Source organism: Pseudomonas sp. ML96, from assembly GCF_000761545.1.
Lineage (GTDB): Bacteria > Pseudomonadota > Gammaproteobacteria > Pseudomonadales > Pseudomonadaceae > Aquipseudomonas.
Genome location: NZ_JPMY01000037.1, coordinates 111695 through 224633 on the forward strand (window position 1 = coordinate 111695; position 112939 = coordinate 224633).

General features: G+C 66.1%; 99 protein-coding genes, 2 pseudogenes and 1 riboswitch (1 of these 102 only partly in view). Of the genes and pseudogenes, 51 read left to right on the forward strand and 50 right to left on the reverse strand.

Annotated features, from left to right (window positions below; genetic code table 11):
* Nucleotides 1-359 carry the 3' portion of a LysE family translocator gene (locus IP89_RS17775; protein ID WP_043310991.1) on the forward strand. It extends 250 nt beyond the left edge of the window, so the window shows 359 of its 609 coding nt (coding positions 251-609); its start codon lies off the left edge, out of view; it ends in the stop codon at nt 357-359.
* A gap of 2 nt (nt 360-361) precedes the next feature.
* Here IP89_RS17775 and IP89_RS17780 read toward each other — a convergent pair whose 3' ends face one another.
* Both IP89_RS17780 and IP89_RS17785 read right to left on the reverse strand, forming a co-directional pair.
* The gene (locus IP89_RS17780) at nt 362-1081 is read right to left on the reverse strand and encodes a 16S rRNA (uracil(1498)-N(3))-methyltransferase (protein WP_043310992.1); all 720 of its coding nucleotides are present in this window, start codon (nt 1079-1081) and stop codon (nt 362-364) included.
* A 44-nt stretch (nt 1082-1125) separates the two neighbouring features.
* The gene (locus IP89_RS17785; RefSeq protein WP_043310993.1) at nt 1126-2532 is read right to left on the reverse strand and encodes an adenosylmethionine--8-amino-7-oxononanoate transaminase; all 1407 of its coding nucleotides are present in this window, start codon (nt 2530-2532) and stop codon (nt 1126-1128) included.
* A gap of 240 nt (nt 2533-2772) precedes the next feature.
* Here IP89_RS17785 and IP89_RS17790 point away from each other — a divergent pair, with 240 nt between their 5' ends.
* Nucleotides 2773-3327, forward strand: coding sequence for a cytochrome b (locus tag IP89_RS17790; RefSeq protein ID WP_043310994.1), 555 nt, complete (start codon nt 2773-2775; stop codon nt 3325-3327).
* Between the two features lie 18 nt (nt 3328-3345).
* Nucleotides 3346-3921, forward strand: coding sequence for a YceI family protein (locus IP89_RS17795; RefSeq protein WP_043310995.1), 576 nt, complete (start codon nt 3346-3348; stop codon nt 3919-3921).
* Nucleotides 3922-4030: 109 nt separating this feature from the next.
* Here IP89_RS17795 and IP89_RS17800 read toward each other — a convergent pair whose 3' ends face one another.
* From IP89_RS17800 to ahcY, 5 genes are all read right to left on the reverse strand, one after another.
* Complete coding sequence (locus IP89_RS17800) at nt 4031-5941, reverse strand: DEAD/DEAH box helicase (RefSeq protein WP_043310996.1); 1911 nt, start codon at nt 5939-5941, stop codon at nt 4031-4033.
* A gap of 200 nt (nt 5942-6141) precedes the next feature.
* Nucleotides 6142-6909 carry an ABC transporter substrate-binding protein gene (locus IP89_RS17805; protein ID WP_043310997.1) on the reverse strand — a complete coding sequence of 256 codons (768 nt, stop codon included), beginning with the start codon at nt 6907-6909 and terminating at the stop codon, nt 6142-6144.
* 63 nt (nt 6910-6972) lie between these two features.
* Nucleotides 6973-8349 (reverse strand): nucleotide 5'-monophosphate nucleosidase PpnN, encoded by a 1377-nt coding sequence (ppnN, locus tag IP89_RS17810; RefSeq protein ID WP_043310998.1) that lies wholly within the window; start codon nt 8347-8349, stop codon nt 6973-6975.
* Nucleotides 8350-8457: 108 nt separating this feature from the next.
* Nucleotides 8458-9303: a methylenetetrahydrofolate reductase [NAD(P)H] gene (gene metF, locus IP89_RS17815; protein WP_043310999.1), complete on the reverse strand. Its 846-nt coding sequence runs from the start codon at nt 9301-9303 to the stop codon at nt 8458-8460.
* 60 nt (nt 9304-9363) lie between these two features.
* Nucleotides 9364-10752, reverse strand: coding sequence for an adenosylhomocysteinase (gene ahcY, locus IP89_RS17820; protein ID WP_225580200.1), 1389 nt, complete (start codon nt 10750-10752; stop codon nt 9364-9366).
* Nucleotides 10753-10775: 23 nt separating this feature from the next.
* Nucleotides 10776-10927: riboswitch (S-adenosyl-L-homocysteine riboswitch) on the reverse strand.
* A 371-nt stretch (nt 10928-11298) separates the two neighbouring features.
* On the opposite strand from ahcY, the pseudogene IP89_RS23970 reads away from it, so the two are divergent.
* From IP89_RS23970 to IP89_RS17835, 4 genes and pseudogenes are all read left to right on the forward strand, one after another.
* Nucleotides 11299-11895 (forward strand): annotated as a pseudogene (locus IP89_RS23970) (type IV pili methyl-accepting chemotaxis transducer N-terminal domain-containing protein); the annotation flags it as partial.
* Nucleotides 11896-12156: 261 nt separating this feature from the next.
* Nucleotides 12157-12753 (forward strand): annotated as a pseudogene (locus IP89_RS23975) (methyl-accepting chemotaxis protein); the annotation flags it as partial.
* A 97-nt stretch (nt 12754-12850) separates the two neighbouring features.
* Nucleotides 12851-13255: an acyl-CoA thioesterase gene (locus IP89_RS17830; protein WP_043311002.1), complete on the forward strand. Its 405-nt coding sequence runs from the start codon at nt 12851-12853 to the stop codon at nt 13253-13255.
* 65 nt (nt 13256-13320) lie between these two features.
* A complete protein-coding gene (locus IP89_RS17835; protein ID WP_081963296.1) occupies nt 13321-13770 on the forward strand; it encodes a cytochrome c in 450 nt (149 codons plus the stop codon).
* A gap of 7 nt (nt 13771-13777) precedes the next feature.
* On the opposite strand, the gene ligB is transcribed toward IP89_RS17835, so the two are convergent.
* The 5 genes from ligB to IP89_RS17860 all read right to left on the reverse strand — a co-directional run bounded on the left by ligB (nt 13778) and on the right by IP89_RS17860 (nt 19161).
* On the reverse strand, nt 13778-15436 hold the full coding sequence (ligB, locus tag IP89_RS17840; RefSeq protein WP_043311004.1) for an NAD-dependent DNA ligase LigB: 1659 nt from the start codon (nt 15434-15436) through the stop codon (nt 13778-13780).
* A 64-nt stretch (nt 15437-15500) separates the two neighbouring features.
* Nucleotides 15501-15893, reverse strand: coding sequence for a DUF1090 domain-containing protein (locus IP89_RS17845; protein WP_043311005.1), 393 nt, complete (start codon nt 15891-15893; stop codon nt 15501-15503).
* Nucleotides 15894-16024: 131 nt separating this feature from the next.
* Nucleotides 16025-17215 carry a methionine adenosyltransferase gene (gene metK / locus IP89_RS17850; RefSeq protein ID WP_043311006.1) on the reverse strand — a complete coding sequence of 397 codons (1191 nt, stop codon included), beginning with the start codon at nt 17213-17215 and terminating at the stop codon, nt 16025-16027.
* 13 nt (nt 17216-17228) lie between these two features.
* Complete coding sequence (locus IP89_RS17855) at nt 17229-18224, reverse strand: metalloregulator ArsR/SmtB family transcription factor (RefSeq protein ID WP_043311007.1); 996 nt, start codon at nt 18222-18224, stop codon at nt 17229-17231.
* Between the two features lie 46 nt (nt 18225-18270).
* A complete protein-coding gene (locus IP89_RS17860) occupies nt 18271-19161 on the reverse strand; it encodes a LysR family transcriptional regulator (protein WP_043311008.1) in 891 nt (296 codons plus the stop codon).
* Nucleotides 19162-19271: 110 nt separating this feature from the next.
* Between IP89_RS17860 and IP89_RS17865 the strand changes: the two genes are divergently transcribed.
* The 15 genes from IP89_RS17865 to IP89_RS17930 all read left to right on the forward strand — a co-directional run bounded on the left by IP89_RS17865 (nt 19272) and on the right by IP89_RS17930 (nt 32250).
* Nucleotides 19272-20420, forward strand: a complete 1149-nt coding sequence (locus IP89_RS17865; protein ID WP_043311009.1) for a TDT family transporter — start codon at nt 19272-19274, stop codon at nt 20418-20420.
* A gap of 105 nt (nt 20421-20525) precedes the next feature.
* Nucleotides 20526-22526: a transketolase gene (tkt, locus tag IP89_RS17870; RefSeq protein ID WP_043311010.1), complete on the forward strand. Its 2001-nt coding sequence runs from the start codon at nt 20526-20528 to the stop codon at nt 22524-22526.
* Nucleotides 22527-22592: 66 nt separating this feature from the next.
* Nucleotides 22593-23420: a 2OG-Fe(II) oxygenase gene (locus IP89_RS23155; RefSeq protein WP_081963297.1), complete on the forward strand. Its 828-nt coding sequence runs from the start codon at nt 22593-22595 to the stop codon at nt 23418-23420.
* A 32-nt stretch (nt 23421-23452) separates the two neighbouring features.
* Complete coding sequence (epd, locus tag IP89_RS17875; RefSeq protein WP_043311011.1) at nt 23453-24499, forward strand: erythrose-4-phosphate dehydrogenase; 1047 nt, start codon at nt 23453-23455, stop codon at nt 24497-24499.
* Between the two features lie 23 nt (nt 24500-24522).
* The gene (locus tag IP89_RS17880; RefSeq protein WP_043311012.1) at nt 24523-25683 is read left to right on the forward strand and encodes a phosphoglycerate kinase; all 1161 of its coding nucleotides are present in this window, start codon (nt 24523-24525) and stop codon (nt 25681-25683) included.
* A 107-nt stretch (nt 25684-25790) separates the two neighbouring features.
* Nucleotides 25791-25985 carry a hypothetical protein gene (locus tag IP89_RS17885; RefSeq protein WP_043311013.1) on the forward strand — a complete coding sequence of 65 codons (195 nt, stop codon included), beginning with the start codon at nt 25791-25793 and terminating at the stop codon, nt 25983-25985.
* A 30-nt stretch (nt 25986-26015) separates the two neighbouring features.
* On the forward strand, nt 26016-26327 hold the full coding sequence (locus tag IP89_RS17890; RefSeq protein WP_043311014.1) for an MliC family protein: 312 nt from the start codon (nt 26016-26018) through the stop codon (nt 26325-26327).
* Nucleotides 26328-26524: 197 nt separating this feature from the next.
* Complete coding sequence (gene fba / locus IP89_RS17895; protein WP_043311015.1) at nt 26525-27589, forward strand: class II fructose-bisphosphate aldolase; 1065 nt, start codon at nt 26525-26527, stop codon at nt 27587-27589.
* A gap of 57 nt (nt 27590-27646) precedes the next feature.
* Nucleotides 27647-28246, forward strand: a complete 600-nt coding sequence (locus tag IP89_RS17900; protein WP_043311016.1) for a hypothetical protein — start codon at nt 27647-27649, stop codon at nt 28244-28246.
* Complete coding sequence (locus IP89_RS17905) at nt 28243-28785, forward strand: hypothetical protein (RefSeq protein ID WP_043311017.1); 543 nt, start codon at nt 28243-28245, stop codon at nt 28783-28785. The genes IP89_RS17900 and IP89_RS17905 overlap by 4 nt, the downstream gene beginning before the upstream one ends.
* 39 nt (nt 28786-28824) lie before the next feature.
* A complete protein-coding gene (locus IP89_RS17910) occupies nt 28825-29274 on the forward strand; it encodes a hypothetical protein (RefSeq protein ID WP_052081127.1) in 450 nt (149 codons plus the stop codon).
* Nucleotides 29275-29302: 28 nt separating this feature from the next.
* A complete protein-coding gene (locus IP89_RS17915; protein WP_043311018.1) occupies nt 29303-29800 on the forward strand; it encodes a M48 family metallopeptidase in 498 nt (165 codons plus the stop codon).
* A gap of 15 nt (nt 29801-29815) precedes the next feature.
* Entirely contained in the window at nt 29816-30280 is a 465-nt protein-coding gene (locus IP89_RS17920) for a hypothetical protein (protein ID WP_043311019.1), read from the forward strand.
* A 151-nt stretch (nt 30281-30431) separates the two neighbouring features.
* On the forward strand, nt 30432-31481 hold the full coding sequence (locus IP89_RS17925; RefSeq protein WP_043311020.1) for a cyclic nucleotide-binding domain-containing protein: 1050 nt from the start codon (nt 30432-30434) through the stop codon (nt 31479-31481).
* A 13-nt stretch (nt 31482-31494) separates the two neighbouring features.
* Nucleotides 31495-32250 (forward strand): ABC transporter substrate-binding protein, encoded by a 756-nt coding sequence (locus IP89_RS17930; RefSeq protein WP_043311021.1) that lies wholly within the window; start codon nt 31495-31497, stop codon nt 32248-32250.
* 6 nt (nt 32251-32256) lie between these two features.
* Here IP89_RS17930 and IP89_RS17935 read toward each other — a convergent pair whose 3' ends face one another.
* On the reverse strand, nt 32257-32727 hold the full coding sequence (locus IP89_RS17935; RefSeq protein WP_043311022.1) for an elongation factor GreAB: 471 nt from the start codon (nt 32725-32727) through the stop codon (nt 32257-32259).
* Between the two features lie 98 nt (nt 32728-32825).
* On the opposite strand from IP89_RS17935, the gene IP89_RS17940 reads away from it, so the two are divergent.
* Nucleotides 32826-33602 (forward strand): ABC transporter substrate-binding protein, encoded by a 777-nt coding sequence (locus IP89_RS17940; RefSeq protein WP_043311023.1) that lies wholly within the window; start codon nt 32826-32828, stop codon nt 33600-33602.
* 6 nt (nt 33603-33608) lie between these two features.
* On the opposite strand, the gene IP89_RS17945 is transcribed toward IP89_RS17940, so the two are convergent.
* The gene (locus IP89_RS17945) at nt 33609-34067 is read right to left on the reverse strand and encodes a GNAT family N-acetyltransferase (protein ID WP_043311024.1); all 459 of its coding nucleotides are present in this window, start codon (nt 34065-34067) and stop codon (nt 33609-33611) included.
* Between the two features lie 135 nt (nt 34068-34202).
* Between IP89_RS17945 and IP89_RS17950 the strand changes: the two genes are divergently transcribed.
* Complete coding sequence (locus IP89_RS17950; protein WP_256203162.1) at nt 34203-35057, forward strand: HDOD domain-containing protein; 855 nt, start codon at nt 34203-34205, stop codon at nt 35055-35057.
* A complete protein-coding gene (locus tag IP89_RS17955) occupies nt 35032-35928 on the forward strand; it encodes a hypothetical protein (protein ID WP_043311026.1) in 897 nt (298 codons plus the stop codon). The genes IP89_RS17950 and IP89_RS17955 overlap by 26 nt, the downstream gene beginning before the upstream one ends.
* 12 nt (nt 35929-35940) lie before the next feature.
* On the opposite strand, the gene IP89_RS17960 is transcribed toward IP89_RS17955, so the two are convergent.
* Nucleotides 35941-37710, reverse strand: a complete 1770-nt coding sequence (locus IP89_RS17960) for a diguanylate cyclase domain-containing protein (RefSeq protein ID WP_043311027.1) — start codon at nt 37708-37710, stop codon at nt 35941-35943.
* A gap of 176 nt (nt 37711-37886) precedes the next feature.
* On the opposite strand from IP89_RS17960, the gene IP89_RS17965 reads away from it, so the two are divergent.
* Nucleotides 37887-38753: a type 1 glutamine amidotransferase domain-containing protein gene (locus IP89_RS17965; protein WP_043311028.1), complete on the forward strand. Its 867-nt coding sequence runs from the start codon at nt 37887-37889 to the stop codon at nt 38751-38753.
* A gap of 6 nt (nt 38754-38759) precedes the next feature.
* On the opposite strand, the gene IP89_RS17970 is transcribed toward IP89_RS17965, so the two are convergent.
* From IP89_RS17970 to glnA, 7 genes are all read right to left on the reverse strand, one after another.
* On the reverse strand, nt 38760-39944 hold the full coding sequence (locus IP89_RS17970) for an NAD(P)/FAD-dependent oxidoreductase (RefSeq protein ID WP_177326900.1): 1185 nt from the start codon (nt 39942-39944) through the stop codon (nt 38760-38762).
* Between the two features lie 69 nt (nt 39945-40013).
* The gene (gene yccS / locus IP89_RS17975; RefSeq protein WP_043311030.1) at nt 40014-42203 is read right to left on the reverse strand and encodes a YccS family putative transporter; all 2190 of its coding nucleotides are present in this window, start codon (nt 42201-42203) and stop codon (nt 40014-40016) included.
* A gap of 162 nt (nt 42204-42365) precedes the next feature.
* A complete protein-coding gene (gene ntrC, locus IP89_RS17980) occupies nt 42366-43799 on the reverse strand; it encodes a nitrogen regulation protein NR(I) (RefSeq protein ID WP_043311031.1) in 1434 nt (477 codons plus the stop codon).
* Entirely contained in the window at nt 43796-44878 is a 1083-nt protein-coding gene (gene glnL, locus IP89_RS17985) for a nitrogen regulation protein NR(II) (RefSeq protein WP_043311032.1), read from the reverse strand. The genes ntrC and glnL overlap by 4 nt, the downstream gene beginning before the upstream one ends.
* Before the next feature lie 189 nt (nt 44879-45067).
* A complete protein-coding gene (locus tag IP89_RS17990) occupies nt 45068-45694 on the reverse strand; it encodes a DUF4124 domain-containing protein (RefSeq protein ID WP_043311033.1) in 627 nt (208 codons plus the stop codon).
* A gap of 10 nt (nt 45695-45704) precedes the next feature.
* Complete coding sequence (locus tag IP89_RS17995) at nt 45705-46253, reverse strand: DUF4124 domain-containing protein (RefSeq protein WP_043311034.1); 549 nt, start codon at nt 46251-46253, stop codon at nt 45705-45707.
* 179 nt (nt 46254-46432) lie between these two features.
* Nucleotides 46433-47839 carry a glutamate--ammonia ligase gene (gene glnA, locus IP89_RS18000; protein WP_043311035.1) on the reverse strand — a complete coding sequence of 469 codons (1407 nt, stop codon included), beginning with the start codon at nt 47837-47839 and terminating at the stop codon, nt 46433-46435.
* Between the two features lie 329 nt (nt 47840-48168).
* Here glnA and thiI point away from each other — a divergent pair, with 329 nt between their 5' ends.
* From thiI to IP89_RS18035, 7 genes are all read left to right on the forward strand, one after another.
* A complete protein-coding gene (gene thiI / locus IP89_RS18005) occupies nt 48169-49626 on the forward strand; it encodes a tRNA uracil 4-sulfurtransferase ThiI (RefSeq protein ID WP_043311036.1) in 1458 nt (485 codons plus the stop codon).
* A 132-nt stretch (nt 49627-49758) separates the two neighbouring features.
* Nucleotides 49759-51576, forward strand: coding sequence for a translational GTPase TypA (gene typA / locus IP89_RS18010; protein WP_043311037.1), 1818 nt, complete (start codon nt 49759-49761; stop codon nt 51574-51576).
* A gap of 281 nt (nt 51577-51857) precedes the next feature.
* Nucleotides 51858-53918: a methyl-accepting chemotaxis protein gene (locus IP89_RS18015; protein WP_043311038.1), complete on the forward strand. Its 2061-nt coding sequence runs from the start codon at nt 51858-51860 to the stop codon at nt 53916-53918.
* A gap of 127 nt (nt 53919-54045) precedes the next feature.
* On the forward strand, nt 54046-55809 hold the full coding sequence (gene cptA, locus IP89_RS18020; RefSeq protein WP_043311039.1) for a phosphoethanolamine transferase CptA: 1764 nt from the start codon (nt 54046-54048) through the stop codon (nt 55807-55809).
* Between the two features lie 167 nt (nt 55810-55976).
* Nucleotides 55977-57908, forward strand: coding sequence for an autotransporter domain-containing SGNH/GDSL hydrolase family protein (locus IP89_RS18025; protein WP_043311040.1), 1932 nt, complete (start codon nt 55977-55979; stop codon nt 57906-57908).
* 225 nt (nt 57909-58133) lie between these two features.
* A complete protein-coding gene (locus IP89_RS18030; protein ID WP_043311041.1) occupies nt 58134-59285 on the forward strand; it encodes a PepSY domain-containing protein in 1152 nt (383 codons plus the stop codon).
* The gene (locus tag IP89_RS18035) at nt 59282-59473 is read left to right on the forward strand and encodes a hypothetical protein (RefSeq protein ID WP_043311042.1); all 192 of its coding nucleotides are present in this window, start codon (nt 59282-59284) and stop codon (nt 59471-59473) included. The genes IP89_RS18030 and IP89_RS18035 overlap by 4 nt, the downstream gene beginning before the upstream one ends.
* Nucleotides 59474-59482: 9 nt before the next feature.
* On the opposite strand, the gene IP89_RS18040 is transcribed toward IP89_RS18035, so the two are convergent.
* Together IP89_RS18040 and IP89_RS18045 are read right to left on the reverse strand one after the other, a co-directional pair.
* Nucleotides 59483-59878, reverse strand: a complete 396-nt coding sequence (locus tag IP89_RS18040; RefSeq protein WP_043311043.1) for a YkgJ family cysteine cluster protein — start codon at nt 59876-59878, stop codon at nt 59483-59485.
* 287 nt (nt 59879-60165) lie between these two features.
* Nucleotides 60166-61059, reverse strand: a complete 894-nt coding sequence (locus IP89_RS18045; RefSeq protein ID WP_043311044.1) for a LysR family transcriptional regulator — start codon at nt 61057-61059, stop codon at nt 60166-60168.
* Between the two features lie 123 nt (nt 61060-61182).
* On the opposite strand from IP89_RS18045, the gene IP89_RS18050 reads away from it, so the two are divergent.
* The 3 genes from IP89_RS18050 to IP89_RS18060 are packed head-to-tail and all read left to right on the forward strand — an operon-like array spanning nt 61183 to nt 62855.
* Nucleotides 61183-61881: an MOSC domain-containing protein gene (locus IP89_RS18050; protein WP_043311045.1), complete on the forward strand. Its 699-nt coding sequence runs from the start codon at nt 61183-61185 to the stop codon at nt 61879-61881.
* The gene (locus IP89_RS18055; protein ID WP_043311046.1) at nt 61878-62114 is read left to right on the forward strand and encodes a hypothetical protein; all 237 of its coding nucleotides are present in this window, start codon (nt 61878-61880) and stop codon (nt 62112-62114) included. Before IP89_RS18050 ends, IP89_RS18055 begins: the two co-directional genes overlap by 4 nt.
* Nucleotides 62115-62147: 33 nt before the next feature.
* Nucleotides 62148-62855 (forward strand): type 1 glutamine amidotransferase, encoded by a 708-nt coding sequence (locus tag IP89_RS18060; RefSeq protein ID WP_043311047.1) that lies wholly within the window; start codon nt 62148-62150, stop codon nt 62853-62855.
* Between the two features lie 7 nt (nt 62856-62862).
* Here IP89_RS18060 and IP89_RS18065 read toward each other — a convergent pair whose 3' ends face one another.
* The 10 genes from IP89_RS18065 to IP89_RS18105 form a co-directional block, all read right to left on the reverse strand.
* Nucleotides 62863-63843 (reverse strand): alpha/beta hydrolase, encoded by a 981-nt coding sequence (locus IP89_RS18065; protein ID WP_043311048.1) that lies wholly within the window; start codon nt 63841-63843, stop codon nt 62863-62865.
* A gap of 131 nt (nt 63844-63974) precedes the next feature.
* The gene (mdtD, locus tag IP89_RS18070) at nt 63975-65399 is read right to left on the reverse strand and encodes a multidrug transporter subunit MdtD (RefSeq protein WP_043311049.1); all 1425 of its coding nucleotides are present in this window, start codon (nt 65397-65399) and stop codon (nt 63975-63977) included.
* A 331-nt stretch (nt 65400-65730) separates the two neighbouring features.
* Nucleotides 65731-65904 carry a hypothetical protein gene (locus IP89_RS23565; RefSeq protein ID WP_177326901.1) on the reverse strand — a complete coding sequence of 58 codons (174 nt, stop codon included), beginning with the start codon at nt 65902-65904 and terminating at the stop codon, nt 65731-65733.
* Complete coding sequence (locus tag IP89_RS18075; RefSeq protein ID WP_043311050.1) at nt 65901-67028, reverse strand: PepSY domain-containing protein; 1128 nt, start codon at nt 67026-67028, stop codon at nt 65901-65903. The genes IP89_RS23565 and IP89_RS18075 overlap by 4 nt, the downstream gene beginning before the upstream one ends.
* Nucleotides 67029-67124: 96 nt before the next feature.
* On the reverse strand, nt 67125-69515 hold the full coding sequence (locus IP89_RS18080) for a TonB-dependent receptor (protein WP_043311051.1): 2391 nt from the start codon (nt 69513-69515) through the stop codon (nt 67125-67127).
* Nucleotides 69516-69604: 89 nt separating this feature from the next.
* The gene (locus IP89_RS18085) at nt 69605-70546 is read right to left on the reverse strand and encodes a FecR domain-containing protein (RefSeq protein ID WP_043311052.1); all 942 of its coding nucleotides are present in this window, start codon (nt 70544-70546) and stop codon (nt 69605-69607) included.
* Complete coding sequence (locus tag IP89_RS18090) at nt 70543-71061, reverse strand: RNA polymerase sigma factor (RefSeq protein ID WP_043311053.1); 519 nt, start codon at nt 71059-71061, stop codon at nt 70543-70545. Before IP89_RS18090 ends, IP89_RS18085 begins: the two co-directional genes overlap by 4 nt.
* 102 nt (nt 71062-71163) lie before the next feature.
* Complete coding sequence (locus IP89_RS18095) at nt 71164-71856, reverse strand: PolC-type DNA polymerase III (RefSeq protein ID WP_043311054.1); 693 nt, start codon at nt 71854-71856, stop codon at nt 71164-71166.
* Nucleotides 71853-73772 carry a DUF294 nucleotidyltransferase-like domain-containing protein gene (locus IP89_RS18100; protein WP_043311055.1) on the reverse strand — a complete coding sequence of 640 codons (1920 nt, stop codon included), beginning with the start codon at nt 73770-73772 and terminating at the stop codon, nt 71853-71855. The genes IP89_RS18095 and IP89_RS18100 overlap by 4 nt, the downstream gene beginning before the upstream one ends.
* Before the next feature lie 65 nt (nt 73773-73837).
* Nucleotides 73838-74716, reverse strand: coding sequence for a LysR substrate-binding domain-containing protein (locus tag IP89_RS18105; protein ID WP_043311056.1), 879 nt, complete (start codon nt 74714-74716; stop codon nt 73838-73840).
* A gap of 85 nt (nt 74717-74801) precedes the next feature.
* Here IP89_RS18105 and IP89_RS18110 point away from each other — a divergent pair, with 85 nt between their 5' ends.
* Nucleotides 74802-75845 carry a nitronate monooxygenase family protein gene (locus IP89_RS18110; protein WP_043311057.1) on the forward strand — a complete coding sequence of 348 codons (1044 nt, stop codon included), beginning with the start codon at nt 74802-74804 and terminating at the stop codon, nt 75843-75845.
* 52 nt (nt 75846-75897) lie between these two features.
* On the opposite strand, the gene IP89_RS18115 is transcribed toward IP89_RS18110, so the two are convergent.
* The 7 genes from IP89_RS18115 to IP89_RS18145 form a co-directional block, all read right to left on the reverse strand.
* Nucleotides 75898-76302, reverse strand: a complete 405-nt coding sequence (locus tag IP89_RS18115; protein ID WP_043311058.1) for a hypothetical protein — start codon at nt 76300-76302, stop codon at nt 75898-75900.
* 11 nt (nt 76303-76313) lie between these two features.
* Nucleotides 76314-77492 (reverse strand): porin, encoded by a 1179-nt coding sequence (locus IP89_RS18120; protein WP_052081129.1) that lies wholly within the window; start codon nt 77490-77492, stop codon nt 76314-76316.
* A gap of 23 nt (nt 77493-77515) precedes the next feature.
* Entirely contained in the window at nt 77516-79138 is a 1623-nt protein-coding gene (locus tag IP89_RS18125; RefSeq protein WP_043311059.1) for a methyl-accepting chemotaxis protein, read from the reverse strand.
* A 319-nt stretch (nt 79139-79457) separates the two neighbouring features.
* Nucleotides 79458-80549 carry a M14 family metallopeptidase gene (locus IP89_RS18130; protein ID WP_043311060.1) on the reverse strand — a complete coding sequence of 364 codons (1092 nt, stop codon included), beginning with the start codon at nt 80547-80549 and terminating at the stop codon, nt 79458-79460.
* Between the two features lie 158 nt (nt 80550-80707).
* Nucleotides 80708-82174 (reverse strand): CapA family protein, encoded by a 1467-nt coding sequence (locus IP89_RS18135; protein WP_043311061.1) that lies wholly within the window; start codon nt 82172-82174, stop codon nt 80708-80710.
* Between the two features lie 17 nt (nt 82175-82191).
* Nucleotides 82192-83508, reverse strand: a complete 1317-nt coding sequence (locus tag IP89_RS18140; protein ID WP_043311062.1) for an MFS transporter — start codon at nt 83506-83508, stop codon at nt 82192-82194.
* A 3-nt stretch (nt 83509-83511) separates the two neighbouring features.
* Entirely contained in the window at nt 83512-84687 is a 1176-nt protein-coding gene (locus IP89_RS18145; protein WP_043311063.1) for a M20 aminoacylase family protein, read from the reverse strand.
* 157 nt (nt 84688-84844) lie between these two features.
* Between IP89_RS18145 and IP89_RS18150 the strand changes: the two genes are divergently transcribed.
* Complete coding sequence (locus IP89_RS18150) at nt 84845-85315, forward strand: OsmC family protein (RefSeq protein ID WP_043311064.1); 471 nt, start codon at nt 84845-84847, stop codon at nt 85313-85315.
* Between the two features lies 1 nt (nt 85316).
* Here the strand turns inward: IP89_RS18150 and IP89_RS18155 are convergent, their stop codons facing one another.
* From IP89_RS18155 to IP89_RS18170, 4 genes are all read right to left on the reverse strand, one after another.
* Nucleotides 85317-86228, reverse strand: a complete 912-nt coding sequence (locus IP89_RS18155) for a LysR family transcriptional regulator (protein WP_043311065.1) — start codon at nt 86226-86228, stop codon at nt 85317-85319.
* 132 nt (nt 86229-86360) lie between these two features.
* Nucleotides 86361-87737: a DUF1329 domain-containing protein gene (locus IP89_RS18160; protein ID WP_043311149.1), complete on the reverse strand. Its 1377-nt coding sequence runs from the start codon at nt 87735-87737 to the stop codon at nt 86361-86363.
* Nucleotides 87738-87748: 11 nt separating this feature from the next.
* Nucleotides 87749-89551: a DUF1302 domain-containing protein gene (locus IP89_RS18165; protein ID WP_256203163.1), complete on the reverse strand. Its 1803-nt coding sequence runs from the start codon at nt 89549-89551 to the stop codon at nt 87749-87751.
* A 366-nt stretch (nt 89552-89917) separates the two neighbouring features.
* A complete protein-coding gene (locus tag IP89_RS18170; protein WP_043311067.1) occupies nt 89918-92095 on the reverse strand; it encodes a malate synthase G in 2178 nt (725 codons plus the stop codon).
* A gap of 274 nt (nt 92096-92369) precedes the next feature.
* Between IP89_RS18170 and IP89_RS18175 the strand changes: the two genes are divergently transcribed.
* Complete coding sequence (locus tag IP89_RS18175; RefSeq protein WP_043311068.1) at nt 92370-92825, forward strand: N-acetyltransferase; 456 nt, start codon at nt 92370-92372, stop codon at nt 92823-92825.
* A gap of 24 nt (nt 92826-92849) precedes the next feature.
* The gene (locus tag IP89_RS18180; protein WP_043311069.1) at nt 92850-93368 is read left to right on the forward strand and encodes a glycine cleavage system protein R; all 519 of its coding nucleotides are present in this window, start codon (nt 92850-92852) and stop codon (nt 93366-93368) included.
* Nucleotides 93369-94460: 1092 nt separating this feature from the next.
* On the opposite strand, the gene rarD is transcribed toward IP89_RS18180, so the two are convergent.
* From rarD to IP89_RS18210, 5 genes are all read right to left on the reverse strand, one after another.
* Entirely contained in the window at nt 94461-95357 is an 897-nt protein-coding gene (gene rarD, locus IP89_RS18190; protein WP_043311071.1) for an EamA family transporter RarD, read from the reverse strand.
* Between the two features lie 74 nt (nt 95358-95431).
* Nucleotides 95432-96847: a bifunctional diguanylate cyclase/phosphodiesterase gene (locus IP89_RS18195; protein ID WP_081963300.1), complete on the reverse strand. Its 1416-nt coding sequence runs from the start codon at nt 96845-96847 to the stop codon at nt 95432-95434.
* A 156-nt stretch (nt 96848-97003) separates the two neighbouring features.
* Nucleotides 97004-97978, reverse strand: coding sequence for a serine/threonine protein kinase (locus IP89_RS18200; RefSeq protein WP_043311072.1), 975 nt, complete (start codon nt 97976-97978; stop codon nt 97004-97006).
* Between the two features lie 55 nt (nt 97979-98033).
* Nucleotides 98034-98780 (reverse strand): TOBE domain-containing protein, encoded by a 747-nt coding sequence (locus IP89_RS18205; RefSeq protein WP_043311073.1) that lies wholly within the window; start codon nt 98778-98780, stop codon nt 98034-98036.
* Nucleotides 98781-98840: 60 nt separating this feature from the next.
* The gene (locus IP89_RS18210) at nt 98841-99575 is read right to left on the reverse strand and encodes a ComF family protein (protein WP_043311074.1); all 735 of its coding nucleotides are present in this window, start codon (nt 99573-99575) and stop codon (nt 98841-98843) included.
* 60 nt (nt 99576-99635) lie between these two features.
* On the opposite strand from IP89_RS18210, the gene bioB reads away from it, so the two are divergent.
* The 11 genes from bioB to IP89_RS18265 all read left to right on the forward strand — a co-directional run bounded on the left by bioB (nt 99636) and on the right by IP89_RS18265 (nt 112805).
* The gene (gene bioB, locus IP89_RS18215) at nt 99636-100691 is read left to right on the forward strand and encodes a biotin synthase BioB (protein WP_043311075.1); all 1056 of its coding nucleotides are present in this window, start codon (nt 99636-99638) and stop codon (nt 100689-100691) included.
* A 109-nt stretch (nt 100692-100800) separates the two neighbouring features.
* A complete protein-coding gene (bioF, locus tag IP89_RS18220) occupies nt 100801-101970 on the forward strand; it encodes an 8-amino-7-oxononanoate synthase (protein WP_043311076.1) in 1170 nt (389 codons plus the stop codon).
* Complete coding sequence (locus tag IP89_RS18225) at nt 101963-102694, forward strand: alpha/beta fold hydrolase (RefSeq protein ID WP_043311077.1); 732 nt, start codon at nt 101963-101965, stop codon at nt 102692-102694. The genes bioF and IP89_RS18225 overlap by 8 nt, the downstream gene beginning before the upstream one ends.
* Nucleotides 102687-103484: a malonyl-ACP O-methyltransferase BioC gene (bioC, locus tag IP89_RS18230; protein WP_043311078.1), complete on the forward strand. Its 798-nt coding sequence runs from the start codon at nt 102687-102689 to the stop codon at nt 103482-103484. The genes IP89_RS18225 and bioC overlap by 8 nt, the downstream gene beginning before the upstream one ends.
* Before the next feature lie 2 nt (nt 103485-103486).
* Entirely contained in the window at nt 103487-104176 is a 690-nt protein-coding gene (gene bioD / locus IP89_RS18235; protein WP_043311079.1) for a dethiobiotin synthase, read from the forward strand.
* Nucleotides 104177-104272: 96 nt separating this feature from the next.
* Nucleotides 104273-104557: a hypothetical protein gene (locus tag IP89_RS18240; RefSeq protein WP_043311080.1), complete on the forward strand. Its 285-nt coding sequence runs from the start codon at nt 104273-104275 to the stop codon at nt 104555-104557.
* Between the two features lie 59 nt (nt 104558-104616).
* Entirely contained in the window at nt 104617-105360 is a 744-nt protein-coding gene (locus tag IP89_RS18245) for a putative metalloprotease CJM1_0395 family protein (RefSeq protein WP_043311081.1), read from the forward strand.
* 168 nt (nt 105361-105528) lie between these two features.
* Nucleotides 105529-107334, forward strand: coding sequence for a phenylacyl-CoA dehydrogenase (locus IP89_RS18250; RefSeq protein WP_043311082.1), 1806 nt, complete (start codon nt 105529-105531; stop codon nt 107332-107334).
* A gap of 158 nt (nt 107335-107492) precedes the next feature.
* Nucleotides 107493-108785, forward strand: coding sequence for a diguanylate cyclase (locus IP89_RS18255; protein WP_043311083.1), 1293 nt, complete (start codon nt 107493-107495; stop codon nt 108783-108785).
* A gap of 260 nt (nt 108786-109045) precedes the next feature.
* Entirely contained in the window at nt 109046-110836 is a 1791-nt protein-coding gene (locus IP89_RS18260; RefSeq protein ID WP_043311084.1) for an acyl-CoA dehydrogenase C-terminal domain-containing protein, read from the forward strand.
* A gap of 190 nt (nt 110837-111026) precedes the next feature.
* Complete coding sequence (locus tag IP89_RS18265) at nt 111027-112805, forward strand: acyl-CoA dehydrogenase C-terminal domain-containing protein (RefSeq protein WP_043311085.1); 1779 nt, start codon at nt 111027-111029, stop codon at nt 112803-112805.
* Nucleotides 112806-112939: the final 134 nt, after the last annotated feature.

Consider the following 112939-nt stretch of genomic DNA (forward strand, 5'->3'; position numbering starts at 1 on the left):
TCGGTGTGCAGGGCCTGCGTGATGCCTGGCAGCCGCCGGCACAGGAGGAGGGTGGTCAGCAGGGACGCAATGCCTTTGGCGCCGGCGCCCTGCTGTCGCTATCGAACCCGAAGAACATCGTGTTCTGGGGCGCGCTGGGCAGTGCGCTGGCGGGTATCGTCGAGGGCACACCGAGCCATGCGCAGATGGCAGTGTTCTTCGCCGGCTTCATGCTCGCCTCGCTGCTCTGGTGCTTCATCTGTGCGGCGCTGGTGGACTGGCTGCGGCGCTATACCTCGCAGCTCTGGCATCGCATCAGCTATGCCGGCTGCGGTGTGCTGCTGCTGGCGTTAGCTGCTCTGACCCTGCGCGGTATCTAAGCTCAGAAATCGCCCCACAGCTGCTGGGCCACACTCAGCGCCACCACCGGCGCGGTCTCGGTGCGCAGCACGCGCGGGCCGAGGCGTGCGGCGTGGAAGCCGGCGGCCTTGGCCTGCTCGACTTCCGCCTCGGTCAGGCCACCCTCGGGGCCGATCAGGAAGGCCAGGTTCTGCGGCTTGGCATGGCTCTCCAGCGGCGCCGCCACCGGGTGCAGGACCAATTTGAGATCGGCCTGCACGCTGGCCTGCCATTCGCTCAGGGTCACTGGCGCATGGATGATCGGCAGTACCGAGCGGCCGCATTGCTCGCAGGCGCTGATCGCCACCTGGCGCCAGTGGGCCAGGCGCTTGTCGGCGCGCTCGTCCTTCAGGCGCACTTCGCAGCGCTCGGAGACGATCGGGGTGATCTCGCTGGCGCCCAGCTCGGTGGCCTTCTGGATCGCCCAGTCCATCCGTTCGCCACGCGACAGGCCCTGGCCCAGATGGACCCGCAGCGGCGATTCGGCCTGGCCGGCGAACTGTTCGCGCAACTCGACGCGCACGGCTTTCTTGCCCACCTCGATCAGCTCGCCCAGGTACTCCTGGCCGCTACCGTCGAACAGCTGCACGGCGTCGCCCGCGCTGTGCCTGAGCACGCGGCCGATATAGTGGGCCTGGGCCTCGGGCAGCTCGTGCTGGCCGAGGGAGAGCGGGGCATCGATAAAGAAGCGGGACAGGCGCATGGCGATTTTCGTGCTGGGTGACAGGCGCGCAGTTTACCCGCTGACTAGCCGGGGTCGCGATGGTTGGGATACAGATCGGCCTGCACGGCCACACTGACCGATTCGCGGGTGGCGATATCGATGCCTTCGCTGGCCACCTCGGCGAGGAAGTCGATCTGCTCGGGCGTGATCACGTAGGGCGGCAGGAAGTACACCACGCTGCCCAGCGGGCGCAGCAGGGCGCCGCGCGTCAGGGCGTGCTGGTACACCGCCAGGCCGCGGCGTTCCTGCCAGGGGTAGGCGGTCTTGCTCGGCTTGTCCTTGACCATCTCGATGGCCAGGGCCATGCCGGTCTGGCGCACCTCGGCGACATGGGAATGGTCTTTCAGGTGTTCGGTGGCACTGGTCATGCGCGCGGCAAGCAGCTTGTTCTTCTCGATCACATTGTCGTCACGGAAGATATCCAGGGTCGCCAAGGCGGCGGCGCAGGCCAGCGGGTTGCCGGTGTAGGTGTGCGAGTGGAGGAAGGCGCGCAGGGTGGCGTAGTCGTCATAGAAGGCGCCGTACACGATGTCGGTAGTGAGCACTGCGGCCATCGGCAGGTAGCCGCCGGTCAGCGCCTTGGACAGCACCAGGAAGTCCGGGGTGATGCCGGCCTGCTCGCAGGCGAACATGGTCCCGGTGCGGCCGAAGCCGACGGCGATCTCGTCGTGGATCAGGTGCACGCCGTAGCGGTCGCAGGCCTCGCGCAGAAGCTTGAGGTACACCGGGTGGTACATGCGCATGCCGCCGGCGCCCTGGATCAGCGGCTCGACGATAACCGCCGCCACCTCGTGGGCATGTTCGGCCAGGGTCTGTTCCATGGCGGCGAACATATTGCGCGAGTGCTCCTCCCAGCCCATGCCCTCGGGGCGCAGGTAGCAGTCCGGGCTCGGCACCTTGATCGTATCGAGCAGCAGCGCCTTGTAGGTGTCGGTGAACAGCGCCACGTCGCCCACCGACATCGCCGCCACCGTCTCGCCGTGGTAGCTGTTGCTCAGGGTGACAAAGCGCTTCTTCGCCGGTTTGTCATTGTTGATCCAGTAGTGGTGGCTCATCTTCAGCGCCACCTCGATACCGGATGAACCGTTGTCGGCGTAGAACACCTTGTTCAGTCCGGCCGGGGTGATCTGCACCAGGCGCTCGGACAGCTCGACCACCGGCGCGTGGGTGAAGCCGGCGAGCATCACATGCTCCAGGCTCTCCAGCTGTTCCTTGATGCGCCCGTTGATGCGCGGATTACCGTGACCGAATACGTTGACCCACCAGGAGCTGACCGCGTCCAGATAGCGCTTGCCGTCGAAGTCCTCCAGCCACACGCCGTCACCGCGCCTGATCGGGATCAGCGGCAGGCGTTCGTGGTCTTTCATCTGGGTGCAGGGGTGCCACAGCACGGCGAGGTCGCGCTGCATCCACTGGGCATTCTGGCTCATGGTTCATCTCCGGTACGACAGTGGCTGAGACTACCAGATGGCCCGCCGCGGCACGCGCTCGCCGTTGATGCCGGGAAAAGCGCCATTCAGAGCCCTCGCGCGAACCTGGAACGTTACCGGCGGACTAATGGCCGGCGCGGCAATCATCTGGTTACTCGATATTTCGCAGCGAAAAATTCCGCTTTTAATCGATGCGTTTGCCGCTAGGCTTTCCCCATTCAGTCATTCGGACGCTTTCTTATGCAGTGGCGCAATTCGAATTCCACCTACGGCCTGGTCAGCATCGCGCTGCACTGGCTGGTGGCCCTGGCGGTGTTCGGTCTGTTCGGCCTGGGCCTGTGGATGGTCGGCCTGGACTACTACAGCAGCTGGTATCGCACCGCGCCGGACCTGCACAAGAGCATCGGCATCACCCTGTTCGTGGTCATGCTCGGCCGCCTGGCCTGGCGCTTCCTCAGCCCGCCGCCGCCGGCACCCAGCAGCCACGGTGCTGCCACGCGCCTGGCGTCCAAGGCCGGCCACGCCTTCCTCTATTTCGCCCTGTTCGCCCTGATGCTCAGTGGTTACCTGATTTCCACCGCTGATGACCGCGGCATCGCCGTGTTCGGCTTGTTCGAGGTGCCGGCCACGCTGACCAGCATTCCGGATCAGGCCGATGTCGCCGGCCTGATCCACGAATACCTCGCCTGGGCCCTGGTGATCTTCGCCGGCCTGCATGCCCTGGCGGCGCTCAAGCACCATTTCATTGACCGTGACGCCACCCTGGTGCGCATGTTCGGTCGCACCGGCAAGTAACCCACAAGGAGACTGTTAATGTTCAAGAAATCCCTCGCCGCCCTGACCCTGGGTGCAGCACTGTTCGCCGGCCAAGCCATGGCTGCCGACTACGCCATCGACAAGCAGGGCCAGCACGCCTTCATCAACTTCAAGATCAGCCACCTGGGCTACAGCTGGCTGTACGGCACCTTCAAGGACTTTGACGGCAGCTTCAGCTTCGACGCCAAGGCGCCGGAAGCGAGCAAGGTCAAGGTGACCATCAACACCGCCAGCGTCGACTCCAACCACGCCGAGCGTGACAAGCACCTGCGCAGCGGCGACTTCCTCAACGTCGACAAGAACCCGACCGCGACCTTCGAGTCCACCTCGGTCAAGAGCACCGGCGAAGGCACTGCCGACATCACCGGTAACCTGACCCTCAACGGCGTGACCAAGCCGGTGGTGATCGCCGCTAAGTTCCTCGGCGAGGGCAGCGACCCGTGGGGCGGCTACCGCGCCGGCTTCGAGGGCAGCACCAAACTGAAACTGAAGGACTTCGACATCCAGAAGGACCTCGGCCCGGCTTCCCAGGAAGTGGAGCTGATCCTCTCCGTCGAAGGCGTTCGCCAATAAGACGGATTGGCTGCGCAGTAGCCTCGCGGCCGCTGCGCACTATCCTCGCCACCTTTCTGGTGGCACAAAAAAGCCGGCCCTGGGGCCGGCTTTTTCATGGCGCGGAGAATTACTCCGCGGCTTCGCTCTTGCGGGTCAGCAGCGCCGGCTTCTCGCCGCGCGGACGGCTGTCCTGCAGGCTTTCCAGCTGCTCCAGCGTCGGCAGGCGCTCACCCTTGCGGATGATCAGCGGCTGCTTGGCTGCGCGACTGTCCTGCACCGCCGGCTCCGGACGCTCGTAACGCGACTCGTCGCGACGACCGCCGCCATTGCTGCGCTGGCCGCCCTGGCCACCGCGACCGCGGTTCTGGCCCTGGCCTTGACCTTGACGCTGGCCGCCCTGGCCCTGCTTCTGGCCACCTTGGCGCTGACCTTGGCCTTGGCCGCCCTGACGCTGGCCCTGACCACCTTGGCGCTGACCGCCACCTTGGCCACGACCCTGGCCGCCTTGGCCCTGACCTTGACCCTGGCCACCGCGGCGCTGGTTGCGACCGGGCGCCTTGGGCGGGTTGGGGCTGACGTAGTCGGCGCGGTTGCCGAAGTTGTCGAAGTCGTCGTCGAGGAATTCCTCGGGATCGCGCTCCGCCGGCATGGCCTGTGGCGACGCCGGGCGGTTGGCCTGGCGCTGCTGGTTCTGCTGCGGTTGCTGGCCCTGGCCGGCTTCGCCGTCACCCTTGCCCTTGCCGCGGCGACGTTTGCGCTTCTTGCCTTGACCCTCACCAGCTTCGCCGGCGGCCTTGGGTTCGTGCTTGGGCTCGTGGCGCGGCTTGTCGGCGCGCGGCTGGCGCTCCGGACGCGGGCCACGGGCTTCCGGCTTCTCCACCTCGACGCCGGCCGGGTCGAAGCCCTGCATGTCGCCGGCAGGAATCTGCTGCTTGGTCATGCGCTCGATGGCCTTGAGCAGCTTCTCTTCGTCCGGCGCTACCAGCGAGATGGCTTCGCCGCTACGGCCGGCACGGCCGGTACGGCCGATGCGGTGCACGTAGTCTTCCTCGACGTTGGGCAGCTCGTAGTTGACCACGTGCGGCAGTTGGTCGATGTCCAGACCACGGGCGGCGATGTCGGTGGCGACCAGGATGCGCACCTGGTTGGCCTTGAAGTCGGCCAGGGCCTTGGTGCGCGCGTTCTGGCTCTTGTTGCCGTGGATCGCGGCGGCCGGCAGACCGTGCTTGTCCAGGTACTCGGCCAGGCGGTTGGCGCCGTGCTTGGTACGGGTGAACACCAGCACCTGTTCCCAGGCACCGAGGGTGATCAGGTGCGCCAGCAGGGCGCGCTTGTGCGTGGCCGGGATGCGGAACACGCGCTGCTCGATGCGCTCGACCGTGGTGTTCGGCGGCGTCACCTCGATGCGCTCGGGATCGTGCAGCAGCTTGTTGGCCAGGGCGATGATGTCCTTGGAGAAGGTCGCCGAGAACAGCAGGTTCTGGCGCTGCGCCGGCAGGCGCGCGAGGACCTTCTTCACATCGTGGATGAAGCCCATGTCGAGCATGCGGTCGGCTTCGTCGAGGACCAGGATCTCCACGCGGGACAGGTCGACGCTGCCTTGGCCGGCCAGGTCGAGCAGGCGACCGGGGCAGGCGACCAGCAGGTCGACACCCTTGGCCAGGGCCTGGACCTGCGGGTTCATGCCGACACCACCGAAGATGCAGGCGCTGACCAGCGGCAGGTCGCGGGCGTAGATCTTGAAGCTGTCGTGGACCTGGGCGGCGAGCTCGCGAGTCGGGGTCAGCACCAGTACGCGCGGCTGTTTCGGGCCGTGGCGGTGTTCGCGGTCCGGATGGCCGCCCGGGAACAGGCGCTCCAGGATCGGCAGGGCGAAGCCTGCGGTTTTACCAGTACCCGTCTGGGCGGCGACCATCAGGTCGCGACCTTGCAGCACGGCGGGAACGGCCCGCTGCTGCACCGGAGTGGGCTGGGCGTAGCCGGCGGCCTCAACGGCGCCGGCCAATGCCTCGGAGAGACCGAGGGAAGCAAAGGACATGAGTCATCCTGTCAAAATTGGGGCGAAGGCCCGATGGGGAAGTTGCCTGGCTTGAATCGCTCTCGCTGAACGATCCCGTCCGGTACTGCTGGGCGATGGGTTGCCGAGCATCCGGGCGCAAGCCTGGCGGGTGTCCGGAGTATAACAGACCAATGTGGTTGCGCTGCTAGCTGCCCGTCGCCTGATTTGCGTGACCTGGATCAGTCCTTGGCGGCGATCGGTGCGTCCGGCGGCTCGGCGTAGCGCGCCTGCAGCAGGGCGTGGCCGTCCTCCTGCTTGAAGCGGCGCAGCTCGGCGGCGAAGCGCGTGGCCAGCTTTTCCAGTTCGGGCGTGCGGCGCAGGGCCAGGTACAGACGGTCGGTGCCGAGGGCCTTGGGGTTGTAGCCGAGCTGGCGGCCGAGGTTCATCTGGCTGGCCAGATACAGGCCGGCGCGGCGGTCGTTGACCACCAGGTCGACGCGCTGGCGCACCAGCTTGCCGAGGTTGGCCTCGTGGCTCGGCGCCTCCTCGCGGCTGAACAGGCGCGAGTCGCGGAACGCCTTGTCGTTGTACCAGTAGCCTGGCGAGGTGCCGATCAGCAGGTCGCGCAGGTCCTCCAGCTTGCGATAGGGATAGGGGCGCTGGCGGGCGTAGAACAGTACGAACTCGACTTCCGACAGCGGCTCCTCGATGAACAGCATCTTCGGCTCGCGCTCGGGCAGGCGGAAGATATCGAGGATGCCGTCGGCGTGGCCCTGCTCGAAGGCCAGCAGGCAGCGCTTCCAGGGCAGGAACTGCCACTCGACCTCGACGCCCAGGCGGCGCAGCACCTCGGCGCTGATCTCGTAGTCGAGCCCGGTCGGCCGGCCGTTTTCCTCGTAGACGTAAGGTGCCCAGGCCTCGGTGACGATGCGCAACGGCTCGGCCCTCGCCGTCCAGGCGAGGGTGCAGAGCAGAATGGCAATTAGTTGGCGCTGGAATACTGGCATAAGGCCAGAGTAATGACTTTCGCCCTGGCTGAAAAGTAAGCAATAGGTCGAAGCTCGCTCGACTCAGTCGACCACCCGATAGCAGGGCACGTAGGCGCTGCCGCCCGGCAGTTTCATGCGGTGCTGTTCGACGAAGGCCTGCAGCAGTCGGTCCAGCGGGCGCATGATGCTCGGCTCGCCCTTGATCTCGTACGGGCCGTGTTCCTCGATCATGCGGATGCCGTGCGCCTTGACGTTGCCGGCGACGATGCCGGAGAAGGCGCGGCGCAGATTGGCGGCCAGTTCGTGCAGCGGCTGCTCGCGGGTCAGGTTGAGTGCGGCCATGCTGGCGTGGGTCGGCTCGAACGGGTGCTGGAAGCCCTCGTCGATCTTCAGCAGCCAGTTGAAGTGGAAGGCGTCGTTGCGCTCGCGGCGGAACTGCTCCACTTCCTTGATGCCGGCGGCCATGCGCCGGGCCACTTCGGCCGGGTCGTTGACGATCATCTGGTAGCGCTGCTGGGCGGTCCGGCCCAGGGTTGCGCCGATGAAATCGTGCAGCTGCTGCAGGTAGGGCTCGGCGCTGCGTGGCCCGGTGAGGATCACCGGGAAGGGCAGCTCGGCGTTCTCTGGGTGGGTGAGGATGCCGAGCAGGTAGAGGAATTCCTCCGCCGTGCCGACGCCGCCGGGGAAGATGATGATGCCGTGTCCGACGCGGACGAAGGCCTCCAGGCGCTTCTCGATGTCCGGCAGGATCACCAGTTCGTTGACGATCGGGTTGGGCGCCTCGGCAGCGATGATGCCTGGCTCGGTCAGGCCCAGGTAACGCGCGCCGACGATGCGCTGCTTGGCGTGGGCGATGGTGGCGCCCTTCATCGGCCCCTTCATCACGCCCGGGCCGCAACCGGTGCAGACGTCCAGGCGACGCAGGCCGAGCTCGTGGCCGACCTTCTTGGTGTACTTGTATTCCTCGGTGCTGATCGAGTGGCCGCCCCAGCACACCACCATCCGCGGCTCGACGCCGGCGCGTAGGGTGCGGGCGTTGCGCAGCAGGTGGAAGACGTAGTCGGTGATGCCCTGCGAGCTGTCGAAATCTATGCGCTGGTTTTCCAGCTCGCTCTGCGTATAGACGATGTCGCGCAGGGCGCTGAACAGCATCTCGCGGGTGCTGGCGATCATCTCGCCATCGACGAAGGCGTCGGCCGGGGCGTTGCGCAGTTCCAGGCGGATGCCGCGATCCTGCTGGTGAATCAGCACTTCGAAGTCCGGGTAGGCCTCGAGAATGGTCTTGGCGTTATCGCTGTGCGAGCCGGTGTTGAGGATCGCCAATGCGCATTGGCGGAACAGCGCGTAGATGCTGCCGGAGCCGGTCTCGCGCAGCTGCTGCACTTCACGCTGGGAAAGGGTTTCCAGGCTGCCCTTGGGGCTGACCGAGGCATTGATCTTGTTGCGTACCAGATTCATCGAGGCTTCCGTGTCGGACGCGCGCCCGCGTCGGAATGGCGGCGCGCAGGGTGTGTCTGGTATGAGATCGCGCCGCCGTCGCGAAGTTGCTCCGGCGGCGCGCTCGCCTCAGCGGGGGAGCTTGAGGTTGTTCCAGATCGCCAGGCTGGCATCGGCCTGGTTGAGAGTATAGAAGTGCAGGCCCGGGGCGCCGCCTTGCAGCAGACGCTCGCACATCTCGCTCACCACTTGCTCGCCGAAGGCCTGGATGCTCTCCAGGTCGTCGCCGTAGGCTTCCAGCTGCTTGCGCACCCAGCGCGGGATTTCCGCGCCGCAGGCGTCGGAGAAGCGCGCCAGCTTGCTGTAGTTGGTGATCGGCATGATGCCCGGCACGATCGGCAGGTCCACGCCCAGCTTGCGTACGCGCTCGACGAAGTAGAAGTAGCAGTCGGCGCTGAAGAAGTACTGGGTGATGGCGCTGTTGGCGCCAGCCTGGCACTTGCGCACGAAGTTCTGCAGATCGTCTTCGTAGCTGCGGGCTTGCGGGTGCACTTCCGGGTAGGCCGCCACTTCGATATGGAAGTGGTCGCCGGTCTCGCTGCGGATGAACTCCACCAGCTCGTTGGCGTAACGCAGCTCGCCGCTGGCCATGCCCATGCCGGACGGCAGGTCGCCGCGCAGGGCGACGATGCGTTTGATGCCGGAATTCTTGTACTGGCTGAGCAGGCTGCGCAGCTCGTCCTTGCTGTCACCGACGCAGGACAGGTGCGGCGCGGTCGGCACGCCGACATCGCCATCCAGCTGCAGCACGGTGTTGAGGGTGCGGTCGCGAGTGGAGCCACCGGCGCCGTAGGTGCAGGAGAAGAAGTCCGGGTTGTAACCGGCCAGCTGGCGGGCCACGCCCATCAGCTTCTCGTGACCGGCCTCGGTCTTGGTGGGGAAGAACTCGAAACTGTAACGACGTTCTTGCGACATAAATCTGGTCCTTGCAGACGCGCAGAAGGCGGGGCGTTGCCGCCCCGCCTTCCCGGTGCATCAGTAGCGGTAGGTGTCCGGCTTGAACGGGCCGGCAACGGTAACGCCGATGTAGTCGGCCTGCTGCTTGGTCAGCTGGGTGACGACGCCACCGAAGCCTTTGACCATCTCCAGCGCCACTTCCTCGTCGAGCTTCTTCGGCAGCACTTCCACGGTCAGGCGCTCGGCTTTCTTCTCGGCGGAGAGGTCGGCGAACTTCTGCTCGAACAGGAAGATCTGCGCCAGAACCTGGTTGGCGAAGGAGCCGTCCATGATGCGGCTCGGGTGGCCGGTGGCGTTGCCCAGGTTCACCAGGCGGCCTTCAGCCAGCAGGATCAGGTAGTCGTCGTTGGCCGGATCGAAGCTGCCAGCGCCGGTGCGGTGGATCTTGTGCACCTGCGGCTTGACCTCTTCCCACGCCCAGTTCTTGCGCATGAAGGCGGTGTCGATCTCGTTGTCGAAGTGGCCGATGTTGCACACCACGGCGCGCTTCTTCAGCGCTTTGAGCATGCCGGCGTCGCAGACGTTGACGTTACCGGTGGTGGTGACGATCAGGTCGATCTTGCCCAGCAGGGCGGCGTCGACGCTGGCTTCGCTACCGTCGTTGAGGCCGTTCTTGTACGGGGAAACCAGCTCGAAGCCGTCCATGCAGGCTTGCATGGCGCAGATCGGGTCGATCTCGGATACTTTAACGATCATGCCTTCCTGACGCAGGGACTGCGCCGAGCCCTTGCCCACGTCGCCGTAACCGATGACTAGGGCCTGCTTGCCCGACAGCAGGTGGTCGGTGCCGCGCTTGATGGCGTCGTTGAGGCTGTGACGGCAGCCGTACTTGTTGTCGTTCTTGCTCTTGGTGACGGCGTCGTTGACGTTGATCGCCGGGACTTTCAGGGTGCCGGCCTTGAGCATGTCGAGCAGGCGGTGCACACCGGTGGTGGTCTCTTCGGTCACGCCGTGGATGCGCTCGAGCATCTGCGGGTATTTCTTGTGCAGGATCTCGGTCAGGTCACCGCCGTCGTCCAGCACCATGTTGGCGTCCCACGGCTGGCCATCCTTGAGGATGGTCTGCTCGATGCACCACTCGTACTCCTGCTCGGTTTCGCCCTTCCAGGCGAATACCGGGATGCCGGCGGCGGCGATGGCGGCAGCGGCTTGGTCCTGGGTGGAGAAGATGTTGCAGGACGACCAGCGCACTTCGGCGCCCAGCGCGGTGAGGGTCTCGATCAGCACGCCGGTCTGGATGGTCATGTGGATGCAGCCGATGATCTTGGCGCCTTTCAGCGGTTGTTCACCGGCGTACTTGCGGCGCAGGCCCATCAGTGCCGGCATTTCCGACTCGGCGATGATCAGCTCTTTGCGGCCCCACTCGGCCAGGGAAATGTCGGCGACTTTGAAATCATTGAAAGCCATGCAATAGCACTCCATTCGTTGTCTGCGAATGGGCGCCGTTGATGCGTATGGTTAACGCCCCATCCGAGCCTGACAGACTGAGTGTCCGGTTCGAGTCCGCCGCGGAGCATTGCTGGAATGCGGGGCTGGGGATTCGAAACAGATATTTCAGGCTGCTGCAGCGCCCCTCGGACAGGTGGCGGGCACGACCGGGCGGAGCCGATCGCGTGAAGCCCGGCGATTATAGCCAGCCAGACGGCTCAGCCCAAGGTCTTCCGTCGTCACGTGATGGGGCGCAGTGGCGGCGCGGCGCACTCGGTTGGTGCGAAATCCGGCGGATGGCCGCCCGCCAGGGCCGCTGGCGCTGGCCATGATCTTGCTTGCCGCAGGTATTGGCCGCCGGTTTGGCGACCGTTCTGCCCCGGAGTCACCGCCATGTCGCCCACCCGCTTTTTCGACAATCTGCTGCGCCTGCTCGGCATGCGCACCCTCAACCAGCAGTTCCTGTTCTCCTACGCGCTGATGTTCGTGCTCGCGGTCACCGCCTCGGTGGCGCTGTACCTGAGCATGTCGGTGTCGCCGGAGACCATCAACGTGGCCGGCGCCCAGCGCATGCTCAGCCAGAAGATGACCAAGGAAGCACTGCTGCTGCGCCAGGGCGCCAGTGAGCGCAAGACGCTGGAGGCGACCATCGCCCAGTTCGACCAGGCCCACCGTGACCTGTTGGCCGGCAACCCGGCACGCAACATCAGCGTGATCCGCTCGCCGCAGATCCAGGCGCAGATGGCCAAGGTCGGCCAGCTGTGGAGCGCCTTCCGCCCACGCCTGGAGCAGGTGGCAGGCGGTGGCGAGGCCGACCTGGGCGCGCTGGAGGCAGCCTCGCTGACTCTGCTCAAAGAGATGAACCAGGCAGTGGGGCTGATGGCTGCGCATGCCGAGAGTTCGCAGCGCCGGCAGATGTGGTTGGCCTTCGCCTGCGTGCTGGGCATCCTGGCCCTGGTGGTGCTCGGTCGGCAGTTCGGCCTCAGCCCGCTGATGCGTGATCTGCGCGCGGTGGAGGGCGCGCTGACCAAGGTCGGCGCCGGCGATTTCACCAGCGCCCTGCAGGGTGGCCAGGCGGACAATGAGATCGGCCGCATCTTCGCTGGCTACAACCGCATGCAGGAGCAGGTGCGCGCGCTGCTGGCACAGGTCAAGGACAGCGGCGAGCGCACCCGTCGCCACGTCGACCAAGCGGCCAGCGCCGCCGGTGCGGCGGGCGAGGATGTGCGCCAGCAGCACGAGGACCTGGATCAGGTGGCCACGGCGATGAACGAGATGAGCGCCACCGTGGCCGAGGTCGCCCGCCATGCGGTGGGCGCCGCCGACTCGGCGCGCGGTGCCGATGGCCATGCCCGCTCTGGCCAGCAGGCGGTACGCCGCAGCGCCGAGCTGATCGAGGCGCTGACCGGCCAGCTGCAGCACAGTGGGCGCCAGGTCGAGCAGCTGGAGGCAGAGACTGCTGGCGTCGGCCAGGTGCTGGAGGTGATCACCGGCATCGCCCAGCAGACCAACCTGCTGGCGCTCAACGCAGCCATCGAGGCGGCGCGGGCCGGCGAGGCCGGGCGCGGTTTCGCCGTGGTCGCCGATGAGGTGCGCACCCTGGCCAGCCGCACCCAACAGAGCACCGGCGAGATCCAGGCGATGATCCAGCGCCTGCAGGACGGCGCGCGTCAGGCTGTGCTGGCGATGCAGCAGAGCGAAGGCATGGCGCGGCAGAACCTGGAGCACATCGGCGAGGCCACGGCAGTGCTCGGGCATATCGTCGGCGCGGTGGACAGCATCAACGCGATGAACGCGCAGATCGCCACCGCCGCCGAGCAGCAGAGCCAGGTGGCAGCGGAGATCGACCAGCGCATCGTGCACATCTCCGGCCTGGCCGAGCGCAGCCACGGCGATGCCGACCGGGTGGTGGAGGCCAGTTCGGAGATTCAGGCCGAGGTGCGCCGGCTCAATGAGCAGCTCGGCCGCTTCCGCACCTGAAGGGCTATCGGTCCGATTGAAAACCTTGCCGGGACAACGGCGCCGCTGCGGTTCATCCTGTCGCTCAAAACTGACCGACTAGACAGGAGAAGTGGCGATGAAATTCCACACGCGCAAATGGGTCAAGCCCGAAGACCTCAACCCCAACGGCACCTTGTTCGGCGGCAGCCTGCTGAAGTGGATCGACGAGGAGGCGGCGATCTACGCCATCATCCAGCTCGACAGCCAGAAGGTGGTGACCAAGCTGATCTCCGAGATCAACTTCGTCAGCTCGGCGCGCCAGGGCGACATCATCGAACTGGGCATCACCGCCACCGAGTTCGGCCGTTCGTCGCTGACCCTGCGTTGCGAAGTGCGCAACAAGATCACCCGCAAGAGCATCCTGACCATCGACCGCCTGGTGTTCGTCAACCTCGGCGAGGATGGCCTGCCGGCGCCGCACGGCAAGACCGAGATCAGCTACATCCGCGACCGCTTCAAGGAAGAGCCTGCGACAGCCTAGCGCTTGGCGGGAGGGCGGAGAGTGGCAATACTGTCGCCCCTTCCGCCCCTCACCGGCTGTAGATGATGAAGTCCAAACTGCTCCTGGCCCTGCTGGCCTGCACCCTGATCGCCGGCTGCGACCGGGTCGACCCCAACTCGCCGCTGGGCAAGCGCCAGGCTCTGTTCAAGGACATGCTGCGCAGCAGCGAGGACCTGGGTGGCATGCTGCGTGGGCGCCTGTCGTTCAACGAACAGCGCTTTGCCGAGGGTGCGGTGCGCCTCGACGAGCTGTCGCGCCAGCCCTGGCAGTATTTCCCCCAGGTGCGCGAGAGCGGTGACGACAGCCATGCCCGCGACGAAGTCTGGCAGCGTCAGGAACGTTTCCAGCAACTGGCCAAGGAGCTGGAGGCAGCCACTGGCGAGCTGCGCACGGCAGCCCAGGCCAAGCCGCTGCAGCCCCAGGCGCTGAGTGCCCCGGTGGCCAAGGTCGAGGCGGCCTGCAAGGCCTGTCACGAAGAGTTCCGCATCTACTGACGCCGGCCTAGAAGCCCGCGACCCCAGCACGTTGCAGCTGCTCGCGCAGTTGCAGCACCTCCGGGTGGCGGAAGAAGGCGGCCAACTGAGTGGCGCGAGTCGCACCCACTCCGGCGTAGCCGTCCCAGTCGCCGGCACTGCGCGCTGCCAGCGTCTGCCAATCGCCCTGTAGCGGCGCTGAGCCGCTCGGCGGCAGGCCCAGCGCGACCAGCCATTGCGGAAACGACCGCTGGCGCGCGCCTGCGAAGCTCGCATGCAGGTTGGCGGCGCTGCGTGGGCCGAGGCCGGGCAGGGCGGCCAGTTCGCTTTCACGCAGCTCCAGCCAATCGAGCAGACCCTCCAGCTGCAGCTTGTCCCAGGTGCCGGCACCGACGCCGGACATGCCCAGGCCACGCTTGCCGCCCAGCCACTGCAGGCGCGCGGCGAACTGGCTCTCGCAGCCGGGCGTCGGTCGCCAGCAGCTCAGCGCGTGGTGTTGCGCCGGGTCCGGCACGCTTAGCTCGGGGCGCTGCTGGCTGCGCCAGACCACAGCATCGATGCGCGGGATGGTCAGGCCGGCGAGGGCGACCTGCACCTGATCGCCAGGGCGGATGTCGAGCTTCTGCCAGCGTTGCAGCGAGCCCAGGCCGACGCGTTGCACGCGGCGCCCGTCCAGCTCCACCGGCTGCAGTTGCAGCAGGGGCGTGATGCGCCCGGTGCGGCCGATGCGAAACTGCACGGCGCGCACCTCGGCCAGGGCCTGGCGCGGCGGATACTTCCAGGCCGCTGCCCAGCTCGGCGGCTCGGCTACCCAGCCAGCGCCGCTGGGGCGATGGCCCTGGCGTAAGACTACGCCATCGCTGGCGAAGGGCAGCGGCTGGCGATACCAGCGCTCGCGCCATTGGCGGGCTTCCTCTGGAGTGTGCAGTGGCAGGGTCAGCTCGGTGCTATCGACGAAGCCCAGCTCGCGCAGGCCCTGCAGGCGTTCTTCCATGCTCGCCGGGCCATTGGGCCAGTCCCAGACGAACAGGCCGATCTGCGCCGCTCGCGGCGCATCCAGCTCGCCACGGGCCATGGCGCCGGCGGCCAGGCCACGCAGGCCGTTACCACCGTCGCGCGCCTGCACATGGCTGGGCGTGCGCCAGTACAGCTCGCCCTGCAGAATCAACCCATCCGTGCGTGGCAGTTGCTGGGGAATGGCCTCGATCAGGCGGGCGCGGGCCGTCCAGTCCTGACCGCTGCGGCCGTCGCCACGGCTAATCGCCCGTTGCAGACGACCGTCGCGGTAGACCAGAGTGACGGCCACGCCGTCGACCTTGGGCTGGATCCACAGGTCGTCGCGGCCGGCCATCCAGGCGCTAACTGCCGCGGCGTCGCGCAGCTTGGCCAGGCCGGTCTGCGGCACGGGATGCTCGATGGGACCACCGGCGTCTCGCAGGGGCGCATCGCCTGGCCCGCTCGCTTGCGGGAAGCAGGTTTGCCACTGGGCCAGGCGGTAACGGCTCTGGTCATAGATTTCGTCGTCGACCAGGGCCTGGCCCTGTGTGTGGTAGGCACGGTCCCATTCGGCGAGGCGCCGTTCGAGGGCGGCGACTTCCTGTTGGGCGCGGGTGGCGGGCCAGTCGGGGCAGGGGGCTGCTTGCGCCGTGCAGGCGAGCAGGCCGAGTGAGGCGATCCAGCGGTACATGGCGAGCGTCCTTGCTCGTGGATGACCGGCAATAGCCTAGTCGAGCGGCAGCGCCGCGACGGAATCAGCGCTGTAGGGCTTCCTGCGCCTTGCGCAGCTCCTCGCGCGACTCGGCCAGCTTGGTGCGGCGCTTGTCGATCTTCTCCGCATCGCCCTTCTTCAGCGCTTTCTGCAGCTCGGCCTCGCGGGTGCGGACCTCGTGCTCGGCGTCCAGCACCTTCTCTTCGCGCGACTTGCGCAGCTGGCCGTCGTCGCAGTGTTCGCTGACCTGGCTCAGTGCCTCCTCGAGACCGGCCTGGCGATCGCGATTGCCTTGCGTCTTGGCTTCCTCGATCTGCTGCTGCAGGTGTTCGCGCTTGGCGGCGCAGCCAGTGGGCTCGTCGGCCATGGCCGGTAGCGTGATGAGGGCGGCGTAGCCGCTGAGCAGGATGGTGGCGAGCAGGTGCTGTTTGGGCATGGTGTACCTCCTTGGTTGCAGAGTGGACCGCTCCAGTTCCAGGAGGTTTGATGCTGGCATGAAACTCTAAACGCGGGACATAAAAAAACGCCGCCTGCCGGATGGGCAGGCGGCGTTCTTGTGACGCGATCTTACAGGCCGGCAGCGGCGCGCAGGTCGGCGACCTTGTCGGTCTTCTCCCAGGTGAAGGTGCTGAAGGTGTCGTTGCCGACAGTCTTCTGCTGCGGGGTGCGGCCGAAGTGACCGTAGGCCGCAGTGTCCTGGTACATCGGGTGCAGCAGGTCGAGCATCTTGGTGATGGCGTACGGACGCAGGTCGAACACTTCACGCACCAGCTTGATGATGTTGTCTTCGGCGATCTTGTGAGTGCCGAAGGTGTTGATCGAGATGGAGGTCGGCAGGGCCACGCCGATGGCGTAGGACACCTGGATCTCGCAGCGGTCGGCCAGGCCGGCGGCAACGATGTTCTTGGCGACATAACGGCCGGCGTAGGCAGCCGAACGGTCGACCTTGGATGGGTCCTTGCCGGAGAAAGCGCCGCCGCCGTGACGGGCCATGCCGCCGTAGGAGTCGACGATGATCTTGCGCCCGGTCAGGCCGCAGTCGCCCACTGGGCCGCCGATCACGAAGTTACCGGTCGGGTTGATGTGGAACTGGGTGTCCTTGTGCAGCAGCTCAGCCGGCAGCGCGTGCTTGATGATCAGCTCCATCACGCCTTCGCGCAGGTCGGCCAGCGACACTTCCGGGTTGTGCTGGGTGGACAGCACCACGGCGTCGATGCCGACTACCTTGCCGTTTTCGTACTGGCAGGTGACCTGGGATTTGGCGTCCGGGCGCAGCCAGGTCAGCAGACCGGATTTGCGCGCTTCGGCCTGGCGCTCGACCAGGGCGTGAGAGAAGCGGATCGGCGCCGGCATCAGCACGTCGGTTTCGTTGCTGGCGTAGCCGAACATCAGGCCCTGGTCGCCGGCACCCTGGTCTTCCGGCTTGGCGCGGTCGACACCCTGGTTGATGTCCGGGGACTGCTTGCCAATGATGTTCATCACGCCGCAGGTGGCGCCGTCGAAGCCGACGTCGGAGCTGGTGTAGCCGATGTCGCAGATCACGTCGCGGACGATCTGCTCGAGGTCGACCCAGGCGCTGGTGGTGACTTCGCCGGCGACGATGGCAACGCCGGTCTTGACCAGGGTCTCCACGGCCACGCGGGCGTGTTTGTCCTGGGCGATGATGGCGTCGAGGACGGCATCGGAAATCTGGTCGGCGATCTTGTCCGGGTGGCCTTCGGACACGGATTCGGAGGTAAACAGGGAGTATTCGCTCATTTCAAAATCCTATTCATTCCTGGGTTTGCTTCGCATCCGGCTTGGCGAAGTGCCGTACCTGAATCTGAAAGCCGTTCTTGAGGCCCACATAGAGGCTCTCGCCGGGCGTGAGCCCCGCGGCATCGGCCCAACGGGCCAGATCTTCCTGTTCGAAGCCAAGCCAGAGATCGCCGCAGGCCGTCCTGGCCCAACTCTGGTCATGGCTGCACAACTCGGTAATCAGCAGGCTGCCGCCGGTGTTCACCAGGCGGGCCAGCTGTTTCAGTGCCTCGGCCGGGGCGGCGAAATGGTGCAGCACCATGTTCACCACCACGCAGTCGGCGGCGCCGATCTCGTCATTCAGGGCATCGGCGAGCTGCAGCTCGACATTGCCCAGTTGTTCTTTATTACAGCGCTGGCGGGCCAGTTCGAGCATCGCCGTGCTGTTGTCCAGCGCCACCACCTTGCCGAAACGCCGGGCCAGCTCGGGCAGGAAGCCGCCATCGCCGGGGCCGACTTCCAGGGCCGTGGCGCCAGCGCTGAAGCCCAGGGCATCGAGCAGGGCCAGCACGCTGTCGCGGTATTGCGGCAGGCCGGCGATCAGATCCTGCTGGGCCTGGAACTTGTCCGCCGTCTTGGCGAAGAAGTCGCGGCTGGCGGCGGCGCGCTGGGCATGCACGGCGGCGATGCGCGCCTGCACGTCCTCCGGCAGCTGCAGTTCGTCGACTTCCGCCAGCAGCGCACCGTGCAGAGTGCCGCCGAGCAGCTCGCTGTGGGGCAGGGCGCGGCGATAGAAGATCGCATTGCCCTCGCGGCGGGTGGCCACCAGGCCGGCCTGGGCCAGGACCTTGAGGTGGTGGCTCATGCCCGACTGGCCGATGGCGAAGATCTGCGCCAGCTCCAGTACGCCGAACGAATCGTTGGCCAGCGCGCGCAGCACGTTCAGGCGCAGCGGGTCACCGCCGGCCTTGCACAGGGCGGCGAGTTCGTCGGCTGGCTCGAAATGGAGCTGGGGCGCGCGCAGGTTCATAGAGGCCGCAGTCTAGTCGTCCATTTTTCATCCAGCAACAGCAATATCAAAAAGTTTTGATATTGCCTTGCAGCAGCTGCAGGAACGCGGCCGGTGCCGGACTCAGGCGGCGGTCGTGGCGCCACAGTAGGTGTAGGTCGCGCTCGATCTGCAGGTCATGCACATCGAGGCGCACCAGGCGGCCGTCGCGCAGCTCGTCCTCGACCACCAGCTGCGACAGCCAGGCGATGCCGTTGCCGCCGGCGATCAGGCGCTTGAGCGTCTCGGTGCCGTTGATCGCCACGCTGGCGCGCGCCTGCAGGCCATGCGCGGCATAGGCCTGCTCGATGCTCAGGCGTGCGCCTGAGCCGGGCTCGCGCATATAGAGGTCGTGTGCTTGCAGGTCGGCGACGCTCAGCCCGCGGCGCCCGGCCAGCGGGTGAGCTGGGCCGACCACCGGCAGCAGCTGGTCGCGGGCCAACAGGTGGTGGGCGTAGTCGCCGGCGGGGAAGGGACCCTCGACCAGGCCCAGGCTGATCAGCGCGTCGTCCAGTTGCTGCAGCACCTCGCGGGTGTTGCTCACCTGCAGGCTGATGAAGATCCCCGGGTGCTCGGCGCGGAAGCGGTTGAGCAGTGGCGGCAGCCAGTAGGCGCCTAGGGTGGCGCTGGCGCCGAGCAGCAACTCGCCCTGGGCCAGGTCGGCGAGGTCGCGCAGGTCACGCTCGGCGGCCTGCTCCAGAGCGAAGATGCGCTCGGCGAACTGCAGCAGGCGCTGGCCACCCTCGGTCGGCTCGATACCGCGCGGATGGCGGTCGAACAGGGCCAGGCCGAGATTGCTCTCCAGCTCGCGAATCTCACGGGTCACCGCCGGCTGGCTGATATGCAGCGCCTCGGCGCCGCGGCTGATGCTGCCGGCGCGAGCAACGGCGAGGAAGACCTTGAGGTGATGCAGGTTCATGGAATCTACACATAAATAGAAGGCATGTATTGGATGCTGAATATGTATTTTTAATATGGCAAGTGTCTCTCTAGCCTTGGCACCTCCTGTAGTTGCCTTTCGTGAGTGTCATGCCGCGTCCTTTTACCCGTCTGCCCGAGCCTTGGGCCTTCGTCCGTCACTTCACACCCAACTGGTTCGCCATGACCATGGGCACCGGCGTGCTGGCCCTGGTGCTCGCCCACCTGCCCTGGACCCTGCCGGGGCAGATGGCCCTGGCCGAGGCGCTGTGGTTGTTCGGTGTGGTGTTGTTCACCCTGTTCAGCTTGCTGTTCCTCGCTCGCGTGCTGCTGCACCGCGACACCGTCTGGCCGATGCTGCTGCACCCGGTGCAGTCGATGTTCCTCGGCGCTATTCCCATGGGCCTGGCCATGCTGATTGGCGGGCTGGTGCAGTTCGGTCCGGCGCGCTGGGGCGAGGGCGTGTACCAGCTCGCCCATCTGCTCTGGTGGCTGGATGCGGCGCTGGCGCTGGCCAGCGCGCTGCTGGTGCCCTACCTGATGTTCACCCGGCAGAGCCATGCGCTGGAGAAGATGACCGCCGTGTGGCTGTTGCCGATCGTCGCGCCCGAGGTGGCGGCCGGCGCCGCCGGCGGCCTGGCGCCCTATCTCGACCCGGCTGCGGCGCGGCTGATGCTGGCGGTTGGTTTCGTGCTCTGGGGCATGTCGTTGACCCTGGCCTTCTCGCTGATCACCCTGGTGCTGCTGCGCCTGGCGCTGCACAAGCTGCCGGATACCGATTTCGCCGCCACCAGCTGGCTGCCGCTGGGGCCACTGGCCACCGGCTGCCTGGGCCTGCTGACCATGGGCCGTGATGCACCGGCAGCCTTCGCCGGCACGCCGCTGGCCGGCGCCGCCGAGGTGGCCAGCGGCCTGGGCCTGGTCGGCGGCCTGGCGTTGTGGGGCGCGGGACTGTGGTGGCTGGTCACGGCGATATTCTTCACCCGCCACTACATCCGCGACAACATGCCCTTCAACCTCGGCTGGTGGGGTTTCACCTTCCCGCTGGGCGTGTTCACCCTGGCCACCTTCGAGCTGGGTCGGCTGACCGAGCTGCGCTTCTTCGCCCTGGTCGGCCTGGTCCTGGCGGTGCAGCTGGCGGCCGTCTGGCTGCTGGTGCTGCAGCGCACCCTGCGCGGCGTATGGCATGGCGAGCTGTTCGAAGCGCCCTGTCTGAAGGGGCCGAACAGCCCGGCGCATGGGGTATTCGCGGCCGATTGACGGCGTTCGACCATCTGTCATTGCCCCGACGGCGCCTGCTGGGCGAAAATACGCGCCTTTTTCGCCCCCCTTCATCTAGAAGCAGCCCCCGCAGGAGATTCAGCGATGCCCAGCCGTCGTGAGCGAGCCAATGCCATTCGTGCCCTCAGCATGGATGCTGTGCAGAAAGCCAACAGCGGCCACCCGGGTGCCCCCATGGGCATGGCGGACATCGCCGAAGTCCTGTGGCGCGACTACCTGCAGCACAACCCGCAGAACCCGAACTGGGCCGACCGCGACCGCTTCGTGCTGTCCAACGGCCACGGCTCGATGCTGATCTATTCGCTGCTGCACCTGACCGGCTACGACCTGGCCATCGACGATCTCAAGCAGTTCCGTCAGCTGCACAGCCGCACCCCGGGCCACCCGGAATACGGCTACACCCCGGGTGTCGAGACCACCACCGGCCCGCTGGGTCAGGGCATCGCCAACGCCGTCGGCTTCGCCATCGCCGAAAAAGTGCTGGGCGCGCAGTTCAACCGCCCGGGCCATGACGTGGTCAACCACTACACCTACGCCTTCCTCGGCGACGGCTGCATGATGGAAGGCATCAGCCACGAAGTCTGCTCGCTGGCCGGTACCCTGGGCCTGGGCAAGCTGATCGCCTTCTACGACGACAACGGCATCTCCATCGATGGCGAAGTCCATGGCTGGTTCACCGACGACACCCCGGCGCGCTTCGAAGCCTACGGCTGGCAGGTGATCCGCAATGTCGACGGGCATGACGCCGACGAGATCAAGACCGCCATCGAGACTGCACGCAAGACCGCCGACCGTCCGACCCTGATCTGCTGCAAGACCGTGATCGGCTTCGGTTCGCCGAACAAGGGTGGCAAGGAAGAGTGCCACGGCGCCCCGCTGGGCAACGACGAGATCGCCGCCACCCGCGCCGCGCTGAACTGGAACCACGGCCCGTTCGAAATCCCGGCAGACATCTACGCCGAGTGGGACGCCAAGGAAGCCGGTGCCGCCCGTGAGGCTGACTGGGACCTGCGCTTCGCCGCCTACGCTGCCGCCCATCCGGAACTGGCCGCCGAGCTCAAACGCCGCCTGGCGGGCGAGCTGCCGGCAGACTTCGCCGAGAAGTCCGCCGCCTATGTGCAGGAAGTTGCCGCCAAGGGCGAGACCATCGCCAGCCGCAAGGCCAGCCAGAACGCGCTGAACGCCTTCGGCCCGCTGCTGCCGGAATTCCTCGGCGGCTCCGCCGACCTGGCCGGCTCCAACCTGACCCTGTGGAAAGGCTGCAAGGGCGTGGAAGCTGGCGATGCCGCCGGCAACTACCTGTTCTACGGCGTGCGCGAGTTCGGCATGAGCGCGATCATGAACGGCATCGCCCTGCACGGCGGCTTCATCCCGTACGGCGCGACCTTCCTGATCTTCATGGAATACGCGCGTAACGCCGTGCGCATGTCCGCGCTGATGAAACAGCGCGTGCTCTACGTGTTCACCCACGACTCCATCGGCCTGGGCGAAGACGGCCCGACTCACCAGCCGATCGAGCAGCTGGCCAGCCTGCGTGGCACGCCGAACTTGGATACCTGGCGCCCGGCCGATGCCGTGGAATCCGCCGTGGCCTGGAAGTACGCGATCGAGCGCGCCGACGGCCCGTCTGCACTGATCTTCAGCCGCCAGAACCTGCCGCACCAGGCGCGTGACGCCCAGCAGCTGGCCGATGTGGCTCGTGGTGCCTACGTGCTCAAGGACTGCGCTGGCGAGCCGGAGCTGATCCTGATCGCCACCGGTTCGGAAGTCGGCCTGGCCGTACAGGCTTTCGACAAGCTGAGCGAGCAGGGCAAGAAGGTCCGCGTCGTCTCCATGCCGTCGACCTCCGTGTTCGACCAACAGGACGCCGCCTACAAGCAGGCCGTGCTGCCGCTGCAAGTCGGCGCGCGCATCGCCATCGAGGCCTCGCACGCGGACTACTGGTACAAGTACGTCGGCCTGGAAGGCCGCATCATCGGCATGACCACCTTCGGTGAGTCCGCCCCGGCCGCGCAGCTGTTCGAGGAGTTTGGCTTCACTGTCGCCAACATCCTGGAAACCGCCGCCGAGCTTTTGGACGCCTGACTTTTAGTTAGGTCTATGGTGCTGTGCATGACTGCATCTGGATGTTCAGTTGAGAGGGATAGTTGAATGGAGCGACAGGAATTCCTGGTAACTGCTGTTTTGGCAAAGCTTGAAGAGAATCGAGTAGCCATACAACAGCAGTGGGCCAATCCTCAAGGTACGGAAACACGCCATTTCTTTGTTGATGGCCTGCTGGGTTCAGACTTGTGCAGTGAGATCTATGAGGCTTTTCCAAAAGACGGAAATGGCTTCTTTAATAGAGAGTCATTCCGGGAGAAGAAGAAGACATCAGCAAGTCTGGATACTTATGCGGAAATCTTGGCGAATATAACCTATGCCCTTCAGGATGCACGGGTTGTGCAGTTGGTGGCAGATATTGTCGGGTTCAAAGAGATTGAGCCGGATCCCAAGTTGTATGCGGGCGGTCTTTCGATGATGTTTTCGGGGGACTTCCTCAATCCGCATATCGATAATAGCCATGATGCACTCAGAGAGCGCTTTCGCAGGTTGAACTTGCTCTATTACGTTTCTCCAGGCTGGAGTCTGGAGAATGGCGGTAATTTCGAACTTTGGGATGCTGCGCGAGAAAATCCCAAAACTATAGTTTCAATGGCCGATAGGCTTGTGGTGATGGAGACGAATAAAACCAGCTGGCACTCTGTCAGTCCGGTGAAAGTCGATCAACCGCGTTGCTGTGTGTCCAATTACTATTTTTCGAAACAGTCGCCTGACGCGACTGAGTACTTCCATGTCACCTCGTTTACTGGACGGCCAGGAGAGAAAGTAAAGCGTGCTTTGGGGGTGATGGATAATGTGCTGCGAAATACGGTTTCGAAGATCCTGAAAGTTGGTCGTGGCAAGGATCAAGTGAATAAACAAAAGGCTCGTCACTGACGAGGCCTTACTTCGACGAAGCGAAAACTGTTGTGTCTAATCGCCTCTACCGCGTCGCCCTCAACGGATACGGCCGCATCGGCCGTTGCGTGCTGCGCGCTCTGCACGAGCGCGGCGCGGCGGCCGGCTTCGAGATAGTCGCTTTGAACGATCTGGCCGACCAGGCCAGCATCGAGTACCTGACCCGCTTCGACTCCACCCACGGCCGCTTCCCCGGCGAGGTGAAGGTCGACGGCGACTGCCTGCATATCAACGGCGATTGCGTGAAGGTGCTGCGCCAGAGCGAGCCCGAGGCCATCGACTGGGCGGGCCTGGGCATCGACCTGCTGCTGGAGTGCTCCGGCGTCTACCACAGCCGAGCCGATGGCGAGCGTTTCCTCAAGGCTGGTGCGCCGCGGGTGCTGTTCTCCCAGCCGATGGCCGGCGAGGCGGATGTCGACGCCACCGTGGTGTTCGGCGTCAACCAGCAGTGCCTGACCGGTGCCGAGAAGCTGGTGTCGAACGCCTCCTGCACCACCAATTGTGCGGTACCGCTGCTCAAGCTGCTCGACGAGGCGGTGGGCCTGGAGTACGTCTCCATCACCACCATCCACTCGGCGATGAACGACCAGCCGGTGATCGACGCCTACCACCACGAAGACCTGCGCCGCACGCGCTCGGCCTTCCAGTCGGTGATTCCGGTGTCCACCGGCCTGGCCCGCGGTATCGAACGCCTGCTGCCGGAACTGGCCGGGCGCGTGCAGGCCAAGGCCATCCGCGTGCCGACGGTCAACGTCTCCTGCCTGGACATCACCCTGCAGGTGGCGCGCGACACCAGTGCCGCCGAGATCAACACGGTGCTGCGCCAGGCTGCCGAGACCGGCCCGCTCAAGGGCCTGCTGGCCTACACCGAGCTGCCCCACGCCAGCTGCGATTTCAACCACGACGCCCACTCGGCCATCGTCGACGGCAGCCAGACCCGGGTTTCCGGCCCGCGCCTGGTCAACCTGCTGGCCTGGTTCGACAACGAATGGGGTTTCGCCAACCGTATGCTCGACGTCGCGGAACACTTCCTCGCCGTCTCCAACCCATCCAAATAACCAGCCCCCGTGAAGGACTGACCATGACCGTTCTCAAGATGACCGACCTCGACCTCGCCGGTAAGCGCGTGCTGATCCGCGAAGACCTCAACGTGCCGGTGAAGGACGGTGTGGTGAAGAGCGACGCGCGCATCCTCGCCTCCCTGCCGACCATCAAGCTGGCCCTGGAGAAGGGCGCGGCGGTCATGGTCTGCTCGCACCTGGGCCGTCCGACCGAGGGTGAGTTCTCCGAGGAGAACAGCCTGGCGCCGGTCGCCGCCTACCTGTCCAAGGCTCTGGGCCGCGAAGTACCGCTGGTCAAGGACTACCTGGGCGGCGTCGAAGTCAAAGCCGGCGACATCGTGCTGTTCGAGAACGTGCGCTTCAACAAGGGCGAGAAGAAGAACGCCGATGAGCTGGCCCAGCAATACGCCGCCCTGTGCGACGTGTTCGTGATGGACGCCTTCGGTACCGCCCACCGCGCCGAGGGCTCGACCCACGGCGTGGCCAAGTTCGCCAAGGTTGCCGCTGCCGGCCCGCTGCTGGCCGCCGAACTGGACGCCCTGGGCAAGGCCCTGGGCAACCCGGCCCGCCCGATGGCCGCCATCGTCGCCGGCTCCAAGGTCTCCACCAAGCTCGACGTGCTGAACAGCCTGAGCCAGATCTGCGACCAGCTGATCGTCGGCGGCGGCATCGCCAACACCTTCCTCGCTGCGGCCGGCTTCCCGGTCGGCAAGTCGCTGTACGAGGCCGATCTGGTCGACACCGCCAAGGCCATCGCGGCCAAGGTCAGCGTGCCGCTGCCGGTCGACGTGGTGGTGGCCAAGGCCTTCGCCGAAGACGCCGAAGCGACCGTGAAAGCCATCGTCGACGTGGCCGACGACGACATGATCCTCGACATCGGCCCGCAGACCGCCGCGCAGTTCGCCGAGCTGCTGAAGTCGTCGAAGACCATCCTGTGGAATGGCCCGGTCGGCGTGTTCGAGTTCGATCAGTTCGGCAACGGCACCAAAGTGCTGGCCCAGGCCATCGCCGAGAGCCCGGCGTTCTCCATCGCTGGCGGCGGCGACACCCTGGCGGCCATCGACAAGTACGGCGTGAACGAGCAGATCAGCTATATCTCCACCGGTGGTGGCGCCTTCCTCGAGTTCGTCGAGGGCAAGGTCCTGCCGGCCGTGGAAGTGCTGGAGCAGCGCGCCAAGTAAGACCCTGCTGACGATCATGTCGTCGGCGGTTTGAGAGCATCGGCGCTAAACCAAAGGCCTCTCGGCGCGGTCCCTTGCACAGGAACCCCGGAGAAAGGAGCACGGTCATGCGCCAGCTCACGATACTGTTACTCTGTGCCGGCCTCGCCGGTTGTAGTGGCAAGGGCTCGGCCCCCAGCACCTGCGAGGTGTTGAGCCCGCCGGAAATCATCCTGCCGACCACCCAGGACGATCAGCGGGTCGAGGCGCAGAGCAGCGGCGACCCAACGGTGAGCGGCAGCGAGCAGCAGAACTGCCCCTGACGTTCACCTGGCCCTGACATGGAGTGTGCGATGAGAGCTGTGATCCTGACGTTGTCCGCCGTGCTGCTGAGCGCCTGCGCCAGCCAGCCGGAGCCTGCCGACCAGTGGATCCGCTGGGTCTGCGATAGCCAGGCCGAAGTGCTGTGGCGACCGGTGGGCGAGGATGCGGTCGACCTGCGTCTGGGCGGCGGCGACATCGTGCACCGCCTGCAGCGCGAACCCTCGGGGTCCGGCGCGCTCTATAGCGACGGCATCCTGGCCTTCCACAGCAAGGGCGAGGAAGGCCTGGTGTACCGGGTGGCGGACAACGACCTGATCGGTCGGGGCTGCAAGGCACAGTAATTGCGGTAAGCAGGGTTCGGACCACGGTCCGGACCGCTGGTGCGGCGGGCTTCGAGCCTCGCCGGATTCGAATCCCGCGCGCCGAACAGGGGCGCGGGGCGGGAGAGGGCGACCCCCGATCCCCTGAAACTTGAACAAGGCCCGCCGCTGCGGCAGGCTTGCACGATCAACGACCCATTCCGGGAGAAAGGAACACCATGGCACTTATCAGCATGCGCCAGATGCTCGACCACGCCGCCGAATTCGGCTACGGCGTGCCGGCCTTCAACGTCAACAACCTCGAGCAGATGCGCGCGATCATGGAAGCGGCCGACAAGACCGACTCCCCGGTGATCGTCCAGGCTTCGGCCGGTGCCCGTAAGTACGCCGGTGCGCCGTTCCTGCGCCACCTGATCCTGGCCGCCATCGAAGAATTCCCGCACATCCCGGTGTGCATGCACCAGGACCACGGCACCAGCCCGGACGTGTGCCAGCGCTCGATCCAGCTGGGCTTCAGCTCGGTGATGATGGACGGCTCGCTGAAAGAAGACGGCAAGACCCCTGCCGACTACGACTACAACGTCCGCGTGACCCAGCAGACCGTGGCCTTCGCCCACGCCTGCGGCGTGTCCGTGGAAGGTGAGCTGGGCTGCCTGGGCAGCCTGGAAACCGGTATGGCCGGTGAAGAAGACGGCGTCGGCGCCGAAGGCGTGCTGGACCACAGCCAGCTGCTGACCGACCCGGAAGAAGCCGCTGACTTTGTCAAGCGCACCCAGGTCGATGCCCTGGCCATCGCCATCGGCACCAGCCACGGCGCCTACAAGTTCACCAAGCCGCCAACCGGCGACGTGCTCTCCATCGAGCGCATCAAGGAAATCCACAAGCGCATCCCCAACACCCACCTGGTGATGCACGGTTCCTCCTCGGTGCCGCAAGAGTGGCTGAAGGTGATCAACGAGTTCGGCGGCGACATCAAGGAAACCTACGGCGTGCCGGTCGAAGAAATCGTCGAAGGCATCAAGCACGGCGTACGCAAGGTCAATATCGACACCGACCTGCGCCTGGCCTCCACCGGTGCCATCCGCCGCATGATGGCCGAGCACCCGAGCGAGTTCGACCCGCGCAAGTTCTTCGCCAAGACCATCGTCGCCATGCGTGACATCTGCATCGCCCGCTACGAAGCCTTCGGCACCGCCGGCAACGCCTCCAAGATCAAGCCGATCAACCTGGAAGGCATGTTCCAGCGCTACGCCAGCGGCGAGCTGACCGCCAAGGTCAACTAAGCGACACGCTGTACCGAAAGCCCCGCTCTGCGGGGCTTTCTCGTATTGGGATAGGACATGATGCAACTGCTCGAATGGATTCGACGCGTTAGGCGAGAACGTGCCCGCTTGCTGTTCACTGCGCAGATTATTGGTTCTCCAGCGGAAACCGCCGCGCTGGAGTGGATGAATCGCCATGCGCTGTTTGGCTTTATGGGGACGCTATGCCAGATCGCTGGCGTGATCGTCGTGAGCCTCACGCTACTGGATCTCTGCTTGGAGCTCCCCAGCCTCGGATACTGGCAGCAGGTAGCCATAAGTGTGGGGAGTTTCGTCTTGAGCGCTTGGTTTCTGGTGCGCTACCGCGAAGTTTGGGTGCTGATCCTGGCTGCCTTCTATCTGACCTTTGCCGTTGTCCTGCTGGACTTTGCCGTGGCCAATCTGAGTGCTCCGCAGGTGCTGCTCGCCTCGGTGGTGGGCCGCGACTGCTATACGCCACCTCGCGGGCGAGTGCTGGCGACACCCGAACAGGTATGTGAGCTGGAAATTCAGCTGGGTCACTACAGCCACTGGATCAACGTCACGGGAACCGATCTGTGGATGAGCAGTGAGCTTGCAATCGAGCCGCGTCGCGGTTTTCTCGGGCTGACCTATCCGCGCCTGGTGTCGACGCCATGATCACCTTTCTGTTGCTCTGGGGGGCTTTTGCCGCAGCACTGATCGGCTGGGCCAGCCAGCGCGGGCACTACCTGCTGATCACGGCGAGCCGCAGATTGAGGGGCCAGCTGGATGATCCTGTGCGCAGCCTGTTGCCCGCCGAGCGGCAGGCTCTCACGCAGTGTTTCCAGCTGGCCTTTCCCGCCGATATGGCAGTACACCGACTGGTCTGCAAGGTTGCCTTGGTGGGCTGGCGCGAGCCGCTCTTCCTGCTGCGCCCTTACTATCAGGAGGGCGCATTGCTGGTCGACCTGCCGGAGAGCTTGTATAGCTGTGTCGAGCCTTTACTGGAGGATCAGGTAGAGCTGGTACTCAACCCTCACCAGGGGACGCCACATGCTTTCGTGATCAGCCTCAACGGCGTGTCGCTATTGTGTGACTGCGAGGCGCGCGCGGCGGGAATCTGCTTGCCTCCAGCGCCTGAGCAGCCGCGACCCGCGCTGCGGGCTGGCTGCGAATTTCATGTACTGGGCAAGGTCGGCTCAGGACCAGCCGGTTAGGCGGTGCAGTTGCTTACCTCCTTCCTGAAGAGTTTGCCGATGTCGTTACGTTTCCTCGGGGGACCTTGCGCCCTGCTTCTACTGCTGTCGGGCTGCGTTGGCCAGGCGCTGCCGCCCAAAGCGCCGGCAAGCGCTCCGCTGGCCGTCGTGCCCAGCGACCCGCAGCGCTGCGGCGAGCGTGCCGAGTGCACCACCAAGGTTTCGCGCACGTTGCTGTTCGTCTTCGACTATGCGGCTGCCGGTGGGCATCTGCTGCAACGTCAGGGGCGGCTGCTGTTCACTCCGGACGAGGCCGCGCCGAGCGAATGGCCGGACATCGCCATTCGTCTGGCTGAGCCGGCCGACAGCCGTTTCGAGTTTGCGGCCGAATGCCAGGTCGCGCAGTGCCGCTACAGTGCCGACGAGCTGCTGCGGGTCTATCGCAGCTACCTGGCCGACCGGCCCTGCTCGCTGCAGCTGGCGTCGGCGGTGCGTGGCTGTGCGCCCTGATGGCGGTGAGCGGGGTTACACTGCGGCCATGAGCACGCCTTTCAAATACCTCCAGGGCTACCCGCCGCACCTGCAGCAGCAGGTGATGCAGATGGTCTCCGAGAATCGCCTCGGCGATTACCTGAGCCAGCGCTATCCCAATCGCCACCAGGTGCAGAGCGACAAGGCGCTGTATGGCTACACCACCGAGCTGAAGCAGGAATACCTGCGCAGTGCGCCGGCCATCGACAAGGTGCTCTATGACAACCGCCTCGACCTGACTCACCGGGCGCTAGGCCTGCACACGGCGGTGTCGCGGGTGCAGGGCGGCAAGCTCAAGGCGAAGAAGGAGATCCGCGTGGCCGCGCTGTTCAAGGACGCCGCGCCAGAGTTCCTCAACATGATCGTGGTGCACGAGCTGGCGCACCTGAAGGAGGCCGAGCACAACAAGGCCTTCTACAAGCTGTGCCAGTACATGTTGCCGGACTACCATCAGTTGGAATTCGACCTGCGCCTGTATCTGACCTGGCGCGACCTGACGGCCTGACCACGGAGCGCTCTCATGGATGAGATCAACCCATACGCGACGCCGAGTAGTGCTCTACAGAAACCCGCCGAGTTCAAAGCGTTGCGGGCGCTCACTCTGTTCACATGGGCGCATGTCATCTACGGCTTATTGGTGCTGGCTTTCAGCTTACTAGTGCTTCTAGCTGGGCGTAATGCCGGGGATTGGACACAAGTATTGTCTTGCATGCTGTTTGTTTTCCCAGTGATTAGTTGTGCGCAACTATCTAGACAGCGTTTGAAGCTGTTCCTGCTTATCTGGCTCTTACAGCTCCTGATTTTTCTATTCCTGCTCGACTACAGTGCAGAGCTAGATCGATTCTCGATCAAGATGGTGTTGAGTTGGTTTTTCACCCTTAGTAATGGGTTATCTCTGCTTGGGGGGGTGTACTTCTATTGGCATCTACGCCAATGGGTAAAAAACGAGCGCTCTCTCGTATCCCTCACAGTATCTGGTCTGTAGCCATCCATCACCGGCTTATCCACAGAGTCATCCCCGGCCTCTGTGCACAACCTGCTGATTCGAAAGCGCTTTTTCGGCGTGCGACCAATGGCGTGGAGGGTTGCCGCCGGGCGGTGCCATAGTGGTGACATCACTCGCAGGAGGGACCGCCATGAGCAGCGCCCCGCTTACGCCCGAGCAGTTGAGCAGCTTCAGTCCGATGGACTTCCTCACGCCTGCCTATCGCCAGCAGCTGCATGCCGGGCTCAAGTACCTGCAGCACCCGGCAGGTACCCAGCTGCTGACCAAGGGTGAGCGCGTCCTGGCCCAGTACTACCTGCTGGAGGGCAAGGTGGCGCTGGATACCGGCCCCACCCGGCAGACCATCGAGGGCGGCTCGCCGCAGGCGCACATGCCGCTCAACCCCGGGCAGAGCAATCCGCACAGCATCAAGGCGCTCACCGACGTGCGTCTGTTCGCCGTCGAGCACCAGTTGCTGGAGCGCCTGCTCGGCTGGAGCCAGGATGCCGCCTACCAGGTCAGCAGCCTGGGCGGCGGCATGGTCGAGGAGCACGACGAGGACGACTGGCTGGCGCGCCTGCTCAATACGCCGCTGTTCGGTCGCCTGCCGCCATCGCACCTGCATGCGCTGCTGGCGCGTTTCGAATATCTGCCGGTGCGCGCTGGCGAGGCGGTGGTCACCTATGGCGAGCCGGGCGAGCACTTCTACGTGATCAAGCAGGGCCGAGCGCGCATCAGCCTGCCGCAGGCCTATCGCGAGCAACCGACCCAGGTGCTGGAGCGTGGCGACTTCTTCGGCGAGGAGGCGCTGGTCAGCGGCGCGGTGCGCTCGGCCAGCGTGACCATGCTGGAGGATGGCGAGCTGGCGCGGCTGCATCGCGACCTGTTCGTCGAGCTGGTACGGCCCAGCCTGATCCCGCGCATCAGCGGCACGGAGCTGGAGCAGCTGAGTCACCAGGGCAGCCGCAAGTACCTTCTGCTCGACGTGCGCCTGGCGGTGGAGTACCGCCTGGGCCATCTGCCGGACAGCTTCAACCTGCCGGTGGCCAACCTGCGTACCCACGCCGACAGCCTGGACCGTGGCACCTGCTACGTGGTCACCCCGGACGGCGGCATCCGCAGTGAATTGGCCGTACATCTGCTCAATCAACTAGGCTTCGATGCCTACCTACTAAGCGACTCGACTCCCCAAGCGGCCTGAGCAGGAGCGCTACATGCGCCATCCCAAGTTGTGCTCGTTGTTGCTGTTGTTGTGCTGTGGGCTGTTCGCCGGTGCGTTGCCGGCTCGCGAGCTGCTGGTGGTCGGTACCAGTTTCCCGCAGGTTTACGAACGCAATGCTGCCGGTGACTTCACCGGCTTGGCCCCGGCGGTGCTGCGCCGTCTGGCGGCCGAGCTGGGCGGCGAGCTGCGCTTCGAGCTGTACCCCTGGGCGCGCGCGCAGCGCATGGTCGAGCACGGCGAGGCGGACATTCTGGTCGGCCCCTATCGCACCGCCGAGCGCGAGGCACGCTTCGCCTTCGCTGCCGAGCCCTTCTATCAGGACCGCATCCTGTTCTACGCCCACGTGAACCGTCGCGAGGCTTGGGATGGCGACTACGCCAGCCTCACCGGGCGCCGCGTCGCGGTGGTGCGTGGCTGGATCTACGGGCGCCAGTTCGAGGATGCGCGGGCGCACCTGCAGCCGGTGACGGTGGAGTCGGTGAGCAACGGCCTGCGCATGCTGGTGGCTGGGCGCATCGACCTGCTGGCCAGCAACCAGCGCAACACCCAGCCTTACCTGACGGCGCCTTTGCAGCAGACGATCACCGAGCTACTGCCGCTGATCGACGTGCAGCGTGGCTATTTTGCCTTCCCTCGCGACCCCGGCCACGACCGGCTGCGCGAGAGTTTCGACCGCGCTTTCTTTGATCTGGTGGCTTCGGGGCAGCTGGCGCGGCTGGCGGCGCCGCTCGGTGTTAGCGTGCCCTGAGTGGCGTCATTCCGCGCGCAGGATCTGCCAGGTGGCGGGGCCGGCCTTTACCTCGTCGCCGGGGCCGCGGCCGAGCAGCTGGTGGCCGAGTGGTGCCTGGGTGGTGATCAGCACCACTTCCTGCCCGTCATGTTGCAGCTTGAGGCCGGCGCCATCCGGGCCGAGCAGCAGGCATTGCTGGCGACCGGTGGCGTCTTCCAGCCAGATCAGGGCGCCGAGCTGGATGCCACTGGCGTCGTCGTAGGCGCGCAGCTGCAGGGTGCGCCAGGCATTCAGCGCGCGGCGGATCTCCTCGACCCGGCGCGACTGCCCGGCAGCCAGATAGGAGGCCTCCAGGCCGCGGGTGTCGTACTTGTTCTCGGCCTTGCTCTCCTCGTGGGTGGCGGCCTGGCGCGCGGTTTCGGCGGCGGCGACCAGCAGCGCGAGATCGGCCTCGAGGCGCTGGCATACCTGTTGCTGGAGGAGAAGCTTGTCCATGGTGCGACATCGGTGGTGGCGGGGCGTGCAGGGTAGCAGCCTCTCCGGCACCGGTCGCGAGTCCTACACTCAGATCGACCACGACCCGGTGAACCGCAATGCGTATTTCCCGCTGGCGCTGGCTGGGATGCCTGCTCACCCTGTACCTCGCCGCCGGCCCGCGCGCCGAGTCGCTGCAGCTGTATACCGAGGAATATCCGCCGCTGAACTTCGCTCGCGAGGGGCGCCCGGTGGGGCTGGCGGTGGACCTGGTGCGTGAGCTGTTCGAGCGCACCGGCGACCACGGCACGATCAGCGTGGTGCCCTGGGCGCGCGGCTACCAGGCGGCGCAGGAAGAGCCGAACACCGCGCTATTCGTCACCATGCGTACCCGCGAGCGTGAGCAGCACTTCAAATGGGTCGGCCCGCTGGCCATGGTCATCACCAGCTTCTACGCGCTCAAGGGCTCGGGCATCCAGATCGGTTCGCTGGAGGAAGCAGCACGAGTCGGCACCATCGCCGTGCCGCGCCAGTGGTACAGCTACCAGGACCTGCAGGCCCGCGGCCTGCCCAACCTGTATGGGGTGATCGGCCCGCAGCAGATGATGAGCATGCTGCGCCACGGCCGGGTGCCGGTGGTGGTGGCCGACAACGTGACCCTGGACAGCCTGCTGGCCCTCGGCGGCCTGCAGCCGGGCAGCGTCGAGCCGCTGTATGGATTTCTGCGCAGCGAGGCCTACATCGCCTTCTCGCCGAGCACCTCAGACGCGGTGGTGCAGAACTGGCAGGAGGCGCTGGACTCGATGAAGCGCGACGGCAGTTTCGCCCTGATCTACCGCCGTTGGCTGACGGGGCAGGAGATTCCCGCCGAGCTGCTGCAGACCAACACGCGCTGAGCGATTCTACTGCGCGCTGCGGCGCATGCCGATGTGCGGGATGTCGTCTTCCAGGTATTGCTCGGTCACCACGCTGAAACCGTAGCGGCCGTAGTAGCGCTGCAGGTGCGCCTGGGCCGAGAGGTAGACCGGCAGCCCCGGCCAGCGCTCGGCACAGGCCTGCAGGGCGCGCTCCATCAGCTCATGACCGAGGCCGCTGCCACGCGCCTCGCTGGCGATCACCACGCGGCCGATCACCACCTCGCCGTCGTGGCGCGCCGGATCGAGCAGGCGCAGGTAGGCGACCAGCGCGTCACCGTGCCAGGCCAGCAGGTGGCAGGTATCGCCGAGCAAATCCTGGCCATCCACCTCCTGGTAGGGGCAGTTCTGCTCCACCACGAACACGCGGGTACGCAGTGCGAGCAGGGCGTACAGCTCGTGCTTGTCCAGTTCGGAGTGGTGTTTGCAGTACCAGGTGAGCGTCATGGGGCGGGCCTTACGCGTGAACGAGGTGCCGATCCTGCCACAGCCGGTGCTAGCAGTCGCGGCCGCGTGGCGTTTCGCTGTCCACTGGCCGGGGGCCACCTACACTCGATGCTGGGGGCATGGAGGTGTGCTTTGGTGGCTGAGACTACGGAATATTCGATCTACCGGCGGGTGGTGTCGCAGCTGATGCAGGGCCAGGAGCAGCTGCCCAGCCTGCCGGCGCTGACCCTGGACATCCGCCGGGCGCTGAGTGACGGGCGGATCACCACCCCGGCGCTGGCGAAGCTGATCAGCCGTGACCCGGCGCTGGCCGCGCTGCTGATGAAGCATGCCTCCGGTGCGTTGTATCGCCACCCGGTGGCGCCGCGCACGCTGCAGGACGTGATCGGCCTGCTCGGCATGCGCGAGGTGGATCGCATCACCATGGTCCACAGCATCAAGAGCCTGTTCACCCTGCACAGCCCGGCGCACAAGCGCCTGTTTCTCGAGGTATGGGGGCGGTTGACGCTCAAGGCCAGCACCTGCGCCATGCTCGCCCGCCTGCTCGGCCATGTGACGCCGGAACATGCGCTGCTGGCCAGCCTGCTCAGCGAGGTGGGCACCCTGGCGGTACTCTCGGCATTCCGCGACGAGGCCGACATCCCCTCCGGCGAGCTCTACTACAAGCTGTGCCGCGAATACAGCAAGTCGCTCGGGGTGATCGTGCTGAAGAAGTGGGCGGTGAACGACGAGTACATCTCGGTGATTCGCGCCGCCGGCAACTGGTCCAGCACCGAGGGGCGCGAGTTGGGGCTGATCGACCTGGTCAACCTGGCCCTGTTTCATGCCATCAAGGAGCGCAACGCCGATGCCGATCTACCGCTGCTGGTGGAGCTGGCGGCCTTCCACAAGCTGCTGCCGCCGCTGAATTTCATCGGCGACAACGGCGAGCTGGAGCTGGTGGTCAACCATCGGGCGGACATTCATGCGCTGGCCGAAACGCTCTACTAACCGCTGCTGCCTGTTGCTGGCACTCCTCGCGCTGGGTGGCACGGCCCAGGCCGAGGAGCGCTGGCGGGTGGTCGTGGCCGAGCTGGTCGGCGTGGCCGTGGCGGGCGAGCGCAATCCTTTGATGGAGATGCTGGCGGCGCTGGACCAGCAGCTGGAGGGCGTGACCCTGGAGGTGCGCCTGCAGCCCTTCGCCCGGACCATGCTGCTGGTGCAGCAGGGCCGCGCCGAGCTGCAGTTTCCCTACATCGAACTGCCGCAGCCGCCGACCGGGCTGCGCTATGGCGAGGAGTCGATCGGCACGGTGCGCTTCATGCTCTACTCGCGCCGCGACCAGCCGCTGTCGCGCCAGCAGGTGATGAGCGAGCGCTGGCGCCTGAGCGAGGCGCGCCTGGCGCAGAGTGGTCTGCAGCTCGACGCCGCTCAGCTGGAGCGCCTGCGCCCGTTGTTCGGCCAGCGCTGGCGCCGCGAGCAACTGGCCGTGCAGCTTGGGTCGCGTCCCGAGCTGACGGCGCTGGCCTTTCCCTATCGGATCGAGACCGAGCGCGCGCATGTCGAGGCGCTGGGCATCCCGGTGCTGCCCAGCAACAGCGTGGCCAGCAGCCTGGAGAAGCTGGTGCGCCGGCGTATCGACGGCTATGTGCTGGCGCCGCTCAACGTCGAGCCGGAGATCGACCGCCTGCGCCTGCGCGACGAGCTGCAGGGTGTCGGCTTTGCCGACTATCGGGCCGGCTGGTTGGTGGCGGACACGCCGCAGGGCACGGCCATCGCCGCGCGGGTCAGCGCCGGTCTGCGCGCGCTGAAGGCCAGTGGTGAGTTCGAGCGGATCATGGGACCGATGTTGCGCCAGATGAAGGGCCGCGACTGGCCCTGAGCTGGTGCTGGACTAGGCGTTCTGATCGACCCGCACGCCATTGCGACCCTCGGCCTTGGCCTGGTACATGGCCATGTCGGCCTGGCGCAGCAGCAGGGTGGGGCTGTCCTCGCCGTGGCTCAGGGCGATGCCGATGCTGGCGCCGACCCTGACCTCGCCCTGCGGCGTGGCGATGGGCTGGCCGATCTGCGCGAGGATGCGCTCGGCCATCTCGCGGGCGTCCTGCTCGCCGGTGAGCTCCTCGCAGACCACCACGAACTCGTCGCCGCCGAGGCGGGCCGGCAGGTCGCAGTCGCGCACGCTGCTCTGCAGGCGCTGCGCCACCTGCTCCAGCACCTGGTCGCCGAGGGCGTGGCCGTGCTGGTCGTTGATCGGCTTGAAGCCGTCCAGATCGATCAGCATCACCGCCAGCAGGTCGCCGCTGCGCTGGGCGCGGCGCAGGGCCATCTCCAGGTGCTGCTGCAGGGCGTTGCGGTTGGCGATGCCGGTCAGCGGGTCCTGCAGGGCCAGGGCCTGCAGACGCTGGTTGGCGGCGGCCAGCTCTTCCGTGCGCTCGGCCACGCGCTGCTCCAGGCGGCGCTCCTGGGCCTGCAGGCTCTCCTCGCGCAGGCGCTTGTGCGCGTTGAAACGGGCGGCGAGGGCGAACGACAGCAGGATCATCTCCAGCATCGAGCCGATCTGCATGGCGTGCAGGGTGAAGAAGTTCGACGGGATCAGGGCGAAGTTGCGCAGGGCCAGCAGGGCGGCGCCGCACAGCAGCATGGTCCAGGCCAGGGCGAAGAAGGCAGCGCCGGGCACGCGGTTGCGCACGCTGACGAAGGCCACGCTGAGCAGCACCACGCAGACGCTGACGCCGGAGATGGACATGGTCTTCAGCGCCAGCGGCACCGGCAGCAGCAGGGTGGCGATGGCGCAGGTGAAGATCACCGCGAACCAGCGGCCGAGGAATCTATCCCAGCGCGGCAGCCACTGGCGCGTGTCGAGGAAGCTGCGGGCGAACAGCAGGGCGATGGCGCCGGCGGCGCAGATGCCGAACGGCAGCGCGCGGTTGGTCCACCAGCCGGCGCCCGTCCACAGCAGCTGGGCGCCGAGGCCGTTGAGGCCGAGCAGGCCGATGCAGAAGGTCGAAACGAACAGCACGTAGTAGATGAACGGCCGCTCGCGCAGGGCGATGAACAGCAGCAGGTTGTAGCTGCCCAGCGCCAGCAGGGCGCCGAAGTAGATGGCCTGCACCACGTAGCCGCGGATGCTGTGCTGCTCGTGTTCGGCCAGGCCGTAGAGGCTGGCGCTGAGCGTCATGCTGCCGGCGGAGCTGGCGCGCAGGTAGAGGGTGCGGCGCTCGCCGGGGTCCAGGTGTAGGTCGAACACCGGCGTGCGGTTGCCGACGCTGCGCTGCTCGTACACCACCATGTCGCCGCCCTGGCTCAGGCGGATGCCGTCGCTGCCGACATCGAACAGCTGCACCAGATCGAGCGAGGGATAATCCACTTCCAGGCGCCAGCGTCCCGGACGGTCCAGCATCGACTGCACCTCGAGGCGCAGCCAGATGGCGCCAGTGACATAGCCGAAGCCCAGGTCGCGGCGCGTGGCGCTGCTGCTGAAACGCTCCGGATGAGCGATCAGCTCGTCCAGCTGCAGGCGGCCTTCGGGGTCGGCCAGGTAATCGGCCACGCCGTACAGGGGCTGGGCTTCGCCGTTCTCCGTCAGCTGCAGGGGCGCCGCCCAGCCGGGCAGGGCCAGCAGGCAGAGCAGAAGCAGCAGCGAAGACAAAGCGGGGCGCATCGGGAGTCCATGGCGGTGTGCCGAGGGCCAATACTGGCAGAGGGCCAGGGGCTGCGCCAAGCCGGATGTGATCACAACTGGCATTGGCGGCGCGGCACGCTGGCGTTTGCGGCCTGCCGCGCGCGGTGCCGGGCTGCTATGTTCTGTGCCCTCCGCCACCCTTCGAGAGCACCGCCATGCCCGCGCCCTGCATCCTGATTCCCCTGCCGCGCCGTGACTTCGACCCCAGCGAGGCAGCTCTGGCCTGGCGCCAGCTGCGCCGGGCCGGCTACCGGGTGTGCTTCGCCACCCCGGACGGCCAGCCGGCGCAGCCGGACCCGCAGATGCTCAGTGGCGAGGGGCTTGATGCCTGGGGCCAGGTTCCCGGCCTGCGCCGACTGCGGCTGCTCGGTCTGCTGCTGCGCGCCAACGGCGAGGCGCGCGCGGCCTGCGCCGAGATGCTGGCCGATCCCGACTACCGCAACCCGCTGCGCCACGAGCGCCTGCGCGAGGAGGACTTCGCCGGCTTGATGCTGCCTGGTGGCCACTGGGCCCGGGGTATGCGCGAGTACCTGGAGAGCGAGCCGCTGCAGACGCTGGTGGCGGCCTTCTTCGCTGCCGACAAGCCGGTCGCGGCGGTCTGCCACGGCGTGCTGCTGGCGGCGCGCAGCAAGGACGCGGATGGCCGCTCGGTGCTGCACGGGCGCAAGACCACCGGGCTGACCTGGAAGATGGAAAAGACCGCCTGGGACCTGACCCGCTTCTACGGCCGCTGGTGGCAGGGTGACTACTACCGCACCTACTCCGAGGCACCGGGCGAGCCGGCCGGGTACATGAGCGTGCAGGGCGAGGTGGGACGGCTGCTGGCCAGCCCGGAAGATTTTCTCGACGTGGCCAAGGGCGCACCCGACTTCTGGCGCAAGACCAGCGGCCTGCACCGCGACACGCCGAGCGACAGCCGCCCGGCCTGGGTGGTGCGCGACGGCAACTATGTGTCCGGGCGCTGGCCCGGCGACATGCACGAGCTGATGCGGCGCTTTATCGAGCTGCTGCCGGCGGCCTGAGTTCGTTTATACAAACTGCGCGGCGGCGTGGGCGGAGGCCCAGGCCCACTGGAAGTTGAAGCCGCCCAGGTGGCCGCTGACGTCCAGCACCTCGCCGATGAAGTACAGTCCCGGCGACTTCTGCGACTCCATGGTTTTTGACGACACCTCGCGGGTATCGATGCCGCCCAGGGTCACCTCGGCGGTGCGGTAGCCCTCGGTGCCGGCCGGCACCAGGGTCCAGTCGGCCAGCTTGGCCGCCACCGCCTCCAGCTCCGCCGGGGTGTACTGCTTGAGCGGCTTGCTGACGAACCACTGCTCGGCCAGCAGGCCGGCCATCTTCTTGGTGAACAGTTCGGCCAGCAGGGTCTTCAGCTCGGTATTGGGTCGTTCGCGCTGCTGCGCCGCCAGCCACTCGGGCAGGTCGATATGCGGCAGCAGATTGATGCTGATGGCGTCGCCCGGCTGCCAGTACGAGGAGATCTGCAGGATCGCCGGGCCCGACAGGCCGCGGTGGGTGAACAGGATGTTCTCCTTGAAGCTCTGCCCGTTGCAGCTGACCACGCAATCCTCCACCGAGGTGCCGGACAGCTCGGTGCACAGCGCCTTGAGCTGCGGTTCGGTGATGGTGAAGGGCACCAGGCCGGCGCGGGTCGGCAGCAGGCTGTGGCCGAACTGCTTGGCTACCTGGTAGCCGAAGCCGGTGGCGCCGAGGGTGGGGATGGACAGGCCGCCAGTGGCGATCACCAGCGACTCGCAAGCGAACTTGCCGGCGCTGGTGTGCAGGGTGTAGCCAGTCTCGGTTTTGCTGATGGTTTCGACCGAGGTATCCAGGCGCAGGTCGACGCCGTGCTCGTCGCACTCGGCCAGCAGCATGTTGAGGATGTCGTTGGCCTTGCGGTCGCAGAACAGCTGGCCGAGTTTCTTCTCGTGGTAGGGCACGTCGTGCTTGACCACCAGTTCGACGAAGTCCCACTGGCTGTAGCGGGCCAGGGCCGACTTGCAGAAGTGCGAGTTCTGCGAGAGGAAGTTGGCCGGCTCGCAGTACATGTTGGTGAAGTTGCAGCGGCCGCCACCGGACATGAGGATCTTCTTGCCCGGCTTGTTGGCGTGGTCCAGCAGCAGGACCTGGCGCCCGCGTGCGGCGGCTTGTGCCGCGCACATCAGGCCGGCGGCGCCGGCGCCGATGATGATGACCGGGAAGAAGGACACGGCTGAACCTCGATGAGTCGCAAAGCCGCGCATTCTAGCGGAAAGCGCGACTGCCCTTGGCGGCGCTCGTCAGGCCGCCTTGGCCTCGCTCTGCTGCGGGCGCTTCTGCAGGTGTGCGGTCAGCGTGCGCAGCGGCGCCAGCTGGCGGCAGATCAGGCCGAGCTGCACCTGCACCAGGCGGTGGCCCTCGTCCATTTCGTCGGGCAGTTGCTCCAGTTCCTCGGCCAGGGCCTGGTCGGCCTCGTCGTACACCGTCACCGGCTGGCCGCTCTGCAGGCCGCTGGCAATGGCGTCGAGGCTCTGGGTGATGTGGGCGACGGCGCGATCGTGCAGGTCGTCGCTGGCGTCCGCGGCCAGGCTGGCGCGGTGCGCGCCGAGGGCCGAGAGGTAGCTGAGCAGGGTGTGCGAGAGCACCAGGAAGCGGAAGCCGGTCTCGGCGTCCTTCCGGAAATGGCCGGGCTCCAGCAGCATGTTGGACAGGGTGGTGGACAGCGCCGCGTCGGCGTTGTGCGCGTTGCGCCGGGCCAGGCGGTAGCTCAAGTCGTCGCGGGCGCCGGACTCGTACTGCTGCATGATCTGCAGCAGGTAGCGGCTGTTGCTGCTCAGGGTGCTGGCCAGCACCTGGTTGAGCTTGCGCCCCTGCCAGTCCGGCAGGATGAAGAACACCGCCAGCCCGGCGATCACCGTGCCCAGCACGGTATCCACCAGGCGCGGCCAGAGCAGGGTGTAGGCGTCGCTGATCTGGTTGAAGCAGAGCACCACCACCAGGGTCATGGCCGTGGTAGCCAGGGTGTAGCGGTCGACCCTGTTGGTGAAGAACAGCACCCCGGCGGCCACGGCGAACAGTGATTGCAGCAGCGGATCGGGGAACAGGCGGATCAGTGCCCAGCCCAGCACCAGGCCGAGCATGGTGCCGCTGACCCGCTGCACCAGGCGCATGCGCGTGGCGCCGTAGCTGGGGCGGCAGACGAACAGGGTGGTGAGCAGGATCCAGTAGCCCTGCTGCGGGTGAATCCAGTGCAGCAGGCCGTAGCCGGCGAGCAGCGCGGCGGACAGGCGCAGGGCGTGGCGGAACACCAGGCTGGTCGGCGTGACGTGCTGGCGTAGGCGCTCGAAGGCGTCCTTCAGGCTCTGCGGCGAGCGGTCGAGCAGGGCGCTGTCCTGTTCGTCGGCCAGGGCGTCCGGGTTGCTGGCGCTGGACAGCTTGCGCTCGAGGGTGCCGAGGTTGCTGGCCAGGGCGCCGAGCGAGCGCAGCAGGCGGCGCCAGGCAGGGTTCTGCTGCTCGCGCAGGTAGGTCATGGAGGCGTCGAGGTCGGCCATGGCCTGGCTGTTGTCGTTGTAGTCGAACGGCTGGCGCAGGCGAATCGCCCGGCCCAGGGCCTGGCAGGCCTTGCCCTGCTGGCTGAGCAGGCGACCGCAGCGGAACATCACGTCGCTGTGGAAGAACGCCTCGGCCAGGGCGTTGTAGGGGTAGTGCGAGGAGCTGGCGCGCTCGTGGATGTCCTGGGCGATGAAGTACAGCTTGAGGTAGCGGTTGGTCTTCTGCCCGCTGCGCTTGCGGCTCATGCGGTTGAGGATGATCTCCTTGGCCAGGTTCAGCGCCGTCACCACACGACCATTCTGCCGCGCCAGTTCCAGGCGCCGCGCCTCGACGTCGAGCTGCTTGATCGGCTCGAACAGCGAGGCCTTCAGGCGCAGGTAGGTGCCCAGCTCGTCGAACACCCGCGACAGCGCCTGCTGCACCGGCTGCTGGCTGAACAGCATGCTCCAGACGATGCCGAGCAGGCCGTACCAGGCCGCGCCGCCGATCAGCAGCAGTGGTTCCTGCCAGAAGGTGCCGCCGAGGCCGCCGCGGTGTTCCAGGCCGATGGCCGTGTAGATCGCCAGGATCAGCGTGGCCTGGGCCACGGTGGCGTAGCGCTCGCCGATGCCGCCGAGCAGGGTCATGGCGAAACTGGCCACGGCCAGGCCGACGCCGAACAGCAACGGATAGGGGAACAGCAGTTGCACCGACACGGCGGTGACGCCGAAGCAGGTCAGGGTCACCAGCAGGGCCTGGGTGCGGCCGCGCCAGTGGTCGTCGCTCTCGGCCAGGGCGCTGGCGATGCAGCCGAGGAACAGCGGGATGACGAAGGCGATGCGGTCCAGGTACCAGCACAGGGCCATGGCCCCGGCCAGGGCGATGAACACCCGCACGCCGTAGGTGAATTTGTCGCGCGCCCAGAGCTGGCGCAGGGTGTGGTTCAGCGATGAGGGCATGGGCGAACGGCTACCCGCCGAAAAATGAAGTGATTTGCCGGAGAAGACGGCAGAAGGCGCCGTCGAGGCACCATTTTATCGACCTTTAGTTGAGGATAGCGTGCGCGCGGCGGTAACGAAAAACGGGCCCGAGGGCCCGTTTGCGATGCAGCTGGCGCTGGCTCAGTCCTCGCCGTCGTCGTCGTCAGCGCCGTCGACCTTCATGCCCAGCTCCTTGATCTTGCGCGTCAGGGTGTTGCGGCCCCAACCCAGCAGCACGGCGGCATCGCGGCGGCGGCCGGCGGTGTGCTTGAGCGCGGTCTCGATCATGATCCGCTCGAAGGCCGGTACGGCGCTGTCCAGCAGGCTGGACTGGCCGCGCGCCAGGGCCTGGTCGGCCCACTGGCGCAGGCCCTGTTCCCAGTTGGTCGCCGGGGCGTTTTCCTGGGGCTGGGTGAGCAGCTCCGGCGGCAGGTCGTCGATATGCACCTCGCGACCGGAGGCCATCACGGTGATCCAGCGGCAGGTGTTCTCCAGCTGACGCACGTTGCCCGGCCAGGGCAGGTGCTTGAGGTAGTCCTCGGTCTCGCTCTTCAGCAGCTTGGGCTCGACGGCCAGCTCCTGGGCGGCGCGGCCGAGGAAGTGACGGGCCAGGGTCGGGATGTCCTCGCGGCGATCAGACATGCGCGGGATATGGATACGGATCACGTTGAGGCGGTGGAACAGGTCCTCGCGGAACTTGCCGGCCTGCACCAGGGACTCGAGATTCTGGTGGGTGGCGGCGATGATGCGCACGTCGACTTTCACCGGGGTGTGGCCACCGACGCGGTAGAACTCGCCATCGGCCAGCACGCGCAGCAATCTGGTTTGTGTATCGGCTGGCATATCGCCGATCTCGTCGAGGAACAGGGTGCCGCCGTCGGCCTGTTCGAAACGCCCGCGGCGCTGGTTGGCCGCGCCGGTGAAGGCGCCTTTCTCATGGCCGAACAGCTCGGACTCCATCAGGTCCTTGGGAATCGCCGCCATGTTCAGCGCGATGAACGGCGCCGCCGCGCGCGGGCTGTGGCGGTGCAGGGCGTGGGCGACCAGCTCCTTGCCGGTACCGGACTCGCCGTTGATCAGCACGGTGATGTTGGAGTGGGAGAGGCGGCCGATGGCGCGGAACACCTCCTGCATCGCCGGCGCTTCGCCGATGATCTCCGGGGTGCGCGACAGCGCGGCTGGTGCTTCCAGGCCTTGCTGTTCCTGGGCGTGCTGGAACGCGCGCTTGACCAGCGAGACCGCTTCGTCGACGTCGAATGGCTTGGGCAGGTACTCGAAGGCGCCGCCCTGGTAGGAGGCCACCGCGCTGTCCAGGTCGGAATGCGCGGTCATGATGATCACCGGCAGGCGCGGGTACATGTCGCGAATGCGGGCCAGCAGGTCGAGGCCGCTGGCGCCCGGCATGCGGATGTCGGAGATGATCACGTCCGGTTGCTGGCGGGTCAGGCGGGTCAGCACGCCATCGGCGCTGTCGAAACTCTGGGTGGTCATGCCCTCCTGCTGCAGGGCCTTCTCCAGGACCCAGCGGATGGAGCGGTCGTCATCGACGATCCAGACGGTTTCACTGCGGCTCATGGCTGTGTAGCTCCTTGGTCCAGGGGCAGGAAGATCGAGAACACGGTGTGGCCCGGATGGCTCTCGCATTCGATCAGGCCCTGATGCTGACTGATGATGTTCTGGGTGATGGCCAGACCCAGGCCGGTACCGTCGGGGCGGCCGCTGACCATGGGATAGAAGATGGTTTCCTGCAGTTCCGGCGGGATGCCCGGGCCGTTGTCGATGATCTCCATCTTCACCACCAGGCGATGGCGGGTATGGCCGATGGTGAACTGGCGCAGGGTACGGGTGCGCAGGCTGATGCGGCCCAGGCGCAGGTCGCTCTGGCTGGACAGCGCCTGCAGGGCGTTGCGTACGATGTTGAGCACGGCCTGGATCAGCTGCTCGCGGTCGATCAGCAGATCGGGGATGCTCGGGTCGTAGTCGCGCACCAGGGTGATGCTGCCCTGGGCCTCGGCCTCGATCAGGCTGCCGACGCGCTCCAGCACCTCGTGGATGTTGGTCATGGCCAGCGACGGCAACTTGTTCGAACCGAGCATGCGGTCGACCAGGTTACGCAGGCGGTCGGCCTCTTCGATGATCACGTTGGTGTAGTCGCGCAGGCCGTCTTCCGGCAGCTCGCGGGCCAGCAACTGGGCCGCGCCACGGATGCCGCCGAGCGGATTCTTGATCTCGTGGGCCAGGCCGCGGACCAGCAGCTTGGTGGTCTCCTGCTTGGACAGCTGCGCCTCTTCCTTGGTGATGCGCAGCAGGCGATCACGCGGATGCACTTCCAGCAGCAGCAGGGTCTGGCCGCGGTTGAGGATCGGCGTCACCGCGTAGTCGACGGTGATGGTCTGGCCGGCCAGAGAGGTGAGCATGGCTTCACGCTTGGTGAAGGGATGCGCGTGCTCGACCGCCAGGCGCAACGAACTGAGCGCCTCGGGCGACTCGGTGAACAGTTCGCTGATGAACTGCCCGTGGCTACGCTGCCCGCTCACCGCCAGCAGCATCTCGGCGGCCGGATTCATGTACTCCAGGCAGAGCGCATCGTTGAGCAGGATGGTCGCGGTGGTGAGGTTGTCCAGCAGTAGGCGGTGCAGGGCGTCGTTGATCATGGCAGGTAGATGTCCCAGCGATGGGCAGGAAAATGCAAGAAGCAAACCAAAGCCCTGAAAAGACGCGTATCTCTGCCGGCGACCGCCTTTCAGGCTGCGTTTCAGCGCAGCCTGTGCGGTCGTCGATGAACCAAAACGGGGAGAGTATAGAAATCGGTGCAGCAATGCGCACTGATTTGGTGCGACTGATCAATCGACGAAGGGGAGGATGCTGATGATGCCCTTATCGGGCTCTTTCGGCTTGTCCTCGATCGGGCATTCCGGTCGCACGCCCCAGTCCTTCTTCCCGCACGGATTGGCCATACGCTTCTCGTTTAGCGAAGTGCGCTTCATATGGAAAGGCTGGCTGGGCGTGCGTTCGACGATGCGTCCGGCGGCGTCGACTATCTCGACCGAGACCTGATGGGTGCCACGGTCGATGTTCTCCAGAGGGAAGACAGGGCTGCGTCCTGGTTCGCTGGCTGGCTTGCCATCCAGAATCAGGCGGAAGCTGTGCCCGGGATGTAGGGCAGGTTCGCTGGTCGCGCTGATGATCAGGTTGCCGGCCATTTCACGGATCACGGCATCCGGCTCAGGCACCAGGATCCGTAGCAGCTCATAGCTTGTTGCGGGATCGAGGGGTTGTGGTGGTGCCAGTGGGGCACTACGGGTGGTGCTCATGTCATTGGCTGGGGCCAGTTCGATGCGCTCGGCGTGTCCTGATTGGGGTTGGTCGGTGAAGACCCGGTTTCCGTCCGCGTCGATGTAGGTATACACACCTGCCAGTGCGGGCAGGCAGAAAATACTAAGCAACAGGCCGAGAGGCAGGCGATGCATGGGAGTCCTATCAGGGGGTGGGGCGGGGAGTGGGCTTTGGTCTGGCGGGGCTATTCGTACTGACTCGTTGCACAGTGAAGGTAACGCTGGGGCTCTGCTGGACCTGCTGGCCGCCGGCAATCACTTCCACGGCGAGACTATGTTCACCGCGGTCGATACTGATCAGTTGCAGGCGCGGCACGTTGGTTGGCTGACCGTAAGGCTGCCCGTCCAGAAGTAGTCGCAGGCTATGGCCGGGTTGCAGGTCCGGATCGATGTTGACCCCTACGGTGAAGGTACCATTGTTGGCACGCAAGGCTTCCTCACTGGGGATGTCCGTCAGCTCAAGAAGGCCATAGGCGAACTGCTCCTGTGCGGAGGAGTCCTGCGACTGCTGCGTCGCCTTTGGCTTCTGCGCCTCCACCGTATTGGTCGGCGGCAGCTCGACTGATTCGGCGCTCTGGCCTTCCGGTGGCTGGTTGGTGAAGACCGTGTTGCCGTTGGAGTCGGTGTACTTATAGATCTGCGCGGCGGCCGGCAGGGACAGGGCGCAGAGCAGGCAGGCGGTGAGCAGGCGCATCGGTAAGCTCCTGAATGATCCTGCGGCAAGGTTTGCACCGGTGGGCGCGCCTGGCAAGTGCGAGGGTCTTTCAGCGTGTTGTGGAGCAAGGAATTTTCGGTGGGCCTGAGAATCTCGGGGCAAAAAAAGAGGCCTCCCGAAGGAGGCCTCTCAGATGAGCCGGAAAGCTCAGGGCTGGATCAGACGCTGTAGTACAGGTCGTATTCCAGCGGGTGTACGAAGGTACGTACTTTGATTTCTTCTTCGGATTTCAGCTCGATGTAGGCATCGATGAAGTCGTCGGAGAACACGCCGCCCTTGGTCAGGAACGCACGGCCCTTGTCCAGTTCTTCCAGAGCCTCTTTCAGGCTGCCGCAAACCTGCGGGATTTCCTTGGCCTCTTCCGGCGGCAGGTCATACAGGTTCTTGTCGGCGGCATCGCCCGGGTGGATCTTGTTCTGGATACCGTCCAGGCCGGCCATCAGCAGAGCAGCGAAGGCCAGGTACGGGTTGGCAGCCGGGTCCGGGAAGCGAGCCTCGATGCGGCGAGCTTTCGGGCTGGAAACGTACGGGATACGGATCGAGGCGGAACGGTTGCGGGCGGAGTAGGCCAGCATTACCGGAGCTTCGAAGCCCGGGACCAGACGCTTGTAGGAGTTGGTCGACGGGTTGGTGAAGCCGTTCAGGGCCTTACCGTGCTTGATGATGCCGCCGATGAAGTACAGGGCGGTGTCGGACAGACCGGCATAGCCTTCGCCGGCGAAGGTGTTCTTGCCTTCTTTGCCGATCGACAGGTGCACGTGCATACCCGAACCGTTGTCGCCGTACAGCGGCTTCGGCATGAAGGTAGCGGTCTTGCCGTAGGCGTCAGCCACGTTGTGCACGCAGTACTTCAGGGTCTGAACTTCGTCAGCCTTGTTGACCAGGGTGTTGAACTTCACGCCGATTTCGTTCTGACCGGCAGTCGCCACTTCGTGGTGGTGAACTTCGATGACCAGACCCATTTCTTCCATGGCATTACACATGGCGGTACGGATTTCGTGGTCGTGGTCGCACGGCGGAACCGGGAAGTAACCACCTTTGACGGCCGGGCGGTGGCCCTTGTTGCCGGACTCGACGTCGGCGTCGGTCATCCAGGAGCCTTGTTCGGAGTAGATCTTGAACATGGAGCCGGAGATGTCGGACTTGAACTTCACTTCGTCGAAGATGAAGAACTCAGGCTCCGGGCCGACGAAGACGGTGTCACCGATACCGGTGGTCTTCAGGTAGGCCTCGGCGCGCTTGGCGATGGAGCGCGGGTCGCGGTCGTAGCCTTGCATGGTGCTCGGCTCGATGATGTCGCAGACCAGGATCAGGGTCGGCTCTTCGGTGAACGGGTCCAGCACGGCGGTTTCGTCAACCGGCAGCAGGATCATGTCGGAGGCTTCGATGCCTTTCCAGCCGTGGATGGACGAGCCGTCGAACATTTTGCCGACTTCGAAGAATTCGTCGTCCAGAGCGTCACGGGCCGGCATGGTCACGTGGTGTTGCTTGCCCTTGGTGTCGGTGAAGCGCAGGTCAACCCACTTCACGTCGTGTTCTTTAATCAGTTGAATCGACTTCGACATGCTGTCCTCCAGGTGGATGGGGCCGGCTGCGCCGGCCTCCGAAATAGGTGCTTGAGCCGGGCGGGATAGTCCGCCAGGCCAGGCTGCCTCACAAGGGAGCAAATTGCATGCCAGTGCCCCGGAATGGGCTTGGGGCCTGAAACACAGGGGGTGCGCGGGCTGTGGCGATTTTTTGAGCAGTTTTGCGCACCGAATCGGTGCTTTAAATTTGCGTAAAGCACCTTTTTGGTGCTTTGTGCGGCTTGAGATTGTTTTTGGTCAAAGCTTGAGCAATTTCCGCTATAATCCGCGCCCCTGTTTTTCAGCACCTATCCGGCTCACGTCTTTTCATGAAGCTCATCGTCAAACCCTTCGCGGAAATCACCATCAAGAGCCGGCCGGTGCGCAAGCAGTTCATCCGCCAGTTGGCGAAGAACATCCGCACGGTGCTGCGCGATCTCGACCCGGCGCTGGATGTGCAGGGCGAGTGGGACAACCTCGACCTGATCAGCCAGGTGAGCGAGCCGAAGGTGCAGGCCGAGATGTTCGAACGCCTGCGCAGCACCCCGGGCATCGCCCACTTCCTCGAAGTGCACGAATACCCCTACGTCGACTTCGACGACACCTTCGAGAAGTGCCGCACGCATTTCGGTGCCCAACTGGCCGGCAAGGTCTTCGCCGTGCGTTGCAAGCGCGCCGGCAACACCCATGACTTCTCCTCGATGGAGCTGGCCACCCATGTTGGCAGCCGCCTGCGCCGCGAGTGCGGTGCCGCCGGCATCGACCTGAAGAAGCCCGAGGTCGAGGCGCGCTTCGAGGTGCGCTACGACCGTCTGCTGATCATCCATGCCCAGCACGAAGGCCTCGGCGGCTACCCGCTGGGCTCCATCGAGCAGACCCTGGTACTGATGAGCGGCGGTTTCGACTCCACCGTCGCCGCCTACCAGATGATGCGTCGCGGCCTGCTCACCCACTTCTGCTTCTTCAATCTCGGCGGTCGTGCGCATGAGCTGGGCGTGATGGAAGTAGCGCACCACCTGTGGCAGAAGTTCGGCAGCTCGCACCGCGTGTTGTTCATCAGCGTGCCGTTCGAGGAAGTGGTCGGCGAGATCCTCTCCAAGGTCGACAACAGCCAGATGGGCGTGGTGCTCAAGCGCATGATGCTGCGTGCCTCCTCGCGCATCGCCGAGGAGCTGGACATCGATGCGCTGGTCACCGGCGAGGCGATCAGCCAGGTCTCCAGCCAGACCCTGCCGAACCTCTCGGTGATCGACTCGGTCACCGACACCCTGGTACTGCGCCCGCTGATCACCGCGCACAAGCAGGACATCATCGACACCGCCACGGCCATCGGCACCGCCGAGTTCGCCAAGAACATGCCCGAATACTGCGGCGTGATCTCGGTCAACCCGACCACCCGCGCCAAGCGCGGCCGTATCGAGCACGAAGAGACCCACTTCGACATGGCCATCCTCGAGCGCGCCCTGGAGCGCGCCACCCGGGTGACCGTGGACAAGGTGATCGACGAGCTGGGCCAGGATTTGCAGGTCGAGGAAGTGCGCGAGGCACTGGCCGGGCAGATCGTCATCGACATCCGCCACCCGGATGCCGCCGAGGACGAGCCGCTGGAGCTGCCTGGCATAGAGGTGCAGGCCCTGCCGTTCTATGCGCTGAACAACCGATTCAAGGAACTGGATGAGACCCGCCAGTACCTACTCTATTGCGACAAGGGTGTGATGAGCCGCCTGCACGCTCACCACCTGCTCAGCGAGGGACATGCGAATGTTCGCGTCTATCGCCCGCGTTAAGCGCGCAGGTTTGCTTGGTGGCAGCATTCGCCACCGGCCTCCCGACCAGCACGGCGCGTAACCCCGAGTTCACAACGGCCAGGCACACTGCCAGGCAATACAGCTTTTAGAATCTTCAATCGAGACGACATCGTGATCGAAAAACTGCGCAACATCGCCATCATTGCCCACGTCGACCATGGCAAGACCACCCTGGTAGACAAACTCCTGCGCCTGTCCGGCACCCTCGACCGCAAAGAAGCGGAAAACGAGCGCGTGATGGACTCCAACGACCAGGAAAAAGAGCGTGGCATCACCATCCTGGCCAAGAACACCGCGCTGAAGTGGAACGACTACAGCATCAACATCGTCGACACCCCCGGCCACGCCGACTTCGGCGGTGAAGTTGAGCGCGTGATGTCGATGGTCGACTCCGTACTGCTGGTGGTCGACGCTCAGGACGGCCCGATGCCGCAGACCCGTTTCGTGACCCAGAAGGCCTTCAAGGCCGGCCTGCGTCCGATCGTGGTAGTGAACAAGATCGACCGTCCGGGCGCGCGTCCTGACTGGGTTATCGACCAGATCTTCGACCTGTTCGACAACCTCGGTGCCACCGACGAGCAACTCGACTTCCCGATCGTCTACGCCAGCGCCCTGAACGGCATCGCCGGTCTGGACCACGAGAAGATGGACGACAACATGGACGCGCTGTTCCAGGCGATCATCGACCACGTGCCGGCCCCCAAGGTCGACGTCGATGGTCCGTTCCAGATGCAGATCTCCCAGCTGGACTACAACAGCTTCCTCGGCGTGATCGGCATCGGCCGTATCGCCCGTGGCCGCATCAAGGCCAACACCCCGGTAGTCGCCATCAGCGACGACGGCAGCAAGCGTAACGGCCGTATCCTCAAGATCATGGGCCACTCCGGCCTGCAGCGCGTGGAAGTAGCCGACGCCGAAGCCGGCGACATCGTCTGCGTTTCGGGCATGGACGAGCTGTTCATCTCCGACACCCTGTGCGACCCGCAGAACGTCGAAGCCCGTCCGCCGCTGACCGTCGACCAGCCGACTGTGAGCATGACCTTCCAGGTCAACGACTCGCCGTTCGCCGGTAAAGAAGGCAAGTTCGTCACCAGCCGCAACATCAAGGACCGTCTGGACAAAGAGCTGCTGCACAACGTGGCCCTGCGCGTCGAAGCCGGTGAGTCCGCCGAGAAGTTCAAGGTCTCCGGTCGTGGCGAGCTGCACCTGTCGGTACTGATCGAAACCATGCGCCGTGAAGGCTTCGAGATGGCCGTAGGTCGTCCGGAAGTGGTGATCATCGAGAAGGACGGCGAGAAGCAAGAGCCGTACGAGAACGTCACCATCGACATCGAAGAACAGCATCAGGGTTCGGTGATGGAGCAGATGGGCCTGCGTAAGGGCGACATGACCAACATGATCCCTGACGGCAAAGGCCGCGTGCGCCTGGAATACACCATCCCGGCGCGTGGCCTGATCGGCTTCCGTAACAACTTCCTGACCCTGACCTCGGGCACCGGCATCCTGACCTCGACCTTCAGCCACTACGGCCCGGTCAAGGCTGGCGAAGTGACCAACCGTCAGAACGGCGTGCTGGTATCCATGGCCACCGGTACCGCGCTGACCTACTCGCTGGAAACCCTGCAGAGCCGCGGCAAGCTGTTCCTCGGCCCTGGCGACGAGATCTACGAAGGCCAGCTGGCCGGCATCAACAGCCGCGACAACGACCTGGTGATCAACCCCACCAAGGGCAAGAAGCTCGACAACATGCGTGCTTCGGGCAAAGACGAAGTCATCGCCCTGGTTCCGCCGATCCGCTTCACCCTGGAGCAGGCGCTGGAATTTATCGCCGAAGACGAGCTGGTGGAAGTGACTCCGAAGTCCATCCGCCTGCGCAAGAAAATGCTCAACGAGAACGACCGCAAGCGCTACGAGCGCAGCAAGGTCTAATCGACTGAGCCAATGAAAAAGCCCCCGCCGGCCTAGCCTGCGGGGGCTTTTTCTTGGTCGTGAGAAAAGCCGATGACGCCTTTTCGCACCTTGATGGCGCAATGCTTCTATCGTTTGACTCATGAAGTCGGCGAGGCTTCCGATATCTAGTTTCTACCTCCGGCTCGTCGCGTTCGCGGCGTGGGTGAGCGGCACCGGATAGCTTCGAAGTGGCGAAGGGCGTGGCTCGGCATTTGCTAGTCCAAGCGCTTCGCAGTTTCGTCCGATTCAGGAGTTCGACGATGAATGCGCTGTTGCTGCCAGGCGTCAATGCCCTCGAAAAATTCAGCTTCGCCCGCAAGTTCCAGCTGCTGGCGCTGCTATTCATCCTGCCGTTGGCCTATGCCGCCTGGTCGATTGGCGACAATTACCTGGGCAAGCTCGAGGTGGTCGATGGCGAGCACTCCGGCGTGCTGCAACTGCAGGCCCTGGATAAGGTCGAGCAGCTGCTGATTCGCCAGCGCAATCTCACCGCGCGCTGGAAGTCCACCGAGCGCAACCGCCAGGCCAGTGCCGAGACCCAGGCCGCCATCGCGCGCCTGCAGCAGAGCGAAGGTGAGCTGGACCAGGCGCTGGAGGAGTTGCAGAAGATGCTGGTCAGCGAGGGCGCCAGTGAGCAGGCGCAAGCGGCCCTGCGCACTCTGCAGGGCGAGCGCGAAGGCCTGCGCGCCCAGGCTCTGGGCAGCGTCGGCTGGTGGCCGGATGCCTATGATCGCTTCAGTCAGGCGTTGCAGCGCCTCGGCGCGCTGCGCGAGCAGATCGCTACCGAGAGCGGCTTGATCCTCGACCCCTGGCTGGAAACCTACCTGCTGATGCAGCTGGCTACCCAGGACTCGCCGCGCCTGCAGCAACGCCTCGGCGTGCTCGCCAGTGTTGGCCAGGGCGCTGTGGCGGCCGGCCAGTTCAGCCTGCAGAGCCGCCTGCAGCTGCGTGAAATCCGCGCCGCCGCTGGTGAGTCGCGGCAGCAGCTGGGCAAGCTCGGCGAGCGCCTGGAGAGTGAGCTGCCCAAGTCGCTATCGGCCTGGAACCAGACTTATGCACAGAGCCTGGCCGGCCTCGATGACTGGCTCAAACAGCTGGACCAGAAGATGTACGGCGACGGCGGCATCCAGCTCGACGTGGCGACCTTCGAACAGGGCATGGACAATGCCCAGCAGCATATCGAGACGCTGCAGCGCGCCACCCTGGAGGCGCTCGATACCCGCCTCGGCCAATACCGGGCCAAGGCCCTGCGCGCGCTGATCGTCACCCTCGGCGCCTTCGGTCTGATGGTGGCCCTGGCGCTCTACGCCCTGGTCTGCCTGCAGGCTTCCATTCGGGGCAGCAGCTGGCGCATCACCTCGCTGGCCCAGTCGCTGCGCGATGGTGACCTGCGCACCCATGTCACCGTGCATGGCCGCGACGAACTGGCGCTGATCGGCGCCGCGCTGAACGATGCGGTGATCCAGTTGCGTGGCTCGCTGCAGGGCGTCAACCGCGAGAGCGGCGAGCTGGGCGCGACCGTGGTCACCCTCAGCGAGCAGGCCCAGTCGGCGCTGCGCGCGGTGGAGCAGCAACAGCAGCAGGTCAGCCAGATCGCCGCCGCCGCCACGCAGATGGCCGCCACCGCGCAGAGCGTAGCGGAGAACTGCGAGATGGCTGCGCAGGACGCGACCCAGACCCGCCACATCGCCGAGCAGAGCAACCAGCGCAGCCAGCAGACCACCGCTAGCATGCGCCAGCTCACCGTGCGCCTGGGCGATACCGCTGCGGCGCTGGGCGAGTTGCGCGAGCAGGCGCAGCAGATCGACCGGGTGGTGGACGTGATCAAGGGCATCGCCGAGCAGACCAACCTGCTGGCGCTCAACGCCGCCATCGAGGCTGCCCGCGCTGGCGAGCAGGGCCGCGGTTTTGCCGTGGTGGCCGACGAGGTGCGTTCGCTGTCGCAGCGCACCCAGGAGTCGACCCGCGAGATCAGCGCCACGGTCGAGGCCCTGCAGCGCGTGGTGTTGCAGTCGGTGGAGCTGATGCAGGTGGCCTGCGGCCAGGCCGAAGTGGATGCAGGCTCGGTCACCGAGCTGGGCGAGCATCTGGGCGAGATCGCCGGCGCCGTACAGCGGGTCAGCGACATGATCGCGCAGATCGCCACCGCCGTTGAGCAGCAGGCCGCCACGGCGGAAGAAGTCAGTGGCAACATCCAGCAGGTCGACCAGGCCGCCGCCAGCCTGCTGCATGGCGCCCAGGCCGTGCACGGCGTGGCCGATCGTCTCAGCCAGGGCAGCCGAGCGCTGGCGCAGAACACCGCGCACTTCCATCTGGATTGATCGCGCGGGTAACGACGAGCGGCGCTACAGCCGCTCGGCAGTTCCTGACTTGTTAACAAAGTTTTCACGGCCGCCCCGGCAGATTGCTTGCCCATAGGGGGATTCCCCGTTTCGCCTTGGGGCTGTGATGACAAACGCGCGACCTGCCGGCGCCACCCGCGCCGGAATCGACTGGGCCGGTCTGGGCTGGGCCTTCCTGTTCTTCTGGTACTTCTCCGGTGTGACCCACCTGCTGATCAAGCTCACCGACTCGGCGGGCTTCAGCGGCCTGCGTCAGTCGCTGATCATGAGCTTGATCTGGCTGGTGCCGCTGCTGCTGTGGCCGGCGCGTGCGCGCGGCATCGCCGCAGTGCTCGGCGGGGTGCTGTGGCTGGCCTCGCTGCCGGCGTTTGGCTACTTCCTGGTGTACGGCCAGGAGTTCTCGCAGAGCGTGATCTTCATCCTCTTCGAGTCCAACGTCGCCGAGGGCAGCGAGTACCTGGCGCAGTATTTCACCTGGTGGATGCCGCTGGCCTTCGCCGCCTATGGCCTGGGTGGCTGGCTGCTGTGGCGCAAGGTGCGCCCGGTGCAGCTGGCGGGGCCGGCGCGGGTGCTGGTGCCGTTGCTTCTGGGCCCCGTGGTGCTGGGTTATCCGCTGGTCAAGGAATACGTGCAGCAGGGCCACTGGGGCGAGGCGGTCGAGCATCTGCAGACGCGCATGCAGCCGGCTGTGCCGTGGCAGCTGCTGGTCGGCTATGAGAAGTATCGCGAGCAACTGACGGAGATGCAGCGCCTGCTGGCCAGCAATGCCGCCGTGGCACCGCTGCGCGATCTGCACGACCTGGCCGGCAACCAGCCGAGCACGCTGGTGCTGGTGATCGGTGAGTCGACCAACCGCCAGCGCATGAGCCTGTACGGCTATGGTCGAGAGACCACGCCGGGCCTGGACAAGCTGCGCGACCAGCTGGACGTGTTCGACAACGTGGTGACGCCGCGGCCCTACACCATCGAGGCGCTGCAGCAGGTGCTGACCTTCGCCGACCAGCAGAATCCGGATGCCTACCTGACCACTCCGTCGCTGCTCAACCTGATGAAGCAGGCCGGCTACAAGACCTTCTGGATCACCAACCAGCAGACCCTGACCGAGCGCAACACCATGCTCACCACTTTCTCCAAGCAGGCGGACGAGCAGGTCTATCTCAACCAGAACCGCAACCAGAACGCACGCCAGTACGACGGCGATGTGCTTGAGCCTTTCAGCCGCATGCTCGACGATCCGGCGCCGCGCAAGCTGATCGTCGTGCACCTGCTCGGCACCCACATGAGCTACCGCTTCCGCTATCCGCAGGAGTACGAGTACTTCACCGATGCCAGCGGTGCGCCGCGACACGTCACGGCCGCGCAGCTGCCGACCTACAACAGCTACGACAATGCCGTGCGCTACAACGACTTCGTCGTCTCCAGCCTGATCGAGCGCTTCTCCGCGCGTGATCCGAACGGCTTCCTGGTGTACCTCTCCGACCACGGCGAGGCGGTGTTCGATGCGCCAAGGCCCGAGGTGCTGGGGCGCAACGAGGGGCGGCCGACCTCGCCGATGTACACCGTGCCGTTCATCGTCTGGCGTTCGCCACAGTGGCGCGCGGGCCATCCGCTGCAGCTCGCCGGCGATCTGGGTCGGCCCTACAGCAGCGAGCACTTCATCCACACCTGGGCCGACCTGGCCGGGCTGCGCTTCGCCGAGTTCGATGCCAGCAAGAGTCTGGTGAGTGCCGACTTCAAATCGCGCCCGCTGCTGATCGGTAACCCGGAGATGCCGCAGAGCCTGATCGATTTCAGCCTGATCAAACCGCATCCATCGGACAACGAAGTAGCCCAGCAAGCACCGGGCAAAAACGCCGTCCGACAGCTCTAGCCTCTACCTCGTCCCCCGCAGGAACGAACGCCGCGCCGATGGAGTAATCCGTCGCGCGGCGTTTCAGTCTTAATAGGGAAATCGCCACGGGCGATGATGCCTTCCCGTTTGCTTGTCCCTAGAGTCCCGCCGCTTGTCCATCACAACAAGAACAAGGGAAAGGGACTATGAAGCGAATCTGGACTCCTCTGGCCTGCGCCTGCCTGCTGGCGGCTACTGCCTCCGCCGAGGCCGGGGCCTACAGCGGCATGGTGGTATTCGGCGATAGCCTGAGTGACGCCGGCCAGCGCCCAGAGGCCGGCGCGCCGAACAACCCGGTGCGCCACACCAACCGCGTCGGGCCAGGCTATGGCGCCGGTGAGGCCTATGGCTACACCTCGCCAATGCTGATCAACGACGGACTCGGTCTGGCGCCGCAGGGAGCCTCGACCAACGTCATGAATGCGCTCAGCGGCCAGGCCGATGGCAACAACTGGGCGGTCGGCGGCTACCGCACCGATCAGATCTACAACTCCATCACCGGTGTCTTCGATCCGGTTAGCGGTATCGGTGGCTCCCAGGTGCGCGCCGGTCTGACCTATGCCGATCCTCTGCTGCGCCAGCGCGACGGCTATCTGGTCTACCTGCGCCAGAACGGCTTACGCATCGACGAAAACACGCTGTTCTACGTCAACGGCGGCGGTAACGACTTCCTCCAGGGGCTGGTGATCGATGCCGCCAGTTCGCGTGCTGCGGCAGGGCGCTTGGCCGCCAGCGTGGGAGCATTGCAGGCCGCGGGTGGGCGCTACTTCATGGTGCCGTTACTGGTGGATGTGGCCAGCCCGGTGACTGGAGGCGTGGCCAACCCGGCGCAGCAGGCGTTGGCGCGAGTATTCAACGCCGAGCTGACGGCACGCCTTGCCGCTATTCAGGCCGAGATCATTCCCCTCAATGTGCCGCTGCTCTACCGCGAGATACTGGCCGACCCGGCCGCGTTCGGCTTCGACCCGGCGCAGAACCTGCTCGGTACCTGCTTCTCCGGCTGTGCCTCGATCAATCCGCAGTACGGCATCACTGGCCTCACCCCCGATCCGGAGCGGCTGATCTACGCCGACATCGTCCACCCGAGCACGGCCATGCAGCGCATCCTCGCCGACCAGGGCCTGTCGATCCTGGCTGCGCCCTGGGAAATCAGCCGCCTGCCGCAGGCCGGTGAGTCGGCGCTGCGCAGCAGTCGCGAGCAGCAGCGCCGGCAGTGGCTGGCCGACTGGGGCGCCTGGCAGGGCGAGGGGCAATGGCGCGGCTCCGTCAGTGGCGGGCTGCAGCGTAGCGACTACGACGGGGACGATACTGCGGCCGCCGGCGATGGCCGTGGCGAGAGCCTGGGCCTAGGCGCCAGTTACCGCCTGAATGAGCAATGGCGCCTGGGCCTGAGCCTGGATGTGCAGAAGCTGGACATGCAGATGGGCGCGAGCGATTCGAACTATGGCCTGCGCAGCTATCTGACTGGCGCCTTCGCCCAGTACCAGGATGGTCGGTTCTGGGGTGACCTGAGCCTGAACGCCGGCTACCTCGATTACCACGACCTCAAGCGCCGCTTCGCCCTCGGCCGCACGACGCGTAGCGAGCGTGGCGACACCGAGGGCCAGGTGCTGGGCCTGGGTGGGCGCTTCGGCGTCGAACTGAGCCCGCTCGAGCGTCTGCGTCTGGCGCCCTTCGTCAGTGCCGATCTTGCCCGCATCGAGGTGGATGGTTACCGCGAGCAGGGCACCAGCTCCACCGCCCTGAGCTATGACCAGCAGACACTCGACTCGCGTCGCCTCGGCATCGGCCTGCAGGCGCGCTTCGCCCTGGCGGACGACGCCGAGCTGTATGGCGAGATCGTGCGCGAGCGTGAGTTCGAGGATGACGAGAGCGGGGTCGACATGTCGCTCAACAGCGTCCCCGGTGTTGGCTTCAGTCTGGTCGGCGCCGCCCTGGAGCGCGATCAGACCCGCGCCAGCCTCGGTCTGCGTCAGCGCCTGGCGCAGGACCTGTCGCTGCAGCTGGGCTACGACTATCGCAAGGCCGGCGATGACGATCTGCATGGTATCGGCCTGAGCCTGGCGCTGGACTGGTAGCGCAAAAGGCCCGGTATGCGCCGGGCCTTTTCTATTGGCGCATAGCGAAAGGCGGGGAGAGGCGGGAGCAGTCCGTCAGGCTCATGCTCGAATAGATGGCGCGGCGCTTGTGAGCGTTTCGATACACCGAATAGAATGAGATGAGTTCTCAAATGATTTTCGGTGTCGCTCGCATTCCAGTGCCTTCGGCGAGCAGGGACGCCCCATAACTAAAACGAGCCGAACATGACCGCCCGAGCCTTGCGCAACTGGTACCTGGTGCACAAGTGGACCAGCCTGATCTCCACCGTCTTCCTGCTGATGCTGTGCCTGACCGGGCTGCCGCTGATCTTCCACGAGGAGATCGAGCACTACTTCGATCCGCACCCCGAGCTGGGCGAGCTTAAGGCCGACTCGGCGCGCATCGACTACGACAAGCTGATCGCCGAGGCGCTGGCAGTGCGCCCGGGCGAAGTGGTGCGCTTCGTCGGCTACGACCCGGAAGAGCCGCTGGGCTTCATCTTCACCGCGCCGAGCATCCAGCCGCCGCCGCTCGATGCCTTTATCCAGACCTTCGATACCCGTACCGGCGAGCTGTTCCCTGCGGAGCCGCCGGAAGACGGCTTCATGAACCTGATGCTGCGCCTGCACACCGACATGTTCCTCGGCCTGCCCGGCTATCTGTTCCTCGGTTTCATGGGCTTGCTGCTGGTGGCCTCGCTGGTCTCCGGCGTGGTGGTGTACACGCCGTTCATGCGCAAGCTGGACTTCGCCACCGTGCGCACCGCGCGCAGCAGCCGCCTGAAGTGGCTGGACCTGCATAACGTGCTGGGCATCGTCACCCTGGCCTGGGTGCTGGTGGTCGGCGCCACCGGGGTGATCAACACCCTGGCGCTGCCCATCCTCGGCCTGTGGCAGAACGGCCAGCTGGCGGAGATGACCGCGCCCTACAAGGACCTGCCACCGCTGACCGAACTGGGCTCGCTGCACAAGGCGCTGGAAACCGCGCAGGCGGCAGCGCCGGACATGAAGCCGAGCTTCGTCGCCTACCCTGGCACCGACTTCAGTAGCCAGCACCACTATGCGGTATTCATGCGTGGCAACACGCCGCTCACCGCGCGCCTGCTCAAGCCGGCACTGGTCGATGCCACGACCGGCGAGCTGACCGACATGCGCGAGATGCCGATGTACGTGAAGACGCTGCTGATCTCGCAGCCGCTGCACTTCGGTGACTACGGCGGCCTGCCGTTGAAGATCATCTGGGCCGTGCTCGACATCATCAGCATCGTCATCCTCGCCAGCGGCCTGTACCTGTGGCTCGGCCGCCGCAAGGCACCGATCGAGAAGCGCCTGGCCGAGCTGAATGCCGGCGGTCTGCTGGTGGAGGGCAAGGCATGAGACGCGGACTCTGGATGATCTTCCGCTGGCCCCTGGTGCTGGCGGTGCTGAGCCTGTTCGGCCTGCTCTCGGCGCTGGTCGGCGACGAGGTCTATGACCTGCTGTCCTGGCTCACCTTGGGCGTACCGCTGGTGCTGCTCGGCGTGGTTTGGCTGCGGATGCGTAACAGCCCGCGCAAACCGTCGTAAGCGCCTGGCTCAGGTCTTCGGGCGCCAGGCGCAGTAGCCTGGGCGCGGGCCGATGCGCGGGTGGTTGCGGCAGGTGTCCGGGCGCTTGTCGTAGACGGTGCACAGGCGGGTCTTGCGATCCAGGTACATGCAGTCGTCGTTGCTCATGCGGGTCAGGGTGAAGATGCCCGACTTCTGGTTGAAGCGCTCGATCAGGCCTTCCTTCTGCAGCCGCTTGGCGATGTTCTTCGGCGGCTCGCCGCGCTCGAACTCGTCGACCACGCCGAGGCGGATCAGGTCGACGATGCGTACTTCCACCGGCATTGTGCAACAGGTCGACATGCAGCTGGTGCACATGTCCTTGTTGTACTTGGTCCAGGTTTCGACGCGGTCGATTTCCGCGGCGGCGATCAGTTGCGGTCTCATGTTCGGGCTCGGTGGTGCGTTGCAGGCGCGCGATGATAACGGGCGTTCTGGCTTTGTGAAGCCTTTCCCGCTCGGTGGTTTTGTAATCCATGGCTTACAAAGCGTGCCGGCGAACGCTGCTGTCGGTCTGCGCGAGGTGAGATTAATCTTGCTTTCAAGGACTTAGCGCAGGAAGCGCAACGAATTACAGGGACATGAGGGAGTGTTCGCCAGGACGGCGCACCGATCACGGATGTCAGGAACCAGTCTGCAGAACCCTGCGCAAGCGGGGTTTTTTCTTTTCTGCCTCAGCCATTTCCTTTCACCACCTGGTCCAGCAGCTTGCCCAGCAGGTCCAGCGTCGGCTGCTGGCGCTGCGCATCGCGGAACACCAGGCCGACCTTGAGCGGCACGCGCGGCTCGCTGATCGGCTTCCACAGCAATCCTTGATTCGCATGTAGCTGGCGCGCGCGGCCCGGCAGCACGGTGGCCAGGCCGGCCGAGTGTGGCAGGCTGTCGAGGATGCCGCTCATGTGGTTGAGCTCGGCCTGCACATGCGGGCGGCGGCCGAGCAGGGCCAGCTGCTCCTGCCAGATCTGCCGCACGCGAAACTCCTCGCCGAGCAGCAGCATGGGCTGCTCCGCCGCCTGGGCCAGCGACACCTTCCTGAATTCGCGCAGCGCGTGTTCCGGCGGCACCACCAGTTGCAGCTCGTCCTCGTACAGCTCCAGGCTGTGCAGGCCGGGCTGGCGCGGCGGCAGGAAGCCGATGCCGATATCCAGGCTGCCGCTGAGCAGGCGCCGCTCGATCTCCAGGCCGGACAGCTCGTAGATCTGCACCACCAGCTGTGGCTGGGCGGCGCGCAGCTTCTCCAGCAGGTGGGGCACCAGGCTGGCGTTGACCGTCTGCAGCACGCCGATGGCCAGGCTGCGCGGCGCCCGGCCGCGGAAGCCACGCAGGGCATCGCGCGCGCGTTCCAGACCGTCGAGCAGCGGCAGTGCGTGGCTGTACAGGGTGTGCGCGGCGAGGGTCGGCAGCAGGCGCTTGCCGCTGCGTTGGAACAGCGCCACTTCCAGGTTCTGCTCCAGCTGGCGAATCTGCTGCGACAGCGCCGGCTGCGACAGGCTCAGGCGCTCGGCGGCGCGGCCGACATGGCCTTCCTCGTAGAGGGCGACGAAGTAGCGCAGCTGGCGAAAGTCCACGGGATGTTTCTCGCTTATCGATAATTTCAGCTTATCAATGAAGCTGGGAAATCGAAATGTCGCCTCGCCTGATGGCTCCCTATCATGGCCGCATCGACAGCCGCGACAAGGGTGGCGGAGAAAATGGTCAGGGCAGAGGTAGCAGGATTATTCATAGGAAAAGCCATGGATGAAGGCCGCGGTTATGTCAGCGCGCTGGGCAAGCTGCCGGTGAGAGCCGAGGTCTGGCTCGGCCCATTGGGGCTGGAAGGCGACGAGCAGGGTGACAGTCGCCACCACGGCGGCCCCGAGCGCGCCCTGCATCTCTATCCATCCGAACACTACGCGCAGTGGCGCCAGCGCTACCCGCAGCGCGACTGGCAGCAGCCGGCCTTCGGCGAGAACCTGTCCAGCCGTGGCCTGCTGGAAAGCCAGGTGTGTATCGGCGACATCTTCCGCTGGGGCGACGCCCTGCTGCAGGTCAGCCAGCCGCGCTCGCCCTGCTATCGCCTGGCCGAGCGCTGGGAATTGCCGGGGCTGGCGCTGGAGATGCAGAACAACGGCCTGTGCGGCTGGTTCTTCCGCGTGCTGCGCCCTGGCTGGGTCAGTGCCGCGCAGCCGCTGGAACTGGTGCAGCGCAGCCACCCCGGCCTGAGTGTGGCCCAGGCCATCCGCAGCTACTTCCAGTTCCCGCTGGAACGTGGCGGTCTGCAGCAACTGCTGGCCTGCGAATCCCTGTCCGAGCGCTGGCGCCATAGCGCCGCGCGACGCCTGTCCAGCGGCCAGCTGGAAGACTGGCGCAACCGCCTGGAGGGCCCGGCTCGGCCGGCGCTGAGTGCATGAACGAATACCTGATCCAACTGCATCGCGACGACTGCCTGTGGGCCGAACTGACGGTCGCCGGCGCGCGTCTGAGCGAGGTGCGTGGCGAGCTGCACAGCCGTTTCCCCGCCGCCGAAGGCTTCAGCCTGCGCGTGCAGCAGCGCAAGGAGCAGCGGCGCATCGTCGAGTGTGGCCCCGACGGCATCCGCCTGCTCGGCGTGCAGTACCAGTATCTGGAGCATGAAGATGCGTGACGACTATCGAGAGCCGGCGCAGGAGGTGGCGTGATGCGTGTTTCCATACTGCAGCACGTGGCGTTCGAGGGGCCGGCGCAGATCGGCCAGTGGCTCGACCAGCGTCGCCTGCTGGCGCGGGTGCATCACCTGTATGCCGGCGATGCGCTGCCGGCGCTGGATGATTTCGACCTGCTGGTGGTCATGGGCGGGCCGATGAGCGTGCATGACGAGGTCGAGTATCCCTGGCTGGTAGCCGAGAAGCAGTTGCTGCGCGCGGCGCTGCAGAGCGGCAAGCGCGTGCTGGGCATCTGCCTGGGCGGCCAGTTGCTGGCCGAAGTGCTGGGTGGCGAGGTCCGCGTGGCCGATACGGCAGAAATCGGCTGGCACCTGATCGAGCAGCACGCCGAAGCCAGCCAGTCGCCGCTCGGGCGCATGTTGCCGCAGCGGCTGATGGCCATGCACTGGCATGGTGAGACCTTCAGCCTGCCGGCCGGCGCCATCCCGCTTTATCACTCGGCCGCCTGCGTGCAGCAGGGCTTCGTCTGGCAGGAGCGTGCGGTGGCGCTGCAGTGCCACCTGGAGAGCAGTCCGGCGAGCATCGAGCAACTGCTCGCGGCTTGCCCGCAGGACCTGCAGCGACCGGGCGCGGTGCAGGACGCCGCGACCATCCAGGCCGGCGCCGCGCACTGCGCCTCGCTCAGGGCCAGCCTGTTCCGCCTGCTCGACTACCTCAGCGGCCCGCACGCCAGCCTGACCTGAGCGCCGCTCATGCGGCGCTGTCGTGCAGGATGCTGGTGCGACGGAACTCGTCCTGCGGGAACACCCGGCCCTGTAGCAGGCACTCGAACAGGTGGTCGAAGACCACGCCCGGCACGCCCTTGGCCCGCCCGCTGCGGAAGTACGAGTGGCCCTTGGGGAAGTCGTACAGGGTGTTGATGTCGTCGCAGTCCACCGCGTAGACGTTCTGCGGGGTCAGTTCCAGGTTCTCCGGGCCGCTGTGGCCCAGGCGGCGCGAGGCGATGCGGTTCTTCAGGTTGGCCGCCTTGCTGCTGCGCAGGGCCAGGTCGTCCGAGGCGTAGTACACCACCACGTTGCGCGAGGCGTGGGAGATCAGCTCGCCGCGCTGGCCGCGGTGGATCGATTCGTTCTCGATGTCGGCGGCGACCAGGAAGGTGTTGCGGAACAGCATCGGCACGCCGCTGGCCAGGTCGTAGCGGTCCCATTCGCACAGCGTCTCGCGCAGCACGCGGTTGCCCATGGAGTGGGCCAGCACGTTGATGCGCTTGAGGCAGCTGGCCTGGCCGGCCTCCTCGCGCTCCTTGCGCCAGGCGAGGAAGAAGCACAGGGCGCGGGCCAGCGACACGGCGCTGGTGTCGGCGGATTTCTGGTCGTCCCAGTAGTCCTGGACGATGCCGCGGTCGTTGTCGCACGGCCAGATCACCGGCACTACCAGCACCTCGCCGGGTGAGCGCAGCTCGCACAGGGCCTGGAATTCCTCGACCGCGTCGAACACGTCGTCCGGCAGGTTGGAGTAACCGTGGATGTACAGCAGCAGCTGACGCTGCGGCGCTGCCTGCAACTGGGCGAAGAAGGCCTGGCTGCCGACCTCGACCAGTTTCTTCTTGCTCTTGCGCTCGCAGAAGAACACCGAGTTGCTTGGCGCGTTGTTGTCCAGGTCGAAGGCGAAAGGGCGGTCGATCTCGGTCTTGATCGAGCCTTTGGGGAAACGGTTGGTGAGAAAAAGCATGGCGGGCTCCCTGCGGTTGAGTGCGACGGTTCGCGGCAGAACGGCGAGGGAGAGGGACTGCGGGCACCTGGGCTCCGGTCTCTGCCTGAGCTTGATGCTAGGTGGCGGCTGCGCTTTCGCCAGGGCGGCGGTCAGTCCTCCGGCAGGTTCTCTGGCGGCTGCACGCGGCGCCCCTCGGCGCCAGTGAGCTGGAGGAAGATCGCCGCGGCGAGCATGGTCAGCACGCCGACGCAGAGGAAGGTGGCCTGGAAGGCGCCGAGCACGCTGTCGACCTCCTGGCCGATGTCCGCGGTGAAACCACCGAGCAATGCCGCGGCGCTGGCCACGCCGAGGCTCAGCGACAGCTGGGCGACTACCGATAGCAGGCTGTTGCCGCTGCTGGCGGAGCGGTCGTCGAGGTCGATCAGGGTCACGGTGTTCATCGCGGTGAACTGCAGCGAGTTGATGCCGCCGAGCACGGCCAGCTGGACCAGCAGCAACCAGTACGGATGCTGCGGGTCGACCAGGGCCAGGCTGGCCAGGCCGACGCCCAGCGCCAGGGTGTTGCCGGTGAGGATGCTGCGGTAGCCGAAGCGCTCGATCAGCGGCCGCGCCAGCGACTTGGCCAGCATCGCCGCCAGGGCCAGGGGGATCATGCTCATACCGGCCACGGCAGGTGAGTGGCCGAGGGCGACCTGCAGCAGCAAGGGCACGAGGAACGGCAGGGCGCCGCTGCCCAGGCGGGCGAACAGGTTGCCGAGGATGCCGATGGCGAAGGTGCGGGTGTGGAACAGGCGTGGCGGGAACAGCGCGTGTTCGACCTGGCCGGCGCGCAGCCAGTAGGCGGCGAGGCAGGCCATGCCGGCGAACAGCAGCATCAGCACGCGCAGGTGCGGTAGATGCAGCTCGCCGAGGCCCTCCAGAGCAATGGTGATCAGCACCATGGCGGCGCCGAACAGCAGGAAGCCCGGGGTATCGAAGCGGCTACGCTCGGGGCCGCGCAGGTCCGGCATCACACGCAGGGCGGCGATGCAGCCGAGTAGGCCGACCGGCAGGTTGATCAGGAAGATCCAGTGCCAGGTGGCGTACTGCACCAGCCAGCCGCCGAGGGTGGGGCCGATCAGCGGGCCGAGCAGGCCGGGGATGGTGACGAAACCCATGATCCGTACCAGCTCGCTGCGCGGGTAGGCGCGCAGTACCACCAGGCGTCCGACCGGCAGCATCAGTGCGCCGCCGAGGCCTTGGACGATGCGCGCCAGGGCCAGTTGGGTGAGGCTGGTGGACAGCGCGCAGAGCAGTGAGCCGAGGCTGAACAGCAGGATGGCGCCGAAGAAGATACGGCGGGTACCGAAGCGGTCGGCGATCCAGCCGGAGGCGGGAATCAGCAGCGCCACGGTGAGCATGTAGGCGATCACCACCGACTGCATGCGCAGCGGGTCCTCGGCCAGGTCATGGGCCATCGCCGGCAGCGCGGTGTTGAGGATGGTGCCGTCGAGGGTCTGCATGAAGAAGGCGATCGCCACGATCCACGGCAGCAGACGGGCGGTGCCGGGGGCGAGGGGAAGCTGGCTGGGCATGGCGATCCTTGGAGCGGTTCTGCAATAGGACTCCAGGTCCTGTTGACGTTTCGGCGCACGCCGCGTTGCTGGGCAAAATCGCGCCAGGCTAGGCGCGGGACGCAGGGAATGGTGATCCCTTGCCAAGTTCCGCAACACCGCATGGCGCGATTTTGCACGCAACCCGAAGGGACGGGCCAGTTTTTGCGCGGAACGTCGTTACTCGGCGGCTCGTTTGGACGATCAAACTTCGCACCTCGCGCCTAGCTCCGCGCAAAAACTGGCACCGTCGCGGTTGTGCCGAAACGTCAACAGGCGCTGGGCCGCTACGCCGGGCATTACCAGCCTGGCTTCAGCGCCTGCGTGGCAGCAGTGGCCAGACGCCGAGTACGGCGGGCAGGCCCAGGCCGAGCCAGGCCAGGGCGTCCCACGGACCGTCGCCGAGTAGTGCAGCGAACAGGCCGACGGCGCTGAGCATGCCGATCAGCGTGGGGATGGCGAAGGTCGAGTCGCGCCAGCGCTTCATGCCACCACCTCGTCACGCAGGGCGGCGCGCGGCGCGCGGCGGCGCACCCACCAGAGGTACAGGCCGCTGCCAAGGACGATGATGGTCAGCACGTCGAGCACCGCCCAGAGAATCTGCATCGGCCGGCCGCCGTAGTCGCCGAAGTGCAGCGGCTGCGACATGGCCAGGGCGTCCATGTACCAGGGGCGGCTGGCGACGGCGGTGACCTGCAGGGTCTTGGCGTCGATCAGCACTGGCGTCCACAGGTGCGAGGTCAGGTGCGTGCTGCCCTTCATGAACACCGAGTAGTGGTGCTCGCTGGAGAAGCGCGTGCCAGGGAAGGCGATGAAGTCCGGCTGCATGCCGGGCGCGGCCTGCTGGGCGATGTCCAGCAGTTGTGTTGCCGGGGCGCGTTCGGTGAGTGGCGGGGCGTCGCGGTAGGGCGCGACCATCGCCGTCAAAGTGTCGTTGCGCCAGGCGCTGATCAGCAGGTCAGCGCAGGCGCTGATCACCCCGGTGATGCCCACGGTCAGGGCCCAGACCAGGGTGACGATGCCGATCAGGTTGTGCAGGTCGAGCCAGCGCAGGCGCGTGGATTTGTGCTGGCGCACTTCGGCGAACTGCAGGCGGCGCATGAACGGCGAGTAGAGCACCACGCCGGAGATGATCGCCACCACGAACAGGATGCCCATAAAGGCCAGCAGCAGCTTGCCCGGCAGGCCGGCGAACATGTCCACGTGCAGGCGCAGCATCAGCATCATGAAGCCGCCGTTGGCCGCCGGCATCTCCACCGCCTCGCCAGTACGCGCGTCGAGCATGAAGGTGTGCGAGGAATTGGGCTCGGTGCCGGCGGTGGCGGCCATGATGGTCACCACGCCGTTGGGCTCGTCGTCTTCCCAGCCGAGGTACTGCACCACCTCGCCGGGGCGATGGCGTTCGCCGGCCTCGACCAGCTGCTGCAGATCCAGGCGCGGCGTGTCCGGTGCCATCTCGCGCAGCTCCGGCGCCTCGCCCAGCAGGTGCTCGATCTCGTGGTGGAAGATCAGCGGCAGGCCGGTGAGCGCCAGCAGGAAGAGGAACAGCGTGCAGATCAGGCTGGTCCAGGTGTGGATGACGGACCAGCGGCGGATGGTGGTGGATTTCATGTCCAGTCCAGAAGTGTTGCCCGATGTTTAGCCGGGTGGAAAAACAACAAAGCCGCCCGTTACGGCGGCTTTGTACTACAGCGCAGTGCCTGGAGCTTAGAACTCCAGCTGCGCGGAGAAGGTCAGGGTGCGAGGATCGCCCAGATAGGAGCTGTTCAGCCAGTACGATTTGTTCGCCAGGTTGCTCACGTTGGCGCGCAGGGTGACGTTGTTGTCGGCCACTGGGATGCGGTAACGGGCGCCGGCATCGAAGGTGGTGAACGACGGCAGGCTGTGCTGGTTGGCTTCGTCGGAGTACTGCTTGCCGGTGTAGTAGGCGCCACCGGTGACGGCGAAGCCCGGTACGGCGTTGATGTCGTACTCGGCGTACAGCTTGGCCAGTTGCGAGGCGACGTTGGTCGGCTTCTGGCCTTCGTTGGCGGCGACGCTGGATTTCTTCACTTCCGGGTCGAGCAGGGTCAGGCCGCCGACCAGAGTCAGCTCGGGCAGTACCTTGCCGGTGATGCCGAATTCCAGGCCGTTGTTCTCCTGGCGACCGTCCTGCACGTAGTAGCCGGCGCCGTTGGTGTAGGCGTTGGGCTTGTCGATGTTGAACAGAGCCAGGGTCAGCAGAGCTTCGCCGACGCTGGCCTTGACGCCCACTTCGTACTGTTCGCTGACTTCCGGAGCCATCGCCGCACCGGCGTTGAGCGCGGTGTTCGGCGCCACGCCGCCGGCCTGCAGGCCTTCGATGTAGGTGGCGTAGGTGGTCAGCCAGGGCAGCGGCTTGTAGACCAGCGAGACGTTCGGCGAGGTTTCCGACTCGTTGTAGGTGGTCGCGGTTTCCGCGTAGCCAAAGGCCTCGGCCCAGACGAAGTCGTTGCTGTAGGTCTTGATGCGGGTATGGGTCAGGCCGAGGATCGACGACCACTGCTCGTTGAAGGTGATCACGTCACCGACCAGGAAGTTGTCCGACTGGGTGCGCGACGACAGGCGCTGGTCGCCATGACCGATGGAGTAGCTGGGCTTGTCCACCTGCGGGGTTTCGTCGAACGACGACGGGGTGCCGACCACGTCGTTGTACTGCGGGCCCGGGTAGGGGACGTAGTCGGTGTAGTCGCGGGCGCGGACCACGTTGCCCTGGTAGCCGACGGTGGTCTTGTGGCCGATGGAGCCGGTGGCGAAGGCGGCGTCGAGGAACAGGTTGCCCGAGGTCTCCTCGGTTTCGACCGGGGCGAAGGCATACAGCGGCTGGGTGTAGCTGCCGGCGCTGTACACGGTCGGGCCGGTGTAGGTGTATTCCTGGGTGTACTGGCTGTAGCCGAGGGCACCGCGCAGGGTGAAGACGTCGTCCAGCTGCCAGTTGAAGCGGCTGCCAACGCGGTCATGCTCGCTGTCGGAGAAGGCCCACTTCTGGCTGTACAGCTTGTCGTTGTCGAGGTCGTCGGCATCCGGGCGGAAGGACTGGTCGCCGAAGTACCAGTAGCTGGTCAGGCCGCGGGTCTCGCTCTTCTTGTGCGAGGCATCGAACTGGATCAGCAGGTCGTCGCTGACGTTCCAGTCCAGCGCCAGGCTGATCATTTCGCGGCGGCGCTTCTGCATGTCGATGGCGGTCTCGCCATCCTGGGTCAGCACGTTGACGCGGTAGGCGAACACTCCGGCATCGTCGATCGGGCCGCCGAAGTCGCCGTGCAGGTAGTAGTTCTCGCCGCCGGCATTACCCAGGGTCACGCTGTTGTAGCGCTCGTAGGTCGGGCGCTTGAGCACGTAGTTGACCAGGCCGCCGGGGCTGGCCGGGCCGTAGAGGAAGCCGGACAGACCGGTGAGGATTTCGATCTGCTCCATCTCCTCGACGTAGTTGCCGCTGTCGTAGCCGGTGGAGTAGCGCAGGCCGTCGTTGGCGATGCTCAGGTTGCCGGCGCCGCCGAAGCCGCGAATGGCCACGGCGCTGGCGTAACCGGCGCTCTTCGGCGAGTACAGCTGGGTGAAGGGGTTGCGCTTGAACACGTCATCGGTGGAGGTGGCCTGGGTGTTCTGCAGCAGCTCCTTGGACACCACGCTCATCGAGAAGGGCGTGTCCTGCAGGCGCATGCCGCCGAGGGCGCCGACGTTCTTCACGTTCTCGCTGCGGTAGCCGGCATCGGCGCTGCCGTCGGCTTCGCCCTGGGCATTGATATCGCTGCTCGGCAGGGTCACGCCATCGGCGGGGGCCAGGCTGTAGCTGCCGGCGGTGCTCTGCACCAGTTGCAGGCCGCTGCCTTGCAGCGCCGCGTTGAGGGCTGCCATGGGCTCGTACTCGCCCTGCACCGGCTGGGCGGTCTTGCCGCTGGTCAGCGCCGGGTCGATGCTCAGGACGATACCGGCTTCGCTGGCGATACGGCTAAGGGTGCTCGCCAGCGGCGCGGCCGGCAGCTGGTAGCTCTGCGCGAGGGCCAGGGTCGGCAGGCTGGAGAGGGTGATGGCGGCGGCCAGCAGACTGGGGCGCAGCAGGTGCAGGGTGCGGGACATTGCGAACGGCTCCTAGAAGAGAAAGTCTCTCAATTCCTCCTTTGCCGAAGCAGAATCGAAAAGTGACAGGGGCGAGTGAAAATTTTTTCCTAGGGCTGCGCCGGCACCACTTTTACCCACCAACTGGTATAGCGCTCGATGCGCACCGGAAGGCTGGGCGGCAGTGCGGCCAGGGCCAGTTCACTGTCGCGCAGCGGGAAGCTGCCGCTGATGCGCAGGTCGGCGATGCGCGGGTCGACGCTCAGATAGCCAGGGCGATATTCGTCCAGGCTGGCGAGCAGGTCGGCCAGGCGCAGGTTGTCTGCCACCAGCATGCCGTTGCTCCAGGCGCCGGCGCCCAGCGGGGCTGGCGCCGCCTGGCCCAGCTCGTCGCGGCGCATCAGCACCTGCTGGCCGGCGTCGATCACCCGCTCTGCCGGCAGCTGCTGGGCATGCGCGGCGACCGCCGACTGCAGCACGACCAGGCGCGTGGCATCGCCTTCGCGGCGGACCAGGAAGCGCGTGCCGAGGGCGCGCAGGCTGCCTTGCTCGGTCACCACCAGGAACGGCCGCGCATCGCCATGGGCGGTCTCGACCAGGATCTCGCCGCTGCGCAGGAAGACCCGCCGCTCGTGCTCGTCGAACTGGATGTCCATGGCGCTGCGGCTGTTCAGCGTGACCTGGGTATGGTCGGGCAGCTGTAGTTCAAGAATCTCGCCACTGCCGGTGCGCTCGTCGGCCAGGTAGTCGCTGAGCGGGCGCTGGGTATTCAGCAGGCCCAGGCTCAGACCCAGGGCCAGCAGCAGGCCGAGTGCGCTGCGCGGGATGCGCCGGTTCGGCCGCGCCAGCAGGGCGCGCCGTGCCGGTGCCGGGGCGGCGATGCCGAGTTGCTGGTCGAGCTCGCCGAGCTGTTGCCAGACCCGCAGGTGTTCCGGGTGCTGCGCCAGCCAGATGGAGAAGGCCTGATAGTCCTGCGGGCTGGCCTCGCCGGAGCCGAGGCACAGCTGCCAGCCGATGGCCTCGTCGAGGACCTGCAGCGGCACCGCGCTCATTGCGGCTCACCGTGCACGGCGATGTAGCACTGGCGCAGGCCCTGGGCCAGGTACTGGCGCACGCGCGACACCGACACGCCGAGGCGTTCGGCGATCTCGCCGTGGCCGAGGCCGTCGAGGCGGTTGTAGAGGAACGCGGCGCGGGCCTTGCTCGACAGCTGGCCGAGCAGGCGGTCGACCTCGCGCAGGGCATCCAGCGCCATGGCCTGTTCTTCCAGGCTGGGCTGTTGCGCCTCCGGCAGCTGGGCCAGTTCTTCCAGGTAGGTGCGTTCCAGGGCGCTGCGACGGAAATGGTCGATCAGCAGGCCGCGGGCGATGGTGGTGAGCAGGGCGCGGGGCTCGCGCGGCGCCTGCAGGTCGGGGCGGCCGAGCAGGCGGACGAAGGTGTCCTGGCCGAGGTCGGCGGCGCGCTGCGGGCAGCTCAGGCTCTTGCGCAGCCAGGCGAGCAGCCACTCGCGATGATCGCGGTAGAGCAGGCCAACCAGCTCGTTGTGGATGTTTTCCCCGGCGGACACTGTCACCTCCGCCAACGGAGGCAGAAAGAGATAAAGCGAGAATTGTTCTCAGATGATCTCAGATTGCCGCCAGTAATCGCAATCGTTGTCGATCAGTGGTGTTCAGAGCGAAGGGGCGAGTTGCCGGCGCTTCCAGGATTGCGCCTGTTGCTGCAGCTCGGCGAGGTTGTCCAGGCCCTGGCGGCGGGCCTTGCTGAACAGGATCAGCGCCAGTTCGGCGGTGGCCAGGGCATCGGCGCTGGCGTGGTGGCGTTCGCTGGCTTGCAGGTGGAAATGCCGCAGCCAGTCGTCCAGGCCCTTGTGCGGCGGTGCCTCGGGGCACAGCAGCGGGGCCAGCACGGCGACGTCGAGGAAGGGGTGGTGCAGGCGATAGCCGAGCTCATCGCGCAGGGCGCGCTCGAGCATGTGCTGGTCGAACGGCGCGTGGAAGGCCAGTAGCGGGCTGTCGTCGACGAAGGCCATGAACTCCAGCAGCGCCTCGGCCGGTTCGCGACCGGCTGCCACCGCGCTGGGGGCGATGCCGTGGATCAGCGTGCTCGGCCCGGCGCGGTGTTCGGCCTGGTGCAGGGTGCACTCGAACTGCTGGGAGAAGTCGATGGCGCCGTCTTCGATCACCACCGCGCCGATGGCCAGCAGGTGGTCGCGCTGCAGGTTGAGGCCACTGGTCTCCAGGTCGACCACCACCAGGCGCTGGCTGGCCAGGGGGCGTTCGTCCAGCGCCGCCGCGGCCGGCAGGCGCAGGCAACGTGGGTCGGTGGCGGGGGCGCGGCGCAGCCAACTGCTGAGCATCTTCATAGCTGGTAGCGCAGCGCCAGGCTGCTCTGCAGGCGCTGCGCCTGGCGGAAGGATTCGCGCAGGATGCGCCGGTCCAGGTGGTTGAGGGTGTCCGGATCGAGGCGATTGGACAGTGGCAGCCCCTGGGACGCCTGCTGCTGGTGCAGCTGCAGGCGGGTCTGCTGGATGAAGTGGTAGGCCTCCTCGAAGGCGGCGCCGTCCAGGGCGTCGATGACCCGCAGGCGCACCAGTTCGGCGAAGCGCTGCAGGGTATTGCTGTCTGCCACACCGTGGGTCAGGGCCAGCAGGCGGGCGCCATCGACGAAGGGAGTTAGCCCTTCCTCCTTGAGGTCGAGGGTGTCTTTCTCGGCGCCCTTGCGCGCCACCACGAAGTCGCGGAAGCGCCCCAGCGGCGGGCGATGACGCAGGGCGTTGGCGGCCAGCAGGCGCTGGAAGATGCTGTTGCCCTCGATGTCGGCGTGCAGTTGGCGGCGGAGCTCGACGCAGCCCTGTTCGTCGCCCCAGATCACGCGCAGGTCGAAGTAGATGCTCGAGCCCAGCAGGTTCTCCGGGCTGGCCTCGCGGACGAAGGTGGCGAAGCGCCGCGACCACTCGCGGCGTGACAGGCACAACTCGGGGTTGCCGGCCATGATGTTGCCGCGGCAGAGGGTGAAGCCGCACTCGGCGAGTAGTTGGTTGATGCGCCGGGCATAGGGCAGCAGGCGCTGGCGGATGCGCTCGGCGTCGCTGTCGTCGCTGGCCTCGAAGAGGATGCCGTTGTCCTGGTCGGTGTGCAGGGTCTGCTCACGGCGGCCCTCACTGCCGAAGCACAGCCAGCTGAAGGGTTGCTGCGGGTCGCCCAGCTCCTCCACGACCAGCTCGATCACTCGGCAGGTGGTGTGATCGTTGAGCAGGGTGACCAGCTGGGTGATCTGCGTGGAGCTGGCGCCGTGGGCCAGCATGCGTTCGACTAGCAGACGGATATCACTGCGCAGTGCTACCAGGGTGTCGATGCGGGGTGCCTGGCGGATGGTGCGCGCCAGGTGCACCAGGTCGACCCGTTGCAGGGCGAACAAGTCGCGCTCGGAGACCACGCCGACCAGGCGCCCGTGTTCGACCAGGCAGACGTGGGCGATGTGCCGCTCGGTCATCGCCAGGGCGGCGTCGAAGGCCGAGGCCTGGGGTGGCAGGTGGAAGGGGCGCTGGGTCATCAGCGCGCTGATCGGCTGCTCCAGCGACTCGCCGTCGGCCACCACCCGGCGCAGGTCGCGCAGAGTGAAGATGCCCTCGGGGCGCGCCTGCTCGTCGACGATGACGATGCTGCCGACGTGCTGCTCGTGCATGCGGCGTACCGCCTCGCGCAGCGGCGTGGTGGCGGTGCAGGCTACCGGCTGCTGCAGGGCCAGTTCGCGCAGCGGAGTGTCCAGCGAATACTGCGCGCCGAGGTTCTCGGCGGCGCGCAGCTGCACCTGCTGGTTGACCTGATCGAGCAGGCTGCTCACGCCGCGCAGGGCGAAGTCGCGGAAGGGCGCGGACTGGGCGAACAGGCGGACGAAGGCCTCCTTGGCCAGCAGCAGGCAGAAGGTGTCTTCGCCGGCCAGGTGTTCGGTACGGGTGGCGCGCTCGCCGAGCAGGGCGGCCAGCGGGAAACATTCGCCACTGGCGATCTCGAAGGTGGTCTCGCTGCCGCGGCGGGCCGAGTGTGGGCGCTCGCCGACCACCTGGCCCTGCTTGACGATGTAGAAGTGCTGCACCGGCCCGTCGCTGGGCTTGATGATGCTCTCGCCGGCGGCGTAGAAGCGCAGCTGGCAATGCTCGACCAGATAGGCCAGCTGGGCGCTGTCCATCTGGTTGAAGGGCGGGTACCGGCGCAGGAATTCCATGGTGCCGTGGATGTTCTGCAACACGGCCGTCTTGCCTGCGGTGCTGGGCGACATGCGGCGTTCCCGCGCTAGTTGTTTGTGGCGATGGTCGCGCCTGTGATGCGGCGCGGCCATTGGACCTAGGTCGCAGAGCCCAGCAGTTCTCGCCAGGCGTTCAGCGCCGGGGTGGCATGGCCGCGGCGCCAGACCAGCAGGGTCTCCGCGGTCAGCAGCGGCACCAGGCGCAGCGCCGGAGGTTGGCGCTGCAGCTCCAGCAGCGAGCGCGGCACCACGCCGGCGCAGGTGCCGGCGGCGACGCAGGCCAGGATGGCGTGGTAGGAACCAACCTCCTGCACGCGCAGCGCGGTGCCAGTCTGGCCCAGCCAGGCCTCGCCGATCTGCCGGTAGCTGCAGCCCTGGGCGAAGCCGGCCAGGATGCGCAGTTGCACGTCGGCTGGTTCATGCACGGGCGGGTGGTCGGCCGGCAACACCAGCAGCAGCTCCTCGCGGAACAGCGCCTCGCCCTCCAGCCCCAGGTCCAATGGCTCGGCCTGCCAGGTGCCGTCCAGCAGGCGCTGTGGCCGGGCGATCAGCGCGCAGTCCAGGCGCCGGCCGAGCACGCCGTCGATCAGCAGCTGGCTGGGGCCGGTGCTGACCTCCAGGCTGACTTCGGGGTGGGCGCGGTGAAAGCTCGCCAGCGGCACGGGCAGGCGCGTCGCCGCGCTGCTCTCCATGCTGCCCAGGCGCAAGGTGCCGCTGGGCTGAGCTGGGTGCAGAACCTGGCGCGCTTCGTCCGCCAGCGCCAGCAGTTGCTCGGCGTAGGCGAGAAAGGCCTGGCCCTGCTCGGTCAGTAGCATGCGCTTGCCCTCGCGCAGGAACAGGCTGACGCCCAGCTCCGCCTCCAGTTGCTGGATGCGCGTAGTGACGTTGGACTGCACGCGCTGCAGGCTTTGCGCGGCGCGGGTCACGCTCTGCTCGAGGGCCACGGCGCGGAAGATCGCCAGGTTATTGAGATCCATGGGCTTCTATAAATCTCATAATGAGAATAAAGTTTTATTGATGATCTTGTTTTGAGATTGATTGGTCAATCCTGTGGAGGTTTGCATGTCGTCGTTGTGCGCGTTGCTCGGTATTCGCCATCCCATCATCCAGGCGCCCATGGTGGGTGTTTCCACCCCGGCGCTGGCTGCCGCGGTGTCCGAGGCCGGCGGTCTGGGCTCGCTGGGGCTCGGTGCGAGTACACCGGAGCAGGCTCGCGAGCTGATCGCGCAGACCAGGGCACTGACCGACCAACCGTTCAACCTCAACCTGTTCTGCCATGCGCCGGCGCTTGCCGATGCTGCTCGCGAGCAAGCCTGGCTGCAGCGCCTGCAGCCGTGGTTCGCCGAGTTCGCGGCTGAGCCGCCGGCGCAGTTGCGCGAGATCTACCAGAGCTTCCTGGCTGACCCGTCCATGCTGGATATGCTGCTGGAGCAGCGCCCGGCGGTGGTCAGCTTCCACTTTGGCCTGCCGGAGGTGGCGTGGATCGCGCGCCTCAAGGATGCCGGCATCCGCTTGCTGGCCTGCGTGACCACCGCCGCAGAGGCCCGTCTGGCCGAGGCTGCCGGGGTGGATGCGCTGGTGGCACAGGGTTTCGAGGCCGGCGGCCATCGCGGCGTGTTTGCGCCTGAGAACGGTGATACCGGTCTCGGTACGCTCGCCCTAGTGCGCTTGCTGGCGCAGCAGTCGAGCCTGCCGGTCATCGCGGCCGGCGGCATCATGGATGGCGCCGGCATCAAGGCCGCGCTGGCCCTCGGCGCCGCGGGCGCACAGCTGGGCACGGCCTTCGTGCTCTGCCCGGAGTCCGCCGCCAACGCTGCTTACCGCGCCGCGCTGAAGGGCGAGAAGGCCTACCGCACCGAGATCACCGCGAATATCTCCGGGCGCCCGGCGCGTGGCCTGCCCAACCGCCTGTTCGGTGATCTGGGTGCCGCCCTGCCGGATTACCCGATCTGCTACGACGCGGCCAAGGCGCTGCACACCGCCGCCAGCGCCCAGGGCAACCACGACTTCGCCGCCCAGTGGGCTGGCCAGGGCGCGCCACTGGCCCGCGAGCTACCGGCGGCGCAGCTGCTGGCGACGCTGGTGGAGGAAATGCAGCAGGCATGAAAAAAGGCCGGTGGGTCGCCCCACCGGCCTTTTTTATCGCGCTACCCCGTAATCAGGGCAGGGTGAACAGCACCTTGACCTTGTCGGTCACGGCGGCCTTGTCCACGTAACCGATGGCATCGGCTTCGGCGGCGACCTTGGCCACTACGTCGGCATCGCCGGCCACGCTCGGCAGCGGCTGGCCCTTGCCGGTGAACACCAGGCCGGACCAGTAAGACTTCAGCTGCGCTTCGTTCTTGTTGGTGACCGCGGTGTAGAACTTCTCCTTGGTCGGGCTCCAGTCTTTCTGGTCGACGCCTTTCAGCGACTTGTTCTTGCCCAGGAAGATGTTGGCCACGTCGGATTGCGACGGTGCGGCGGACGCACCGGCGTTGACGATCACGGCGACCTCGGCCTGGGCCAGGGCGGCGAAGCCCAGGCTGGCGGCGGTGAGGAGGATGCGAATGGACTGCTTCATGTGCATGCTCCTCAGAATACGAAGTCGACGCCGGCGCTGATGATGTCGCCGTCGTAGTTGCGCGACGGTACACCGGCCAGGCCAGTACGCTCGTAAACGGTGTTCTCGTACAGCTCCTGGGCGTTGCGCACGAACACGCCGTCGTAGCCACCATTGGTGTCTACGCGCTTGTACTCGCCCTTCAGCACCACGGTCGGCATCAGGTTGTAGTTCAGACCGAGGGTCCAGGAGTTCTGGCGGCCTTCGTCCTCGTCCAGCTGGGCGTAGGTGACGTGGGCCAGGAAGTCGCCGAAGCGGCGGCCGCCCATCAGGTAGAAGGAGTCGGTGCTGGCAGTGCCATCGTTCTCGATCACGCGGCTGGTCCACTCGTTGGCGGTCAGCCAGGTACCGTTGTCGTACTGGTAGCCGATCGAGGTGAACTTGCCCTTGTCCTTGTCCAGTTGCAGCAGGGATTGGTTTTGCGGAACGCCGATGCCCGGGCCGAACGGTGGCGGCAGGATGCTGGTGATGCTGCCGGCGATATCGGTGTCGATGTCGGCCTCGGCATAGCCGATGCGCAGGGTGCCGAAGTCATTGGTGGCCAGGCTCACGCTGGCACCGAAGACGTTGTCGTAGTCGATGTCGAACTTGTCGTCGTAGATGTAGTAATCACGGTTCTTGGCGACACCACCGGCGACCTGGAAGGACAGGGTGGCGAAGGACAGCGGCAGGTTGTAGACCAGGTCGGCGCCTTCGTAGTTGGACAGCTGGACCTGGCTGTAGACCTCGTCCGGCAGGCGCAGCCAGGGGTAGCTGAAGCCCACGTCGATGCTCTCGGAGTACATGTACACCGGGGTGCGCAGGCGGCCGAAGCGCAGCATCAGGTTGTCGGTGCTCTGCCAGGACAGGTAGGCCCACTCCAGGTTGCCTTTCCACTCGTCGCCATAGGCCTTGGCGGTGGTCTGCAGGGTCAGGCCGACGGTGTCGGTGACGCCGTAGGTCAGCTGGGCGCCGAACTTGCTCAGCTGGTCGCCGCGCCAGGAGTCGGTGGTCTGGCCGGAGATGCCGTAGCCGCGGCCGTCGTCTTCACCACCCAGGTGGGTGACGCCGACGGTACCGAAACCGTTGATGAGGGCCTCGCCTTGTTCCAGCGCGAATGCCGAGGTGCTGGCCAGGCAGATAGCCAGACCGAGTACGCGGGCAGTAGTCATGCAGTGATGCTCCAATGAATGAATTAAACGCGGAATTGGGCTGTTGCCGCGCGCAGGTGGTCCCCTGTGCTGACCAGCTGCTCGCCTAGGCGCGCGGTGGCATCGGCCCCGTTTGCGGTTGCTTGTGCATCCTGCTGCAACACTTGGGTTTCTTGTTGGATGGAACTGGACAGGCCGATCTGCTCTTGGGTGAGCTGGGCGATGCCGGCGTTCAGTTCGTCGATCTGGCTCACCGCTACGGCGATGGACTCGAGCATGCGGGTGGCTTCCACCGACAGCTCGATGCTGTTCTGCGCCTTGTCACCGTTGGCGGTCATCACGTTGAGCACGCTGTTGGCGCTGTTCTGCAGGCGCTGAATGATCTGCTGGATCTCGGCGGTGGAGGCGGCTGTCTTCTGCGCCAGGTTGCGCACCTCGTCGGCGACCACGGCGAAGCCGCGACCCTGCTCGCCAGCACGGGCGGCCTCGATGGCGGCGTTGAGCGCCAGCAGATTGGTCTGCTCGGCGATGTTGCGGATCACGGTGAGCACCGAGCCGACCTGCTGGGTCTCTTCCTCCAGCTGCTGCATGGCCTGTACGGCGCCCATCACGCTGCTGCCCAGGTCGCTGATGCTGGTGGACAGGCTGCCGATGCTGGCGCGTGCGGTGCCGGCCTGGCGCGAGGCATCGCCGGCGCCCTGCGAAGCCTGCTGCGAGCGATGCGCCACTTCCTGAATGCTGCTGGTCATGGTCTGGATATCACGCCCGATCGAATCGGTATGACCCTGCTGCGAGCGGGCATTCTGCGTGGCGTCCTGGGTCAGCCGGTACAGCTCCTTGGACATGCCACCCAGCGGGCTGGCGGCCTCGATGGTCTGGCGGATGGTGCCCTGCAGCTTGTCGAGGAAGCCGTTGAACAGCTGGATCATCTCGCCGATCTCGTCGCGCGAATCGACGTTGACCCGGCGGGTCAGGTCGCCGTCGCCCTTGGCGATGGCCTGCAGCGATTCGATCACGCCGTGCACGTTGCCCATGATGCCGCGGATGATCACCCAGGCACCGAGGCCGACCAGGGCCACCAGCAGGGCGCTGAGGATGTAGCCGGCGCTGGTGGTTTCGGCGTTGTCGGTGCGGGCCTGACCGAGAGTGCTCTGGAAGTCCTCGTAGGCGTGGGCGCGGAAGGTCTCGCCGAGCTTCTGCGCGGCGGCGAGGTCGCTGGCCATGCGGTCCAGGTTGGGACGCAGGTCTTCGAAGCCGGCGCTGCCCTTGATCAGTTGCTCGGAGGCGGACAGGGCATTGTCGGCGTAGCGGCCGATGGCCTGGCGCCACTCTTCCAGCTCGCTGGCGCGTTCGCTGTTGGCGCGGGTCAGCGGCTGCAGCTGCTGCTGCAGGCTGGCGATGTCGCTCAAGACCTTGCGGGCTTCGTCCAGGGTCGCCAGTTCACCGGCGGCCACCGCACTGTTGAGGATGCCCGGCAGGCGGGAGAACTGGAAGTTCACCGCATCGGCCTTCTCCAGGGTAGGGAAACTGTTGGTTTCCAGGGCATCCAGGCGGGCATCGTTGGCTGCCAACTGGGTCGAGGTGTAGACCACGAACAGCAGCAGGCCGAGCAGGGCAACGGCGGGCAGCAGCGACAACTTCAGGGTCAGCGACAGATTCTTAAGCATTGGCAGGTACCCAAATCGGGGGCGCGAAGTGTACAGGAAGCCGTTTGGTGGCTAAAGGCCATCTATCGGTCATCCTGTGACCGCGAAAGGCTCGGTTGTGATCGCTATGTCGGCTGCCCCTCTTCTTTCTATAGCTGCTAATCGTCGGACACGCCTGCGCCGCAGCGCCGCATGGGGCTGATTCGGGCTGTGGAGTGAGGCGAATGGAGAGGAGGGAGTTGTGTTGCGTGGTGTGTAGCGAGGGGAGAAGCGACTGCAGCGGTGCGGGGAAAAGATGGCCGTGCTGCGGTGTGGTTACACCGCAGCACGGTGGCCGGAATTACGCCGGCAGCGGCGAGGCGAGACCGGCCAGGGTCTGTTCCAGCACTTCGCGCGCCTGTTCCAGGATCTGCTGTTTCCAGTCGTCGGCATCGACATAGAAGGCATCGCGCAGACGCTGCTTGATGCGCTGCTGCTGGGCCGGCGCGACCTGCGGATTGCGATACAGCCAGTGGTCGCCGCGCATGGCGTTGAGCACCTGCAGCCCCGGCAGGGTGCCGTACTCCAGGGTCAGGCCGTTGTATTCGGCCTGCGGGCAGGTCTGCGGTATCACGTTGTCGATGGTGCCGTTGAGCTTGGCCGACACCGAGTTGCCCTCGGCGCTGTTGGTCACCTGATCGCCCCACCAGCGGCGGCAGCGGGCGATGTCTTCCGGTGTCTGCTTGCCCTTGTAGATGCGCTCGCCGATGCCGCGCGGGCCGAGGCCGGTGTGGATGTCGATCCAACCGAGGCGGCGGCACTGCTGGCCGTGCTGGCGCAACACCTGCTGCAGAGTGCGGTTGCTCCAGGTCGGCGCGTTGCCGGCGAAGAACATGCCTTTCGGGTCGCCGCTCTGTCCGCGCGAGATGGCGCCCTGCAGGGCCATACGGCCGTGGCGCAGGGAGTAACCGACCAGGCCCAGGGTGCTGAGCAGGGTCGGCGGCTGGCGCTCGGGCAGCAGCAGGTGGGCGATGGCGCGGTAGTCGGCGTTGTCTGCCTGTGGCTGGTCGAAGTCGAGGAAGTTGCGGTTGAGGTCGACATTGTCCTCGGTCACCCGGCGCAGCCAGGAGAAGCCGTGCGGGTTGAGCGCATGGATGAACAGCACGGCCAGGTCGTCGCGCTTGCAGCGCTCGACCCAGGCCTTGTCGCGCAGATGCTCGACCTGGATTCCGGAGCCGCAGAAGCCCTCGGCGCCGTGGCAGGCGCTGCTGAGGATCAGCAGGTTGGCGGCGTCGGGGGCGCCGAGGCGGGCGACGTCCATCGCCAGATCCTCACCATCGCGGCCGCGCAGCGGGTGGACATGGGATTCGACGCTCAGGCCGGCACTGGCGCAGGCCTCGAGAAATTTCTGCCGGGCTTCGGCGTAGCTCTGCGAGAAGCTGGAGAGATCCATGTGGGAATTCCTTGTGGTGAAAACTGCCCGCGGGGTTTCGCGGGCATGGCCGGGCCTGCGGCGCAGGCTTGTGGCCTGTGCCGGGCGACGGATCAGTCGTTGGGTTGGGGGCGTACCCCGGGCTGGCGACCTTGTGGGGCGCTAGCCTTGGTCGGGTATCAGTCGATCACGATGCGGCCGATACTGCTCTGGCGCTCGCCGTACTGCACGGTCTCGATATCGATGACGGTACCGAACTCGGCGGACAGGTCGCGCAGGCGCTCGATGATGCGCTGCGCCTGGGCGTCGTTCTCCGCCGTGTCGAAGGCCAGGCGCGGGATGCCGCGCTCGGCGTCGCGGCCGTTGAAGCCCAGCTCGATCGGGTGCAGGAGCATTTCGCGCAGGGTGCCGTCGGCCTTGAAGTGGCACTCGGCGACCACGCTCTCGAACCACACCGGCTCGCTGAAGATGCCGACCACGCGCTTCCACTCGAGGAACTCGGCGGCGGTGGTCAGGCGCGGATTGGTGATGCCCTTGGGCCCGATGAAGGCTTCGGCGGCCAGCCACTCGCGGCTCTCCCACTTGTCCGCCGGCATCAGCTTCATGCTGTTGTCCATGAAGCAGAAGTTGCCCAGCGAATACAGCAGCGGCTTGCCCTTGTAGATGTCGATGCCGCGGATCTGGTGCGGGCCGTGGCCACAGAGCATGTCGGCGCCGTTGTCGACCAGGCTGCGGGCCAGGGTCGGCAGGTAGTTGGGCACCTCGATGCACTGGTTGTCCGGCTCGTGGGTGTGCTGGGCGACGATGGTGAAGTCGCTGCTCTGCTTGGCCTGGCGCAGGTCGCGCACGATGGCGGCCTGGTCGAGCTTGTCGCACTCGTAGTGGATGCGCACGGTGCCTGGTGCGGCGTTCGGGTCGACGCGGTAGTGCAGGGCCATGCCCAGGTGCACGCTGTGCTCGCCGTGCAGGGTGCGCAGCAGGTAGTGGTCCTGGAAGGCCTCCTGCTCGTTGAGGCGCTTGAGCACGGCGAAGTCCTGCGGCGACACCAGGCGATGCGGGGTGGTACGCAGCGGGCTCAGGCCCGGGCGAGGCGGTACCATGCCGAGGCCGTCGGAGGCCGGTGCGTTGGCCTCGAAGGTGGTGGCGTAGGAGATCAGCGAGACGCGCGCCTTGTCGGTGTTGACGAAGGCCGGTGCGCGGGCAGCGGCCAGGCTGCCACCGGTGCCGGCGTGGGCAATGCCGGCGTCATCCAGCAGCTCGTCGGTCATCTTCAGGCCGGCGGCGCCCCAGTCCAGCGCATGGTTGTTGGCGCGCGACATCATGTTGAAGCCGATGCTGGCCAGGTCCGCCGGGGCGTCGGCATCGCTGAGCAGCCAGGAGAAGCCGGACAGCGCCTCGGGGTAGCCGTCGTAGCGGTTGAAGTCGATGGCGGTGCATTCGTAGTTGCCGACCACCACGTCGCCGCGCTTGAGGATGTCGAGCAGCTCGGGCGACTTGCGCGCCAGTTTGTCGGCGATCGCATGGGTGATGATGATGTCGCCGACGGCGACCACGCAGAAGCCGTCTTCCACGTCGGCATCGCGCCAGCTGTCCGGCAGGGTGATGCGTTCGGGACGTTGCTGGGGCGAGGGGACTCGTTTGTGCATGGGGTAGATTTCCTGACTCAGGCCTGGCTCGCGGCCGGCTCGTTGTTGGATTCGGAAGTGGGTTGGCGAGTGAGTTCGCCGATAGTGCGCAGGTCGCGATCGGGGTCGACCAGACGCAGGGCCAGCGCGCCGCCGGCAATCAGGGCGATGCCGAACAGGCCGACGGCCAGCTCGAAGCCCTTGACCAGGTCGCCGCCTTCCCAGCCGATGGCCTGGCCGACCACGTGCGGGGCGAGCATGCCGGCGCTGGTCATCAGGCCGATGTGCAGGGCCAGCATGCTGCCGCGCTGCTTGGCCGGGGCGATGTAGGCGACGGTGGTGTTGGAAAAGGTGGTCACCAGGTTCACCACGATGCCGCCGATCAGATACAGGGTGATGGTCATGGCCACGCCCTGCTCGACGAAGCCCATCAGGGCCATGGCGATGCCGCCGACCACGCAGGCGATGGCCGGCGGGAAGACCATGGCCAGGCGCACGCTGGCGCCGCGCTTGAGGGCGCGCTGGGACAGGCTGGAGACCAGCAGGTTGAGTGCGATCACGCCGAGGGTGGCGGCCATCACCACGTAGCCGGACTGCATCGGACTCATGCCCAGGCCTTTCTGCAGGTAGGTCGGCACCCAGCTGTAGATCAGCGCGTTGGGCAGATAGCTGCAGAAGCCGAGCAGGGTGATGAAGATGAAGGTGCGGTTGAGCAGCAGGTGACGATAGCTGGCTGTGCCGCCGACGATCTCGCCGGGCGCGTCGTCATGCTGGCCCTCACGGCCGACGAACAGCCAGACCACCAGCCACAGCAGGCCGATGCCGGCGAGGATCAGATAGCCGACGCGCCAGCCCAGGTGCTGGATCAGCAGCGGCAGCGACAGCGCGCCGAGGATGGCGCCGACCATGATCGCGATATGAATCCAGGCGCCCGGCAGCACGCGGTCACGCGGCGCATACCACTTGAACGCGGCGTGCTGGGTCACCGCGGTGCCCGGCCCGCAGCCAGCGCCGAGCAGCATGCGGCTGGCGACCAGGGCATAGAAGCTGGTGGAGATCGCGGTGAGGATCTGCGCGCCCATCCACACCACCGACATGCCGGAGAGAATCCAGCGGCTGGCCACGCGGTTGGCGAGGAAACCGACCAGCACGCCGGACACCGAGTAGAGGAAGAAGAAGGCGCTGCCGATGAAACCAAACTGCTCGGGAGTGAGCTTGAGCTCGTCGATAATCTGCGGGCCGGCGAAGGCGAAGATGGTCTTGTCCAGCACGCTGATGACCATCACGGCCAGCAGCATCAGGACCACCAGGGCCCGCTTGTTGTTGGCCTGCTTATCGTTAGGGAGGGACTGCATGAATCAGGTCTCGCTCAGGTAGGTTTCCACCAGGCGTACCCACAGGCTCGCGCCGAAGGGGATGGCCAGGTCGTTGAAGTCGTATCCGGGGTTGTGGACCATGCAACCGCTGGGCCCGCTGTTGCCGTTGCCGGTGACGATGTAGCAGCCGGGGCGCACCTCGAGCATCGAGGCGAAGTCCTCGCTGCCCAGGTAGCCGCTCGGCACGCTGGTCAGCACGCCCTTGTCGCCACTTACCTGGCGCGCCACCTGTTGCAGCAGGGCGGTCTCGGTCGGGGTGTTCATCAGCACGCCGATGCGCTCGTCGTAATCCAGGTCCAGCTCCAGGTCGTGGGCCATGGCCACGCCCTTGGCGATCTCGGTGATGCGCTTGCGCAGCAGCTTGCGGATCTCCGGGTTGGTCGAGCGCACGCTGAGCTTGAGCGTCGCCACATCCGGAATCACGTTGGCCGCTTCGCCAGCCTGGATCGAGCCCACGGTGACCACGCCGATTTCGCCGGCCGGCACGTTGCGCGCAACGATGCTCTGTAGTGCCAGCACCAGTTCGGCGGCGGCGATCACCGGGTCCTTGGCCTTGTGTGGCATGGCGCCGTGGCCGCCGACACCGAGCAGCTTGATGGTCACCACATCGGAGGATGCGCTCATGGCGCCGGCCTGGGTGACGAACATGCCGACCGGCAGGCCGGGCATGTTGTGCAGGGCGTATACCGCGTCGCAGGGGAAGCGCTCGAACAGGCCGTCCTCGATCATGCGCTTGGCGCCGCGCAGGCCTTCCTCGGCCGGCTGGAAGATCAGGTTGAGGGTGCCGTCGAAGGCGCGGGTCTCGGCCAGGTAGCGAGCGGCACAGAGCAGGATGGCGGTATGGCCGTCGTGGCCGCAGGCGTGCATCTTGCCGGCGTGGCGGCTGCAGTGTGGCACGCCACTTTCCTCGTGGATCGGCAGGGCGTCCATGTCGGCGCGGATGCCGATGGTCTTGCTGCTACTGCCATTCTGCAGCACACCGACCACACCGGGGCCACCGATGCCTTCATGCACCGCGTAGCCCCATTGGCGCAGCAGGCTGGCGACCAGCAAACTGGTGCGCTGCTCTTCAAAGGCCAGCTCGGGATGCTGGTGGATATCTCGGCGAATCGACGCGAATTCATCCTGCCAGGCGAGGATCTGCGGGATCAGCTGCATGTTGTTGTCCTTGTGGTGATGCCCAGGATGCAGCGCAGCATGCCGCAGGCAGTCGGCGGCGGATAATCACCTCTGCGCATGTGTATCGGCTTTGGTTATGTGCGCTGCCGCGGCCGCTTGGTTATCCTGGCCCGCCCCTCTGCTGCGGAGCGCTTCGATGGCCATTCACACCGCCGAAATCCTCTGGTCGCGTGGCGACCAGGACTTCCTCGACAATCGCTACAGCCGCGCACACCTGTGGCGCTTCGACGGTGGCGTGGAGGTGCCGGCCTCGTCCTCGCCGCACGTGGTGCCGCTGCCCGGCTCGCGCGAAGACGCGGTGGATCCGGAGGAGGCCTTCGTCGCCTCGCTGTCGAGCTGCCACATGCTCTGGTTCCTCTCGCTGGCGGCGCGCGACGGTTGGCGCGTGGACGGCTACCACGACCAGGCTGAGGGCAAGATGGGCAAGAACGCCGAGGGCCGCCTGGCCATGACTCGCGTCACCCTGCGTCCCGAGGTGAGTTTCGTTGGTACGGCGCCCAGCCGCGAACAGCTCGATGCGCTGCACCACGAGGCGCACGAGGAGTGCTTTATCGCCAGTTCGGTGAAGAGCGAGGTGCTTTGCGCGCCGCGCTATCCGCAGGCCTGAATCAGTCGCCCAGCTTGGGCGCGTGCGGGCTCTTGTAGGCGTACACCAGTTCGTCGGCCAGGGCCTTGGCTTCGCGAGTCATCAGTTCCTGGTCGCGGCAGACCAGGGAGATGTTCATCGGCGGCACCTGCTCGATCAGGTCAAGCACGTCGAGCTCCTGGCCGAGGCGCTGCAGGTGTTCGAGCAGGCGGCGCGACCAGTAGCTGACAGCATCGGAGTTGATCGCCAGCTCGGAGAACAGCACCACCGAGGCGCACTCGGTGACGTTCTGCGGGTATTCGATGTGGTTGTCGACGAACATCATGCCGACCTTGGACTGCTCCAGGGAGTCCTGCAGCAGCCACTCCTCGCCGAGCAGTTCGCGCAGCGAGCGCGCGCCGCGCAGCGGGTGGCCCTTGCGCACGGCCAGCACGGCGGGTTGCTCGTACAGCTCGGTCCAGTGGAAGCCATCGGCGCTGCGTGACTCCGGCAGCGAAGTCAGCACCAGGTCCAGCTGGCCTTCGCGCAGGCCCTCCATCAGCTTGGACGGACGCAGCTCGTGGATCTGCACCTGCACCTTGGGATAGCGCTTGCGGTAGCGGTTGAGGCTGCTGATGAACTGCGCCCCTGGAGTGACTGGCGAGACGCCGATCGACAGCTTGCCGTCCATCACGCCCTTGAGCGTGTCGATCTCCTCGCGGGCGCGGCGCACTTCCTCGAGGATCAGGCGCGCACGGCGCACCAGGCGTTCACCGAATTCGGTCACCGTGATGCCGCGGTTGGAGCGCACCAGCAGGGGCACGCCGAGTTCGGCCTCGAGTTCCTTGATGCCCTTGGACAGGGCCGGCTGGGAGATGTGCAGCAGGCGCGAGGCCTCCTGGATGCTGCCACTCTCGCTGATGGCGAGCATGGCGCGGAGCTGGTGCAACTTCATGGGCAACGCCGGTGATCGTTGAACGGAAGGGCGACTGTAAAACAAAAGCGCCGGGCGCGGGCCGCAGCGATGTAACCACAGATAAAAAAACGGCGGCCCGGAGGCCGCCAAGGTGGAGTGTTGCGTGGAGATTCAGCGAATGCCCGAGGCGCGCAGCGCGTTGGGGGTGAACTGTTTGCGGCTGTATTGCACGCCGAAGTCGTAGGCGTTCTTCTGCTCGTTGAACAGCGCGCCGACGGCGTAGCGACCGGAGAGCACGTCGTAGTGGGTCTCGGCGCTGAACTGCGGGGTCTGCTGGTCGTAGAAGAACGTGGCGTGGCCCTCGGAGACGCGCCACAGCTGGCCGCGACCGTCGTAGGCGTCGGCCTCGGCGGTTTGCCAGCTGTCCTCGTCGATGAACAGGTCACGACGCGAGTAGATGTGGCGCTGGCCCGGCTTCAGGGTGGCGGTCAGGTGCCACACGCGGTGCAGCTCGTAGCGGGTGTGCTCGGGGTTGAGGTGGCCCGGCTTGATGATGTCGGTGTACTTCAGCTTGGGCGAGCTCAGCTTGTAGCTGTTGTAGGGGATGTAGATCTCCTTCTTGCCCACCAGCTGCCAGTCGAAGCGATCCGGCGAGCCGTTGAACATGTCGAAGTCATCCATGGTGCGCATGCCTTCGGCACCGGGGCTGTCGTAGGCGATCTGCGGAGCGCGACGCACACGACGCTGACCGGCGTTGTACTGCCAGGCCATGCGTGGTTCCTTGACCTGGTTGATGGTCTCGTGGACCAGCAGCACGCCTCCGGCCAGACGCGCCGGAGCAAGGAATTCCTCGCGGTACATGTACAGCAGGTTGGCCATCTCCGCCGGCGCGTAGTCGGACAGGCCGACCGGGTAGGCCAGCTGCTGCTTGATCAGGCTCGGGGTGAAGGCGCCGTTGGTCTGCGGCGAGGCCTGCACCACCATGCGCTGGAACGACAGGCCACGGTAGCGACCGATGTGGTTCCACACCACTTCCAGGCCGTTCTGCGGTACGGCGAACGGCAGACCGCCGCTGCGGTAGTTCTGCAGGCCGTTGCCGCCTTCGGCGAGCTGGGTGTCAGCGGCGTTCATGCGGCTGGTGTCCAGGTACTGCTTGGGCATGGTCACCGAGCGACGGGTCGGGTAGACCGGGATGCGGTAGCTCTGCGGGTAGCGCTTGAACAGGGCGAGCTGGCCGGGGGTCAGCTTGTCCTTGTACTGCTCGGCGTTCTGCGCGGTGATGGTGAACAGCGGCTGGTCGGCGGCGAAGGGATCGCTGAGGAAGCCGTCGGCGTCACGGCTGCCGGCGCCCTTGGCCAGGCCACCGGTCCAGGCCGGGATGCTGCCGTCGGCATTGCCGGCGGTTTCCGCGCCGACCGGCGTCAGGTCCTTGCCGAGGCGGGCGACCTGCTCGGCCGGTACCGCGGCCAGCGCCTGGCCTGCGGCGAGCAGACCGAGGCCGAGTGCGCCTGCGCGCACCAGTTGCAGATGGATCTGGGAAAACTTCATGTGCATAAACCTCAGAAGCTCATGCCGACGCTGAAGGCGAGGAAGTCGCGGTCGGTGTTGGTGTTGAAGTCGCCGCCGAAGTAGTTGGTGTAACTCAGGCTGGCGTTGTAGGTGGACATGTAGTCGGCATCCAGGCCGACGCTCACCGACTTGTTGCCCTCGGTGAAGGTCGGGCCGTAGCCCTCTACGTCATGCGAGAAGGCCAGGTTCGGCTTGAGGTTGATGCCGGCGATGGCATTGCTGAACTCCAGCTGGGTACGCAGGCGATAGCCCCAGGAGTTCTGGGTGTAGAAGCCCTTGTCGGTGCACTGGTCGGGGTTGGCGGTGTTCAGTACGCGGGTGCACAGTTGGTTGCCGCGCACCGTGCCGACGCCCGGCAGAGTCGCAACGGCGTCACCAGGCAGCTGGCCCATGCCGTAGACGCTGCTGCGGCCGAAGCGCAGGTCCGAGCCATCGGCGGAGCCCAGGTTGCCAATGTGGCTGTAGCCGACTTCACCGATCAGGTTCAGGCGATCGCCACCGAGCACGTTGTCGAAGGTGTGCACGGCGCTGACCTGGGCCTGGCTGAAGGGCATGCGCTTGTAGCCCTGCACCAGGCTGCCGTAGCGGTTGTTGGCCCAGTCGGTATCGAAGATGGCGATGCCGTTCATGCCGCCCAGGGTGTACAGCCGGCCGATGCTGGCGGCGGTGGAGACGTCAGTACCGTTGAGCGCCATCGGCATGTTTGGCCGGTGGCTGATCTCACCCGACAGCGCGGTGCCGATCGGCAGGGTAGTGGCGAAGCTGATGCCGTACAGGCGGATGTCTTCCGGATAGTCCAGGTAGTAGCTGGCGGTGGACGGCCCTCTGGCGCCCTGGATCGCAGTGGCGTTGGTGGCGTTGCTCGCGGTCCACATGCTTTCTGGGGTACGGCTGTGGTAGTTCATTGCGTAGAAACCGAACTCGGTGTCGTTCAGCTCCGGCACCAGCCAGCGCAGGGCCACACCGAACTGGCCGCCGTCGCGGGCCTCTCGGTCTTTGCCGCGTGGTACCCAGCCGTATACCGACGGGTCGCGGTTGTAGTCGCTACCGAAGGTGGTCATGCCGTAGTTGCAGCCCTTGGGCGACGCGTCAGCGCCGAAGAAGGTGCCGCAGTTGTCGAGGACGGTCTTCTCCCACTCGATCTGGTAGAAGGCCTCGGCGGAGATGTTCTCGGTCAGGCCTTGGGTGACATACAGCATGTTCACCGGGATCAGACCTTCCTTGACCTCCGAGCCGGGACGGCGCAGGGCAGCGGCGTCGGCCGGGTTGATGGCGTTGATGCTGTTCTGGATGAAGGTGCTCTCGCCCCAGCTCACCACCTGCTTGCCGGCGCGTACGCTGCCTGGCAGGTCGCCGATCAGGTAGTTGTGGTAGGCGAAGGCGTCCAGCAGCTCGAAGCCGGAGGACTGGGCGGCGCTGTCGCGGCCACTGTCATCGATGTCGTAGAGCAGGCGATGTTCGTCTTTGAGTTCGAAGTCGTACCAGTACTTGCCGCGCAGGAACACGCCGCTCTCGCCGTAGCTCAGCTGCAGGTCGTGCACGCCCTTGAAGATCTTGGAGAAGGTTTCGCCCTTCTTGAAGTTCAGGCGGCCGTCGTCGCTGGTACGAGTGGAGGCGCTGCCGCCGTTGGCTACGCCGATGAACTTGTCGTCGGCATCGGCCATGGACCAGCTGGCGCCGACTGACAGCGAAGAGTCCAGGCGACCCTCGATTTCCCCGATGTTGAAACTGGCGGCCTGAGCCGAGGACGCGCTTGCCAATGCCACGGCCAGTGCCAGGGCGTGGGGATGCATTGCCCCCGCGCCTGTTCTTGTTCTTTTCATGGTGCTCTCCTGCTGATCAAAGAAGGCTCGCGGCACACGCCGCGCAGCGCCTCGCTTCTTTGCAGCCTGATGACAGGTGCCGGGGCATCCTAGGTAAGCCCCGGCGCCCTGACTTCTGAAAAATCCTTATGCCCATAGCCAAAGGTGAGGTCGGCCAGTGGGCGATTCGCCGGGGAAATCGGTCAAAGCCGCACAGGCCCCGTGGTTGAAGGGTTGTACGCCAGCATGCGCACATAACCCGGGGTTATCCCGATAAGCAGCTGTCTGCAATTGCCCCTTTTTCAGGCATAAAAAAACCGCCCCGGGGGGCGGTTCCTTTCGCCTGTTCTGCGCGTATCAGAGGCCGTTGGCGGCCTTGAACTCGCGGCGGCGACGGTGCAGGACCGGCTCGGTGTAGCCGTTCGGCTGCTTGGTGCCTTCGACTACCAGTTCCAGGGCGGCCTGGAAGGCGATGTTGCTGTCGAAGTTCGGCGCCAGCGGACGGTACAGGGCGTCACCGGCATTCTGGCGGTCGACCACCGGGGCCATGCGCTTGAGGCTCTCGACGACCTGCTCCTCGGTGACCACGCCGTGACGTAGCCAGTTGGCCAGCAGCTGGCTGGAGATACGCAGGGTGGCGCGGTCTTCCATCAGGCCGACATCGTTGATGTCCGGCACCTTGGAGCAGCCGACGCCCTGGTCGATCCAGCGCACCACGTAGCCGAGGATGCCCTGCGAGTTGTTGTCCAGCTCGTTCTGCAGTTCTTCGGCGGTCCAGTTGGTGTTCGGCGCCAGCGGGATGGTCAGGATGTCGTCCACCGAGGCCGGGGTGCGCTTGGCCAGTTCGGCCTGGCGAGCGAACACGTCGACCTTGTGGTAGTGCAGGGCGTGCAGGGTGGCGGCGGTCGGCGACGGTACCCAGGCGGTATTGGCGCCAGCCATCGGGTGCATGATCTTCTGCTCGACCATGGCGGCCATCAGGTCAGGCATGGCCCACATGCCCTTGCCGATCTGCGCTTTGCCCTGCAGGCCAGTGGCCAGGCCGATGTCGACGTTGTTGTTCTCGTAGGCGCCGATCCACTTCTCGGCTTTCATGGCGGCCTTGCGCACGACGGCTCCGGCTTCCATGGAGGTGTGGATTTCGTCACCGGTACGGTCGAGGAAGCCAGTGTTGATGAATACCACGCGCTCGCTGGCGGCTTTGATGCACGCCTTGAGGTTGACGGTGGTGCGGCGCTCTTCGTCCATGATGCCGACTTTCAGGGTGTTGCGCGGCAGGCCGAGAACGTCCTCGACGCGGCTGAAGATTTCGCCGGCGAAGGCGACTTCTTCTGGGCCGTGCATCTTCGGCTTAACGATGTACACGGAGCCGGTGCGGGTGTTCTTGCGGCTGGTATTGCCATTCAGGTTGTGGATGGCGATCAGGCTGGTGAACAGACCGTCCTGGATGCCTTCCGGAATCTCGTTGCCCTGGGCGTCGAGGATGGCCGGGTTGGTCATCAGGTGGCCGACGTTACGCACGAACAGCATGGAGCGGCCGTGCAGGGTCAGCTCGGAGCCATCGGCCTTGGTGTAGACGCGGTCCGGGTTCATGGTACGGGTGAAGGTGCTGCCGCCCTTGCTGACTTCTTCAGCCAGGTCGCCCTTCATCAGGCCCAGCCAGTTGCGGTAGACCACGACCTTGTCGTCGGCATCGACGGCGGCTACGGAGTCTTCGCAGTCCATGATGGTGGTCAGCGCGGACTCCATCAGCACGTCTTTGACGCCGGCGGCATCGGTCTGGCCGATCGGGCTGGAAGCGTCGATCTGGATCTCGAAGTGCAGGCCGTTGTTCTTCAGCAGCACGGCGACCGGCTTGGCGGCCTCGCCCTGGAAGGCGATGAACTGGGCGGCGTTCTTCAGGCCGGTGGTGCTGCCGTTCTTCAGAGTCACGGCCAGTGCGCCGTTGTTCACTACATAAGCAGTGGCGTCGACGTGGGAGGCGCCTTCCAGCGGGGCGGCCTCGTCGAGGAAGGCGCGGGCGAAGGCGATCACCTTGTCACCGCGAACCTTGTTGTAGCCCTTGCCCTTCTCGGCGCCATTTTCTTCGCTGATCACGTCGGTGCCGTACAGGGCATCGTACAGCGAGCCCCAGCGGGCGTTGGAGGCGTTCAGGGCGAAACGCGCGTTCATCACCGGCACTACCAGCTGCGGGCCGGCCAGGCGGGCGATCTCGTCGTCGACGTTCTGGGTGGTGGCCTGGAAGTCGGCCGGCTCGGGCAGCAGGTAACCGATTTCCTGGAGGAAGCTCTTGTAGGCTGCAGCATCATGGGCCTGGCCTTGGCGAGCCTGGTGCCAGGCGTCGATCTGGGCTTGCAGGTCGTCGCGTTTGGCCAGCAGGGCGCGGTTCTTCGGGGCCAGTTCGTTGATCACGGCTTCGGCGCCTGCCCAGAACTTGGCGGCATCTAGGCCGGTACCGGGAATGGCTTCATTGTTGATGAAGTCGTAAAGGGCTTTGGCGACCTGCAGACCACCAACTTGAACGCGTACAGTCATTGCTTGCCTCACTCTGCTCAGGACCAGCTCGGAAACCAGGCGGGACGCCATGTAGTTCGAGCCGCGGAATACTACATGAAGCTGCGGGAAAAATCAGGCGAGTTGCGTCGCGGATAGACCGAAAGGCACATATCAGTCACGTAGTGCTTAATATGTTCTCAGGAAATCTAATAATTGTTCCAGATAAAACTTTAAAGAGTACACAATCGTGCGCGCCTCGCTACTGTGGCGCTGCGCCGCACCGTCTATGCTGTGGGTTTCATGGAGAAAACCAATGCCGATAACGCTTGCCACGCGGGATGATCTGGATGTGCTGCTGCCGCTGTTCTGCGGCTACCTGAAGTTCTACAAGTGCTCACACGAGGAGCCGGCCATTCGCGCATTCCTGGCGCAGCGCCTTGAGCGCAGCGACTCGGTGCTGCTGTTGGCGCGCGACGAGCAGGGCAAACCCCAGGGCTTCGTCCAGCTGTATGCCTTCTTTGCTTCCTTGCAGCTGGCACCGGCCTGGCTGCTCAGCGATCTGTTCGTGTCGCCCGATGCGCGCCGCCAGGGCCTGGCCGAGCAACTGATGAACGCTGCCCGCCAGCACGCCGAGGTCACTGGCGCCTGCGGCCTGCAGCTGGAAACGGCGAAGGACAACCATGCTGGCCAGGCGCTCTATGAAAAGCTTGGCTATGTGCGCGATGAGGTGTTCTATACCTATTGGCTCAGCCTGCCTGGCTCGGTCTGAACCCCTGAACCCAAGGAGTTGCTCGTGGATCATCTGGTACTCACCGTCATCGCCGCCGACCAGCCCGGTCTGGTCGAGCGCATCGCCCAGTGCATCGCCGCCCATGGCGGTAACTGGCTGGAGAGCCGCATGTCGCGCATGGCCGGGCAGTTCGCCGGCATCCTCAAGGTAGCGGTGCCGGCCGAGGGCTACGACGAGCTGGTCGACGGCCTGCAGGCGCTGAACAGCCACGGCATCCGCGTGCTGGTGGCGGAGAGTGGTATCGAGCCGGTGTGCACCTGGAAGCCGATCCATCTCGACCTGGTCGGCAACGACCGCCCGGGCATCGTCCGCGACATCACCCGCCTGCTGGCCGAGCAGGGCGTCAACCTGGAGAGCCTGACCACCGAGGTGGCGCCGGCGCCGATGAGCAGCGAGCCGCTGTTCCACGCCGAGGCGTTGCTGGCGGTGCCGCTGACCCTGTCGCTGGACCTGCTGCGCGATCGGCTGGAGAACCTGGCCGACGACCTGATGGTGGAGCTGAACCTGCGCAGCGAGGAATGATCCCCAGAATGCGGGGGTGAAGCTGTGGATAGTCTGGGGAGCCCCGGCGCACTGCCTAGTGCCCCGGGGCTTTTTCATGCCTGGTTAAAAAACCTGCATATTCAATGGCTTGTGCACAAACGGCGGGGATGGATCTGTGGTCTGCCTGGGGATAAGGCCGTGCAGGCTGCGGCCGGCGTGGCCTGGCGCCGGTTGTGCAGATTTCACGCAGTGCGCGCCCGGTGGATATCCACCAAAGCTGTGGATGAAACTGTGGGTGAACTGGGGGGCTAGCGCTACACGCCACGACGGGCAAGGCATTGGCGGTACTGCTCAGAAAAGCGGCAGGCGCGCAGGCAAGGCCTACCCATACGCTCGCCGCACATTCATGCACAGGCCGTTGCCCTCAGCTGGAGGATATCCACGGAAGTTGTGGATCGATCTGTGGGCAGGCTGGGGGGATAAGGCTGCAGGCGCCGAGCGCCGTGGCTTGCAGGTCGGCGTTCAGAAAATCAACAGGTCGCGCGGCTTGTGCACAAGTGCCGTGGATGAGTCTGTGGGTAGCCTGGGGATGGCTTGCTATACCCCGCGGCTGGCGGTGGATTGCGCCCGCTGGGTGAAAATCGGTCAGACGTTGGGCGGTGGCATGACTATCCCCGGAAACTGTGGAGCGTCCTGTGGACAGCCTGGGGGAGGATGCTGCGCGGCAGCCGCAGCGGGGGCTGCAGTCGGTTGCGCAGAAAACCGGCAAGCAGATCGGTTTGCGCGTGCACGGCGTAGGTGAGCGGGTAGCTGCGCCCATGTATTCCCACCCAGGTCTCCACGAGCGCCAGGATTGCCTGCTGGAAGGGCCGCCTGCGCTGTGTGTCGCGCGGTGGATAACCGTTGGCACGCGCAGGCGCGGTGATATCCCCGCAAACCGGGGAAAGAGCTGTGGGTAATCTGGGGGGAAGCCGCTGCAGGCCACGGCTGGCGAGGGTTGTACCGTAGCGCTCAGGAAATGCACAGGCCGTTGCTGCTTGTGCACAAAGGCTGGGGATGAAGCTGTGGAAAAGGTTGGGAGTAACCGCGCCAGCCCAGCGCTGGCGCGGCTTCGCTCGAACTGTGCGTTTTCTAGGCGGCCTGGCCGCGACGACGCAGGCCCAGCCAGATATCCAGGCTGTAGACCAGCAGTGCGGCCCAGATGCAGGCGAAGGACAGCAGCTTGCTCGGCTCCAGAGTTTCACCGAACAGCAGAACCGCCTGCAGCAGCACCAGCGTCGGTGCGATGTACTGCAGGAAGCCGAGCGTGGTGTAGGGCAGGTGGCGTGCGGCGGCGTTGAAGCACAGCAGCGGCACCAGGGTGATGGGGCCGGCAGCGATCAGCCAGAGTGCTTCGCTGCTGCTCCAGAACTCGGCCTGGGTGCTGACCGCAGCCGGGTGCAATAGCAGCCAGCCGAGCGCCAGCGGTAGCAGTAGCCAGGTCTCCACTACCAGGCCGGGCAGGGCGGCCACTGGTGCCTGTTTGCGGATCAGGCCGTAGAAGCCGAAGGTCAGCGCCAGCACCAGCGATACCCAGGGAATGCTGCCGACCTGCCACAGCTGCTGCAGCACGCCGAGACCGGCCAGGCCCACCGCGACCCACTGCAGGCGGCGCAGGCGTTCGCCGAGCAGGAGCATGCCGAGCAGCACGTTGACCAGCGGGTTGATGTAGTAGCCCAGGCTGGCCTCGAGCATGCGCCCGTTGTTCACCGCCCAGACGTAGACCAGCCAGTTGCTGGCGATCAGCAGGCCGCTGCCGGTCAGCACCGCCAGGCGCTTGGGGTTGTCGCGCAGCTCGCGCCACCAGCCAGGGTGTTTCCACAGCATCAGCAGCAGGGCGCCGAACAGCGCGGACCAGATCGCCCGATGGGAGATGATCTCCATCGCCGGCACGCTCTGGATGGCCTTGAAGTACAGCGGGAACAGGCCCCAGATCAGGTAGGCGGCGATGCCGAGGGCGTAGCCGCGGCTGGGATGAGCGGTGGACATGGAATTCCTTGGTACATAGGCAGCTAACTAAAGGCTTGCGATTCTAGGCCGGTGGCTGCGGCTTGTCTGTTCGATCAGCTTTGTCTTGGCAGCTCGACCTCGGCGCTCGGCTGTTGCGCCACGGCGTCCGGCGTCCCCTGCTGGCGGACATAGGCCACGAAGGCCTCGAGCGGCAGCGGTTTGCTGAACAGGTAGCCCTGGAACTGCGTGCAGCCGTGCTCCAACAGGAAGCGCTGCTGTTGCTGCGTTTCCACGCCCTCGGCGACCACGCTCATGCCCAGGCTCTGCCCCAGGGTGATGACGGTGCTCACGATGGCCTTGCTGCTGTCATCGGTGAGAACGTCGCTGACGAACGAGCGGTCGATCTTCAGCTTGCTCAGCGGCAGGTTCTTCAGGTGCGCCAGCGAGGAGAAGCCGGTGCCGAAGTCGTCCAGGGAGAAGCGCACGCCGTGCTCCACCAGGGTGGCCATCTTGGCGGTGAGTTCGGCGACATCGCGGATGATCAGCGTCTCGGTCAGCTCCAGCTCCAGGTGCCGGGCGATATGCGGCTGGCCGTCGATGATGGCGAGCAGCTCGGGCACGAACGCGGCCTGGCGCATCTGGTTCTGGCTGATATTGACCGCCAGCTGCAGCTCGCGGAACGCCGGGTCGATGCTCCAGGCCTGCAGCTGCGCGCAGGTCTTGCGCAGCACCCAGGCGCCCAGCGGGATGATGAAGCCAGTCTTCTCGGCATGTTCGATGAAGTGCCCCGGCGGTAGCAGCCCGCGCTGCGGGTGCTGCCAGCGCAGCAGCACCTCGGCGCCGAACACGCGGCCGTGGATGTCCAGTTGCGGCTGGTAGTGCAGCACGAACTGCTCCTCCTGCAGGGCCGTGCGCAGCTCCTGATCCAGCTGCAGGCGCTCCACGGCATCGGTCTGCAGGATGTGCAGTAGCATGAACAGCATCGCCATGGCGGCCAGGCTCTGCACCCAGGAGCCGACGGTGCGCAGGGGGTCGGGCAGGTTGTATTCGCGCAGCGGACTCCAGGGCGAGGCGGCCAGGCAGGCGAACAGGGTCAGGCAGACCAGGGCCACGCCATGGCGCAGCCACAGCGGCTCGTCGCGGAAGGCCATCACCGCGGCCACCGCCAGTGGCAGCAGATAGAGATGGGTGGCGCGGGGCGCTGCCGCGGTGGGCGCATCCAGCACCAGGGTCGAGCCGACGATGACCAGGATCAGCGTGGCGAACAGCAGCAGGTTGGCGGTACGTGGGTGGTGCTTGAGGCTCAGAGCGAGCACGCCGAGCCCGCTGAGGATCAGGGCCAGGTCCATCAGCACGATGGCCCAGGAGCCGCGCAGGCTGAAGACGATGCCCCACACGCAGCCCATGGCGACCATCAATAGGCCGGCCAGCAGGCGCATGCGCCGCTCGCGGCGGCGGCCGATCAGCGGCAGGTCGGCGCCGATCCAGAGGCTGCGAATGCTTTCTGCAGCTTTTGCGGGGCTAATCATCGAGGCTCCTTGAGGCAGGCATTCGTTGCGCGAATGCTCGCCGGTACGCACATCCCTGCCGGCCGGTCACAAGCCGCCTGGGCGCCTGAGCAAGTGAAGACGCTAGTTCGGCATTCTGCCGCCTCGTTCGCGCTTGCGCCTGCTACGCCAGGCGCATCAGAACAGGCGCAGCGGCTCTTCATCCAGCGCCGCCAGCTGCTCGCGCAGGGCCAGGATCTGGTCGCCCCAGTAGCGCTCATTGGCGAACCAGGGGAAGGCCAGCGGGAAGGCCGGGTCGTCCCAGCGCCGAGCGATCCAGGCACTGTGGTGCATCAGGCGCAGCGCGCGCAGGCCCTCGATCAGCGGCAGCTCGCGGGCGTCGAAGTCGTGGAACTCCTGGTAGCCATCCATCAGTTCCGACAGTTGGCCCAGGCGCTCCTGGCGGTCGCCGGCGAGCATCATCCACAGGTCCTGCACCGCCGGGCTCGTGCGGCAGTCGTCGAGGTCGACGATATGGAAGGCGTCGTCGCGGTGCAGCAGGTTGCCCGGGTGGCAGTCGCCATGCAGGCGGATCGGCGTGTAGCGCACGCGGGCGAACAGCTCGTCGAGGCGCTTGAGCAGATCGCGCGCCACCGACTCGTAGGCTGGCAGCAGGCTGCGCGGAACGAAGTCGCCCTCCAGCAGGGTGGCCAGCGACGCATGCCCGAAGTTGTCCACCGCCAGCGTCTCGCGATGCTCGAACGGGCGGCTGGCGCCCACCGCATGCAGGCGGCCGAGCAGCTGGCCGAGGCTGTACAGCTGGTCCAGATTGCCCGGTTCCGGCGCGCGGCCACCGCGGCGGGGGAACAGGGCGAAGCGGAAGCCGGCGTGCTCGAACAGGCTCTCGCCATCGCGCAGCAGCGGCGCCACCACCGGCACCTCGCATTCGGCCAGCTCATGGCTGAAGCTGTGCTCCTCGCGAATCGCCGCGTCGCTCCAGCGTGCGGGGCGGTAGAACTTGGCGATCAGCGGCTCGCTGTCCTCGATGCCCACCTGGTAAACGCGGTTCTCGTAGCTGTTCAGCGCCAGCACGCGGGCGTCGCTGAGGTAGCCGAGGCTCTCGACGGCGTCGAGGACCAGGTCGGGGGTGAGGGTGGCGAAGGGATGGGACATGGGGCGCTCCGAAGTCAGGCGCCCAGTGTAACTGCTCGGTTAGGCAGCGGCTTGCTCAGCTCGCCGTGCCCAGCAGCACCTGTGCGGCCTGTACCCGCGCATGCACGGCGCGCCCCGGTGCCAGATCGAGGCTGCGCAACTGCTCGGCCTCGACTAGGGCGCACAGGCGCTGCCCGCCGCGCAGGGCGATGCGTACCTCGCAGGGACCGTCGCCGTCCTCCAGCACCTGCTCGACCTCGCCGTGTAGGGCGTCGGGGCCGGGCTCGCCCAGCTGCAGGCAGCCGGCCTTGAACAGGGCGATCACCGGGCTGCCGATGCTCAGTTCGAGGCGCTCGGTGCTGTCGTGGGTGATCTGCGCCTGCAGGCGATTGTCATCGTCCAGGGCTATCTCGATCAGGTCGTTGCGGCCCTGGGCGTGGATGGCCGCGACGCGGCCGCTGAGCTGGTTGCGCGCGCTGGTGCGCAGCATCAGGCGGCCGAGCAGGGCCAGGTCTTCGCCCTGTTCGGCGGCATCGAGAAACTGCGCCTGCAATTGCTCCAGGCGCTGGTACAGCTGCAGCAGACGCTCGCCGGTGGGCGACAGGCGCGCCCCGCCGCCGCCCTTGCCGCCGACACTGCGCTCCACCAGTGGCTGGCCGGCCAGGTTGTTGAGTTCGTCGATGGCATCCCAGGCCGCCTTGTAGCTGAGCCCTGCCGCCTTGGCCGCACGGGTGATCGAGCCCTGCTGCGCGACCTGCTGGAGCAGGGCGATGCGTTGTGGGCGGCGGGCGATGTGTTGGGCGAGGGTGGTCAGCAGGCTCATGGTGGTGTGCAACGGGGTTGGCTGTGGAGCGGCGCACGATGCGCGAGGCGCCGCATATCGTCAATCGCCTGGCTTGGGTGTGCGCGCCAGGCAATAGACGTCGACCCGCGTCGCGCCGGCGGCGAGTAGCAGGCGCGCCAGTGCGGCGGCGGTGGCGCCGGTGGTCAGCACATCGTCGACCAGGGCGACATGGCGGTTTCCTACCGCGGCCTGCCGATCCAGGGCGAAGGCCTGGCGCAGATTGCGTTTGCGCGCCGCGGCGTCCAGTTCCTGCTGGTGCGCGCCTTCCTGTGGGCGCTGCAGCCAGTCGCCCTGTAGCGGCAGCTGCAGGCTGTCGGCCAACCAGCCTGCGAGCATCTGCGCCTGGTTGAAGCCACGGCTGCGCAGACGCTTGCGCCCCAGTGGCACCGGCAACAGCAGGTCGGGTCGCGGCAGCCCTTCGGCGAAGGCGTGTTGCAGATGATGTGACAACAGCCCGGCCAGCAGACGTCCCATGGGCCAGTGCGCCTGGTGTTTGAAGCGGGTGATCAGGCTGTCGAGCGGGAAGGCATAGCGCCAGGCCGCTTCGACACGGCTGAAGGGCGGTGGCCGTTTCTGGCATTCGCCGCACGCCAGGTCTGTGGCCGGCAAGGGCAGCGCGCAGATCCGGCAATGCCCGCCAAGCCATGGCAGTTCGGCCTCGCAGGCGCTGCACAGCGGCTGCTCGGTGTCCGCGTGGTCAGCGCATAGCAGGCATGTTTGTTTGTTTTTTGGCCAGATGTAAACCTGGTTATCCGTGAGTGGTTGACAGCGCATGGTCCTTCCTTTGACTATGCCTCGCAGCCGTGTTGCACAGCCTAGAACAAGGAATACCCCATGAGCGCCAGTATCGCTTCCGTCACCCGTCACGATTGGTCCCTCGCCGAGGTGAAGGCGCTGTTCGAGCAGCCGTTCAACGACCTGCTGTTCCAGGCGCAGACCGTGCACCGCGCGCATTTCGACGCCAACCGCGTGCAGGTCTCGACCCTGCTGTCGATCAAGACTGGCGCCTGCCCCGAAGACTGCAAGTACTGCCCGCAGTCCGGCCACTACAACACCGGCCTGGACAAGCAGAAGCTGATGGAAGTGCAGAAGGTGCTGGAGGCGGCCGCCGAGGCCAAGGCCATCGGCTCGACCCGCTTCTGCATGGGCGCGGCGTGGAAGCACCCGTCGGCCAAGGACATGCCTTACGTATTGAAGATGGTCGAGGGCGTGAAAGCCCTGGGTCTGGAAACCTGCATGACCCTCGGCAAGCTCGATCAGGAGCAGACCCGCGCCCTGGCCGAAGCTGGCCTCGACTACTACAACCACAACCTCGACACCTCGCCGGAGTTCTACGGCAACATCATCACCACCCGCACCTACAGCGAGCGCCTGCAGACGCTGGCCTACGTGCGCGATGCGGGGATGAAGATCTGCTCCGGCGGCATCCTCGGCATGGGCGAGTCGCTCGACGACCGCGCCGGCCTGCTGATCCAGCTGGCCAACCTGCCGGAGCATCCGGAGTCGGTGCCGATCAACATGCTGGTCAAGGTCGAGGGCACGCCGCTGGCCGGCGAGAAGGACGTCGACCCGTTCGACTTCATCCGCATGCTCGCCGTGGCGCGGATCATGATGCCGAAGTCCCACGTGCGCCTGTCCGCCGGCCGCGAGGCGATGAACGAGCAGATGCAGGCCCTGGCCTTCTTCGCCGGCGCCAACTCGATCTTCTACGGCGAGAAGCTGCTGACCACCAAGAACCCGCAGGCCGACAAGGACATGCAGCTGTTCGCCCGCCTCGGCATCAAGCCCGAGGAGCGCGAGGAACACTCCGACGAGGTGCACCAGGCCGCCATCGAGCAGGCCCTGGTCGAGCAGCGCGACTCGCAGCTGTTCTACGACGCCGCGGTCTGATGCGCGATGCGGTGGATGAGCGCCCCGCCATCCACCCAGCGCAGGCCGCGCTTCTCTTCGTGGGGTGGATGACCGCTGCGCGGTTGTCCACCGGCTTCTGGTGTTGCCCATGACTTTCGATCTTTCCGCCCGCCTCGCCGAGCGCCGTGCCGCCCACCTGTTCCGCCAGCGCCCGTTGCTGGAGGCTCCGCAGGGGCCGCAGGTGCGGGTCGATGGCCGTGAGCTGCTGGCGTTCTGCTCCAACGACTACCTGGGCTTGGCCAATCACCCCGAGGTGATCGCGGCCATGCGTGCCGGCGCCGAGCAATGGGGCGTCGGCGGCGGTGCTTCGCACCTGGTGATAGGCCACAGCACGCCGCATCACGAGCTGGAAGAGGCCCTGGCCGAGTTCACCGGCCGTCCGCGGGCGCTGCTGTTCTCCACCGGCTATATGGCCAACCTGGCGGCGGTGACGGCGCTGGTCGGGCAGGGTGACACGGTGCTGGAGGATCGCCTCAACCACGCTTCGCTGCTGGATGCAGGCCTGCTCAGCGGCGCGCGCTTCTCGCGCTACCTGCACAACGATGCGGTGAGCCTGAGCAAGCGCCTGGAGCGGGCCGAGGGCAATACCCTGGTGGTGACCGACGGCGTGTTCAGCATGGACGGCGACCTGGCCGACCTGCCCGGCCTCTGTGCCGAGGCGCGCAGCAAGGGCGCCTGGGTGATGGTCGACGACGCCCACGGCTTTGGCCCGCTGGGCGCCGGCGGCGGTGGCGTGGGCGAGCACTTCGGCCTGGGCCTGGATGACGTGCCGGTGCTGGTCGGCACCCTGGGCAAGGCCTTCGGCACTGCGGGTGCCTTCGTTGCCGGCAGCGAGGAGCTGGTCGAGACGCTGATCCAGTTTGCCCGTCCCTACATCTACACCACCAGCCAGCCGCCGGCCGTGGCCTGCGCCAGCCTGAAGAGCCTCGAGCTGCTGCGCACGGAAGGCTGGCGGCGGGAACACCTGAACAAGTTGATCGGTCGATTCCGCGCCGGTGCGGCCGAGATCGGCCTGAGCCTGATGGACAGCCCGACGCCGATCCAGCCGATCCTGGTCGGCGACAGCGAGCGCGCCCTGCGGCTCTCCGCGCTGCTCAAGGAGCGCGGCCTGCTGGTCGGCGCGATCCGTCCGCCGACCGTTCCGGCCGGCGGCGCGCGCCTGCGCGTGACCCTCTCCGCCTCGCACAGCGAGGCGCAGCTGGAGCGTCTGCTGGAGGCGCTGGCCGAGTGCTGGCCGCTGGTGAATCGTCATGCGTGATCATCTGATCCTGCTGCCGGGCTGGGGCCTGGGCAGCCTGCCGCTGGAAGTGCTGGCCGAGGCCCTGCGCGGCCTCGATCCGGCGCTCAAGGTGGAGATCGAGGCGCTGCCGGAGCTGGCTCGAGGCGAGCCGCGCGACTGGCTGCTGGAGCTGGACGAGCGCCTGCCGCCGCACACCTGGCTGGGAGGCTGGTCACTCGGCGGCATGCTCGCCAGCGAGTTGGCCGCGCTGCGTGGCGAGCGCTGCCGCGGCCTGCTGACCCTGGCCAGCAATCCCTGCTTTGTCGCCGGGCCGGACTGGCCGTTCGCCATGGACGAGGGCACCTTCAACGCCTTCGTCGACGGCTGTCGCGCTGATCCGGCCGCCACTCTCAAACGCTTCAGCCTGCTCTGCACCCAGGGCTCCAGCGAAGGTCGCGGCCTGGCCCGTCAGCTGCAGGCCGCAGCGCCACATGCGGCGTCGGAAGTGTTGCTGGCCGGGCTGGAGGTGCTGGGCAACTTCGACGGGCGCAGCGCGCTGCAGCGCTTCGCCGGCCCGCAACTGCACCTGCTGGCGGGCGCCGATGCGCTGGTGCCGGCCGAGGTGGCTGGCGAGCTGCTGGTGCTGCAGCCGGATATCGAGGTCGGCCTGATCGAAGAAGTCAGCCACGCCTTCCCGCTGGAGCGCCCGCATGAAGTGGCGGCGGCCATCCACGCCTTCATGACCGAGGTCGGCGATGTCTGATATCGCCCCCGGCGGCCTGCCGGACAAACGCCGGGTGGCCGAGTCCTTCTCTCGTGCCGCAGGTAGCTACGACGCGGTCGCCGAGTTGCAGCGCGAGGTGGGTAGCGAGCTGCTGGCCGACCTGCCGGAGCTGGTACCGGCGCGCTGGCTGGACCTGGGCTGCGGCACCGGGCATTTCACCCGCGCCCTGGCGGGGCGTTATCCACAGGCCGACGGCCTGGCCTTGGACCTGGCCGAGGGCATGTTGCAGCACGCCCGCCCGTTCGGCGGTGCCCGCCACTTTGTCGCCGGCGATGCCGAGAGCCTGCCGCTGCGCGACGCCGGCCTCGACCTGATCTTCTCCAGCCTGGCCGTGCAGTGGTGCGCCGACTTCGTCGCCGTGCTGGCCGAGGCCCGGCGCGTGCTGCGCCCGGGTGGCGTGCTGGCTTTCAGCAGCCTGTGCGTCGGCAGCCTGCAGGAGCTGCGTGACAGCTGGCAGGCGGTGGACGGCTTCGTTCACGTCAATCGCTTCCGCCGCTTCGAGGACTACCAGGCGCTGTGCGCTGCCAGCGGCCTCGAGGTGCTGACCCTGGAGCGCCGGGCCAAGGTCCTGCACTTCGCCGATCTGCGCGCGCTGAGCCGTTCGCTCAAGGATCTCGGCGCGCACAACCTCAATCCCGGTCGGCCGGGCGGTCTCACCGGCCCCGCGCGCATTCGCGCGCTGATGGAGGCCTACGAACACCTGCGTACCGACCAAGGCCTGCCGCTCACCTATCAGGTGGTGCACGGCGTGCTGCGCAAGGAAAACTGAAGATGAGCCAGGCGTTCTTTGTCACCGGCACCGACACAGAGATCGGTAAAACCACCATCGCCGCCGGCCTGCTGCATGCCGCGCGTTCGGTTGGGTTGAGCACGGCGGCGGCCAAGCCGGTGGCCTCCGGTTGCGTGGCCACGGCTGAGGGGCTGCGCAATGACGATGCATTGGCCCTGCTCGCTCAGTGCTCGCTGGCGCTCGACTATGCCGAGGTCAATCCCTTCGCCTTCGCGCCGGCGATTGCTCCGCACCTGGCGGCGCGCGAGGCGGGCGTGGAGCTGAGCGTGGCGCAGCTGCTGCCCACAGTGCAGCGGGTGCTGCAGCGCGGCGCCGACTTCAGCCTGGTCGAGGGCGCTGGCGGCTGGCGCGTGCCGCTGACCGGGGCCGAGAACCTGTCCGACCTGGCCGTCGCGCTGAACCTGCCGGTGGTGCTTGTGGTCGGCGTGCGTCTGGGCTGCATCAATCATGCTGTGCTCAGCATGGAGGCCATCGAGCGTGACGGCCTGCGCGTGGCCGGCTGGGTGGCCAATATCGTCGATGCGCAGACCTCGCGGCTGGAGGAGAACCTGGCAACCCTGGCCGAACGCCTGGCGGCGCCGTGCCTGGGGCGGGTGCCGCGCCTGCCGCAGGCGACGGCCGAGGCGGTGGCGGCGCATCTCGATCTACGTCCGCTCGGTGTAGCGTTATAAGCCGTTGATCGGTCATTACCTATCGTTTGTACGTTTTTTGAGCATTTTCTGCTTCAATTGCCTGCACGAGTCTGTCCCCGTCAGGGAGTCATCAGCATGCAAATTTCCGGTAGCGCCTTCAGTGCGGGTCTCAGCGGCATCCAGGCCGGGCAGCGCCGTGTCGAACAGGCGGCTGGCGAAATCGCCGGCAACACCTTGCCCGTGCAGCGCCCAGACCAGACTCCGCCCTCCCAGCAGGTCGAGCCGAGCCCCGAGGCGCGTACCGATCTGGCCGAGAGCCTGGTCGGGCTGACCCAGGGCCGCAACGAAGTACAGGCCAACGCGCGGGTGGTGGAAACCGCCGACGAAGTGCTCGGCACTCTGATCGATACCCGCGCCTGACCGGAGTGTCGGCGCAGCAGTAGACCAAGGGCTCGCCCGTTGGGGCGAGGAGGGATGTGATGCAGATCGGTAGCGCCATGGCATACGCGGCGCCCCTGTCGTCTCCCCTGGCGGCCCGACCTCCTACGTCCGAGCTTTCCCGCCCCCCCGATACCGTCGCCGAGCCGCTGGCTGCCGAGAAGGACTCCAGCGATCTGCGCGACGAGGCGCAGACGCCTGCTCGCGCCGGCGACGAGAGCGAAGAACAGTCTCCCCGCGAAACCCAGCAGCAACGCCAGGAAGTGCTCGAGGTTGCCGAGCTGGCCAGTCGCGACCGCGAAGTGCGCGCCCACGAGCAGGCGCACGCGGCGATCGGCGGCGCCCATGCTGGCGCGCCCACCTACACCTTCAAACGTGGCCCGGACGGCAAGAGCTACGCCATCGGCGGCGAAGTCAGCATCGACACCAGCCCGGTGCCCAACGATCCCGAAGCCACTCTGCGCAAGATGGAACTGGTGCAGCGCGCCGCCTTGGCGCCGGCCGAGCCCTCGGCGCAGGATCGCAGCGTCGCCGCCCAGGCTTCGGCCCAGGCCACGCTGGCGCGTGCCGAGCTGGCCCAGTTGCGCCGTGAAGAGGCGGCAGCCGTGGCCGAGGAGCGCGCCGCGCAGCGTGAGGAGCGCCTGGCCGAGGAGGAAGAGCAGCAGGCCAAGGAAGCCGAGGCAGGTGACGAGCAGCAGCCTGCTGCGCCGCCGCCTAAACTGGACCTGTATCTGCGCCTGGCCCAGCTGCAGAGCCCGGCACCGGTGGTCGACCTGATGGCCTGAGCGGTACCTGGCAGATGCTTGACAAGGGTAGGGCGTAAACGTATGTTTCAAACGCCTGTTTGATTGCCGGGCCGGTTCGTGCCTGCCGGGCGCTGGGAGAAATCCCGCGAACGACCGCTCTAGACGGTCACCCCAATACCAAGGAATCCACCGTAGAGGTTTACCGCTATGCCTGAGTACAAGGCCCCCTTGCGTGATATCCGCTTCGTTCGCGACGAACTGCTCGGCTACGAAGCGCACTATCAGAGCCTGCCTGGCTGCCAAGACGCCACCCCGGACATGGTCAGCGCCATTCTGGAAGAAGGCGCCAAGTTCTGTGAGCAAGTCATCGCTCCGCTGAACCGCGTTGGTGACCTCGAGGGCTGCACCTGGTCCGAGTCCGGTGTGAAGACCCCCACCGGCTTCAAGGAAGCCTACCAGCAGTTCGTCGAAGGCGGCTGGCCGAGCCTGGCTCACCACGTTGACCACGGCGGCCAAGGCCTGCCGGAATCCCTGGGCCTGGCCCTGAGCGAGATGGTCGGCGAAGCCAACTGGTCCTGGGGCATGTACCCCGGCCTGTCCCACGGCGCGATGAACACCATCGAAGCCCACGGTACCGACGAGCAGAAGCACACCTACCTGACCAAGCTGGTATCCGGCGAGTGGACTGGCACCATGTGCCTGACCGAACCGCACTGCGGTACCGACCTGGGCATGCTGCGCACCAAGGCCGAGCCGCAGGCTGACGGCTCCTACAAAGTGTCCGGCACCAAGATCTTCATCTCCGCTGGCGAACACGACATGGTCGATAACATCGTCCACATCGTGCTGGCCCGCCTGCCCGACGCTCCGCAAGGCACCAAGGGTATCTCCCTGTTCATCGTGCCGAAGTTCAACGTCAATGCCGACGGCAGCGTAGGTTCGCGCAACGCCGTTTCCTGTGGCTCCCTGGAGCACAAGATGGGCATCCACGGTAACGCTACCTGCGTGATGAACTTCGACGGCGCCACTGGCTACCTGATCGGCCCGGCCAACAAAGGCCTGAACTGCATGTTCACCTTCATGAACACTGCTCGCCTGGGTACTGCTCTGCAGGGCCTGGCTCACGCCGAAATCGGTTTCCAGGGCGGCCTGAAGTACGCTCGCGAGCGTCTGCAGATGCGCTCCCTGACTGGCCCGAAAGCGCCGGACAAAGCTGCTGACCCGATCATCGTCCACCCGGACGTGCGTCGTATGCTGCTGACCATGAAGTCCTTCGCCGAAGGCAACCGCGCGATGGTGTACTTCACCGCCAAGCAGGTCGACATCGTCAAGTACAGCCAGGACGAAGAAGAGAAGAAAGCCGCCGACGCGATGCTGGCCTTCCTGACTCCGATCGCCAAGGCCTTCATGACCGAAGTCGGCTTCGAGTCCGCCAACCACGGCGTACAGATCTACGGCGGCCACGGCTTCATCGCCGAGTGGGGCATGGAGCAGAACGTTCGCGACAGCCGTATCTCCATGCTGTACGAAGGCACCACCGGCGTTCAGGCTCTCGACCTGCTGGGTCGTAAAGTGCTGATGACCCAAGGCGAAGCCCTCAAAGGCTTCACCAAGATCGTGCACAAGTTCTGCCAAGCCAACGAAGGCAACGAAGCCATCAAAGGCCTGGTTGCACCGCTGGCCCAGCTGAACAAAGAGTGGGGCGACCTGACCATGAAAGTGGGCATGGCCGCGATGAAAGACCGCGAAGAAGTCGGTGCCGCCTCGGTGGACTACCTGATGTACTCCGGTTACGCCTGCCTGGCCTACTTCTGGGCCGACATGGCGCGCCTGGCTGCCGAGAAGATCGCTGCCGGCACCGAGGACGAAGCCTTCTACAAGGCCAAGCTGCAGACCGCCCGTTTCTACTTCGAGCGTATCCTGCCGCGTACCCGTGCTCACGTCGCCACCATGCTGTCCGGCGCCAGCAACCTGATGGACATGGACGAAGAGCACTTCGCTCTGGGCTACTAAGCCTAGCTCCGACCTCAGGTCAGAAAACCGCGGCCCTCGGGCCGCGGTTTTTTTATGGGCGCAGCAAACACAGGCGACGGAATGCGGAGGATTTCCGCTGCCGTTTGCGCGCGATACAGGCAAAATGCCGCATCGTTAAATCCATCGCGAATTCACCCGTGCCCCGTCTCGCCGACTACCGCCCCGATCACCTGCTCACCGCGCTGCCCTTGCTGGTCGCCGGCCTGCTGATCGCGCGCATGGGCCAGCTCAACGAGTTCTTCCAGTCGCTGTTCAACGTGCTGCCAACCCTGCTGCTGTTGCTCGGTGGCGCCTTCTGCGTGGTCTATGGCCGCCAGCGCGAGCTGTCCCTGCTGGTGGTGGTGTATCTCGGCTATTTCCTGCTGGATACGCAGACCGACTACTTCCGCGAACACGGCCAGGTGCGCGCCGATGCTGCGCTGGTGTTCCACCTGTGCAGCCTGCTATTGCCGCTGTTCTACGGCCTCTACGGCGCCTGGCGCGAACGCAGTCACCTGGTGCAGGACATGGTTGCCCGCGCCGCCGTGCTGCTGGCCGTCGGCGGCACCTGCCTGGCCCTGGCGCGGCGCTTCCCGCAGGGTCTGCAGGCCTGGCTGGCTGAGGTGCATTGGCCGCTCTGGCATGGCCAGTGGATGAGTCTTATCCAGCTCGCCTACCCGCTGTTCCTGATCGCTGGTGTGTTGCTCGCGGTGCAGTACCTGCGCCAGCCGCGGCCGCTGCATGCGACGCTGTTGCTAGGCCTGGTCGGTCTGCTGTGGATGCTGCCCAACACCTTCATCCTGCCGCATGCGCTGCAGGTGATCAGCAGCCTGGTGATGCTGATGCTGGTGGCCGCCGTGGTCCACGAGGCCTACCAGATGGCCTATCGCGATGAGCTCACCGGCCTGCCTGGGCGGCGCGTGCTCAACGATCGCCTGCAGCGCCTGGGGCGCAACTATGTGATCGCCATGGCCGACGTCGACCACTTCAAGAAATTCAACGACACCCACGGCCATGACGTCGGCGACGAAGTGCTCAAGCTGGTGGCCAGCCGCCTGCGCCGCATCGGCGGCGGTGGCAAGGCCTATCGCTACGGCGGCGAGGAGTTCACCCTGGTGTTCCCCGGCAAGAGCCTGGACGAGTGCCGCCCGCATCTGGAGGCGGTCCGCGAGGCGGTGGAGCATTACCCGCTGCAGCTGCGCGATCGCCAGCAGCGGCCGAAGAACGACAAGGAAGGCCGTCAGCGGCGCAAGGCCAGCGGGGCCGGCAGCGTCTCGGTGACCATCAGCATCGGCGTGGCCGAGCGCGAGGCGCACCAGCGCAATGCCGAAGAGGTGATCCGCAGCGCGGACAAGGCGCTCTACGCGGCCAAGCGCGCTGGGCGTAACTGCGTGGTGGCACAGGGCGAGAACCGCCGCGGTGCAGTGCGGGTCAAGGCCGAGGCCGACTGAGAATCCGTCCACGCTCTCCTGGCTCGCGGCCATGCGGCGTTAAAAACACCCTCGGACTGCTCATGTACAACTTGTACATTCCGCTTCCTCGGGCGTTTTTGCCTTGCCTGGCTCTAATCCAAGAGACCGTGAACAGATTCTGAGGTCGGGTTATGGTGCTGCATTCAGCGCGCGCAGCGTCGTTGTCCGCAGGGTAGGCGGGCCGTTAGCGTTTCTCCATTCGCGTGCCGTTTGGGCGCGCCCCTTCCGGAGAACACGCCATGCCCGACTACAAGGCTCCGCTGCGCGACATGCGCTTTCTGATCGACGAAGTCTTCGACTACGCCTCGACCTACCAGCACATCGGCGCCAGCGACGCGACCCCGGACATGGTCGGCGCCATCCTCGAAGAGGGCGCCAAGTTCTGTGAGCAGGTCCTCGCCCCGCTCAACCGCAGCGGCGATGAAGAGGGCGCGGTGTGGCAGGACGGCGTGGTGACCACGCCCAAGGGCTTCAAGGAAGCCTTCGCCCAGTACGTCGAGGGCGGCTGGAACGGCCTGTCGGCGGATGCCACCTACGGAGGCCAGGGTTTGCCGCACTCCCTCGGCCTGATCATCGCCGAGATGGTCAGCTCGGCGAACACCTCCTGGGCCATGTACCCGGGCCTGACCCAGGGCGCCATGTCGGCGATCCACGCCCACGGCAGCGAAGAGCAGAAGCAGACCTACCTGACCAAACTCACCGAAGGCACCTGGACCGGCACCATGTGCCTGACCGAGCCGCACTGCGGCACTGACCTGGGCATCATCAAGACTCGCGCCGTGCCCCAGGCCGACGGCAGCTACGCGATCTCCGGCACCAAGATCTTCATTTCCGCCGGCGAGCACGACATGAGCCAGAACATCGTGCACCTGGTGCTGGCCAAGCTGCCCGATGCGCCGGCTGGCACCAAGGGCATCTCGCTGTTCATCGTGCCCAAGTTCAACGTCAACGCCGACGGCTCGGTGGGCGCGCGTAACGCCGTGAGCTGCGGCTCGATCGAGCACAAGATGGGCATCAAGGCCTCGGCCACCTGCGTGATGAACTTCGATGAGGCTCGCGGCTTCCTCATCGGCGGCGCCAACAAGGGCCTCAACTGCATGTTCACCATGATGAACCACGCCCGTCTGGGCACCGGTATGCAGGGCCTGTGCAACGGCGAGGCGAGCTACCAGGGCGCCGTGCGCTACGCCCACGACCGCCTGCAGATGCGTGCGCTGACCGGGCCGAAGGCGCCGGACAAGCCGGCCGACCCGATCATCGTGCACCCCGACGTGCGCCGCATGCTGCTGACCATGAAGGCCTTCAACGAGGGCAACCGCGCCCTGGCCTACTTCACCGCGCAGCTGCTCGACCTGACCCATAGCCAGGATGCCGAGGAAGTCGCCGCCGCGGAAAACCTGCTGAGCCTGCTCACCCCGATCTGCAAGGCGTTCATGACCGACACCGGCCTGGAAGTCACCAGCCTGGGCATGCAGGTATTCGGCGGTCACGGCTATATCCGCGAGTGGGGCATGGAGCAGCTGATGCGCGATTGCCGCATCGCGCCGATCTACGAGGGTACCAACGGCATCCAGGCGCTCGACCTGCTCGGGCGCAAGGTGCTCGGCAGCCAGGGCAAGCTGCTCGCCGGCTTCACCAAGATCGTCCACAAGTTCTGCGAGGCCCAGGCCGAGCATCCGCAGCTCAAGGCGCAGCTCGCCGAGCTGGCGCGACTCAATCGCCAGTGGGGCGAGCTGACCACCCGCATCGGCATGGCCGCGATGAAGAACCCGGACGAGGTCGGCGCCGCCTCGGTCGACTACCTGATGTACTCGGGCTACGTCGTGCTTGCCTACTTCTGGGCGCGCATGGGTGTGGTGGCGCAGGCGCAGCTGGATGTGGGTACGGCCGATGTCGACTTCTACCAGGCCAAGCTGGCCACCGGCGACTTCTACTTCCGTCGCCTGCTGCCGCGTGCCGCTGCGCACCTGGCCGCGGCCGATGCTGGCAGCGAATGCCTGATGCGCCTCACGGCCGAGCAGTTCGTCTGACCATCGGTCTATGCTGAGCAAAAGGCCCGCCTAGTGCGGGCCTTTTGCTTGGTGCGTGAGTGTTCACGGGGTGTGAATTGTCGGTCACAACGTGAACCTATGTGTCTGAAAAGTTGTTCGGTTAGACTCGTGAGCTCGCATCAATAGGCCGTGCTTCGGCCGTTTCGTGGCTTCGCTCGAGGATTTACCAATGGCCGACTACAAAGCTCCCCTGCGCGACATGCGCTTCGTTCTGAATGAAGTCTTCGACGTCTCCAAGCTGTGGGCCGAGCTGCCCGGCCTGGCCGAAGTGGTCGACGCCGACACCGCTGCCGCCATTCTCGAGGAAGCCGGCAAGGTCACCGGCGGCACCATCGCCCCGCTGAACCGCAGCGGCGACGAAGAAGGCTGCTCCTGGACCGACGGCGTGGTGAAAACCCCGGCCGGTTTCCCCGAGGCCTATCAGACCTACGCCGAAGGCGGCTGGGTTGGTGTTGGCGGCTCGCCGGAGTTCGGCGGCATGGGCATGCCGAAAGTGATCGGTGCCCAGGTCGAGGAGATGGTCAACTCGGCCAACCTGTCCTTCGGCCTGTACCCGATGCTGACCGCCGGCGCCTGCCTGTCGATCCTCAACCACGCCAGCGAAGAGCTGAAGCAGCAGTACCTGCCGAACATGTACTCGGGTGTCTGGGCCGGTTCCATGTGCCTGACCGAGCCGCACGCCGGTACCGACTTGGGCATCATCCGCACCAAGGCCGAACCGCAGGCCGATGGCAGCTACAAGATTTCCGGCACCAAGATCTTCATCACCGGCGGTGAGCACGACCTGACCGAGAACATCATCCACCTGGTGCTGGCCAAGCTGCCGGACGCCCCGGCTGGTCCGAAAGGCATCTCGCTGTTCATCGTGCCGAAGTTCATGGTCAACGCCGACGGCTCGCTGGGCGAGAAGAACCCGCTGGGTTGCGGCTCGATCGAACACAAGATGGGCATCAAGGCTTCGGCCACCTGCGTGATGAACTTCGACGGCGCCACCGGCTACCTGGTCGGCGAAGTGAACAAGGGCCTCAACGCCATGTTCACCATGATGAACTACGAGCGCCTGGGCGTCGGCATTCAGGGCCTGTCCCTGGGCGAGCGTTCCTACCAGAGCGCCGTCGAGTACGCCCGCGAGCGTATCCAGAGCCGCGCGCCGACCGGCCCGGTGGCCAAGGACAAGGCGGCTGACCCGATCATCGTGCATCCGGACGTGCGCCGCATGCTGCTGACCATGAAGGCGCTGAACGAGGGCGGTCGTGCCTTCTCCAGCTACGTCGCCATGCAGCTGGACACCGCCAAGTACAGCGAAGACAAGGAAACCGCCAAGCGCGCCGAGGAGCTGGTCGCCCTGCTCACCCCGGTAGCCAAGGCCTTCCTCACCGACATGGGCCTGGAAACCACCGTGCACGGCCAGCAGATCTTCGGCGGCCACGGCTTCATCCGCGAGTGGGGCCAGGAGCAGCTGATCCGCGACTGCCGCATCACCCAGATCTACGAAGGCACCAACGGCATCCAGTCGCTGGACCTGATGGGCCGCAAGATCGTCGGCAGCGGTGGCAGCTTCTACAAGCACCTGTCCGACGAGATCAAAGTCTTCGTCGCCTCCGCCGACGCTTCGCTGGGCGAGTTCACCGCGCCGCTGAAGGCCGCCGTGGAGAATCTCGATGCGCTGACCGCCTGGGTCATCGACCAGGCCAAGGCCAACCCGAACGAAATCGGCGCCGCCTCGGTGGAGTACCTGCACGTGTTCGGCTACACCGCCTACGCCTACATGTGGGCCCTGATGGCTCGCGCCTCGCTGGGCAAGGAAGGTCAGGACGACTTCTACGCCAGCAAGCTGGGCACCGCGCGTTTCTTCTTCGCCCGCCTGCTGCCGCGTATCCACTCGCTGACCGCTTCGGTCAAGGCCGGTAGCGAGTCGCTGTATCTGCTGGACGCTGCTCAGTTCTGATAATCGGCCGACGATCTGCTGCGCGTCGGCCAGGTGTCGTTGAGACCGGGTTCAGAATGCTCATTTACTTTACGTAAACTGCGCTTCTTCACCCGATCTCGCCTAGCCTGGCTCTAGCTCGCGAGATCCTCGGT

What these genes read in the sequence shown, in the direction of transcription:
- IP89_RS17780 (WP_043310992.1), bottom strand. Translation starts at nt 1,081, where the DNA reads ATGCGCCTGTCCCGCTTCTTTATCGATGCCCCGCTCTCCCTCGGCCAG.
- IP89_RS17785 (WP_043310993.1), bottom strand. Translation starts at nt 2,532, where the DNA reads ATGAGCCAGAATGCCCAGTGGATGCAGCGCGACCTCGCCGTGCTGTGG.
- IP89_RS17790 (WP_043310994.1), top strand. Translation starts at nt 2,773, where the DNA reads ATGCAGTGGCGCAATTCGAATTCCACCTACGGCCTGGTCAGCATCGCG.
- IP89_RS17795 (WP_043310995.1), top strand. Translation starts at nt 3,346, where the DNA reads ATGTTCAAGAAATCCCTCGCCGCCCTGACCCTGGGTGCAGCACTGTTC.
- IP89_RS17800 (WP_043310996.1), bottom strand. Translation starts at nt 5,941, where the DNA reads ATGTCCTTTGCTTCCCTCGGTCTCTCCGAGGCATTGGCCGGCGCCGTT.
- IP89_RS17805 (WP_043310997.1), bottom strand. Translation starts at nt 6,909, where the DNA reads ATGCCAGTATTCCAGCGCCAACTAATTGCCATTCTGCTCTGCACCCTC.
- ppnN (WP_043310998.1), bottom strand. Translation starts at nt 8,349, where the DNA reads ATGAATCTGGTACGCAACAAGATCAATGCCTCGGTCAGCCCCAAGGGC.
- metF (WP_043310999.1), bottom strand. Translation starts at nt 9,303, where the DNA reads ATGTCGCAAGAACGTCGTTACAGTTTCGAGTTCTTCCCCACCAAGACC.
- ahcY (WP_225580200.1), bottom strand. Translation starts at nt 10,752, where the DNA reads ATGGCTTTCAATGATTTCAAAGTCGCCGACATTTCCCTGGCCGAGTGG.
- IP89_RS17830 (WP_043311002.1), top strand. Translation starts at nt 12,851, where the DNA reads ATGAAATTCCACACGCGCAAATGGGTCAAGCCCGAAGACCTCAACCCC.
- IP89_RS17835 (WP_081963296.1), top strand. Translation starts at nt 13,321, where the DNA reads ATGAAGTCCAAACTGCTCCTGGCCCTGCTGGCCTGCACCCTGATCGCC.
- ligB (WP_043311004.1), bottom strand. Translation starts at nt 15,436, where the DNA reads ATGTACCGCTGGATCGCCTCACTCGGCCTGCTCGCCTGCACGGCGCAA.
- IP89_RS17845 (WP_043311005.1), bottom strand. Translation starts at nt 15,893, where the DNA reads ATGCCCAAACAGCACCTGCTCGCCACCATCCTGCTCAGCGGCTACGCC.
- metK (WP_043311006.1), bottom strand. Translation starts at nt 17,215, where the DNA reads ATGAGCGAATACTCCCTGTTTACCTCCGAATCCGTGTCCGAAGGCCAC.
- IP89_RS17855 (WP_043311007.1), bottom strand. Translation starts at nt 18,224, where the DNA reads ATGAACCTGCGCGCGCCCCAGCTCCATTTCGAGCCAGCCGACGAACTC.
- IP89_RS17860 (WP_043311008.1), bottom strand. Translation starts at nt 19,161, where the DNA reads ATGAACCTGCATCACCTCAAGGTCTTCCTCGCCGTTGCTCGCGCCGGC.
- IP89_RS17865 (WP_043311009.1), top strand. Translation starts at nt 19,272, where the DNA reads ATGCCGCGTCCTTTTACCCGTCTGCCCGAGCCTTGGGCCTTCGTCCGT.
- tkt (WP_043311010.1), top strand. Translation starts at nt 20,526, where the DNA reads ATGCCCAGCCGTCGTGAGCGAGCCAATGCCATTCGTGCCCTCAGCATG.
- IP89_RS23155 (WP_081963297.1), top strand. Translation starts at nt 22,593, where the DNA reads ATGGAGCGACAGGAATTCCTGGTAACTGCTGTTTTGGCAAAGCTTGAA.
- IP89_RS17880 (WP_043311012.1), top strand. Translation starts at nt 24,523, where the DNA reads ATGACCGTTCTCAAGATGACCGACCTCGACCTCGCCGGTAAGCGCGTG.
- IP89_RS17885 (WP_043311013.1), top strand. Translation starts at nt 25,791, where the DNA reads ATGCGCCAGCTCACGATACTGTTACTCTGTGCCGGCCTCGCCGGTTGT.
- IP89_RS17890 (WP_043311014.1), top strand. Translation starts at nt 26,016, where the DNA reads ATGAGAGCTGTGATCCTGACGTTGTCCGCCGTGCTGCTGAGCGCCTGC.
- fba (WP_043311015.1), top strand. Translation starts at nt 26,525, where the DNA reads ATGGCACTTATCAGCATGCGCCAGATGCTCGACCACGCCGCCGAATTC.
- IP89_RS17900 (WP_043311016.1), top strand. Translation starts at nt 27,647, where the DNA reads ATGATGCAACTGCTCGAATGGATTCGACGCGTTAGGCGAGAACGTGCC.
- IP89_RS17905 (WP_043311017.1), top strand. Translation starts at nt 28,243, where the DNA reads ATGATCACCTTTCTGTTGCTCTGGGGGGCTTTTGCCGCAGCACTGATC.
- IP89_RS17910 (WP_052081127.1), top strand. Translation starts at nt 28,825, where the DNA reads ATGTCGTTACGTTTCCTCGGGGGACCTTGCGCCCTGCTTCTACTGCTG.
- IP89_RS17915 (WP_043311018.1), top strand. Translation starts at nt 29,303, where the DNA reads ATGAGCACGCCTTTCAAATACCTCCAGGGCTACCCGCCGCACCTGCAG.
- IP89_RS17920 (WP_043311019.1), top strand. Translation starts at nt 29,816, where the DNA reads ATGGATGAGATCAACCCATACGCGACGCCGAGTAGTGCTCTACAGAAA.
- IP89_RS17925 (WP_043311020.1), top strand. Translation starts at nt 30,432, where the DNA reads ATGAGCAGCGCCCCGCTTACGCCCGAGCAGTTGAGCAGCTTCAGTCCG.
- IP89_RS17930 (WP_043311021.1), top strand. Translation starts at nt 31,495, where the DNA reads ATGCGCCATCCCAAGTTGTGCTCGTTGTTGCTGTTGTTGTGCTGTGGG.
- IP89_RS17935 (WP_043311022.1), bottom strand. Translation starts at nt 32,727, where the DNA reads ATGGACAAGCTTCTCCTCCAGCAACAGGTATGCCAGCGCCTCGAGGCC.
- IP89_RS17940 (WP_043311023.1), top strand. Translation starts at nt 32,826, where the DNA reads ATGCGTATTTCCCGCTGGCGCTGGCTGGGATGCCTGCTCACCCTGTAC.
- IP89_RS17945 (WP_043311024.1), bottom strand. Translation starts at nt 34,067, where the DNA reads ATGACGCTCACCTGGTACTGCAAACACCACTCCGAACTGGACAAGCAC.
- IP89_RS17955 (WP_043311026.1), top strand. Translation starts at nt 35,032, where the DNA reads ATGCGCTGGCCGAAACGCTCTACTAACCGCTGCTGCCTGTTGCTGGCA.
- IP89_RS17960 (WP_043311027.1), bottom strand. Translation starts at nt 37,710, where the DNA reads ATGCGCCCCGCTTTGTCTTCGCTGCTGCTTCTGCTCTGCCTGCTGGCC.
- IP89_RS17965 (WP_043311028.1), top strand. Translation starts at nt 37,887, where the DNA reads ATGCCCGCGCCCTGCATCCTGATTCCCCTGCCGCGCCGTGACTTCGAC.
- yccS (WP_043311030.1), bottom strand. Translation starts at nt 42,203, where the DNA reads ATGCCCTCATCGCTGAACCACACCCTGCGCCAGCTCTGGGCGCGCGAC.
- ntrC (WP_043311031.1), bottom strand. Translation starts at nt 43,799, where the DNA reads ATGAGCCGCAGTGAAACCGTCTGGATCGTCGATGACGACCGCTCCATC.
- glnL (WP_043311032.1), bottom strand. Translation starts at nt 44,878, where the DNA reads ATGATCAACGACGCCCTGCACCGCCTACTGCTGGACAACCTCACCACC.
- IP89_RS17990 (WP_043311033.1), bottom strand. Translation starts at nt 45,694, where the DNA reads ATGCATCGCCTGCCTCTCGGCCTGTTGCTTAGTATTTTCTGCCTGCCC.
- IP89_RS17995 (WP_043311034.1), bottom strand. Translation starts at nt 46,253, where the DNA reads ATGCGCCTGCTCACCGCCTGCCTGCTCTGCGCCCTGTCCCTGCCGGCC.
- glnA (WP_043311035.1), bottom strand. Translation starts at nt 47,839, where the DNA reads ATGTCGAAGTCGATTCAACTGATTAAAGAACACGACGTGAAGTGGGTT.
- thiI (WP_043311036.1), top strand. Translation starts at nt 48,169, where the DNA reads ATGAAGCTCATCGTCAAACCCTTCGCGGAAATCACCATCAAGAGCCGG.
- IP89_RS18015 (WP_043311038.1), top strand. Translation starts at nt 51,858, where the DNA reads ATGAATGCGCTGTTGCTGCCAGGCGTCAATGCCCTCGAAAAATTCAGC.
- cptA (WP_043311039.1), top strand. Translation starts at nt 54,046, where the DNA reads ATGACAAACGCGCGACCTGCCGGCGCCACCCGCGCCGGAATCGACTGG.
- IP89_RS18025 (WP_043311040.1), top strand. Translation starts at nt 55,977, where the DNA reads ATGAAGCGAATCTGGACTCCTCTGGCCTGCGCCTGCCTGCTGGCGGCT.
- IP89_RS18030 (WP_043311041.1), top strand. Translation starts at nt 58,134, where the DNA reads ATGACCGCCCGAGCCTTGCGCAACTGGTACCTGGTGCACAAGTGGACC.
- IP89_RS18035 (WP_043311042.1), top strand. Translation starts at nt 59,282, where the DNA reads ATGAGACGCGGACTCTGGATGATCTTCCGCTGGCCCCTGGTGCTGGCG.
- IP89_RS18040 (WP_043311043.1), bottom strand. Translation starts at nt 59,878, where the DNA reads ATGAGACCGCAACTGATCGCCGCCGCGGAAATCGACCGCGTCGAAACC.
- IP89_RS18050 (WP_043311045.1), top strand. Translation starts at nt 61,183, where the DNA reads ATGGTCAGGGCAGAGGTAGCAGGATTATTCATAGGAAAAGCCATGGAT.
- IP89_RS18055 (WP_043311046.1), top strand. Translation starts at nt 61,878, where the DNA reads ATGAACGAATACCTGATCCAACTGCATCGCGACGACTGCCTGTGGGCC.
- IP89_RS18060 (WP_043311047.1), top strand. Translation starts at nt 62,148, where the DNA reads ATGCGTGTTTCCATACTGCAGCACGTGGCGTTCGAGGGGCCGGCGCAG.
- IP89_RS18065 (WP_043311048.1), bottom strand. Translation starts at nt 63,843, where the DNA reads ATGCTTTTTCTCACCAACCGTTTCCCCAAAGGCTCGATCAAGACCGAG.
- mdtD (WP_043311049.1), bottom strand. Translation starts at nt 65,399, where the DNA reads ATGCCCAGCCAGCTTCCCCTCGCCCCCGGCACCGCCCGTCTGCTGCCG.
- IP89_RS23565 (WP_177326901.1), bottom strand. Translation starts at nt 65,904, where the DNA reads ATGAAGCGCTGGCGCGACTCGACCTTCGCCATCCCCACGCTGATCGGC.
- IP89_RS18075 (WP_043311050.1), bottom strand. Translation starts at nt 67,028, where the DNA reads ATGAAATCCACCACCATCCGCCGCTGGTCCGTCATCCACACCTGGACC.
- IP89_RS18080 (WP_043311051.1), bottom strand. Translation starts at nt 69,515, where the DNA reads ATGTCCCGCACCCTGCACCTGCTGCGCCCCAGTCTGCTGGCCGCCGCC.
- IP89_RS18085 (WP_043311052.1), bottom strand. Translation starts at nt 70,546, where the DNA reads ATGAGCGCGGTGCCGCTGCAGGTCCTCGACGAGGCCATCGGCTGGCAG.
- IP89_RS18095 (WP_043311054.1), bottom strand. Translation starts at nt 71,856, where the DNA reads ATGAAGATGCTCAGCAGTTGGCTGCGCCGCGCCCCCGCCACCGACCCA.
- IP89_RS18100 (WP_043311055.1), bottom strand. Translation starts at nt 73,772, where the DNA reads ATGTCGCCCAGCACCGCAGGCAAGACGGCCGTGTTGCAGAACATCCAC.
- IP89_RS18105 (WP_043311056.1), bottom strand. Translation starts at nt 74,716, where the DNA reads ATGGATCTCAATAACCTGGCGATCTTCCGCGCCGTGGCCCTCGAGCAG.
- IP89_RS18110 (WP_043311057.1), top strand. Translation starts at nt 74,802, where the DNA reads ATGTCGTCGTTGTGCGCGTTGCTCGGTATTCGCCATCCCATCATCCAG.
- IP89_RS18115 (WP_043311058.1), bottom strand. Translation starts at nt 76,302, where the DNA reads ATGAAGCAGTCCATTCGCATCCTCCTCACCGCCGCCAGCCTGGGCTTC.
- IP89_RS18120 (WP_052081129.1), bottom strand. Translation starts at nt 77,492, where the DNA reads ATGACTACTGCCCGCGTACTCGGTCTGGCTATCTGCCTGGCCAGCACC.
- IP89_RS18125 (WP_043311059.1), bottom strand. Translation starts at nt 79,138, where the DNA reads ATGCTTAAGAATCTGTCGCTGACCCTGAAGTTGTCGCTGCTGCCCGCC.
- IP89_RS18130 (WP_043311060.1), bottom strand. Translation starts at nt 80,549, where the DNA reads ATGGATCTCTCCAGCTTCTCGCAGAGCTACGCCGAAGCCCGGCAGAAA.
- IP89_RS18135 (WP_043311061.1), bottom strand. Translation starts at nt 82,174, where the DNA reads ATGCACAAACGAGTCCCCTCGCCCCAGCAACGTCCCGAACGCATCACC.
- IP89_RS18140 (WP_043311062.1), bottom strand. Translation starts at nt 83,508, where the DNA reads ATGCAGTCCCTCCCTAACGATAAGCAGGCCAACAACAAGCGGGCCCTG.
- IP89_RS18145 (WP_043311063.1), bottom strand. Translation starts at nt 84,687, where the DNA reads ATGCAGCTGATCCCGCAGATCCTCGCCTGGCAGGATGAATTCGCGTCG.
- IP89_RS18150 (WP_043311064.1), top strand. Translation starts at nt 84,845, where the DNA reads ATGGCCATTCACACCGCCGAAATCCTCTGGTCGCGTGGCGACCAGGAC.
- IP89_RS18155 (WP_043311065.1), bottom strand. Translation starts at nt 86,228, where the DNA reads ATGAAGTTGCACCAGCTCCGCGCCATGCTCGCCATCAGCGAGAGTGGC.
- IP89_RS18160 (WP_043311149.1), bottom strand. Translation starts at nt 87,737, where the DNA reads ATGAAGTTTTCCCAGATCCATCTGCAACTGGTGCGCGCAGGCGCACTC.
- IP89_RS18165 (WP_256203163.1), bottom strand. Translation starts at nt 89,551, where the DNA reads ATGCATCCCCACGCCCTGGCACTGGCCGTGGCATTGGCAAGCGCGTCC.
- IP89_RS18170 (WP_043311067.1), bottom strand. Translation starts at nt 92,095, where the DNA reads ATGACTGTACGCGTTCAAGTTGGTGGTCTGCAGGTCGCCAAAGCCCTT.
- IP89_RS18175 (WP_043311068.1), top strand. Translation starts at nt 92,370, where the DNA reads ATGCCGATAACGCTTGCCACGCGGGATGATCTGGATGTGCTGCTGCCG.
- rarD (WP_043311071.1), bottom strand. Translation starts at nt 95,357, where the DNA reads ATGTCCACCGCTCATCCCAGCCGCGGCTACGCCCTCGGCATCGCCGCC.
- IP89_RS18195 (WP_081963300.1), bottom strand. Translation starts at nt 96,847, where the DNA reads ATGATTAGCCCCGCAAAAGCTGCAGAAAGCATTCGCAGCCTCTGGATC.
- IP89_RS18200 (WP_043311072.1), bottom strand. Translation starts at nt 97,978, where the DNA reads ATGTCCCATCCCTTCGCCACCCTCACCCCCGACCTGGTCCTCGACGCC.
- IP89_RS18205 (WP_043311073.1), bottom strand. Translation starts at nt 98,780, where the DNA reads ATGAGCCTGCTGACCACCCTCGCCCAACACATCGCCCGCCGCCCACAA.
- IP89_RS18210 (WP_043311074.1), bottom strand. Translation starts at nt 99,575, where the DNA reads ATGCGCTGTCAACCACTCACGGATAACCAGGTTTACATCTGGCCAAAA.
- bioB (WP_043311075.1), top strand. Translation starts at nt 99,636, where the DNA reads ATGAGCGCCAGTATCGCTTCCGTCACCCGTCACGATTGGTCCCTCGCC.
- bioF (WP_043311076.1), top strand. Translation starts at nt 100,801, where the DNA reads ATGACTTTCGATCTTTCCGCCCGCCTCGCCGAGCGCCGTGCCGCCCAC.
- IP89_RS18225 (WP_043311077.1), top strand. Translation starts at nt 101,963, where the DNA reads ATGCGTGATCATCTGATCCTGCTGCCGGGCTGGGGCCTGGGCAGCCTG.
- bioC (WP_043311078.1), top strand. Translation starts at nt 102,687, where the DNA reads ATGTCTGATATCGCCCCCGGCGGCCTGCCGGACAAACGCCGGGTGGCC.
- bioD (WP_043311079.1), top strand. Translation starts at nt 103,487, where the DNA reads ATGAGCCAGGCGTTCTTTGTCACCGGCACCGACACAGAGATCGGTAAA.
- IP89_RS18240 (WP_043311080.1), top strand. Translation starts at nt 104,273, where the DNA reads ATGCAAATTTCCGGTAGCGCCTTCAGTGCGGGTCTCAGCGGCATCCAG.
- IP89_RS18245 (WP_043311081.1), top strand. Translation starts at nt 104,617, where the DNA reads ATGCAGATCGGTAGCGCCATGGCATACGCGGCGCCCCTGTCGTCTCCC.
- IP89_RS18250 (WP_043311082.1), top strand. Translation starts at nt 105,529, where the DNA reads ATGCCTGAGTACAAGGCCCCCTTGCGTGATATCCGCTTCGTTCGCGAC.
- IP89_RS18260 (WP_043311084.1), top strand. Translation starts at nt 109,046, where the DNA reads ATGCCCGACTACAAGGCTCCGCTGCGCGACATGCGCTTTCTGATCGAC.
- IP89_RS18265 (WP_043311085.1), top strand. Translation starts at nt 111,027, where the DNA reads ATGGCCGACTACAAAGCTCCCCTGCGCGACATGCGCTTCGTTCTGAAT.